The organism is Pseudomonas sp. NUPR-002 (assembly GCF_056322725.1).
Map to the genome: position 1 here is coordinate 5958988 of NZ_CM150476.1, position 113051 is coordinate 6072038.

The 113051-nt window shown below is 60.7% G+C and carries 104 protein-coding genes, 1 other RNA gene and 2 pseudogenes (1 of these 107 running past the window's edge); 45 read left to right on the forward strand and 62 right to left on the reverse strand.

Annotated features, from left to right (window positions below):
* Positions 1 to 733, forward strand: a pseudogene (gene mtgA / locus ACVWSC_RS27430) (monofunctional biosynthetic peptidoglycan transglycosylase) (it extends 25 nt beyond the left edge of the window).
* Between the two features lie 62 nt (positions 734 to 795).
* Here the strand turns inward: mtgA and ACVWSC_RS27435 are convergent.
* Positions 796 to 1305, reverse strand: a complete 510-nt coding sequence (locus ACVWSC_RS27435) for a DUF1993 domain-containing protein (protein WP_442110559.1) — start codon at positions 1303 to 1305, stop codon at positions 796 to 798.
* Between the two features lie 297 nt (positions 1306 to 1602).
* Between ACVWSC_RS27435 and ACVWSC_RS27440 the strand changes: the two genes are divergently transcribed.
* Both ACVWSC_RS27440 and ACVWSC_RS27445 read left to right on the forward strand, forming a co-directional pair.
* On the forward strand, positions 1603 to 2724 hold the full coding sequence (locus tag ACVWSC_RS27440) for a colicin E3/pyocin S6 family cytotoxin (protein ID WP_442110560.1): 1122 nt from the start codon (positions 1603 to 1605) through the stop codon (positions 2722 to 2724).
* Positions 2721 to 2954: a DUF7683 domain-containing protein gene (locus ACVWSC_RS27445; protein ID WP_442110562.1), complete on the forward strand. Its 234-nt coding sequence runs from the start codon at positions 2721 to 2723 to the stop codon at positions 2952 to 2954. The genes ACVWSC_RS27440 and ACVWSC_RS27445 overlap by 4 nt, the downstream gene beginning before the upstream one ends.
* A 180-nt stretch (positions 2955 to 3134) precedes the next feature.
* On the opposite strand, the gene rpoH is transcribed toward ACVWSC_RS27445, so the two are convergent.
* The 4 genes from rpoH to ftsY all read right to left on the reverse strand — a co-directional run bounded on the left by rpoH (position 3135) and on the right by ftsY (position 7314).
* The gene (gene rpoH / locus ACVWSC_RS27450) at positions 3135 to 3989 is read right to left on the reverse strand and encodes an RNA polymerase sigma factor RpoH (RefSeq protein ID WP_038615587.1); all 855 of its coding nucleotides are present in this window, start codon (positions 3987 to 3989) and stop codon (positions 3135 to 3137) included.
* A 114-nt stretch (positions 3990 to 4103) separates the two neighbouring features.
* Complete coding sequence (gene ftsX, locus ACVWSC_RS27455) at positions 4104 to 5132, reverse strand: permease-like cell division protein FtsX (protein WP_442110564.1); 1029 nt, start codon at positions 5130 to 5132, stop codon at positions 4104 to 4106.
* Positions 5129 to 5800, reverse strand: coding sequence for a cell division ATP-binding protein FtsE (gene ftsE, locus ACVWSC_RS27460; RefSeq protein WP_038615591.1), 672 nt, complete (start codon positions 5798 to 5800; stop codon positions 5129 to 5131). Before ftsE ends, ftsX begins: the two co-directional genes overlap by 4 nt.
* Positions 5797 to 7314, reverse strand: a complete 1518-nt coding sequence (ftsY, locus tag ACVWSC_RS27465; protein WP_476461717.1) for a signal recognition particle-docking protein FtsY — start codon at positions 7312 to 7314, stop codon at positions 5797 to 5799. Before ftsY ends, ftsE begins: the two co-directional genes overlap by 4 nt.
* 231 nt (positions 7315 to 7545) lie before the next feature.
* Between ftsY and ACVWSC_RS27470 the strand changes: the two genes are divergently transcribed.
* The 6 genes from ACVWSC_RS27470 to ACVWSC_RS27495 all read left to right on the forward strand — a co-directional run bounded on the left by ACVWSC_RS27470 (position 7546) and on the right by ACVWSC_RS27495 (position 14901).
* A complete protein-coding gene (locus tag ACVWSC_RS27470; protein ID WP_442110568.1) occupies positions 7546 to 8901 on the forward strand; it encodes a M16 family metallopeptidase in 1356 nt (451 codons plus the stop codon).
* A complete protein-coding gene (locus ACVWSC_RS27475; RefSeq protein WP_442110570.1) occupies positions 8894 to 10393 on the forward strand; it encodes a M16 family metallopeptidase in 1500 nt (499 codons plus the stop codon). The genes ACVWSC_RS27470 and ACVWSC_RS27475 overlap by 8 nt, the downstream gene beginning before the upstream one ends.
* A complete protein-coding gene (gene rsmD, locus ACVWSC_RS27480) occupies positions 10393 to 10986 on the forward strand; it encodes a 16S rRNA (guanine(966)-N(2))-methyltransferase RsmD (protein WP_442110571.1) in 594 nt (197 codons plus the stop codon). Before ACVWSC_RS27475 ends, rsmD begins: the two co-directional genes overlap by 1 nt.
* Before the next feature lie 117 nt (positions 10987 to 11103).
* Positions 11104 to 12462, forward strand: coding sequence for a M16 family metallopeptidase (locus tag ACVWSC_RS27485; RefSeq protein WP_442110573.1), 1359 nt, complete (start codon positions 11104 to 11106; stop codon positions 12460 to 12462).
* A gap of 175 nt (positions 12463 to 12637) precedes the next feature.
* Complete coding sequence (locus tag ACVWSC_RS27490; protein WP_442114387.1) at positions 12638 to 13843, forward strand: M16 family metallopeptidase; 1206 nt, start codon at positions 12638 to 12640, stop codon at positions 13841 to 13843.
* Positions 13844 to 13908: 65 nt separating this feature from the next.
* Positions 13909 to 14901: a hydrolase gene (locus ACVWSC_RS27495; RefSeq protein ID WP_442110575.1), complete on the forward strand. Its 993-nt coding sequence runs from the start codon at positions 13909 to 13911 to the stop codon at positions 14899 to 14901.
* Between the two features lie 93 nt (positions 14902 to 14994).
* On the opposite strand, the gene ACVWSC_RS27500 is transcribed toward ACVWSC_RS27495, so the two are convergent.
* Positions 14995 to 15849, reverse strand: coding sequence for a sulfurtransferase (locus tag ACVWSC_RS27500; RefSeq protein WP_442110577.1), 855 nt, complete (start codon positions 15847 to 15849; stop codon positions 14995 to 14997).
* Between the two features lie 40 nt (positions 15850 to 15889).
* Positions 15890 to 16555 (reverse strand): TetR/AcrR family transcriptional regulator, encoded by a 666-nt coding sequence (locus tag ACVWSC_RS27505; RefSeq protein ID WP_133214039.1) that lies wholly within the window; start codon positions 16553 to 16555, stop codon positions 15890 to 15892.
* A 149-nt stretch (positions 16556 to 16704) separates the two neighbouring features.
* Here ACVWSC_RS27505 and ACVWSC_RS27510 point away from each other — a divergent pair, with 149 nt between their 5' ends.
* The 6 genes from ACVWSC_RS27510 to ggt all read left to right on the forward strand — a co-directional run bounded on the left by ACVWSC_RS27510 (position 16705) and on the right by ggt (position 22964).
* Complete coding sequence (locus ACVWSC_RS27510) at positions 16705 to 18138, forward strand: coniferyl aldehyde dehydrogenase (protein ID WP_442110579.1); 1434 nt, start codon at positions 16705 to 16707, stop codon at positions 18136 to 18138.
* A gap of 24 nt (positions 18139 to 18162) precedes the next feature.
* The gene (locus ACVWSC_RS27515; RefSeq protein ID WP_442110581.1) at positions 18163 to 18696 is read left to right on the forward strand and encodes a twin-arginine translocation pathway signal protein; all 534 of its coding nucleotides are present in this window, start codon (positions 18163 to 18165) and stop codon (positions 18694 to 18696) included.
* Between the two features lie 29 nt (positions 18697 to 18725).
* Positions 18726 to 20324, forward strand: a complete 1599-nt coding sequence (locus ACVWSC_RS27520; protein WP_442110583.1) for a GMC family oxidoreductase — start codon at positions 18726 to 18728, stop codon at positions 20322 to 20324.
* Positions 20325 to 20436: 112 nt separating this feature from the next.
* Positions 20437 to 20916, forward strand: coding sequence for a pantetheine-phosphate adenylyltransferase (gene coaD / locus ACVWSC_RS27525; RefSeq protein ID WP_274296215.1), 480 nt, complete (start codon positions 20437 to 20439; stop codon positions 20914 to 20916).
* Positions 20917 to 21024: 108 nt separating this feature from the next.
* Positions 21025 to 21276 (forward strand): YfhL family 4Fe-4S dicluster ferredoxin, encoded by a 252-nt coding sequence (locus ACVWSC_RS27530; RefSeq protein ID WP_010222176.1) that lies wholly within the window; start codon positions 21025 to 21027, stop codon positions 21274 to 21276.
* A complete protein-coding gene (ggt, locus tag ACVWSC_RS27535) occupies positions 21276 to 22964 on the forward strand; it encodes a gamma-glutamyltransferase (RefSeq protein WP_442110586.1) in 1689 nt (562 codons plus the stop codon). The genes ACVWSC_RS27530 and ggt overlap by 1 nt, the downstream gene beginning before the upstream one ends.
* A gap of 128 nt (positions 22965 to 23092) precedes the next feature.
* Here ggt and mutM read toward each other — a convergent pair whose 3' ends face one another.
* Both mutM and ACVWSC_RS27545 read right to left on the reverse strand, forming a co-directional pair.
* Entirely contained in the window at positions 23093 to 23905 is an 813-nt protein-coding gene (gene mutM / locus ACVWSC_RS27540; RefSeq protein ID WP_442110588.1) for a bifunctional DNA-formamidopyrimidine glycosylase/DNA-(apurinic or apyrimidinic site) lyase, read from the reverse strand.
* 3 nt (positions 23906 to 23908) lie between these two features.
* Positions 23909 to 24721, reverse strand: a complete 813-nt coding sequence (locus ACVWSC_RS27545) for an HDOD domain-containing protein (protein WP_442114388.1) — start codon at positions 24719 to 24721, stop codon at positions 23909 to 23911.
* Between the two features lie 207 nt (positions 24722 to 24928).
* On the opposite strand from ACVWSC_RS27545, the gene ACVWSC_RS27550 reads away from it, so the two are divergent.
* Positions 24929 to 26125 (forward strand): class I SAM-dependent rRNA methyltransferase, encoded by a 1197-nt coding sequence (locus tag ACVWSC_RS27550; RefSeq protein ID WP_442110590.1) that lies wholly within the window; start codon positions 24929 to 24931, stop codon positions 26123 to 26125.
* A gap of 67 nt (positions 26126 to 26192) precedes the next feature.
* Here ACVWSC_RS27550 and ACVWSC_RS27555 read toward each other — a convergent pair whose 3' ends face one another.
* On the reverse strand, positions 26193 to 26873 hold the full coding sequence (locus ACVWSC_RS27555) for a magnesium transporter (protein WP_442110592.1): 681 nt from the start codon (positions 26871 to 26873) through the stop codon (positions 26193 to 26195).
* A gap of 525 nt (positions 26874 to 27398) precedes the next feature.
* Between ACVWSC_RS27555 and ilvD the strand changes: the two genes are divergently transcribed.
* Positions 27399 to 29240 carry a dihydroxy-acid dehydratase gene (gene ilvD, locus ACVWSC_RS27560; RefSeq protein WP_442110594.1) on the forward strand — a complete coding sequence of 614 codons (1842 nt, stop codon included), beginning with the start codon at positions 27399 to 27401 and terminating at the stop codon, positions 29238 to 29240.
* A 76-nt stretch (positions 29241 to 29316) separates the two neighbouring features.
* Here the strand turns inward: ilvD and ACVWSC_RS27565 are convergent, their stop codons facing one another.
* From ACVWSC_RS27565 to ACVWSC_RS27575, 3 genes are read right to left on the reverse strand one after another with little or no spacing between them, the layout of a single operon-like run.
* Positions 29317 to 32364, reverse strand: coding sequence for an efflux RND transporter permease subunit (locus ACVWSC_RS27565; protein ID WP_442110596.1), 3048 nt, complete (start codon positions 32362 to 32364; stop codon positions 29317 to 29319).
* Positions 32361 to 33431: an efflux RND transporter periplasmic adaptor subunit gene (locus tag ACVWSC_RS27570; protein WP_442110598.1), complete on the reverse strand. Its 1071-nt coding sequence runs from the start codon at positions 33429 to 33431 to the stop codon at positions 32361 to 32363. Before ACVWSC_RS27570 ends, ACVWSC_RS27565 begins: the two co-directional genes overlap by 4 nt.
* Positions 33428 to 34519, reverse strand: a complete 1092-nt coding sequence (locus ACVWSC_RS27575) for an efflux RND transporter periplasmic adaptor subunit (protein ID WP_442110599.1) — start codon at positions 34517 to 34519, stop codon at positions 33428 to 33430. The genes ACVWSC_RS27570 and ACVWSC_RS27575 overlap by 4 nt, the downstream gene beginning before the upstream one ends.
* Before the next feature lie 149 nt (positions 34520 to 34668).
* Between ACVWSC_RS27575 and ACVWSC_RS27580 the strand changes: the two genes are divergently transcribed.
* On the forward strand, positions 34669 to 35865 hold the full coding sequence (locus ACVWSC_RS27580; RefSeq protein ID WP_442110601.1) for an AAA family ATPase: 1197 nt from the start codon (positions 34669 to 34671) through the stop codon (positions 35863 to 35865).
* A gap of 54 nt (positions 35866 to 35919) precedes the next feature.
* On the opposite strand, the gene ACVWSC_RS27585 is transcribed toward ACVWSC_RS27580, so the two are convergent.
* From ACVWSC_RS27585 to ACVWSC_RS27620, 8 genes are all read right to left on the reverse strand, one after another.
* On the reverse strand, positions 35920 to 36810 hold the full coding sequence (locus ACVWSC_RS27585; protein WP_442110603.1) for an ABC transporter permease subunit: 891 nt from the start codon (positions 36808 to 36810) through the stop codon (positions 35920 to 35922).
* Positions 36807 to 37727, reverse strand: coding sequence for an ABC transporter permease subunit (locus tag ACVWSC_RS27590; protein WP_442110605.1), 921 nt, complete (start codon positions 37725 to 37727; stop codon positions 36807 to 36809). Before ACVWSC_RS27590 ends, ACVWSC_RS27585 begins: the two co-directional genes overlap by 4 nt.
* Complete coding sequence (potA, locus tag ACVWSC_RS27595; protein ID WP_133214009.1) at positions 37724 to 38866, reverse strand: polyamine ABC transporter ATP-binding protein; 1143 nt, start codon at positions 38864 to 38866, stop codon at positions 37724 to 37726. The genes ACVWSC_RS27590 and potA overlap by 4 nt, the downstream gene beginning before the upstream one ends.
* A 59-nt stretch (positions 38867 to 38925) precedes the next feature.
* Positions 38926 to 40020, reverse strand: a complete 1095-nt coding sequence (locus ACVWSC_RS27600) for a polyamine ABC transporter substrate-binding protein (RefSeq protein WP_442110607.1) — start codon at positions 40018 to 40020, stop codon at positions 38926 to 38928.
* A 160-nt stretch (positions 40021 to 40180) separates the two neighbouring features.
* On the reverse strand, positions 40181 to 41278 hold the full coding sequence (locus ACVWSC_RS27605; protein WP_442110609.1) for a polyamine ABC transporter substrate-binding protein: 1098 nt from the start codon (positions 41276 to 41278) through the stop codon (positions 40181 to 40183).
* A 169-nt stretch (positions 41279 to 41447) separates the two neighbouring features.
* Positions 41448 to 42806, reverse strand: coding sequence for an aspartate aminotransferase family protein (locus ACVWSC_RS27610; protein ID WP_442110611.1), 1359 nt, complete (start codon positions 42804 to 42806; stop codon positions 41448 to 41450).
* Positions 42807 to 42853: 47 nt separating this feature from the next.
* Entirely contained in the window at positions 42854 to 44212 is a 1359-nt protein-coding gene (locus ACVWSC_RS27615) for a glutamine synthetase family protein (protein ID WP_442110613.1), read from the reverse strand.
* 7 nt (positions 44213 to 44219) lie between these two features.
* On the reverse strand, positions 44220 to 44552 hold the full coding sequence (locus ACVWSC_RS27620; RefSeq protein WP_442110615.1) for a hypothetical protein: 333 nt from the start codon (positions 44550 to 44552) through the stop codon (positions 44220 to 44222).
* 241 nt (positions 44553 to 44793) lie between these two features.
* Between ACVWSC_RS27620 and ACVWSC_RS27625 the strand changes: the two genes are divergently transcribed.
* Together ACVWSC_RS27625 and ACVWSC_RS27630 are read left to right on the forward strand one after the other, a co-directional pair.
* On the forward strand, positions 44794 to 46170 hold the full coding sequence (locus ACVWSC_RS27625; protein ID WP_442110616.1) for a glutamine synthetase family protein: 1377 nt from the start codon (positions 44794 to 44796) through the stop codon (positions 46168 to 46170).
* Between the two features lie 405 nt (positions 46171 to 46575).
* Entirely contained in the window at positions 46576 to 46878 is a 303-nt protein-coding gene (locus tag ACVWSC_RS27630) for a DUF6124 family protein (RefSeq protein WP_442110618.1), read from the forward strand.
* 78 nt (positions 46879 to 46956) lie between these two features.
* Here the strand turns inward: ACVWSC_RS27630 and argA are convergent, their stop codons facing one another.
* Together argA and argE are read right to left on the reverse strand one after the other, a co-directional pair.
* Positions 46957 to 48255 carry an amino-acid N-acetyltransferase gene (argA, locus tag ACVWSC_RS27635; RefSeq protein WP_442110620.1) on the reverse strand — a complete coding sequence of 433 codons (1299 nt, stop codon included), beginning with the start codon at positions 48253 to 48255 and terminating at the stop codon, positions 46957 to 46959.
* A gap of 115 nt (positions 48256 to 48370) precedes the next feature.
* Positions 48371 to 49528, reverse strand: a complete 1158-nt coding sequence (gene argE, locus ACVWSC_RS27640) for an acetylornithine deacetylase (RefSeq protein ID WP_442110622.1) — start codon at positions 49526 to 49528, stop codon at positions 48371 to 48373.
* A gap of 127 nt (positions 49529 to 49655) precedes the next feature.
* Here argE and ACVWSC_RS27645 point away from each other — a divergent pair, with 127 nt between their 5' ends.
* Positions 49656 to 51047: a CYTH domain-containing protein gene (locus tag ACVWSC_RS27645; protein ID WP_442110624.1), complete on the forward strand. Its 1392-nt coding sequence runs from the start codon at positions 49656 to 49658 to the stop codon at positions 51045 to 51047.
* Positions 51048 to 51196: 149 nt separating this feature from the next.
* Here the strand turns inward: ACVWSC_RS27645 and ACVWSC_RS27650 are convergent, their stop codons facing one another.
* Positions 51197 to 51667 carry an Lrp/AsnC family transcriptional regulator gene (locus ACVWSC_RS27650; protein ID WP_133213991.1) on the reverse strand — a complete coding sequence of 157 codons (471 nt, stop codon included), beginning with the start codon at positions 51665 to 51667 and terminating at the stop codon, positions 51197 to 51199.
* Positions 51668 to 51793: 126 nt separating this feature from the next.
* On the opposite strand from ACVWSC_RS27650, the gene ACVWSC_RS27655 reads away from it, so the two are divergent.
* The 3 genes from ACVWSC_RS27655 (at position 51794) to ACVWSC_RS27665 (ending at position 54279) form a co-directional block, all read left to right on the forward strand.
* On the forward strand, positions 51794 to 52114 hold the full coding sequence (locus tag ACVWSC_RS27655) for a hypothetical protein (protein WP_442110626.1): 321 nt from the start codon (positions 51794 to 51796) through the stop codon (positions 52112 to 52114).
* Between the two features lie 99 nt (positions 52115 to 52213).
* Positions 52214 to 53923: a GspE/PulE family protein gene (locus ACVWSC_RS27660; RefSeq protein ID WP_442110628.1), complete on the forward strand. Its 1710-nt coding sequence runs from the start codon at positions 52214 to 52216 to the stop codon at positions 53921 to 53923.
* 53 nt (positions 53924 to 53976) lie between these two features.
* Positions 53977 to 54279, forward strand: a complete 303-nt coding sequence (locus tag ACVWSC_RS27665) for a DUF2388 domain-containing protein (protein ID WP_442110630.1) — start codon at positions 53977 to 53979, stop codon at positions 54277 to 54279.
* Positions 54280 to 54374: 95 nt separating this feature from the next.
* Here ACVWSC_RS27665 and gcvP read toward each other — a convergent pair whose 3' ends face one another.
* The 10 genes from gcvP to ACVWSC_RS27715 all read right to left on the reverse strand — a co-directional run bounded on the left by gcvP (position 54375) and on the right by ACVWSC_RS27715 (position 66650).
* Positions 54375 to 57251: an aminomethyl-transferring glycine dehydrogenase gene (gcvP, locus tag ACVWSC_RS27670; protein WP_442110632.1), complete on the reverse strand. Its 2877-nt coding sequence runs from the start codon at positions 57249 to 57251 to the stop codon at positions 54375 to 54377.
* Between the two features lie 81 nt (positions 57252 to 57332).
* Positions 57333 to 57716, reverse strand: coding sequence for a glycine cleavage system protein GcvH (gene gcvH / locus ACVWSC_RS27675; protein WP_442110634.1), 384 nt, complete (start codon positions 57714 to 57716; stop codon positions 57333 to 57335).
* 45 nt (positions 57717 to 57761) lie between these two features.
* Positions 57762 to 58844, reverse strand: a complete 1083-nt coding sequence (gene gcvT, locus ACVWSC_RS27680) for a glycine cleavage system aminomethyltransferase GcvT (protein WP_442110636.1) — start codon at positions 58842 to 58844, stop codon at positions 57762 to 57764.
* A 121-nt stretch (positions 58845 to 58965) separates the two neighbouring features.
* Entirely contained in the window at positions 58966 to 60588 is a 1623-nt protein-coding gene (locus ACVWSC_RS27685) for an ABC transporter permease (RefSeq protein WP_442110638.1), read from the reverse strand.
* Positions 60589 to 60721: 133 nt separating this feature from the next.
* Positions 60722 to 61723, reverse strand: coding sequence for an extracellular solute-binding protein (locus tag ACVWSC_RS27690; RefSeq protein ID WP_442110639.1), 1002 nt, complete (start codon positions 61721 to 61723; stop codon positions 60722 to 60724).
* A gap of 113 nt (positions 61724 to 61836) precedes the next feature.
* On the reverse strand, positions 61837 to 63054 hold the full coding sequence (locus tag ACVWSC_RS27695) for a 2-octaprenyl-3-methyl-6-methoxy-1,4-benzoquinol hydroxylase (protein WP_442114389.1): 1218 nt from the start codon (positions 63052 to 63054) through the stop codon (positions 61837 to 61839).
* Between the two features lie 9 nt (positions 63055 to 63063).
* Complete coding sequence (locus ACVWSC_RS27700; RefSeq protein ID WP_442110641.1) at positions 63064 to 63546, reverse strand: DUF4442 domain-containing protein; 483 nt, start codon at positions 63544 to 63546, stop codon at positions 63064 to 63066.
* Positions 63547 to 63548: 2 nt separating this feature from the next.
* On the reverse strand, positions 63549 to 64742 hold the full coding sequence (ubiH, locus tag ACVWSC_RS27705; RefSeq protein WP_442110643.1) for a 2-octaprenyl-6-methoxyphenyl hydroxylase: 1194 nt from the start codon (positions 64740 to 64742) through the stop codon (positions 63549 to 63551).
* A complete protein-coding gene (gene pepP / locus ACVWSC_RS27710; RefSeq protein ID WP_442110645.1) occupies positions 64739 to 66073 on the reverse strand; it encodes a Xaa-Pro aminopeptidase in 1335 nt (444 codons plus the stop codon). Before pepP ends, ubiH begins: the two co-directional genes overlap by 4 nt.
* 22 nt (positions 66074 to 66095) lie before the next feature.
* A complete protein-coding gene (locus ACVWSC_RS27715; RefSeq protein ID WP_442110647.1) occupies positions 66096 to 66650 on the reverse strand; it encodes a YecA/YgfB family protein in 555 nt (184 codons plus the stop codon).
* 152 nt (positions 66651 to 66802) lie between these two features.
* Between ACVWSC_RS27715 and ACVWSC_RS27720 the strand changes: the two genes are divergently transcribed.
* The 4 genes from ACVWSC_RS27720 to ACVWSC_RS27735 all read left to right on the forward strand — a co-directional run bounded on the left by ACVWSC_RS27720 (position 66803) and on the right by ACVWSC_RS27735 (position 68213).
* Complete coding sequence (locus ACVWSC_RS27720) at positions 66803 to 67012, forward strand: TIGR02449 family protein (protein ID WP_133213963.1); 210 nt, start codon at positions 66803 to 66805, stop codon at positions 67010 to 67012.
* A complete protein-coding gene (locus tag ACVWSC_RS27725; RefSeq protein WP_442110649.1) occupies positions 67009 to 67326 on the forward strand; it encodes a cell division protein ZapA in 318 nt (105 codons plus the stop codon). The genes ACVWSC_RS27720 and ACVWSC_RS27725 overlap by 4 nt, the downstream gene beginning before the upstream one ends.
* 18 nt (positions 67327 to 67344) lie before the next feature.
* Positions 67345 to 67522: non-coding RNA, 6S RNA (gene ssrS, locus ACVWSC_RS27730), on the forward strand.
* 82 nt (positions 67523 to 67604) lie between these two features.
* Positions 67605 to 68213, forward strand: a complete 609-nt coding sequence (locus ACVWSC_RS27735; protein ID WP_442110651.1) for a 5-formyltetrahydrofolate cyclo-ligase — start codon at positions 67605 to 67607, stop codon at positions 68211 to 68213.
* Between the two features lie 17 nt (positions 68214 to 68230).
* Here the strand turns inward: ACVWSC_RS27735 and ACVWSC_RS27740 are convergent, their stop codons facing one another.
* Complete coding sequence (locus tag ACVWSC_RS27740; RefSeq protein WP_165392175.1) at positions 68231 to 68371, reverse strand: hypothetical protein; 141 nt, start codon at positions 68369 to 68371, stop codon at positions 68231 to 68233.
* 180 nt (positions 68372 to 68551) lie between these two features.
* Between ACVWSC_RS27740 and ACVWSC_RS27745 the strand changes: the two genes are divergently transcribed.
* The 4 genes from ACVWSC_RS27745 (at position 68552) to ACVWSC_RS27760 (ending at position 73893) form a co-directional block, all read left to right on the forward strand.
* On the forward strand, positions 68552 to 69001 hold the full coding sequence (locus tag ACVWSC_RS27745; RefSeq protein WP_442110653.1) for an EVE domain-containing protein: 450 nt from the start codon (positions 68552 to 68554) through the stop codon (positions 68999 to 69001).
* A gap of 94 nt (positions 69002 to 69095) precedes the next feature.
* Positions 69096 to 70055: an HlyD family secretion protein gene (locus tag ACVWSC_RS27750; protein WP_442110655.1), complete on the forward strand. Its 960-nt coding sequence runs from the start codon at positions 69096 to 69098 to the stop codon at positions 70053 to 70055.
* Positions 70052 to 72775 (forward strand): ribosome-associated ATPase/putative transporter RbbA, encoded by a 2724-nt coding sequence (rbbA, locus tag ACVWSC_RS27755; RefSeq protein ID WP_442110657.1) that lies wholly within the window; start codon positions 70052 to 70054, stop codon positions 72773 to 72775. The genes ACVWSC_RS27750 and rbbA overlap by 4 nt, the downstream gene beginning before the upstream one ends.
* Positions 72775 to 73893, forward strand: a complete 1119-nt coding sequence (locus ACVWSC_RS27760; protein WP_442110659.1) for an ABC transporter permease — start codon at positions 72775 to 72777, stop codon at positions 73891 to 73893. The genes rbbA and ACVWSC_RS27760 overlap by 1 nt, the downstream gene beginning before the upstream one ends.
* A gap of 12 nt (positions 73894 to 73905) precedes the next feature.
* Here ACVWSC_RS27760 and ACVWSC_RS27765 read toward each other — a convergent pair whose 3' ends face one another.
* Positions 73906 to 74310 (reverse strand): flagellar basal body-associated protein FliL, encoded by a 405-nt coding sequence (locus ACVWSC_RS27765; RefSeq protein WP_442110661.1) that lies wholly within the window; start codon positions 74308 to 74310, stop codon positions 73906 to 73908.
* Between the two features lie 235 nt (positions 74311 to 74545).
* On the opposite strand from ACVWSC_RS27765, the gene ACVWSC_RS27770 reads away from it, so the two are divergent.
* Complete coding sequence (locus ACVWSC_RS27770; protein ID WP_442110663.1) at positions 74546 to 75523, forward strand: NADPH:quinone oxidoreductase family protein; 978 nt, start codon at positions 74546 to 74548, stop codon at positions 75521 to 75523.
* A gap of 5 nt (positions 75524 to 75528) precedes the next feature.
* On the opposite strand, the gene ACVWSC_RS27775 is transcribed toward ACVWSC_RS27770, so the two are convergent.
* The 6 genes from ACVWSC_RS27775 to trxA all read right to left on the reverse strand — a co-directional run bounded on the left by ACVWSC_RS27775 (position 75529) and on the right by trxA (position 81732).
* Entirely contained in the window at positions 75529 to 76170 is a 642-nt protein-coding gene (locus ACVWSC_RS27775; protein ID WP_442110665.1) for an energy transducer TonB, read from the reverse strand.
* 178 nt (positions 76171 to 76348) lie between these two features.
* On the reverse strand, positions 76349 to 77005 hold the full coding sequence (locus ACVWSC_RS27780; RefSeq protein WP_442110667.1) for a gamma-glutamylcyclotransferase: 657 nt from the start codon (positions 77003 to 77005) through the stop codon (positions 76349 to 76351).
* 276 nt (positions 77006 to 77281) lie between these two features.
* Positions 77282 to 78250 (reverse strand): CDP-6-deoxy-delta-3,4-glucoseen reductase, encoded by a 969-nt coding sequence (locus tag ACVWSC_RS27785; protein WP_442110669.1) that lies wholly within the window; start codon positions 78248 to 78250, stop codon positions 77282 to 77284.
* Positions 78251 to 79717, reverse strand: a complete 1467-nt coding sequence (gene ubiD, locus ACVWSC_RS27790) for a 4-hydroxy-3-polyprenylbenzoate decarboxylase (RefSeq protein WP_442110671.1) — start codon at positions 79715 to 79717, stop codon at positions 78251 to 78253.
* Between the two features lie 196 nt (positions 79718 to 79913).
* Complete coding sequence (gene rho, locus ACVWSC_RS27795; RefSeq protein WP_010221159.1) at positions 79914 to 81173, reverse strand: transcription termination factor Rho; 1260 nt, start codon at positions 81171 to 81173, stop codon at positions 79914 to 79916.
* Positions 81174 to 81402: 229 nt separating this feature from the next.
* Positions 81403 to 81732, reverse strand: a complete 330-nt coding sequence (gene trxA / locus ACVWSC_RS27800) for a thioredoxin TrxA (RefSeq protein WP_045201042.1) — start codon at positions 81730 to 81732, stop codon at positions 81403 to 81405.
* Positions 81733 to 81974: 242 nt separating this feature from the next.
* On the opposite strand from trxA, the gene ppx reads away from it, so the two are divergent.
* Entirely contained in the window at positions 81975 to 83477 is a 1503-nt protein-coding gene (gene ppx, locus ACVWSC_RS27805) for an exopolyphosphatase (RefSeq protein ID WP_442114390.1), read from the forward strand.
* Here ppx and ppk1 read toward each other — a convergent pair.
* Both ppk1 and hemB read right to left on the reverse strand, forming a co-directional pair.
* Positions 83464 to 85662: a polyphosphate kinase 1 gene (gene ppk1, locus ACVWSC_RS27810; protein ID WP_442114391.1), complete on the reverse strand. Its 2199-nt coding sequence runs from the start codon at positions 85660 to 85662 to the stop codon at positions 83464 to 83466. The genes ppx and ppk1 overlap by 14 nt on opposite strands.
* A 79-nt stretch (positions 85663 to 85741) precedes the next feature.
* On the reverse strand, positions 85742 to 86752 hold the full coding sequence (hemB, locus tag ACVWSC_RS27815) for a porphobilinogen synthase (RefSeq protein WP_442110674.1): 1011 nt from the start codon (positions 86750 to 86752) through the stop codon (positions 85742 to 85744).
* A 207-nt stretch (positions 86753 to 86959) separates the two neighbouring features.
* On the opposite strand from hemB, the gene ACVWSC_RS27820 reads away from it, so the two are divergent.
* A complete protein-coding gene (locus ACVWSC_RS27820; RefSeq protein ID WP_442110675.1) occupies positions 86960 to 87586 on the forward strand; it encodes a DedA family protein in 627 nt (208 codons plus the stop codon).
* Between the two features lie 110 nt (positions 87587 to 87696).
* Positions 87697 to 88365 (forward strand): isoprenoid biosynthesis glyoxalase ElbB, encoded by a 669-nt coding sequence (gene elbB / locus ACVWSC_RS27825; protein WP_442110677.1) that lies wholly within the window; start codon positions 87697 to 87699, stop codon positions 88363 to 88365.
* A 71-nt stretch (positions 88366 to 88436) separates the two neighbouring features.
* Here elbB and ACVWSC_RS27830 read toward each other — a convergent pair whose 3' ends face one another.
* The 5 genes from ACVWSC_RS27830 to ACVWSC_RS27850 all read right to left on the reverse strand — a co-directional run bounded on the left by ACVWSC_RS27830 (position 88437) and on the right by ACVWSC_RS27850 (position 94243).
* Positions 88437 to 88889 (reverse strand): YaiI/YqxD family protein, encoded by a 453-nt coding sequence (locus ACVWSC_RS27830; protein WP_133213927.1) that lies wholly within the window; start codon positions 88887 to 88889, stop codon positions 88437 to 88439.
* A gap of 59 nt (positions 88890 to 88948) precedes the next feature.
* Entirely contained in the window at positions 88949 to 90847 is a 1899-nt protein-coding gene (locus ACVWSC_RS27835) for an FTR1 family protein (protein WP_442110680.1), read from the reverse strand.
* A gap of 182 nt (positions 90848 to 91029) precedes the next feature.
* Positions 91030 to 91662 (reverse strand): LysE family transporter, encoded by a 633-nt coding sequence (locus tag ACVWSC_RS27840; protein ID WP_442110681.1) that lies wholly within the window; start codon positions 91660 to 91662, stop codon positions 91030 to 91032.
* Between the two features lie 83 nt (positions 91663 to 91745).
* Complete coding sequence (locus tag ACVWSC_RS27845) at positions 91746 to 92282, reverse strand: mechanosensitive ion channel domain-containing protein (RefSeq protein WP_442114392.1); 537 nt, start codon at positions 92280 to 92282, stop codon at positions 91746 to 91748.
* 50 nt (positions 92283 to 92332) lie between these two features.
* Entirely contained in the window at positions 92333 to 94243 is a 1911-nt protein-coding gene (locus ACVWSC_RS27850; RefSeq protein WP_442110683.1) for an ATP-binding cassette domain-containing protein, read from the reverse strand.
* 50 nt (positions 94244 to 94293) lie between these two features.
* On the opposite strand from ACVWSC_RS27850, the gene ACVWSC_RS27855 reads away from it, so the two are divergent.
* Entirely contained in the window at positions 94294 to 94776 is a 483-nt protein-coding gene (locus tag ACVWSC_RS27855) for a TIGR02444 family protein (protein WP_442110685.1), read from the forward strand.
* Here the strand turns inward: ACVWSC_RS27855 and ACVWSC_RS27860 are convergent.
* Complete coding sequence (locus ACVWSC_RS27860; RefSeq protein ID WP_442110686.1) at positions 94752 to 95873, reverse strand: AlgP family protein; 1122 nt, start codon at positions 95871 to 95873, stop codon at positions 94752 to 94754. The genes ACVWSC_RS27855 and ACVWSC_RS27860 overlap by 25 nt on opposite strands.
* Before the next feature lie 226 nt (positions 95874 to 96099).
* Here ACVWSC_RS27860 and ACVWSC_RS27865 point away from each other — a divergent pair, with 226 nt between their 5' ends.
* Positions 96100 to 96765 (forward strand): FKBP-type peptidyl-prolyl cis-trans isomerase, encoded by a 666-nt coding sequence (locus ACVWSC_RS27865; RefSeq protein ID WP_442110688.1) that lies wholly within the window; start codon positions 96100 to 96102, stop codon positions 96763 to 96765.
* Between the two features lie 16 nt (positions 96766 to 96781).
* Here the strand turns inward: ACVWSC_RS27865 and rsd are convergent, their stop codons facing one another.
* The 8 genes and pseudogenes from rsd to ACVWSC_RS27905 all read right to left on the reverse strand — a co-directional run.
* Positions 96782 to 97252 carry a sigma D regulator gene (gene rsd, locus ACVWSC_RS27870; protein WP_442110690.1) on the reverse strand — a complete coding sequence of 157 codons (471 nt, stop codon included), beginning with the start codon at positions 97250 to 97252 and terminating at the stop codon, positions 96782 to 96784.
* 223 nt (positions 97253 to 97475) lie between these two features.
* Complete coding sequence (locus tag ACVWSC_RS27875; RefSeq protein WP_442110691.1) at positions 97476 to 97994, reverse strand: disulfide bond formation protein B; 519 nt, start codon at positions 97992 to 97994, stop codon at positions 97476 to 97478.
* 217 nt (positions 97995 to 98211) lie between these two features.
* Entirely contained in the window at positions 98212 to 99450 is a 1239-nt protein-coding gene (locus ACVWSC_RS27880; RefSeq protein WP_442110693.1) for a heme biosynthesis protein HemY, read from the reverse strand.
* The gene (locus ACVWSC_RS27885; RefSeq protein WP_442110695.1) at positions 99447 to 100541 is read right to left on the reverse strand and encodes a uroporphyrinogen-III C-methyltransferase; all 1095 of its coding nucleotides are present in this window, start codon (positions 100539 to 100541) and stop codon (positions 99447 to 99449) included. The genes ACVWSC_RS27880 and ACVWSC_RS27885 overlap by 4 nt, the downstream gene beginning before the upstream one ends.
* A 45-nt stretch (positions 100542 to 100586) precedes the next feature.
* Positions 100587 to 101354: a uroporphyrinogen-III synthase gene (locus ACVWSC_RS27890; RefSeq protein WP_442110697.1), complete on the reverse strand. Its 768-nt coding sequence runs from the start codon at positions 101352 to 101354 to the stop codon at positions 100587 to 100589.
* The gene (gene hemC, locus ACVWSC_RS27895) at positions 101351 to 102292 is read right to left on the reverse strand and encodes a hydroxymethylbilane synthase (RefSeq protein WP_442110699.1); all 942 of its coding nucleotides are present in this window, start codon (positions 102290 to 102292) and stop codon (positions 101351 to 101353) included. The genes ACVWSC_RS27890 and hemC overlap by 4 nt, the downstream gene beginning before the upstream one ends.
* Positions 102293 to 102409: 117 nt before the next feature.
* The gene (locus ACVWSC_RS27900) at positions 102410 to 103156 is read right to left on the reverse strand and encodes a LytR/AlgR family response regulator transcription factor (protein WP_442110701.1); all 747 of its coding nucleotides are present in this window, start codon (positions 103154 to 103156) and stop codon (positions 102410 to 102412) included.
* Positions 103153 to 103259, reverse strand: a pseudogene (locus ACVWSC_RS27905) (sensor histidine kinase); the annotation flags it as partial. The gene ACVWSC_RS27900 and the pseudogene ACVWSC_RS27905, both read right to left, overlap by 4 nt.
* 219 nt (positions 103260 to 103478) lie before the next feature.
* On the opposite strand from ACVWSC_RS27905, the gene argH reads away from it, so the two are divergent.
* A complete protein-coding gene (argH, locus tag ACVWSC_RS27910; RefSeq protein WP_442110703.1) occupies positions 103479 to 104873 on the forward strand; it encodes an argininosuccinate lyase in 1395 nt (464 codons plus the stop codon).
* A 54-nt stretch (positions 104874 to 104927) separates the two neighbouring features.
* Here the strand turns inward: argH and ACVWSC_RS27915 are convergent, their stop codons facing one another.
* A complete protein-coding gene (locus ACVWSC_RS27915) occupies positions 104928 to 105593 on the reverse strand; it encodes a glutathione S-transferase family protein (protein WP_442110705.1) in 666 nt (221 codons plus the stop codon).
* A 148-nt stretch (positions 105594 to 105741) separates the two neighbouring features.
* Between ACVWSC_RS27915 and ACVWSC_RS27920 the strand changes: the two genes are divergently transcribed.
* The 4 genes from ACVWSC_RS27920 to ACVWSC_RS27935 all read left to right on the forward strand — a co-directional run bounded on the left by ACVWSC_RS27920 (position 105742) and on the right by ACVWSC_RS27935 (position 110302).
* Positions 105742 to 106026, forward strand: a complete 285-nt coding sequence (locus ACVWSC_RS27920; RefSeq protein ID WP_442110707.1) for a hypothetical protein — start codon at positions 105742 to 105744, stop codon at positions 106024 to 106026.
* Positions 106027 to 106110: 84 nt separating this feature from the next.
* Positions 106111 to 106356: a TIGR02647 family protein gene (locus ACVWSC_RS27925; protein WP_442110709.1), complete on the forward strand. Its 246-nt coding sequence runs from the start codon at positions 106111 to 106113 to the stop codon at positions 106354 to 106356.
* A gap of 138 nt (positions 106357 to 106494) precedes the next feature.
* Positions 106495 to 109377: a class I adenylate cyclase gene (locus ACVWSC_RS27930; RefSeq protein WP_442110711.1), complete on the forward strand. Its 2883-nt coding sequence runs from the start codon at positions 106495 to 106497 to the stop codon at positions 109375 to 109377.
* Positions 109378 to 109459: 82 nt separating this feature from the next.
* Positions 109460 to 110302 carry a PI-PLC domain-containing protein gene (locus ACVWSC_RS27935; RefSeq protein ID WP_442110713.1) on the forward strand — a complete coding sequence of 281 codons (843 nt, stop codon included), beginning with the start codon at positions 109460 to 109462 and terminating at the stop codon, positions 110300 to 110302.
* Positions 110303 to 110349: 47 nt separating this feature from the next.
* On the opposite strand, the gene rnk is transcribed toward ACVWSC_RS27935, so the two are convergent.
* The 3 genes from rnk to cyaY all read right to left on the reverse strand — a co-directional run bounded on the left by rnk (position 110350) and on the right by cyaY (position 111458).
* Positions 110350 to 110769, reverse strand: a complete 420-nt coding sequence (rnk, locus tag ACVWSC_RS27940) for a nucleoside diphosphate kinase regulator (protein WP_442110715.1) — start codon at positions 110767 to 110769, stop codon at positions 110350 to 110352.
* A 133-nt stretch (positions 110770 to 110902) separates the two neighbouring features.
* Positions 110903 to 111124 (reverse strand): DUF1289 domain-containing protein, encoded by a 222-nt coding sequence (locus tag ACVWSC_RS27945; RefSeq protein ID WP_442110717.1) that lies wholly within the window; start codon positions 111122 to 111124, stop codon positions 110903 to 110905.
* A gap of 1 nt (position 111125) precedes the next feature.
* Positions 111126 to 111458, reverse strand: a complete 333-nt coding sequence (gene cyaY, locus ACVWSC_RS27950) for an iron donor protein CyaY (RefSeq protein WP_442110719.1) — start codon at positions 111456 to 111458, stop codon at positions 111126 to 111128.
* A 195-nt stretch (positions 111459 to 111653) separates the two neighbouring features.
* Between cyaY and lptM the strand changes: the two genes are divergently transcribed.
* Positions 111654 to 111791, forward strand: coding sequence for an LPS translocon maturation chaperone LptM (gene lptM, locus ACVWSC_RS27955; RefSeq protein ID WP_442110723.1), 138 nt, complete (start codon positions 111654 to 111656; stop codon positions 111789 to 111791).
* A gap of 9 nt (positions 111792 to 111800) precedes the next feature.
* A complete protein-coding gene (lysA, locus tag ACVWSC_RS27960) occupies positions 111801 to 113048 on the forward strand; it encodes a diaminopimelate decarboxylase (RefSeq protein WP_442110725.1) in 1248 nt (415 codons plus the stop codon).
* The last annotated feature ends 3 nt before the right edge of the window (positions 113049 to 113051 follow it).

The following is a 113051-nucleotide window of genomic DNA, read 5'->3' on the forward strand; positions in this document are numbered from 1 at the left end:
AGCCATCTCTATGTTGTCGTCCATTATCCGCCGTCTTACCCGCGCCCTGCTCTGGTTCGCTGCTGGCAGCGCATTGTTGGTGCTGGTACTGCGCTGGGTTCCGCCACCGGGCACGGCGCTGATGGTCGAGCGCAAGGTCGAATCCTGGTTCAATGGCCAGCCCATTGACCTGCAGCGCGACTGGGAGCCCTGGGAGCGCATTTCCGACGAGCTCAAAGTGGCGGTCATTGCCGGCGAAGACCAGAAATTCGCCAACCATTGGGGCTTCGACTTTATCGCCATCCAAGCTGCACTGGCGCACAACGAGCGCGGTGGCAGCATTCGCGGCGCCAGCACCCTGAGCCAACAAGTGGCCAAGAATCAGTTTCTCTGGTCGGGGCGCAGTTGGTTGCGCAAAGGCCTGGAGGCCTGGTTTACCGCCCTGATCGAACTGCTCTGGTCCAAGGAGCGGATACTGGAGGTGTACCTCAATAGCGCCGAATGGGGTGAAGGTGTGTTTGGTGCCCAGGCTGCGGCGCAACATCACTTTGGCGTCGACGCCAGCCGCTTGAGCCGCCAGCAGGCCAGCCTACTGGCCGCCGTGCTACCCAGCCCGCTCAGATGGAGCGCTAGCCGCCCCAGCAGCTACGTGGCACGGCGTGCGGGCTGGATTCGCCAACAGATGCGCCAATTGGGTGGCAGCGACTACCTCGCGCAATTGGACAGCCCACGCAAGGCACCCTGGAACCAATAAAAACCCGGCAAAGCGCACACTTTGCCGGGTTTTCATTGTTTGCCGATTACGGGGTAAACGCCTTAGAACGCGCCCATGTAATCACGCTTGCCCACTTCCACACCATTGTGACGCAGGATTGCGTACGTGGTGGTGACATGGAAGAAGAACTGCGGCAGGCCGTAGGTCAGCAAGTAGGCCTGACCAGTGAAGCGCTTCTCTTTCGGCGTACCCGGACGGGTCACGATTTCAATACCTTCCTTGCCATCGATCTGCGCTGGCGCAACGCTGTCCAGGAACGCTAGTACCTTGCTGATCAATGCTTGCAGCTCAGCAAAGGTGGTTTCGCTGTCGTCGTATTTTGGCAGCTCGACCTCAGCCAGACGTGCCGATACACCCTTGGCGAAATCAACCGCGATCTGCACCTGGCGAACCAGTGGAAACATGTCCGGATAAAGGCGTGCCTGCAGAAAGACGCTCGGATCAATGTTTTTAGCCGTAGCGTGAGCTTCAGCCTTGTTCAAAACCTCACTCAAGGCGTTGAGCATTTGCTTGAAAACAGGAACAGAAGCGGCATACAAGGAAATGGTCATAACAGTCTCGACATGGGTGGCGGAAAAAGTGACGGGGCCAACGTGGCGCGATTATAGACCGGCGCTGTCGCCTGAATGGCCCAGCACCATAAAAAAAGGTTCTTCACGGATTGTCGATTTGGTACGAATTTGAGCGCGGAAGCTCAAAATTACGAAAGATTTTGCGGATGAAATTACGAACTTCATCTCCCGTAGTTTCGACGGAGCTGAAATTTTCAGTTACCGAGCAAAATTGACCAACATCCGCACTGAAAGACAAGCTCTCGGCGTCTACATGAAGTGGCCCAAGGACTTGACATGAACAAGGAAAAACCGAAAAAGCCTTTCGACGATCAATGGGGGCAGAAGCTTCCGAACGGTGGAGCCTCTTGGGCCGCGTTTAATCCTCCCCGCGATCCAGAGCCGGTGGCCTACATTGCAAAAGATGAATGGCCAGCAACAAAGCCGCGTAGCGACCGCGTATTTGCCAAATCCTGCGCACCGGGAAACTGGTGCAGCACCAAGCCGGGTACCGACACCGTACCCGCCTCAGACTTTGGCAAAGTCATGCTGGCTGCTCCCATGCTTGTGCCCTCGTCAATCGAAGCGATTGGACTGACGGCAGGCTTCGACGCAGTGCTGGGACGCATAGCCGGTAGCGGCATCCTGCAAAAGGGGTTCAGATGGGCCCTGCGAGGCAGCCCTGCCGGCGTATTCATCGCTGGAATGCTCCCAGCCGAGATGGGCGATGGGACGCTCTACAATGATGACGATCTGCGTCAGATGAGCCATGCACCTACCCGCGTCCGCTTTCAGTTCCGCCGTGATAGTGAAGGTGTAATGCAGGTCTATGGTATTCATACCGGACCGACCGGTGACGATTCTGTTCGCACGGTGCAGGTCAAATGGAATGCCAACAAAACGGTGCTCGAAGCGGATCTGAACGGCATCACCATTTTATGGACCCCCAGAGGACCGCTAGCCATCCCGTCCATGTCCCACCCCGAGCAGCGCAGTGGCGATCCCATCATCCTTGTTCATCCGATACAGGAAAACAAAGACTCGGCGATTGAGGTTTATCCAACTGGCGAGGACGTTGAAACCCACGACTGTATATTGGTGTTCCCGGCAAACACCGGTCTTAGCTCGCTGTATCTGGTATTCACACGACCTATTGGCGGTGACCACAGCTATCATCCTCCCCCCAAAGGGCTCACGGCTTTTCCTGATGCCAAGATTGCCCCGCGTAAAACGCCAATAAAAGGCGGGGGCGGTCTGCGCAAAAGGTGGAAAACCAGCGACGGCATCATTTACGAGTGGGATAGCCAGCATGGCACCGTTGAAAAATACAACAAACGGGGAAAGCACCTTGGGGAGTTCAACCCAAATACTGGCGAGCAAACGAAAGATACGGACAATGCGCGCGAGGTGGAACCTTGAAATACATCATTGAAGCATTCGATAAAGAGACCGAACAACTAGCTTATGAAATCACTCTGCCTGACGGATGCGATACACAGCTAGCGGAAATCATGGGGTGGATAGCGCCCCAGCGAGGGGATGAAGGATACAACCTGACCAGCGAACAGGTGGCGGCGATTGAAGTGCTCGCCAACAGAACCATTCACGAACACGACCATATCCTGCAGCTCACCTGCAACATCGATTAATTGTCTGACCGAGGGGGGGCGTGCCGAACGGGAGGCAGCCGTAACTCTTGATGATGCCGTAACGGGATAAGCACACATTTGCAGTGCACAACCCAGTCCTGCCCCATCTACCCACGAAAATCCGTGAACCTAAAAAAAGCCCCGACACGTCGGGGCTTTTTGTTTGTGGCGTATCGCGACTTAGATTGCGATCAAGGCTTTCACCTTGTTCATCGCATTCTTTTCCAACTGACGGATCCGCTCGGCAGACACGCTGTATTTCTCAGCCAGGTCATGCAGGGTGGCCTTTTCCTCGGCCAGCCAGCGCTGGTAAAGAATGTCACGGCTGCGATCGTCCAGGCCCTGCAGCGCTTCGTGCAAGTTGCTGGTGGAGTTGTCGCTCCAGTCGGCATCTTCCAGTTGCAGCGCCGGGTCGTAGCGGTGGTCTTCCAGGTAATTGGCCGGCGACTGGAAAGCGCTGTCGTCATCGGCTTCGGACGCTGGATCGAACGCCATGTCCTGACCGGTCAGGCGACTTTCCATCTCCCGCACTTCACGCGGCTCGACACCCAGGCTTTCGGCGACACGATGCACTTCATCGTTGTTCAGCCAGGCCAGACGTTTCTTCTGGCTGCGCAGGTTGAAGAACAGCTTGCGCTGGGCCTTGGTGGTGGCGACTTTGACAATGCGCCAGTTACGCAGGATGAACTCGTGAATCTCGGCCTTGATCCAGTGCACGGCAAAGGACACCAGACGCACACCCATTTCCGGGTTGAAACGTTTGACCGCTTTCATCAGGCCAACATTGCCTTCCTGAATCAGGTCAGCCTGGGCCAGCCCGTAGCCGGAATAGCTGCGAGCGATATGTACGACAAAACGCAGGTGGGCGAGCACCATCTGCCGAGCTGCCTCAAGATTCTGCTCGTAGTAGAGACTCTCGGCCAGTTCACGCTCCTGCTCCGGCGTCAGCAGTGGAATGCTGTTTACCGTGTGCACATAGGCTTCCAGGTTTGCACCGGGAACCAAGGCATAGGCAGGTTGCAACGAAGTGGTCATACGAAAAAACCTCCGACTCACTAAACTCGTGCCCGTGGGCACTGCCAACATTGACCGGGAACCGCGAAACAAGTTCCCTGAAACATGAAAATAGTCAATAGCAGCAAAAAGACACTATCGCGGTGCGAGCTCGCTCAAATGACGGGCGACCGCAATCCAAGCACCGATATACCCTAACAGTACCGCTCCAAGCAAGAGCGACAGACCATCGGCAGGTGGTACCCCGGCCAAGGCGAAATTACTGCCATACAGCCCGGAAAGCCCGATAACCGCGTCATTCAGCCAGTTCAGGCCAAATGCCAGTACGCCCCAGGCCAACACCCCAGCACCCAGACCATACAAGGCGCCCATGTACAGGAAAGGCCGACGCACATAGCTGTCGGTGCCGCCTACCAGCTTGATGACTTCGATCTCGGTACGGCGGTTCTCGATGTGCAGGCGAATTGTGTTACCAATTACCAAAAGCAGCGCCGAAACCAGCAAGACCGTCAGTCCGAAAACAAATCGGTCGCCCAGCTTGAGAATCGCCGCCAGGCGCTCGACCCATACCAGGTCCAGTTGCGCCACATCCACCTTGGGCAACTCGGCAAGACGCTGACGCAAGGCCTCCAGGGCCGGCTTGTCGACTTCCGCCGGGGTCACGATGACCACGCCGGGCAACGGGTTTTCCGGCAGTTCGCGCAGGGCATCGCCCAACCCGGACTGCTGTTGGAACTCTTCCAGCGCCTGCTCGCGGCTGACGTACTCCGCTTCCGCTACGCCCGGCAAGCCTTTGATCTGCTCGCGCAATGCCTCGCCATCACGGCTATTGGCATCGAGCTTGAGGTACAGGGAGATCTGCGCCGCACGCTGCCATGAACCACCCAGGCGCTCGACATTGCTCAGCAACAGCGAAAGCCCCATCGGCAGGCTCAGTGCCACCGCCATGACCAGGCAGGTGAAAAAGCTGCCGATCGGCTGCTTGGCGAGGCGCCGCAAGCTGTCGAGCAAACTGGAGCGGTGGCTTTCCAGCCAGGCATGGAACAGGGTGCGGAAATCCGGACCATCGTCGTCATGGCTGCTGCGTTTGTTTTTTTCAGGTGCCGGATCGGCGGCCTTGGGGGCTACCCGCTCGGAAACCTTGGGACTGCGTGTTGCACTCATTGCCCGGCCTCCCCGTCGCCGATCAAGCGGCCGCGCTGCAGGGTCAGCATGCGATGGCGCATGCGCGCGATCAGTGCCAGGTCGTGACTGGCGATCAGTACGCTGGTGCCCAGGCGGTTGATGTCTTCAAATACCCCCATGATCTCCGCCGCCAGGCGTGGATCGAGGTTACCGGTGGGTTCGTCCGCCAGCAGCAGGGCCGGGCGGTGAACGATGGCGCGGGCAATACCGACGCGCTGTTGCTGGCCGGTAGAGAGGTCGCCGGGAAACAGTTCGGCCTTGTCTGACAGCGCCACGCGCTCAAGCGCCGAATCGACGCGCTTGGCCACTTCAGCCTTGGACAAGCCAAGGATCTGCAGGGGCAACGCGACGTTGTTGAATACGGTGCGATCAAACAGCAGCTGATGGTTCTGGAACACTACGCCGATTTGCCGACGCAGGAACGGAATCTGCGCATTGCTGATCTGCCCCAGGTCTTGCCCGGCCAGCAGCAGCTTGCCACTGGTCGGCCGTTCCATTGCCAGCAGCAAGCGCAGCAAGGTGCTCTTGCCTGCGCCCGAATGACCGGTAACGAACAGAAATTCGCCCCGACGCACCCGAAAACTCAACTCATGCAGGCCTACGTGGCCATTGGGGTAGCGCTTGGCGACCTGTTCGAATCGAATCATGGATGCTCCCGCTCGGCAAACAGTGCTTTCACGAAGGGTTCGGCTTCGAAGGTGCGCAGATCGTCGATACCCTCGCCCACGCCAATATAGCGGATCGGCAGGCCGAACTGCTTGGCCAGGGCGAAGATCACCCCACCCTTGGCCGTGCCATCGAGCTTGGTCAGGGCCAGGCCGGTCAGCTCAACGCTCTGGTTGAAGTGCTTGGCCTGGTTGATGGCGTTCTGCCCAGTACCGGCGTCCAGCACCAGCAGCACTTCGTGCGGCGCGTCGGCGTCGAGCTTGCCGATCACCCGGCGAACTTTCTTCAACTCTTCCATCAGGTTGTCTTTGGTGTGCAGACGACCGGCGGTATCGGCGATCAGTACATCGATGCCCCGTGCTTTGGCGGCCTGAACGGCGTCAAAGATCACCGAAGCGGAGTCGGCACCGGTGTGCTGGGCAATCACCGGAATCTGGTTGCGCTCACCCCAGACTTGCAGTTGCTCAACCGCTGCGGCGCGGAAGGTGTCACCGGCCGCCAGCATGACTTTCTTGCCTTCAAGCTGGAGCTTCTTCGCCAGTTTGCCGATGGTGGTGGTTTTACCGGCGCCGTTAACGCCAACCACAAGAATCACGAATGGCTTGTTCTGCGCTTGAATGCGCAATGGCTGCTCAACCGGCTTGAGCAGGTCGGCCAGCTCACCTTGCAGCGATTTGTACAGGGCATCACTGTCGGCCAGCTGCTTGCGCGCCACCTTCTGGGTCAGGCTCTGGACGATCACCGAAGTGGCCTCGACGCCTACGTCGGCCGTCAGCAGACGGGTTTCGATTTCATCAAGCAGGTCGTCGTCGATGGCCTTCTTGCCCAGGAACAGGCTGGCCATGCCCTCGCCGATGCTGGCACTGGTCTTCGACAAGCCTTGTTTGAGGCGGGCGAAGAAACCACCTTTGCTCTCTTCAACGGGCGCCTTGGCGACTGCTTCGACAGGTGCTGGCACGGCAGCAACCGGCTCAACAGCGGCTACAGGCGCTACAGGCGCTACAGGCGCTACAGGCGCTACAGGCTCGGGGGTAATGGTTGCAACTGCAACGGGTTCCGGCTCGACGGCAACGGGTGCTGGCTCAACAACTACCGGCGCAGGGACATGAACAGGCTCAGGGACAACCTGAACCTCCACTACCGGCGCCGGACGCTCCGGAATCGGTGGCGGCGTGTGTGGTGTCAGGTCGGCCACCAGCGCTACCGGCTCTTCAGGAACCGGCAACACCAGCCCGCCCGTCGGCGCTTGTGGCGCTTCGACCGGCGCAACCTGCACAGGCTCGGGCGCGGCAACCGGCGTCACAGCAGTTTCTACCGGGGCAATGGCCGCCGGCGCTGCTTCGCTCAGCGCTACGGGCTGCTCCGGCTCAACCGGTGCAGGGGTTTGTGGCTGCTCGGCAACAGGTTGCTGGGGCTTTTTGCGCAGCCAGCTGAACAGGCCTTTCTTTTCACCAGCCGCGGCCGGCGTCTTTTTGTCGTCGTTGGAACCAAACATGGAAGACGGCTATCTCAGGGTAGCGATACGCCACTGCGGCGCATCGAAAAATTCTTTTCACGCAGAACAGACTACTTTTATTCCGGCTTGTTCATGCGCAACATTTTGTCTTGGGGCCTGCGGGTCAGATCCACGACAGGCATGGTCGTCGAGCAACCGGATCAGTATCCTAGCACCTCCTAGCCCGCTGACGCTAAGACCACGCGGGCAGTCCTACAGGTTAAACAACGTATGAATGCTCTAGCCCGCCGCGCCGCTGGCCTGTTGCTCAGCACAGTTTGTCTGCCACTGGCCGCCTTTGCCGCCCCTGCGCAGCCCACCCACGAGTTCATTCTCGACAACGGCCTGAAAGTGGTCGTGCGTGAAGACCACCGGGCGCCAGTGGTGGTTTCGCAGATCTGGTACAAGGTCGGTTCGACCTACGAATCCCCCGGCCAGACCGGCCTGTCCCATGCCCTGGAACACATGATGTTCAAGGGCAGCGAAAAGCTTGGCCCCGGCGAAGCCTCGCGCATCCTGCGTGACATGGGCGCCGAAGAGAACGCCTTTACCAGCGACGACTACACCGCGTATTACCAGGTGCTGGCCCGCGACCGCCTGCCGGTAGCCCTGGAGCTGGAAGCTGACCGCATGGCCAGCCTGCGCCTGCCCGCCGACGAATTCAGCCGCGAAATCGAGGTGATCAAAGAGGAGCGCCGCCTGCGCACCGACGATCAGCCCAACGCCAAGGCCTTCGAACTGTTCAGCGCCATGGCCTTTCCGGCCAGCAGCTACCGCACGCCGACCATTGGCTGGATGGCGGACCTGAACCGCATGAAGGTTGAAGAGCTGCGCCATTGGTACGAATCCTGGTACACGCCGAACAACGCCACCCTGGTGGTGGTCGGTGACGTCACCGTCGATGAAGTCAAAGGCCTGGCCCAGCGCTTCTTCGGCACTATCCCGAAACGCCCGATTCCACCGGCCAAGTTGCCGCTGGAACTGGCCGAGCCGGGCTATCGCGAAACCACCCTGCATGTGCAAACGCAACTGCCTAGCTTGATTTACGGCTTCAACGTGCCTGGCCTGGCCACCGCCAAAGACCCTCGCACCGTGCACGCCCTGCGCCTGATCTCGGCGCTGCTCGATGGCGGCTACAGTGCGCGCTTGCCTAGCCGCCTTGAGCGCGGTGAAGAACTGGTGTCCGGCGCCTCGTCCAGTTACAACCCGTTCACCCGCGGTGACAGCCTGTTCGTGATCTCGGCAATGCCGAACCAGCAGAAGCAAAAGACCCTGGCAGACGTCGAAACTGGCATCTGGAAGCTGCTCGACGAACTCAAGACCACGCCGCCTTCGGCTGAAGAGCTTGAGCGCGTGCGCGCTCAAGTAATCGCCGGGCTGGTCTACGACCGTGACTCCATCAGCAGCCAGGCCACGGCCATCGGCATGCTGGAGACTGTCGGCCTGTCGTGGAAGCTGATCGACAGCGAACTTGATGAACTCAAAAGCGTGACCCCCGCCGACATCCAGAACGCCGCGCGCACCTATTTCACCCGCGAACGCCTGAGCGTTGCCCATGTACTGCCTGAGGAGAACGCTCATGAGTGAACGCAGCGCACCCCGCTACACCCTGATCGGCCTTGGCATCTTGTTGCTGGTGGCCGTGCTGGCGTTTTTCCTGGCCAAGCCCGCCCAATCGGACAACGCCGCGCAACCCGCTGCCAGCACTGCCGCCAAACCAACCAACAAACTGCAATCGCTGGCAGAACTGGACGGCAAGGCCCCTAGCCGCCGTCAACTGAACATCCAGACCTGGAACACCGCTGAAGGCGCCAAGGTACTGTTTGTCGAAGCTCGCGAACTGCCGATGTTCGACCTGCGCCTGACATTCGCCGCCGGCAGCAGCCAGGACGGTGATGCACCCGGCCTGGCCACCCTGACCAACGCCATGCTCAACGAAGGCGTGGCCGGCAAGGATGTCACCGCGATTGCCGAAGGCTTCGAAGGCCTGGGCGCCGATTTTGGCAACGGTGCCTACCGCGACATGGCCGTGGCAACCCTGCGCAGCCTGAGCGCGACCGACAAGCGTGAGCCGGCACTCAAGCTGTTCGCCGAAGTCGTCGGTCAGCCAACCTTCCCGCAGGATGCCCTTGCACGCATCAAAAACCAGATGCAAACCGGCTTTGAGTATCAGAAGCAGAACCCGGGCAAGCTGGCCAGCATTGCGTTGTTCGAGAAACTGTACGGCACTCACCCTTATGCCCACCCCAGCGATGGCGATGCCAAAAGCATCCCGCCCATCACTCTGGAGCAATTGCGTAGCTTCCATGCCAAGGCCTATGCCGCCGGCAACGCCGTCATCGCCCTGGTGGGTGACCTGAGCCGCAGCGAAGCCGAGGCCATTGCTGCCCAGGTGTCAGCCGCCCTGCCCAAAGGCCCGGCGCTGGCCAAACTGCCTGAGCCGAGCGAACCAAAACCAGGCGCAACCCATATCGACTTCCCGTCCAAGCAGACGCATCTGATGCTGGCGCAGCTGGGTATCGACCGCAACGATCCGGACTATGCAGCGCTGTCGCTGGGTAACCAGATCCTCGGCGGCGGTGCCTTCGGCACGCGCTTGATGAGTGAAGTGCGCGAGAAACGCGGCCTGACCTATGGTGTCTACTCGGTGTTCAGCCCGATGCAGGTGCGCGGCCCGTTCATGATCAACCTGCAGACCCGTGCCGAACTCAGTGAAGGCACGCTCAAACTGGTCCAGGACATCCTCGCTGACTACCTCAAGACCGGGCCTACTCAGCAGGAACTCGACGAAGCCAAGCGCGAGCTGGCGGGCAGCTTCCCGCTGTCCAACGCCAGTAATGCGAGCATCGTTGGCCAACTGGGTGCCATCGGCTTCTACAACCTGCCGTTGACCTGGATGGAAGACTACATGCAGCAGTCCCAGGCGCTGACCACCGAACAGATCAAGGTGGCCCTGAACAAGCACCTTGCGGCTGACAAAATGGTTATCGTTACCGCAGGCCCTAGCGTGCCGCAGCAACCGCTGCCGCCGCCCACTGACAAACCTGCCGAGCAACCGCTTGGCGTACCGGAGCATTAATGGCCAGTCCATCTGCAAAATCGGCCAAGCCACATCAAGGCCAAGGCCAGCTACGCATCATTGCCGGCGAATGGCGCAGCCGTCGCCTGAGCTTCCCTGACGCCCCCGGCCTGCGCCCCACGCCAGACCGGGTACGTGAAACCCTGTTCAACTGGCTGGCACCGCATATCGAAGGCGCCAAGGTCCTCGATGCCTTTGCCGGCAGCGGCGCGTTGTACCTGGAGGCGTTGTCGCGCGGTGCATCCGAGGCCGTGGCACTGGACAGCAACCCGGCGGCCATTGCCAGCTTGCGGCAGAACCTGGAAATTCTGCGCTGCCCGCGCGGTCAGCTGATCCAGAGCGATGCCCAACGCTACCTGCAAGGTGAGCCGAAGCTGGCCTTCGACCTGGTATTTCTCGACCCGCCGTTCCACCAGGATCTGCTGCCCACCACCTGTGCCTTGCTCGAAGAGCGCCAGTGGCTGGCAGCCAATGCCTGGATCTACACCGAAAGTGAAACCCCGCCTTCAACCCTGCAGTTGCCTGGCAACTGGCGCCTGCATCGGGAAAAAAAGGCTGGCCAGGTGTACTACGCACTCTGGCAACGCGGCTGACACAGCCATCGGCCCGGCATCTGCCGGGCCGTCAACCTGTGTGGTAACTATCTAACCCCCTTCGCCCCTGCTCTTGCCTGATCGTGCTGCTGGTCACCCACCAGAAGGAGCACCCTCATGCAACGACGCTCTGCGCCAATCTATGGCTTGATCGGCCTGCTCGGCTTATTGATGCTCGCTGCGCAAGCCATGGCCGACACCCCCAATCGCCACGAATTCACACTGGACAACGGCTTAGAGGTAATCGTAGTTCGAGACCAACGCGCCCCGGTTGTAACCACCCAACTACTGGTCAAGGTGGGCTCAAGCCACGAATACCCCGGCCAATCCGGGTTATCCCATGCATTGGAACACCTGCTGTTTCGTGGCAGCGCAAAAACCGCGCCCGGTGAGTTCTCGAAAATCATCGAGCGCCTGGGCGGCACTGACAACGCGCTGACCAACCGCGACTTCACCCTCTACCACCAGACCCTGCCCAGTGACCGCCTGGCCGTCGCCCTGGAATTAAGTGCCGATCTGTTGAAAAACGCCCACCTCTCAAGCGCCGAATTCGCGCGTGAGATCGAGGCGGTGAAAGCAGAGCGCCGCGAGAATGTCGACAGCTACCCAAGGGCAAGGCTCGCTGAGCAGTTGTACGCCATCGGTTTTCAGAGCAGTAGCTACCACACGCCGGTAATCGGCTGGATGGACGACCTGGAGCGCATGACCAACGAGGAACTCAAAAGCTGGTATCGACAGTGGTATGCCCCCAACAACGCCATTTTGATCGTCGTCGGCGATGTGCAGCCTCACGAGGTGCAACTGCAAACGGAACGCTACTTTGCAGGTTTCGCCCGACAAAACCTTCCCAGCATCAAATCACCGGTACAAGCCAGCGCAGCGGGGCCGCGGCACGTAACGGTGTACGACGCGTTCAATACCCCCATGCTATTCATGTCGTTCAATGTGCCCAGCTACGCAACGGCCAAAGACTCGCTCGATGTCGATGCCCTGCGGCTGATCCAGGCCATGCTGGGTGCTGGACGCAGTGCACGGCTGCGCACACAACTGGTACAGGAGCAAAACCTGCTTTCCAATCCGCACGTCAGCTACGCCCCGCTAGTCAGAGGCGATACGTTGTTCAACCTTTCGGCGTCGGTCAATCCGACCCAGGTCAAGCCGTTAGCAGAACTGCAGCAGGCCATTCGCGCCCAACTTGAAATCCTCAAAAGCACCCCTCCCAGCCCGGCAGAGCTGGCCAGAGCCCGCGCCCTGTTGTTGGCCGAGCGGGTTTTCAGTCAAGACCAGCTGGAAGGCCAGGCCGCTGAAATCGCAGCGACCCGTGGCAGCGGGCTACCCGCCTCGCTGCTGGATAACGATGCAATCAATCTGGCACGCGTGACACCTGAACACATCCAGCAAACCGCACGTACCTACCTCACCCCGGAGCGCCAGGTAATGGCCTATTTGCAGGCCAAGGAGGCCGAAGATGAGTAAGTTCAAGCAAAGCCTGTCGTTTGCCCTGCTGTTGGCTTTTCACGGTGCCGCAACCGCGCAACTGGAATCCCTGAAGACGCCTCCTCAAGCGCTCTCTGAGCTGCAGCTACCGATTGAGTCATGGCAAACACCGCAAGGTAGCAAAGTACTGTTTGTACGCAGCAACCAGTTACCCATGTTCGATCTACAGGTTGTGTTTGACGCCGGTGGTGCCCGGGATGATGGTGCTGACGGCCTTGCGCAGCTCACCATGGGCATGCTGGATGAAGGCACCAGCAAACGTGATGCGGCACAAATCGCCGAAGGGTTCGACGCAATCGGCGCAAAACTCAGCAAGACGGTAAGAACCAGCAGGGCCGAAGTCAGCTTGCGCAGCCTGAGCTCGGCGTCGCATCGAGAACAAGCCGTTAACTTGTTGGCAGAAATGCTGGGGGAGCCGCTGTTCGACGAAGCAAAACTGGAAAAAACCAAGAATCAATTGATCAGCTTGTCGGCACGACGACAGGATTCTCCCCACGTCAAAGCCTACGACCAGTTGCTTGAGCATGCCTTTGCCAACCACCCGTACGTGACCAATAGCTATGGCAGCGCAACGACAATCAATGCAGTGACTGCAGCAGACCTTCGCGACTTTCACCTTCGCGCCTTCAGCGCAGGTAATGCCTTGATCACCCTGGTCGGCGATCTCACCAGCAAACAAGCCCATGACATCGCGCTGCAGCTATCCAAGGCGCTACCTGTAGGGCCGACACTACCGCCACTTCCGATACCCGCCGTATTTGAGCCCGAGATTTACCACCTGGAACATCCAGGGTCTCAATCTTTCTTGTTGTTTGCCATTCCAGGGGTAAGCGTCAAACACCCGGACGCCCCGGCGCTGGCATTAGCCAACCTGATACTCGGTGGCCCCGGAGCAAACTCCCGACTCGTCGAAGTGCTACGCACCCAACGTGGGCTGACCTACGGCGCTGACTCACAATTGATTCAACTGGCTGAAAACGGCCTGTGGACCTTTAGCACTCAGGTCCAGGCGAAATATCAGGATGCTGCGATGAGCCTCCTGGAAAGTGTGCTGCAGGAATACGCCGATAACGGGCCGAGCGAGCAACAGTTTGCTGACGCGAAACAGCAGCTACGCGGCAGCTACCTGCTCGAATCGGTGAGTAACCAACAGATCAGTCAGGTATTGGCCCACATTGGTTTCAATCGACTGCCGCAAGACAGCCGGCAGACGTTCATCGAACAAATCCAGGCACTGACCCTGGTTGAGCTGAAAGTCGCCTTGAAAAGTCACCTGAAGCTCGACAATCTGGTGCAGATCAGCGTCGGCCCGACGGTCGATCAACTTGAATTGCCCAATGTCCAGCCGACCAGCGGCTAATCCATTTCGGCATGTTTCAGTGACCGGACATACACTTGTCTAAAAGAAATTTGCGAGCAAAAACGATGTCTGCCACCGCCCCCAGCCCCTTCAAACCCGCCGTGGGGCTGGGCAATCCACACCTGCAAACGCTGTGGGGGCCGCTGTGGCGCAAATCCACTGCTCTGACCCGCCAACGTGAGCGCTTGTGGCTGGCCGATGGTGACTTCCTTGACCTCGACTGGCATGGTCCGCACGAGGCCAGCACCCCGTTAGTGCTGGTATTGCACGGCCTGACGGGGTCCTCCAACTCGCCCTACGTCATTGGTATGCAGCAGGCGCTTGCCAATCGCGGTTGGGCCAGTGTGGCGCTGAATTGGCGCGGCTGCTCGGGCGAACCCAACCTGCTGCCACGCAGCTACCACTCCGGTGCCAGTGAAGACCTCGCCGAAGCCATCGGCCACCTGCGTGCGCAACGGCCACTGGCACCGCTGTATGCCGTTGGCTACTCGTTGGGCGGCAATGTGCTGCTCAAGCACCTGGGCGAGGCAGGCTCGACCAGCCAGCTACAGGCGGCGGTGGCGGTTTCGGTACCTTTTCGCCTGGATCAGTGTGCTGATCGCATTGGCCTGGGGTTTTCCCGCGTGTACCAGGCGCACTTCATGCGCGCCATGCTTGCCTATGTGAAAGACAAACAACGTCACTTTCAGCATCACGGCCAACACGAATGCCTCGCGGCGCTGGAGCGCCTGGGGCCACTGGAAAACCTTCGAACCTTTTGGGACTTCGATGGCCGCGTGACCGCGCCGCTCAATGGGTTCAAAGATGCCAACGACTACTACCGCCGGGCATCGAGCCGCTACTTTCTCGGCGAGAACCGGACACCCACGCTGATCATTCACGCCAATGATGACCCGTTCGTGTTCAGCCACAGTTTGCCAGCGGCCAATGAACTGGCCCCGCAGACCACCTTTGAGCTGCACTCACGCGGCGGGCATGTCGGTTTTGTTGACGGCAGCGTGCGGGCCCCGGGCTATTACCTGGAGCGGCGGATTCCGCAGTGGCTAGGAGAGCGGTAGGAGCGGGCTTGCCCCGCGATGCGATGTAGCTGACAGATTGCTGTCGCGGGGCAAGCCCGCTCCCACACCGGATGATCTCCCACCGCAATGGAATCAATCGCCTGTTGCAACCTGACGCTGCGGATCGGTAATCCACTCACTCCACGACCCGGCATACAGCTTGCCCAGCGGATAGCCCGCCAACGACAAGGCAAACAGGTTATGGCACGCCGTCACCCCCGAACCGCAATACGCCACCAGTTGCTCCGCTGAACGCTTGCCGAGCTTTTCAGCAAAACGCTTTTTAAGCTGGGCTGCCGGGAGAAACCGGCCATCGGCGCCGAGGTTGTCGGTAAACGCCGCGCACTGCGCCCCGGGAATATGCCCGGCCACCGGGTCGATGGGTTCCACTTCTCCGCGAAAACGCGGCAAGCCACGGGCATCGATCAACGTCAGGTCGGGCTGGCTCAGGCGCTCACCCAGCTGTTTGGCGTCCAGCACCAGATTGGCATCAGGCTCGCCACTGAACGTACCTTCACGCTTGGCCGGAGCATCCAGGCTCAATGGCAGGCCTGCCGCGTGCCAGGCCTTCAGGCCACCATCGAGAATCGACACACCGCTGCGCTTGCCGAGCCACGCCAGCAACCACCAGGCGCGCGCCGCAAAGGCTCCCGGACCGTCGTCATACAGGACGATTTCACTGTCGTTATCGATGCCCCAGGCGCGCAGCCGCTCGATCAGACGCTGTGGGTCCGGCAACGGATGACGCCCGGTCACGCCCTTGATGATCGGGCCACTGAGGTCGCGTTCCAGGTCGGCAAAATGCGCTCCTTCAATATGCCCCTCGGCGTAACTGCGCTGGCCATAATCGATGTCTTCCAGAGCAAAACGGCAATCGAGTATCACCAGCGCCGGCGCCTGCAGGCGTTCGGCCAATTGCTGGGCGGTGATCAGTTGCGCGAGGGGCATGACAGTCTCCTGAACGATTGAATAAAGAGGGCCTGAAGCCTTATTGCTCCAATGCCTGGTTAAGCGATACGTAGAATTCTTCGCACAAGGCATCCACTGCCGGGCGCGCACTGGCCGTGACAAAGCCAAGCTCCAGCACCAGCACCTGATAAATCCCGCGTTTGACCGCGTCTTCGCTCAAGTGGGCGGAGTTTTCCCGGGTGGTACACAGAAAACGCACCCAGGAGGTGAGCACGATCCAGGCATTGAGGGTCAGCGATTCGATCTGCACCGCATCCATCTGCACGATGCCGGCTTCGACGAAGCCGCGGTAGATGGCCTGGCCCTGAATCAGGCAGCGCTGGGAAAAGCGCCGGTAGCGCGCGGCAAGCTCCTTGTCGCTGTCGAGCAAGTGTTCGAGGTCGCGGTGCAGAAAACGGTAATCCCACATCGCCGCCAACAGCTCTTTGAGGTAATAGCGCTTGTCTTCGACGGTCGACAGACGCCCCTGCGGCGGGCGCAGGAAGCTTTCCACTTGTTCTTCATACTGGGTGAAGAGCACCGCAATGATTTCTTGCTTGTTGGCGAAGTGGTAGTACAGGTTGCCCGGGGAAATCTCCATATGGGCTGCAATGTGATTAGTACTGACACTGCGCTCGCCTTGTTGGTTGAACAGCTCCAGGCTGTTCTGCACGATGCGGTCGCGGGTCTTGATACGCGGGGCCATGGCCAGCTCCAAATGCCGAGCTTTTTGTGAATAGGTCCATCTTACGGTTTATCCGGATCGGGATGTACCTGCCTATCATCAAAAAGGGGTCGCACAAGGCGATCTTTAGAGTATAAGCTCTATAAAAACGTCTTGCCGTGGAGTTGCGCATGTCCGCCGATGCTGCTGGTCTTTTGCCGTCGATCGCCTTTGATGAACTCACCGCCCAGTTCGATGCCCAGCGACAGGCGTTTGCGGGCAACCCGATGCCGCCGTTGGCTCAACGTCGGCAATGGCTCAAAAGCCTGCGGCAGATGCTGCTCAGCCATCAAGACGCATTGATTGCCGCTATTCATGAGGACTTCAGTGGGCGTAGCGCCGACGAAACCCGCCTGGCGGAACTGATGCCGAGCGTCCAGGGCTTGCTGCATGCCGAACGCCACCTCAAGCAGTGGATGAAGGCCTCACCACGCAAAGTCGGCCTGGCTTTTCAGCCGGCCAGCGCCAAGGTGGTGTATCAGCCGCTCGGTGTGGTGGGGATCATCGTGCCGTGGAACTACCCACTGTTCCTCGCCATCGGCCCGCTAACCGGCGCTCTGGCTGCTGGCAACCGGGTCATGCTCAAACTCAGCGAAGCGACGCCCGCCACCGGTGAGCTGCTCAAGCAGTTGCTGGCGTCAGTGTTCCCCGAAGACCTGATCAGCGTGGTGCTGGGTGAGGCGGATGTGGGTGAAGCCTTCTCGCGCCTGCCCTTCGATCACCTGCTGTTCACGGGCGCTACCAGCGTTGGCCGGCATGTGATGCTCGCCGCCGCGCAGAACCTGACACCGGTAACCCTGGAGCTGGGCGGCAAATCGCCCGCCATCGTTTCCTCCAGCGTGCCGCTGGCCGACGCTGCCGAGCGCATAGCCTTCGGCAAAAATATCAATGCCGGGCAAACCTGCGTGGCGCCTGACTACGTGCTGGTTCCCCGGGAGCGAATGGATGACTTTGCCAGCGCCTACCGCAATGTGGTGCAGCGCTTCTACCCGAACGTAGCGAACAACCCCGATTACAGCGCGATCATCAACCCGCGCCACCTGGCACGCCTGGAAGGCTACTTGAACGATGCCAGCGAAAAAGGCGCGAAAATCGTCAATTTGTACCCACAAGAGGCGCGACAAGGCAGACGCCTGCCTCCGCACCTGCTGCTACAGGTCAACGACCAGATGCGCGTAATGCAGGATGAAATCTTCGGGCCGCTGCTGCCACTGGTGCCCTACGACACCCTTGACCAGGCGCTTGCCTACATCAATCAGCGCCCTCGCCCCTTGGCCCTGTATTACTTCGGCTACGACCGGGCCGAGCAACAGAAAGTCCTTGAACAGACCCACTCCGGTGGCGTCTGCCTCAACGACACCTTGCTGCATGTCGCCCAGGACGACCTGCCGTTTGGCGGAGTCGGTCCGTCTGGCATGGGCCACTACCACGGTTATGAGGGTTTCCTGACCTTCAGCAAGGCCAAGGCGGTGTTTGCCAAGCAACGCTTCAACGCAGCACGCCTGATCTACCCGCCGTATGGCAAACCTTTGATCAAGTGGGTGTACAAACTCTTCATTCGCTAATCACGACTACCAGGCATAACAACAATGACCACCAGCCTGCCAGTAACACCTGCCCTGAGCCGCCGCGGCTTGCTCAAGTTCAGCCTCGGCGCCAGCGCCTTCCTGGCCACCGCCGGGTTGGGCGCCAGCCTCAGCGGTTGCTCGGCGCAAACGCCTGCCAGTGGCTACCTCACCTTGCGCCAGAGCGATTTGCCGATTCTGCGGGCCCTGATCCCGGTGATCATGGCCGGCACCTCTGCCGCCGAACACCTTGACGCCATGCTGCAGCGCTTGGACCACAAGCTCGCCAGCCTGTCGCCCGCCATGCTCAAGCTGACCCAGCAGCTGTTCGATGTGCTCGCCCTGCCGGTCACCCGCGGGCCGCTCACCGGCATCTGGGGCAGCTGGGAAAACGCCAGCGGCGAGAACATCCGGGCCTTCCTGCAACGTTGGGAGAACAGTTCGCTGAATTTGCTGCGCATGGGCCATGCCTCGCTGCTGCAGCTGTTGCAGATGGCCTGGTATGAGATGCCCGAATCCTGGGCGCAGTGCGGATACCCCGGCCCGCCGAAAATCTGAACCACACTCATAACGACAAGAGGCTGAAGATGCCCGTACCCGATCTGTTCCGCGAAGGCATGGCCCGCGGCTGGAAAACCCGTGATGCGTCACGCCTGGAGCAAGACCTGACCCTGGAAGCCGATGTCGCCATCATCGGCAGCGGTGCCGGCGGCGCCACCAGTGCCGAACTGCTCAGCGCCGCCGGTTTCAAGGTGCTGCTGATCGAAGAAGGCCCGCTCAAGACCAGCAGCGACTTCAACCTGCTCGAAGACCAGGCCTACTCCAACCTCTATCAGGAAGGGATCGGGCGCATGAGCAAGGATGGCGCCATCACCATCCTCCAAGGCCGCGCAGTGGGCGGTACCACGCTGATCAACTGGACATCGAGCTTCCGCACGCCGGAACCTACCCTGCAGCACTGGGCCAGCGAGCATGGCGTCAAAGGCTTGAGCAGCGCGGAACTGGCGCCCTGGTTCGAGCGCATGGAGCAGCGCCTGGGTATCGCGCCTTGGGCCCTGCCGCCCAACGCCAACAACGAAATCCTCAAACGTGGCTGCGAGGCGCTCGACTACAGCTGGAAGGTCATCCCGCGTAACGTCCGCGGCTGTTGGAACCTCGGCTATTGCGGCATGGGCTGCCCGGTCAACGCCAAGCAGTCGATGCTGGTGACCAGCATTCCCGCCGCCCTGGAAAAGGGCGGTGAACTGCTCTATCTGGCGCGCGCCGAACGCCTGATCCACGACGGAGAACGCATCAGCAGCCTGCAATGCGTGGCCATGGATGCGCGCTGCGTAAACCCTACCGGACGGCAAATTCAGGTCAAGGCACGGCACTACCTACTGGCCGGTGGCGGTATCAACAGCCCGGCCCTGCTGCTGCGCTCAGAGGCACCAGACCCCCACGAACGCCTGGGAAAAAGGACCTTCCTGCACCTGGTCAACTTCAGTGCCGGGCTGTTCAAAGACAAGGTCAACCCGTTCTACGGCGCGCCTCAGTCGATCTACTCCGATCACTTTCAATGGCGCGACGGCGTCACCGGCCCGATCGGCTACAAACTTGAGGTACCGCCTCTGCATCCGGCGCTGGCGGCCACCTTGCTCGGCAGCTTCGGCAGTGAAAATGCCTTGCGTATGGAGCAATTGCCCAACACCCACATCATGCTCGCCCTGCTGCGTGACGGGTTCCACCCACAGAGTGTCGGTGGCGAGGTACAACTGCGCAGCGACGGCACGCCGGTTCTCGATTACCCGGTGTCGGCCTACGCCTGGGAGGGCGTTCGCCGTGCGTTCCACAGCATGGCCGAGATTCAGTTCGCCGCCGGCGCCGAAGCGGTGCTGCCAATGCACAGCGACGGTCGCTATGTGAAAAGCCTGGCCGAAGCCCGACAACTGATCGATAGCCTGAGCCTGGAACTGTTCCGCACGCGGTTGGGCAGTGCCCACGTCATGGGCGGCTGCGCCATGGGCGAAGACCCGCGCCAGGCCGTCTGCGACAGCCTTGGGCGCCATCATCAGCTGGCCAACCTGTCGATCCACGACGGCTCACTGTTCCCCACCAGCATCGGTGCCAACCCGCAATTGTCGGTGTATGGCCTCGCGGCACGGCTCACCGATGGCCTGATCGAACGCCTGGCTGCCAACAGATGACAACAAATGGACACACTGTCTATAGTGCCTTCAGCGTGCGCAGGCGACTTGGCCGACTGCCACTGCTGCGATACCATCCGACTCCCCAACGCACTCCTGCCAGGACGACGCGATGAACCGAGTGTTGTACCCAGGTACTTTCGACCCTATTACCAAGGGCCATGGCGATCTGGTCGAGCGTGCCTCGCGGCTGTTCGACCAGGTGATCATTGCGGTCGCTGCCAGCCCGAAGAAAAACCCGCTGTTCCCCCTGGAACAACGGGTAGAACTGGCTCGTGAGGTCACCAAGCACCTGCCCAATGTCGAAGTCATCGGCTTCTCTTCCTTGCTCGCGCACTTCGCCAAGGAACAGCAAGCCAATGTCTTTCTGCGCGGCCTGCGCGCCGTCTCGGACTTCGAGTACGAGTTCCAGCTGGCCAACATGAACCGCCAGCTGGCACCGGATGTCGAGAGCCTGTTCCTGACCCCGTCAGAGCGGTATTCCTTCATTTCCTCGACCCTGGTTCGGGAAATTGCAGCGCTCGGTGGCGATATCAGCAAATTCGTCCATCCGATAGTGGCCGAAGCCCTGACTGAACGCTTCAAGAAGTGACATCGGCGATTTGACCACGGCGCCCGCGTGCACTGCGGGCGCTAATGCGGCACAATTATGCCCATTGGTTTTCAAATGCCCGGGTTCTGAGCCCTGGCCGGAGTCCCCATGTCCCTGATCATCACCGACGATTGCATCAACTGCGACGTCTGCGAACCCGAGTGCCCAAACGCCGCTATTTCCCAGGGCGAAGAGATCTACGTGATCGACCCGAACCTGTGCACCCAGTGCGTTGGTCACTACGACGAGCCACAGTGCCAACAAGTCTGCCCGGTTGACTGCATCCCGCTGGATGAAGCCCACCCCGAGACTGAAGAGCAGTTGATGGAAAAATACCGCCGCATTACCGGCAAGGCCTGATGCTGTTTGTCGCCAGGCTAGCACCGCTGGTTCTTGGCGCCTCGCTGGCGCTGGGGGCCGTCAGTGCCCAGGCACAAGGTCCGGGCCGCGCGGCCATCGCCAGCCCGCACGCCGAAGCGACTGCTGCTGCGCGAGAAATTCTCGAACAAGGCGGTAATGCCTTTGACGCCGCCATTGCCGTGAGCGCCGCCTTGGCGGTGGTCGAGCCTTATGGTTCCGGGCTTGGCGGCGGCGGTTTCTTCCTGCTGCGCGAGGGCGGCAGCCCGGCACGCTACGTGTTTATCGACGCCCGTGAGCGCGCGCCAGGAAAAGCCAGCGAGGGCATGTACCTCAAAGACGGCAAGGTTCAGCCTGGCCTGTCGATCAACGGCCCCCTGGCTGCGGCAATCCCCGGACTGCCCGCCGCGCTGGCCGATCTTGCTGCGCACTACGGCAAATTACCGCTGAAAAACACCCTGGCCCCGGCCATTCGCTTGGCCAACCAGGGTTTTAGCGTCGACCGCATCTACCGCGACCGGGCAACCATGCGCCTGAACGCACTGCGCGACGATCCGGAAAGCGCCCGGTTGTTCCTCAAGCAAGGTGAAGTCCCGGCACTTGGCGCACAGATTCGCCAACCTGAGCTGGCGACCACCCTTGAACGTCTGGCCAATCAGGGCCGCGATGGCTTCTACCGCGGCCCAACTGCGCAGGCTATGGTGCAAGGCGTGCAGGCTGCCGGCGGTATCTGGAGCCTGGACGACCTGGCCAACTACCGTACCGCCAAACGCGAACCCCTGCGCTACCAGCTGGCCGGGCAGCGTGAACTGATCAGCGCACCGCCGCCGTCCGCCGGTGGCGTCGCCCTGGCCCAGAGCCTGGCGATGCTCCAGCGCCTGCCTTGGCAGAGTGCCGAGCCGGTGCAACGCAGCCACTACGTACTGGAAGTATTGCGCCGCGCCTACCGCGACCGCGGTCTGCTCGGCGATCCGGATTACGTCGCCAACCCGGTGCCGCAACTGCTGGCGCGCAATTACCTGACCCAACTGGCCGACAGCATCGACGTCCACCAGGCCACGCCAAGTAGCAGCTTGCCTCCGGCACCAGCCTGGCGCGAAGGCGACCACACCACCCATTTCGCCGTGATCGACGCCGACGGCAATGCCGTGGCCGCGACGCTATCGGTCAACTTGCCCTTCGGTGCGGCCTTCAGTGCGCCGGGTACCGGCGTGGTGCTGAACAACGAAATGGACGACTTCGCCGCTGATCCGCGCGGCAGCAACAGCTACGGTCTGGCCGGCAGCCAGGCCAATGCCGTCGCCGCAGGCAAACGGCCGCTGTCGAGCATGAGCCCGAGCTTCATCGAAAGCCCGACCCAGTTCGCCGCGTTCGGCACACCCGGCGGCAGCCGGATTCCCAGCATGGTGCTGCTGTCGATGCTGGGCTTTCTGGAAGGCAAACCGGTCGCCAGCTGGCCCGCTGTACCACGCTACCATCACCAGTACCTGCCGGATGTGGTCGAACACGAACCGGGCGCGTTCAGTACAGAACAACAGCACGAACTGCAGGCCCGCGGCTACCAGCTCAAAGACCTTGGCCGCACCTACGGGAACCAGCAAGTGCTGTACTGGGACAAAGCCAAACAAACCCTGGAAGCCGCCAGTGATCCGCGTGGCGTAGGCGAGGCCGAGGTGCTCAGCCCGCGATAGCGGTGCACCTGCCACATCGCCTCGCGGGGCAAGCCCGCTCCCACAGGAAGACAATTGAAAATTGCTCACGGCCCCCCTGTAGGAGCGGGCTTGCCCCGCGATAAAGGTCATCTGCCGAACCGCCGCCCTTACTTCTGGCAGCGCGGGCAGAACACGCTGGCGCGCTGGCCCAGTTTGACCTCGCGCAAAATGCTCCCGCAAACCTTGCAAGGCTCTTCCCGGCGCCCGTAAACGAACAGCTCCTGCTGGAAGTAACCCGGCTGGCCATCACCGCCGATAAAGTCGCGCAACGTAGTGCCTCCGCGCTCGATCGCGCAGGCGAGGATGCGTTTGATCTCGATCGCCAGCTTCAGATAACGCGCTCGCGAGATGCTCCCCGCTTCACGGCGCGGGTCTATACCCGCCGCGAACAGCGCCTCGGTCGCGTAGATATTGCCCACCCCGACCACCACGGCGTTATCCATGATGAACGGCTTCACCGCCATGGCCTTGCCACGTGACAGCTGAAACAGGCGCTCACCATCGAACAGGTCGGTCAGCGGCTCCGGGCCGAGCTTGATCAGCAGCTCATGGTTGAGTGGGTCGAGGCTCCAGAGCATGGCGCCGAAACGCCGTGGGTCGGTGTAGCGCAAAGCCAGGCCCGACTCCAGTTCGATATCCACATGTTCGTGCTTGGCGGCGGGCAAGCCGATCTCGACCAGACGCAGGTTGCCAGACATCCCCAGGTGGCTGATCAACGTCCCAACTTCGGCATTGAGCAACAGGTACTTGGCGCGGCGCTCTACTTTGACGAAGCGCTGCCCTGAAAGGCGAACGTCGAGGTCTTCGGGAATCGGCCAGCGCAGGCGGCGGTCACGCACGATCACCCGGTTGACCCGCTGGCCTTCCAGGTAAGGCGCTATACCGCGCCGGGTAGTTTCGACTTCGGGTAGTTCCGGCATGGATCAGTGAGTGCCCAGTTCGCGAATGGTCTGTTTGAGGTTCTCAAAGTCGTACTCGGAAAGCCCTACGTAGTCGAGCACCAGGTGCCCAACGGCATTCCACTCGTGATCGACACTCTGATTGCCTAGCACCCGGTACGACGCGCAGATGTGTTCAGCCATCTTGAGGATCGCCAGCAGGTTCTTCAACTGCGTGTTGCGCGCCGAGTCATCGCTGAACACCGCCAGGGCGTTGTGATGGTTGGCGATGGCATTGCTCAGGTGCTCGGGCAAACGCCAGGACTTGGCGGTGTAGTAACCCACCACTGCATGGTTGGTATTGAACGCCTGATTCTCGGTGTCCACCACGCGTTGATGACTGCCGGCATGGGCATAGGCTTGTTCCAGCACGCCCATGTAATCGGGGAAGCGCTTGAGCATCAGCGGCACGCCGCAATCATGGAACAGGCCCAGCGCATAAGCCTCATCCACGGCCTGCGAGCCGATGCGCTTGGCCAGGGTCATGCAGGTCATGGCTACGTCCTGGGCGGTATCCCAGAAGCGGTTGAGGGTAACGATGGTGTCATCGCTCATCTCGCCCTTGATCGATTGGGCGTTGATCAGGTTGATGATCGATCGGCTGCCAAGCAGATTCACTGCACGCTGGATCGAGGCAATCTTGTTGGTCAATCCGTAATAGGGCGAGTTCACCAGCTTGAGCAGTGCGCCAGACAGACCCGGATCCTGGGAAATCAGCTTGGCGATTACCTCTAGGTCAGGATCAGGCATGTATTGCTCGAACTGCAGGTCAACCATGATCTGCGGTTGCGGCGGCACGCTGATGCCTTGCAAGGCGTGCTGGATCTGTTCGGCGGAGAGTTCCTGGGACATAAGTACACACTCGGGGCTGAGCGGCGATTCTAACCTGTTCGTACAGCCCAGGGGTGAGGCGCAAGGCCAGTGCTCTGTTGCAATTTGTCGCTAATAACATCAGTGCAACGGGCATCAGGTTATACTCCCGCTCTTTTTTCCCGGAGCGACGTCATGTCCCTGCCCAGCCTTCGTCTCAAAGCCAATGCCGACCGCCGTCTGCGCGCCGGTCACCTGTGGGTCTACAGCAACGAAATCGACGTCGCCGCCACCCCGCTGCACGGCTTCAAGGCCGGTGATCAGGCGATTCTCGAAACCACCAGCGGCAAGGCCCTGGGCGTCGTAGCCATGAGCCCGAACAACCTGATCTGCGCCCGCCTGCTGTCGCGCGATGCCAAGCTGGCCCTGGACAAGTCGCTGCTGGTGCACCGCATCAACGTGGCCCTGTCGCTGCGCGAGCGCCTGTTCGACAAGCCGTTCTACCGCCTGGTCTACGGTGATTCCGACCTGCTGCCGGGTCTGGTCGTCGACCGTTTCGGCGATATCCTCGTGGTGCAACTGGCTTCGGCCACCATGGAACTGCACAAGGACGACGTCATCGCCGCCCTGGTTCAAGTGCTCAAGCCAAGCGGCATTCTGTTCAAGAACGATTCGGCCGCGCGTGACGCCGAAGGCCTGAACCGCTATGTCGAAACCGTATTCGGCCTAGTGCCGGAGTGGGTCGCGCTGGAAGAAAACGGCGTCAAGTTCGAAGCCCCGGTGATGGAAGGCCAGAAAACTGGCTGGTTCTACGACCACCGCATGAACCGCGCGCGCCTGGCGCCGTACGTCCAGGGCAAGCGCGTGCTTGATCTGTTCAGCTACATCGGTGGCTGGGGTGTGCAAGCGGGTGCTTTCGGCGCCAGCGAAGTGTTCTGCGTTGACGCCTCGGGCTTCGCCCTTGATGGCGTAGAGCGTAACGCTGCGCTCAACGGCATCGCGGAAAAGCTCACCTGCGTTGAAGGCGACGTGTTTGAAGCGCTGAAGGAACTCAAGGCCGCCGAAGAGCGTTTCGACGTGATCGTTGCCGACCCACCCGCCTTCATCAAGCGTAAAAAAGACCTGAAAAACGGCGAAGGCGCTTACCGTCGCCTGAACGAGCAAGCCATGCGCCTGCTGAGCAAAGACGGTATTCTGGTCAGTGCGTCGTGCTCGATGCACCTGCCTGAAGACGATCTGCAGAACATTCTGCTGACCAGCGCCCGTCACCTGGACCGCAATATTCAGCTGCTCGAGCGTGGCGGCCAAGGGCCGGATCATCCGGTGCATCCGGCGATCCCGGAGACTCGCTACATCAAGAGCATTACCTGCCGTTTGCTGCCTAACAGCTAACGTCCATTTCGCGGGGCAAGCCCGCTCCTACACGCGATGTAGGAGCGGGCTTGCCCCGCGACCACACTCAGAACCCCAATACCACAGACGCAATCCCGAAGTACACCAACACCCCGGCAGCATCGGCGATGGAGGTGACCAAGGGACCACTGGCAGTGGCCGGGTCGAGCTTCATTTTGGTAAACATGAACGGCAAGCTCAGGCCGATCAGACTGCCAATCAATACGATGACCAGCATGCTGCTGGCCACGATCACGGCGATTTCCGGCCCGCCGCGCAGCATGCCCAGCGACGCCACGGCAATCGCCATGGTGCAACCCAGCGCCAGCGCCACACCGCATTCACGCCCGAGCATACGCAACCAGTCACGCATCACCACTTCCCCGGTGGCCAGGCCACGCACCATCAAGGTCGCAGACTGCGCGCCAGCATTGCCACCGCTGTCGACCAGCAGTGGCAGGAAGAACACCAGAACGATATGTGCGGCGATGGTTTCTTCGAACGCGGCAATACCGGCGCCGGAAAACAGGTTGCCGAACACCAGCAGCACCAGCCACAGCACGCGCTTGCGGTACAACAAGCTGACAGTGGCCTCTTTCAGGTTGCCGATGTGGGTGGTGATGGAAGCACCTTTGTGGAAGTCTTCGGTGGCTTCATCAACCAGTGCATCAATGGCCTGGCTAGCGCTCAGCCCATTGCAGGTGCAGGAGCAGCAGCTGTTCAGGCGTACTTCGGGGGTATAGGTCATATCGATCTCCAGGCAGCAGCACAGGCGCCTGGAGGCCAACCGGCAAGGCTGTCGGTCAGCTAACGGGCAGCCCTGACGCCACTGCGTTCAGTGCCAGAATGTAGGTTCGCGATGAACTGAAACTGGGAAGGTCCATTAAGGGTGTCGTCTCGTGAGCCGCACATGCGGCGCGGGGATGTTAGCCAGATCGAGCGGCGGAAACAGCCGTTAATTAGGCATCTACCAGCATTTCGGAAGCGTCTTACAGATGGGTCTTACTGGCGTTTTCGCGAGGCAAGCCCGCTCCCACCGTTACCTGCAATCACCGCCAACCATCTACAACACCATTCCTTCACAGCGCCAGCGGTGTAGAATCGGGCTATTCATCGCCAGTCATCCCGGCGGGTTTATGAGCTCTGGCTGAGCGCACGGCGATCCCGCGGCGATCTCGGCTTCATCCGTACCAGCGGCCACCTGCCTTCGGTGCAAAGGACAAGAGAAGCTCACTTCCCTTTTTGTTACCTGATTAGCCGCCAGGAGTGTTTCATGCCTGTTTACCGCTCGAAAACGTCCACCCACGGCCGCAATATGGCCGGCGCACGCGCCTTGTGGCGTGCCACCGGGATGAAAGATGACGACTTCAAAAAGCCGATCATCGCCATCGCCAACTCGTTCACCCAGTTCGTCCCGGGGCACGTTCACCTGAAGGACCTGGGCCAGTTGGTCGCCCGCGAGATCGAACGCGCCGGTGGCGTAGCCAAGGAGTTCAACACCATCGCGGTTGACGATGGCATCGCCATGGGCCACGACGGCATGCTCTATTCGCTGCCAAGCCGGGAGATCATCGCCGACTCGGTCGAGTACATGGTCAATGCCCACTGCGCCGACGCCATTGTCTGCATCTCCAACTGCGACAAAATCACCCCCGGCATGCTGATGGCCGCCCTGCGCCTGAACATCCCGGTGATCTTCGTCTCCGGCGGGCCGATGGAAGCCGGTAAAACCAAACTGGCCAGCCACGGTCTGGACCTGGTTGACGCCATGGTGATCGCTGCCGACTCGACCGCGTCCGACGAGAAAGTCGCCGAGTACGAGCGCAGCGCCTGCCCAACCTGCGGTTCCTGCTCTGGCATGTTCACCGCCAACTCGATGAACTGCCTGACCGAAGCCCTGGGCCTGGCCTTGCCGGGTAACGGTTCGACCCTGGCCACCCACAGCGACCGTGAGCAACTGTTCCTGCAAGCCGGGCGCACCATTGTCGAGCTGTGCAAGCGCTACTACGGCGAAGACGATCACAGCGTCCTGCCGCGCAACATTGCCAACTTCAAGGCGTTCGAGAACGCCATGATGCTCGATATCGCCATGGGCGGTTCGACCAACACCATCCTGCACTTGCTGGCCGCCGCCCAGGAAGCCGAGATCGATTTCGACCTGCGCGATATCGATCGCCTGTCGCGCAAAGTGCCGCAGCTGTGCAAGGTTGCGCCGAACATCCAGAAGTACCACATGGAAGACGTCCACCGCGCTGGCGGCATCTTCAGCATCCTCGGATCGCTGGCCCGTGGCGGCCTGCTGCACACCGACCTGCCGACCGTGCACAGCCCGAGCATGGAAGAAGCCATCGCCAAGTGGGACATCACCCAGACTGACGACGAAGCGGTGCACCACTTCTTCAAGGCAGGCCCGGCCGGTATCCCGACCCAGACCGCATTCAGCCAGTCGACCCGTTGGGAAACCCTCGACGACGACCGTGAAAACGGCTGCATCCGCAGTGTCGAGCACGCCTACTCGCAAGAAGGCGGCCTGGCCGTGCTGTACGGCAACATCGCGCTGGACGGTTGCGTGGTGAAAACTGCGGGCGTCGATGAGTCGATCCACGTGTTCGAAGGCAACGCGAAAATCTTCGAAAGCCAGGACAGCGCAGTACGCGGCATTCTTGCCGACGAAGTGAAGGAAGGCGACATCGTCATCATTCGCTACGAAGGTCCGAAAGGTGGCCCGGGCATGCAGGAAATGCTCTACCCGACGTCCTACCTGAAGTCCAAAGGCCTGGGCAAAGCCTGCGCCCTGCTGACCGACGGCCGCTTCTCCGGCGGTACTTCGGGCTTGTCGATTGGTCACGCCTCTCCTGAAGCGGCCGCTGGCGGTGCGATCGGCCTGGTGCAGGACGGCGACAAAGTGCTGATCGACATCCCTAACCGCTCGATCAACCTGTTGGTCAGCGACGAAGAGTTGGCGGCACGTCGTGTGGAGCAAGACAAGAAGGGCTGGAAACCGGTTGAAGTGCGCCCACGTAAAGTGACCACAGCGCTGAAAGCCTATGCCCTGCTGGCCACCAGTGCCGACAAGGGTGCGGTGCGTAATAAAGCATTGCTTGATGGGCTGTAAGTAACAAACATCGCGGGGCAAGCCCGCTCCTACAGGTTCTGTGGGAGCGGGCTTGCCCCGCGATTGCTTTCATCCATCACTCAGCCTGCGGCTCCCTGATCTTGTACCAGGCCACATACAGCGCCGGCAGGAACAGCAAGGTCAGCAGCGTCGCGATAATGATCCCGCCGATCATCGCGTAGGCCATCGGCCCCCAGAACACTTCCCGCGCAATAGGAATCATGCCCAGACTCGCCGCTGCCGCTGTCAGCAGAATCGGCCGTCTACGGTGGTTGGTAGCTTCCTGCACAGCTGCCCAGGGCGACAAGCCCTGCGCCTCGTACTCGTCGATCTGGGTCACCAGAATCACCGAGTTACGGATGATGATACCGATCAGCGCGAGAATCCCCAGAATCGCCACAAAGCCCATCGGCGTTCCCGTCGGCACCAACGCCAGCACCACCCCGATCAAGCCCAGCGGCGCCACGCTGGCCACCAGAAAGAGCTTCTGCACACTGTGCAACTGGATCATCAGGAAGGTGCCCATCAGGAACAGCATCAGCGGCAACACCTTGGCGATCGGACCCTGCGCTTTACCGCTGGCCTCCACCGTACCACCGGTTTCAACGGTGTAGCCCACCGGCAGTTTGCTGATGAAGTCGTTGATTTGCGGTTCAAGCTCACGCACCAGGTCGGTCGGCTGCATGTCGCCACGCACCGCGGCCTTGATGGTAATGGTCGGCTTGCGGTCGCGACGCCAAACCAGTGGTTGCTCCAGCTCGTAACGCACGGTGGCGAAGGCCAGCAACGGAATCGAGGTACCGTTGGGGGTGACAATCTGCAGGTTCTGCAAGGTCTGGGGTGAACTGCGCTCACTGTCTACGGCGCGGGCGACGACGTTGATCAGGTAGATGCTGTCGTTGACCTGGGTGATCTGCGTCCCGCTGACAATGCTGTTCATGACGTTGGCCACGTCTTCAGATGACAGCCCCAGCTGGCGCGCCTTGTCCTGGGCAATTTCGACCCGCAGCACTTTGCCGGGTTCGTTCCAGTCATAAATCAGACTGCCAATGTGCTCATTGCTGTCGAGCATGGCCGCCAGGGCGATGGCATGTTTGCGCACCTGATCAATGTCTTTGCCCATGACCCGGTACTGAATCGGCAGGCCCACCGGCGGGCCCATTTCCAGCGTCTGAACGTTGCTGCCGATACCGACGAAGTCTTCGCGCAAACGCTGTTTCAAGCGCTTGACCAGCCCTTCACGTTCCTCGAACCCTTTACTGACGATCACCAACTGGGCGTAGTAGGGGTTCTGCAGTTGCTGGTCCAGCGGCAGGTAGAAGCGAATGGCACCCTGGCCGATATAGGTACTCCAGCGCTCGATATCCACATCGTCCTTCAGCGTTGCCTCAAGCTTATCCACCGCTTTGCGGGTTTCCTCGATCGAGGCGTTCTGCGGCAGGTTGAGGTCCACGAGAATCTCGGGGCGGTCCGAAGACGGGAAGAACTGGTTCTGCACGAAACGCATGCAGAACAACGCCAGCAGGAACAGCAAAATAGTGCCGACAATGGTCAACCAGCGATGGCGCATGCACCACAGCAAGCTGTGTTCGAATGCCTTGCCGACGCGCCCCGCTTCTTCATTGTGCGGTTTGACCTTGGCGTTGAGGATATGCACGCCCAGCACCGGCGCAAACACCACGGCCACCACCCAAGACACCAGCAACGCGGCAGCGATCACCGCGAACAAGGTGTAGGTGTACTCCCCCGCCGAGCTGGCATTGAGGCCGATCGGCATAAAGCCCGCCACGGTTACCAGCGTGCCGGTGAGCATCGGGAAGGCGGTCGAGGTGTAGGCAAAAGTCGCTGCCTGCTCCTTGGTCTCACCCATTTCCAGGCGCGTGACCATCACCTCCACGGTGATCATCGCATCGTCCACCAACAGCCCCAGGGCGATGATCAAGGCACCCAGCGAGATCCGCTGCATGGTGATGCCGCTGTACTCCATGAAGATGAACACCATCGCCAGCACCAGCGGAATCGAGCAGGCCACCACCAGGCCGGCGCGAATGCCGAGGCTGACGAAGCTCACCGCCAATACAATGATCACCGCTTCGAACAACGCACTGGTGAAACCACCGACGGCCTCTTCCACCACCACCGCCTGGTCAGAAACGGTGTGCACCCCGACCCCGACTGGCAACTCTGACGTCACCCGATCCATCATTTTGTGCAGGTCGGCACCAAAGGCCTGGATGTTGCCACCGGCCTTCATGCCGATACCTAAACCGATGGCAGGTTGACCGTTGAAACGGAACAGCGGTGAAGGCGGATCAACGAATCCGCGCTCGATCTCGGCAATGTCGGCCAGGCGGAAGAAGCGGTCGTTGATGCGCAGATTCACCGTTTCCAGGTCTTTTTCCGAGGCGAACTGCCCGGTTGTACGCACCGATACCCGCTCGGGCCCGGCTTCGATCACCCCCGCCGGGGTGACCGCGTTCTGGCTCTGCAAGGCTTGCAGCACCTGACGCTGATCGATACCGAACGAGGCCAGCTTGCGGGTGGAGAAATTAAGGTACAGCACCTCGTCCTGGGTGCCGATCATTTCGACCTTGCCCAGCCCTGGCACTTCACGGATCTCGGCGCGCACCTGCTCGACGTAGTCGCGCAGTTGGCGCATGGTCAGGCCGTCGGCGGTAAAGGCGTAGATCGAACCGTAGACGTCACCGAACTCATCGTTGAAACCCGGCCCCTGGATACCCTGGGGAAACTGGCCGCGAATATCCTGGATCTTCTTGCGCACCTGGTACCAGATTTCGGGGATGTCCTTGGCCGGTGTGGTGTCCAGCAAGTTGACATAGACCGTCGATTCACCCGGTCGGGTGTAGCTTTTTACGTAGTCGAGCGAGTCCAGCTCTTCGAGCTTTTTCTCGATGCGGTCAGTGACCTGGTTCAGGGTCTCGTCCTGGGTCGCGCCCGGCCAGCGGGTCTGGATCACCATGGTTTTGATGGTGAATGAAGGGTCTTCCTCACGCCCAAGGTTCACGTAGGAGAACACGCCCATCAGCAAGCCGACGAACATCAGGTACCAAACAAAGGATTGGTGCTTCAGCGCCCATTCCGACAGGTTGAAGCTTCCTTTCATTGCGGACCTTCCTCATCGACTATGACCTTCTGGCCCGGTTTCAGGGTGTTCACCCCTGCTGTTACCACCCGCTCTCCGGCCTGAACACCCGAGCTCACCACGATGCTCTCGGGTGTACGTTCAATTAGCTTCACCTCGCGGCTCGCGACTGTGTTCTGTCGCGGATCAACCACCCATACCCGGGTCTGTCCATCGCGCTCCAACAACGCCGAAGCCGGAAGCTCGCTGCGCGGCGAAATGGCCGAAGTCAGGGTGACACTGATCGCCGTGCCCAGGTAAAACGACTCCGGTGTAGTGGCCAGGGTCAGGCGCGCACGGCGGGTTCGGGTGGCCGCGTCGGCCTGCGGCTCCAGTTCGCGCAAGGTCGCGGTGGTGTTGATACTCGGGTCGAGTTGCGAAGCCACCTCAAACTTCAAATCAGTGGTCAGTTGCTCAGCCAGATACGTCGGCAGATCGATGACCGCTTCTTTGACATCCGGACGGGCCAGGGTGACCACTGGTTGCCCGGCGCTGACAGTCTGTCCGGCTTCGGCCTGCCAGTTGGTGACCACGGCGTCGTGATCGGTGCGTAGTTCGCTGTAGCCCAGCTGGTCGCGCGCCTGGCTGACGGCCGCGCGGGCCTGCTCCAGCGAAGCACCGGTGGTTTTCAGGTTGGTCTGGGCCTCATCCAGTTGCGCCTGGGCGCCCACGCCACGGTCAAACAGTTGTTGTTGGCGGCGCGCATCGGCCTGGGCGTTGATCCACTGCGCCTGGACCTTGGCCAGATCGCCTTCGGCAGCGCGCAACTGGTTGCGCTGATCGGCCGGGTCGAGGCTGGCCAGAACGTCGCCCGCTTTCACCGAGTTGCCCACATCGACCCAGCGTCGGGCGATACGTCCGGCAACACGAAAGCCCAGCGTGCTCTCGTAGCGCGCCTGAATGGTGCCGGCAAAGCGCCCGAGATCGGCCTGGATCTGGGGTTCGACAATGACCGAAAGTACCGGTCGGACCGGGTCCGACTCCGCTGCTTCTTTCCCGCAGCCAACCAGCAATAGCGCACTGCACAGGCCAAGTGTGACTGCTTTCATTGCGCTACCCCGATATCCTTGAACGGTGCGACTTCCACTTGCATGCCGGGCGTAAGCAACTGCCCGCCTGCCACCACCACGCTTTCCCCGCCCTTGAGGCCTTCGCTGATGACCACCTTGCCAGTGAGATAGCGGCTGACCTTGACCTCCTGCAACCTGACTTTATTGCCTTCCTCCACCAGCCACACCGCCGGGTCATGCAGGGCCTTGGTCAACGCCGACCAAGGCAGTTCGATACTGGGCTTGCCCTTGATATGACCGGTCGCTGAGACAGCCGAGCCCAGCTCCATACCGGCGGGGACTTCAGTCAGTGCCACTTTGACTTGTACCGTGCCGCTTTGCGCGGAAACGGTCGGGGTCACTTCCCGCACATGGCCGCTGGCCTGAATCGTGGGTTTATCTACCAGGCTGACGGTGATGGATTCGTTAGTGGGTGGCGCTACCAGTAACGATTCATAGACATTGAACACGGCATCGCGCTCGCCATCGTGGGCCAGGCTGAAGATGGGTGCTGTAGCCTGCACCACCTGCCCGACTTCGGCCTGACGATCAGTGATCACCCCGGCCGCGTCGGCGATCAGTGCGGTGTAGCTCAGTTGATCGCGGGCGTTGGCCAATTGCGCCTGGGCCGCTTTCAAGGCGCTCTGGCTGCTGCGCAGGGACGCCTGGGCAGAGTCATATTCACTCTGGCTGGTATAACCCTTGGGCAGCAGCTTCTGCTGACGATAAAAGGCCTTGCTGGCTTCGGTGACCCGCGCTTGCTCGGCGAACACCTCCGCCTTGGCCGAGTCGACATTGGCCTGCAAATCTTTCGGATCGAGCCGGGCCAGAACCTGATTGGCTTTCACGTGATCGCCAACATCGACGCTACGGGAAATGATCTTACCGCCAACACGAAACGAGAGGTCTGCCTGAACCCTGGCCTGAATGTCGCCGGTGAGGGTCACCGGCGCAGCAAAATCACTGGGCTGTACGCGCTGTACAGCCACCCTGCGCAGCTCGGCTTCGACAGCGGTTTGCTTATCACAGCCGACCAGCACGAGCCCCAAGCCCAGACTGACGATCAATACCCTACGCGACACCGTCATGCAGGCTCCTTGCATGTGTCAATTCGATACAGAGATGCGAGTGTTAGCGTAGATCAGGGAATGTGCTGTTGCTGTAACAAATGCAATTCCTTTGAGTTTGATCAGGTGGGTGATACTACCGCCCTCCTCACCTGCGCAAGGATGCCAAGATGCTGACCACATTGGCCGTTGCAAACTACCGCTCGATCAACCACCTGGTATTGCCCCTGGCGCGCCTGAACGTCATCACCGGTCCCAACGGCAGCGGCAAATCCAACCTATACAAAGCCTTGCGCTTGCTCGCTGAAACCGCCCAAGGCGGTGTGGTCAACGCGCTGGCCGGTGAAGGCGGACTGGAATCGACCTTCTGGGCAGGCCCCGAGCGCATCAGTCGCCGCATGAGCCGCGGCGAAGTGGCCGTCGAGGGTGGCTCGCGGCAAGAAGCCAAACGTCTGCGTCTGGGCTTTACCAGCGAAGATTTTGGATATGCCATCGGCCTTGGCCTACCTACATCCAGCGGGCATTTCATGCTCCCCGGTATCAGCTCACCGATGCCTTCATGCTTCACCCTCGACCCGCAGATAAAGCGCGAAAGCATCTGGGCGGGTCCGCTCTATCGGCCGGCGAGCTTGCTGGTCGATCGCCAGGGCGCAGTGGTGCGCGCTCGCGAAGGTCGTCAATGGGAGGTGTTGGCCCAGCACACGGCGGATTTCGACAGTCTCTTCGACCAGGTGGGCAACCTGCAGTCTTCACCAGAGGTGCTGCACCTGCGCGAGCGCATCCGCGGCTGGCGCTTTTACGATCATTTCCGAACGGATCGCGATGCCCCGGCCCGACGACCTCAACTCGGCACCCGCACGCCGGTGCTGCACCATGATGGCCGCGACCTGGCCGCCGCCCTGCAAACCATCATCGAGATCGGTGATGCGCAGGCGCTATGGGAGGCGATCAGCGACGCCTTTCCCGGCTCACACCTGACCATCGATGCGCTGCCTGGCAGCCAGTTCAGCGTGCAGTTCCATCAGAAGGGCCTGCTGCGACCGCTGTCCGCTGCCGAGCTGTCGGATGGAACCCTGCGCTATTTGCTGCTGGTGGCGGCATTATTGAGCCCCAGGGCGCCGTCCATGATGGTACTCAACGAACCGGAAACCAGTCTGCACCCGGACCTGCTACCGGCGCTGGCACGCTTGATCCATCGCGCCGCCGAGCATTGCCAGGTATGGGTGGTGTCGCATGCACAGCAATTGGTGGCCGCGCTGGAACAGGATGCGACCTGCAACTCGATTGTGCTGGAGAAGGTACTGGGACAGACCCGTGTGGCAGGTCAGGGGATGCTGGATGAACCGGCCTGGAATTGGCCAGATTAAATGGCAAGCCCGCTCCTGTAGGAGCGGGCTTGCCCCGCGATGCTCTACTTCAAATCAAGCCGAAACAGGCGTCGCAGCACGGCTCACTTCAGGCTGTTTCCAGGAGTCGGCAGCGCTTTCTTCGATGGCCTGCTGGATCGCCCGACGGCGACGTTCTTCGGCCTGACGGCTGAAGTACCAGACCAGGAAAGTCACCAGCGACACCGACAACAGGATCAGGCTGGCCACGGCGTTGATTTCCGGCTTCACGCCCAGACGCACGGCAGAGAAGACTTCCATCGGCAGCGTGGTCGAGCCCGGGCCGGACACGAAGCTGGCCAGTACCAGGTCATCCAGCGACAGGGCGAAGGACATCATGCCGCCCGCCGCCAGCGATGGCGCGATCATCGGGATGGTGATCAGGAAGAACACCTTCCACGGCTTGGCACCCAGGTCCATTGCCGCCTCTTCGATCGACAGGTCCAGCTCGCGCAGGCGGGCCGAAACCACCACGGCTACATAAGCAGCGCAGAACGTGGTGTGAGCGATCCAGATGGTGACGATGCCACGCTCTTGCGGCCAGCCGATCATCTGCGCCATGGCCACGAACAGCAGCAACAGCGACAGACCGGTGATCACCTCAGGCATTACCAGCGGCGCAGTCACCAGGCCACCGAACAGGGTACGGCCCTTGAAGCGCGTCACCCGGGTCAGCACGAACGCGGCCAGGGTACCCAGCGCCACCGCAGCGATCGCGGTGTAGCAGGCGATCTCCAGCGAGCGCATCACCGAGCCCATCAGCTGGCTGTTGTCGAGCAGGCCGACGTACCACTTCACCGACCAGCCACCCCACACGGTCACCAGCTTGGAGGCGTTGAACGAGTAGATCACCAGGATCAGCATGGGCAGGTAGATGAACAACAAGCCCAGGACCAACATCAGCTTGGAGAAACTGAAACGCTTCATGCCCTGCCCTCCATCTCTTTGGCCTGACTACGGTTGAAGAGCAGAATCGGCACGATCAGGATCGCCAGCATCACCACCGCCAGGGCAGAAGCCACAGGCCAGTCACGGTTGTTGAAGAACTCTTGCCAGAGCACTTTACCGATCATCAAGGTTTCCGGACCGCCAAGCAGTTCCGGAATAACGAACTCACCCACCACCGGAATGAACACCAGCATGCAGCCGGCGATGATGCCGTTCTTCGACAGCGGCACGGTGATCTTCCAGAAGCTGTTGAAGGTGCTCGAACCCAGGTCAGAGGCCGCTTCGAGCAGGCTCGCATCGTGTTTGACCAGGTTGGCGTACAGCGGCAGGATCATGAACGGCAGGTACGAATAGACCACACCGATATACACCGCCAGGTTGGTGTTGAGGATCTGCAACGGCTGATCGATCAACCCCAGCCACATCAGGAAGCTGTTGAGCAGGCCGTTGTTGCTGAGGATACCCATCCAGGCATAGACGCGAATCAGGATCGCGGTCCAGGTCGGCATCATGATCAGTAGCAACAGTACGGTCTGGGTCTCTTTCTTGGCGTTGGCAATGGCATAGGCCATCGGATAGCCGATCAGCAAGCACAGCAACGTGCTGAAAAAGGCCATCTTCAACGAACCCAGGTACGCCGAGATGTACAGCTCATCCTCGGTCAACAGGCCATAGTTGGCCATGTTGAGCACCAGCTGCAGCTTGTCTTCGACGTAGCTGTAGATTTCGGTGTACGGCGGAATCGCCACGTCTGCTTCGGCAAAGCTGATCTTCAGGACGATGAAGAACGGCAGCATGAAGAACAGGAACAGCCAGATGAAGGGCACGCCGATCACCAGATGGCGTCCCTCGGGTTTCACCCGTTCGAAGGCTCGCTTGAGCTTGCGCATGTTCATGACCGCAGTACCACGCCGCTGTCGTCTTCCCACCAGACGTAAACCTGATCATCCCAGGTAGGACGAGTGCCCTGACGCTCGGCGTTGGCGACGAACGACTGGACGATCTTGCCGCCAGGCAGCTCGACGTAGAACACCGAGTGGCCACCGAGGTAGGCGATGTCATGGACCTTGCCGCGCGACCAGTTGTGCTCGCAGGTGGGTTGCTGAGTGGTCACCAGCAGTTTTTCCGGACGCAGTGCATAGGTGATGCGCTTGTCTTCAACCGAGGTGGTCACACCGTGGCCCACGTAGATCTTGCGCTCCAGCTCCGGAGTGGCAATGACCGCGTGGCCTTCGGCGTCTTCTACCACTTCGCCGTCGAACAGGTTGACGTTGCCGATGAACTCGCAGACCAGACGGCTGGTCGGGGTCTCGTAAATGTCGATCGGGCTGCCGATCTGGGCAATCCAGCCCAGGTGCATGATGGCGATGCGCTGGGCCATGGTCATGGCCTCTTCCTGGTCGTGCGTCACCATTACGCAGGTCACACCCACCCGCTCAATGATCTCAACCAGCTCAAGCTGCATCTGCGAACGCAGCTTCTTGTCCAACGCACCCATCGGCTCGTCGAGCAGCAGCAGCTTCGGACGCTTGGCCAGGGAGCGAGCCAGGGCCACACGCTGACGCTGGCCACCGGAGAGCTGGTGTGGCTTGCGCTTGGCGTACTGGGTCATGTGCACCAGCTTGAGCATCTCGCCGACACGGGCGTCGATCTCGGCCTTGGGCATGCGGTCCTGCTGCAGGCCGAAGGCGATGTTCTGCGCCACGGTCATGTGCGGGAACAGTGCATAGGACTGGAACATCATGTTGATCGGACGCTCGTAGGGCGGCATATCCGTGATGTCTACGCCATCAAGGAAGATGCGCCCTTCGGTCGGCCGTTCGAAGCCGGCCAGCATCCGCAGCAACGTGGATTTACCCGAACCGGAGCCGCCAAGCAGCGCGAAGATCTCGCCCTTCTTGATCTCGAGGGACACATCGTCCACCGCGACCGTTTCGTCGAATTTTTTCGTGACCCGGTCGATTTTGACCAGCACCTGCTTAGGTTGCTGGTCGCCCTCGAGGGCTTTCTTATAGGCACCGGAGGCAACAGCCATTTGTGAAACTCCCAACAAGATTTTTTGCGTCCGCCCCTGCCGTGGCGGACTCTGGATTTTTACTTGCCCGACTTGATCTTGGTCCAGCTACGGGTCATCAACCGTTGCACCTTGGGAGGTAGCTCGGAGTTGACGTACAACTTGTCCAGCACTGCTTGCGGTGGATAAACCGCTTCGTCGGTTCGCACGCTCTGGTCCATCAGCTCGCCAGCCTTGGGGTTCGGGTTGGCATATCCGACGTAATCACTGACCTGGGCAATCACCTCAGGCTTCAGCAAATAGTTGATAAAGGCATGGGCCTCTTTGACATTGGTCGAGTCCTTGGGGATCGCCAGCATGTCGAACCAGAGGTTGCCGCCCTCTTTAGGAATTACATACGCCACTTCCACACCCTTGCCGGCCTCTTCGGCGCGGGATTTGGCCTGGAACACATCACCGGAGAAACCAGCGGCCACGCAGATGTCGCCGTTAGCCAGGTCGGAGATGTACTTGGAGGAGTGGAAATAGGTCACGTAAGGACGCACTGCCAGCAGTTTTTTCTCGGCATCGGCGTAGTCCTTGGGATTGGTGCTGTTGGGGTCACGCCCCATGTAGTTCAACACCGCCGGGAGCATCTCGTCAGCCGAGTCGAGGAAGGCGACGCCGCACTTGGAGAGTTTCTTGATGTTTTCCGGTTCGAACAGCATGGCCCACGAGTCGATCGTGTCGGTACCCAGCGCCGCCTTGACCTTCTCGACGTTGTAGCCGATGCCATTGGTGCCCCACAGGTAGGGAACGGCGTACTGGTTACCCGGATCGTTCTTCTCCAGACGCTTCATCAGCACCGGGTCGAGGTTCGAATAGTTCGGCAGCAGCGACTTGTCGAGCTTCTGGAACGCGCCCGCCTTGATCTGCTTGCCGAGGAAATGGTTGGACGGCACCACTACGTCATAACCGGTACGACCGGCCAGCAGCTTGCCTTCCAGGGTTTCATTGGAGTCAAAGACATCCTGTACCGGCTTGATACCGGTTTCTTTTTCGAAGTCCGCGAGGGTCGTCTGACCGATGTAGTCCGACCAGTTATAAATGTGCACCGTGGGCGCCGCTTGGACGCTGATCGCCAGCGTCATACCCGCTCCAGCCAGCATGGCCTTGCGAAATACAGAATTAGACAAGTGGATAGTCCTCACATTAATGCCCGTAGCAAACGGCATAAATACCTGCCGTTTCAGCAAACCGGCGCGCAACTTACCTTCGATGCACTCATGTCGCAAAAAAAATTAACTTTTGAAGCGCCCTGGGCGCGAAATGCACCGCCCAGGGCCTCAAGCCGGCTTACTTGCCCGACTTGATTTTCGTCCAGCTGCGGGTGATATCGCGCTGGGCGGCTTTCTCTGGCGCCTTGATGGCGTACAGCTTGGCCTTCACTTCATCGTTCGGGTAGATGGCCGGATCGCTGGTGATTTCTTTGTCTACCAGCGGGGTTGCAGCCAGGTTGCCGTTCGGGAAGCGTACGGCGTTGGTGATTTCAGCCATGATTTCCGGCTGCATCAGGAAGTCCATGAACTTGTAGGCGGCTTCGACGTTCTCGGCATCTTTCGGCATGGCGACCATGTCGTAGAAGGTACCGGCGCCTTCCTTAGGAATGGTGTAGCTCAGCTTGACCTTGTCGCCGGCCTCGTGAGCACGCGCCTTGGACTGCTCCAGGTCACCCGAGTAACCCACGGCCACGCAGATGTTGCCGTTGGCCAGATCGGAGATGTACTTGGAAGAGTGGAAGTAGGTGATCGAAGGACGGATCTTCAGGAACAGCTCCTCGGCCGCCTTCAGGTCTTCCTTCTTGGTGCTGTCGCTCGGCTTGCCCAGGTAGTGCAGCGCCGCCGGGATCATCTCGGTCGGTGCATCGAGGAAGCTCACGCCACAGCTTTTGAGTTTTTCGATGTTCTCAGGCTTGAACACGGCATCCCAGGAGTCGATCTTGTCGACGCCCAGCGCAGCCTTGACCTTCTCCGGGTTGTAGCCAATGCCGATGGAGCCCCACATGTACGGGAACGCGTATTTGTTGCCCGGGTCGCTGGCATCGCCGACGGCCTTGAGCAGTGCCGGGTCGAGGTTTTTCCAGTTCGGCAGCTTGGAGCGGTCCAGCTCCTGGTAAACACCGGCTTTGATCTGTTTGGCCAGGAAGTTGTTGGACGGGATGACCACGTCGTAGCCCGACTTGCCCGCCAGCAGCTTGGCTTCAAGGGTTTCGTTACTGTCAAAGACGTCATAAACAACTTTGATACCGGACTGCTTTTCGAACTTGGCAACGGTATCTGGCGCGATGTAATCGGACCAGTTGTAAACGTGGACAACCTTGTCATCCGCTTGAACAGCACTGGCCATGGCGCCCATCAGGGACACAGCCAACAACGTCTTGCCCAATTTCATCATGCGTAATGCTCCAGAATTTTTTATTTAGCCATCTGTTCAGTGGCCAGCTCTCTACGGTGCAAGTACTGGGCGACTGAAACAGCCGCTAGTCTGGCAAGTTCCAAGGCGCTCTTTCAAGGAAAGCGCGCCTCGAAACACGATGATGCCATTACGCTAGCCTAGCACTTGGTTATTTCAGCGCCTCAAGTGTCAAATCCAGGCATTTGCGCGCCTTTTCCACCAACTCGTCGATCTCTTCACGGCTGATCACCAGCGGTGGAGCGATGATCATGGTGTCACCTACCGCACGCATGATCAGGCCATTGTCGAAGCAGTGCTGGCGGCAGATCATGCCTGCGCCCTGACCTTCGTAACGTGCCCGAGTGGCTTTGTCTTTGACCAGTTCGATTGCACCGAGCATACCCAAGCCACGCACTTCACCCACCAACGGATGATCGCTGAGCTCGCGCAGACGTTTCTGCAAATACGGTGCCGTTTCTTCCCGAACCTGATCGATAATTTTCTCTTCGCGTAGGATGCGCAGGTTTTCCAGGCCCACAGCGGCGGCCACCGGGTGACCGGAGTAGGTAAAGCCGTGGTTGAAATCACCCCCTTCGCTGACCACCTTGGCCACTTCGTCACGCACGATCACACCGCCCATAGGGATGTAACCGGAGGTCAGGCCTTTGGCGATGGTCATCAGGTCAGGCTTGAGGTCGTAGTAGTCAGAACCGAACCACTCACCGGTGCGCCCGAAACCGCAGATCACTTCGTCGGCAATAAACAGGATGTCGTACTTGGCAAGGATCTCTTTGATCTTCGGCCAGTAGGTCTCAGGTGGAATGATCACGCCGCCAGCGCCCTGGATCGGCTCGGCAATAAAGGCAGCGACGTTGTCTTCGCCGACTTCAAGGATCTTTTTCTCCAGTTGCTCGGCAGCCCAGACCCCGAACTCATCCGGCGTCATGTCACCGCCTTCACCGAACCAGTAAGGCTGCGGGATATGCACGATGTCTGGCAGCGTGCCGCTTTGTGCGTGCATACCGCTCATGCCACCCAGCGCAGCACCGGCCACGGTGGAACCGTGATAACCGTTGATGCGGCCGATGATCACCTTCTTCTGTGGCTTGCCCTTGACCGCCCAGTAGTGGCGAACCATGCGCAGGTTGGTGTCGTTACCTTCGGAGCCAGAGCCAGTGAAGAACACATGAGTCATACCTTCAGGCGCCACGGCCGAAACCGCTTTGGCCAGTTCCAGCGCCGGTGGGTGGGCGGTCTGGAAGAACAGGTTGTAGTACGGCAGCTCGCGCATTTGCTTGGCTGCAACGTCAACCAGCTCTTCGCGACCGTAACCAATCGCCACACACCACAGACCAGCCATGCCATCGAGGATCTTGTTGCCCTCGCTGTCCCACAAGTGCACACCTTCGGCTTTTGTGATGATTCGCGGGCCCTTCTCTTTCAGCTGCTTGTAGTCACTGAAAGGCGCCAGGTGATGATCACGGCTCAGGTCTTGCCACTCACGGGTTTGCGGGTTGTTGACGCTCATGTGCTTCTCCGTTTTCTGACGGCCGCGCTCCTGCGGCTCCGGGTTGATCAGACCGCAAACAGCAGGAACTCACGTTCCCAGGAGCTGATTACGCGTTTGAAGTTTTCATGCTCGGCGCGCTTGGTAGCGACGTAGCCGGTAATGAATTTCTTGCCCAGGTAAGGTTCCAGGGCGGTGCAGTTCTCCATGCGCTCCAGGGCGTCTTCGATGGTCAACGGCAAGCGCAGGTTGCGCCGCTCGTAACCACGACCCTGTACAGGCGCGCTTGGCTTGATGCCTTCGACCATGCCGATGTAGCCACACAGCAAGCTGGCAGCGATGGCCAGGTACGGGTTGGCATCGGCACCTGGCAGACGGTTTTCGACCCGGCGATTCTGTGGGCCGGCATCCGGCACGCGCAGGCCAACGGTACGGTTTTCCTCGCCCCATTCGACGTTCACCGGCGCCGAGGTGTCGGGCAGGAAGCGGCGGAACGAGTTGACGTTCGGGGCAAACAGCGGCAACACCACTGGGATGAATTTCTGCAGGCCGCCAACGTGGTTGAGGAACAGCTCGCTCATGCGGCCATCTTCATCAGAGAAGATGTTCTTGCCGGTGTGCACGTCGATGATGCTCTGGTGCAGGTGCATGGCGCTGCCTGGCTCACCGGTCATCGGCTTGGCCATGAAGGTGGCGGCCACGTTGTGCTTGAGCGCCGCTTCACGCATGGTGCGCTTGAACACCAGAATCTGGTCGGCCAGCGCCAGGGCGTTACCGTGACGGAAGTTGATTTCCATCTGCGCCGTGCCGTCTTCGTGGATCAGCGTGTCGAGGTCCAGGTTCTGCAGTTCGCACCAGTCGTAGACGTCTTCGAACAGCGGGTCGAATTCGTTAGCCGCTTCAATAGAGAACGACTGACGACCGGTTTCCGGGCGGCCGGAGCGGCCAACTGGCGGCTGCAGCGGGAAATCCGGGTCTTCGCAGCGCTTGGTCAGGTAGAACTCCATCTCGGGCGCCACGATCGGCTGCCAGCCCTTGTCGGCGTAGAGTTTCAGCACCTTCTTGAGCACGTTGCGCGGCGACAGCTCAACCGGGTTGCCCTGTTTGTCGTAGGTATCGTGGATCACCTGAGCGGTTGGCTCGATGGCCCAAGGCACGAGAAACACCGCGTTCTCGTCAGGCCGGCAGATCATGTCGATGTCTGCCGGGTCCAGCAATTCGTAATAAATGTCGTCGTCGACGTAATCGCCGGTAACGGTTTGCAGCAAGACACTCTCGGGCAAGCGCATGCCTTTTTCAGCAATGAACTTGTTGGTTGGAGAAATCTTGCCACGTGTGATCCCGGTGAGGTCGCTGATCAAGCACTCGACTTCGGTGATCTTGTGTTCTTTCAACCAATCGGTGAGCTGGTCGAGGTTATTACTCATAACTACCTCAGGAGGTAAATGTCTGGACTGTCGTCAGGACACCCGGAGTGGGCCGTCCCAGACATTCTGGATGCCGCGCGAAGCTAAAGCAAAAGCCACGCAGGGGCATACCGCGGCGCTGGCCGCTATAGTGATGGCAGAGAATATTTGAAGGTGCATCGACAACAGGCAGGCTGCCCTGGGCGTCAATTATTTCAGCCAGGGTGCTGCGTACTGACGCGTAGCGATAAGCGCTCGCGTAAAATGCGTGCAGACCGATCTGCGGGCGGCAGGCGGTGATGCCGGTTGTCGGCAGGCGTGACATGTAACCCCCGGTATTATTGATGTTATGGGTTGCCACCGAGCTTAGCCTTGTTCATTTTTTTACACAACACCCCCGTAAAAAATAGAACACGGCCCGCTCAAAACCGCTTCTATCGTACGAAAGCAGCAATTGTCCGCGCCCTCAATTGCAGCAAAAATGCCGCTTGAGGGCCAATTTAGGGCATCATGGGGTTGGCTTGACTTCAGTAGGGCTTTCCGATTGACTGGAGCTGCAAGCCCCCATTGATTGATATTTTTAACAACAAAGGTGTTGCATCATGTCGGTACCCCCGCGTGCCGTTCAGCTTAACGAAGCGAACGCGTTCCTTAAGGAACATCCTGAGGTTCTCTACGTTGACCTTCTGATTGCAGATATGAATGGTGTGGTGCGTGGCAAGCGCATCGAGCGCACCAGCCTCCACAAGGTTTACGAGAAAGGCATCAACCTGCCGGCCTCACTCTTCGCATTGGATATCAACGGTTCAACGGTCGAAAGCACCGGCCTTGGCCTGGACATCGGCGATGCCGACCGCATCTGCTATCCAATCCCGGACACCCTGTCCAACGAACCCTGGCAGAAGCGCCCTACCGCGCAGCTGCTGATGACCATGCACGAACTTGAAGGCGAGCCGTTCTTTGCCGACCCGCGGGAAGTCCTGCGTCAGGTTGTGAGCAAATTCGACGCGATGGGCCTGACCATCTGCGCCGCGTTCGAGCTGGAGTTCTACCTGATCGACCAAGAGAACGTGAATGGCCGTCCGCAGCCGCCACGCTCGCCGATTTCCGGTAAACGCCCACAGTCGACCCAGGTGTACCTGATCGATGACCTGGACGAGTACGTAGACTGCCTGCAAGACATCCTCGAAGGCGCCAAGGAACAGGGCATCCCTGCCGACGCCATCGTCAAGGAAAGCGCCCCGGCGCAGTTCGAAGTCAACCTGCACCACGTAGCCGACCCGATGAAGGCCTGCGACTACGCGGTACTGCTCAAGCGCCTGATCAAAAACATCGCCTACGACCATGAAATGGACACCACCTTCATGGCCAAGCCCTACCCGGGCCAGGCGGGTAATGGTCTGCACGTCCATATCTCGGTGCTGGACAAAGATGGCAAGAACATCTTCACCAGCGAGGATCCCGAGCAGAACGCCGCACTGCGTCACGCGATCGGCGGTGTGCTCGAGACCCTACCGGCGTCGATGGCGTTCCTGTGCCCGAACGTCAACTCGTATCGCCGATTCGGTGCCCAGTTCTATGTACCCAACGCTCCGAGCTGGGGCCTGGACAACCGCACCGTGGCCCTGCGCGTACCGACCGGTTCGCCGGATGCCGTGCGCATCGAACACCGCGTTGCCGGTGCCGACGCCAACCCGTACCTGCTGATGGCTGCCGTACTGGCGGGCGTGCACCATGGTTTGAGCAACAAGGTCGAACCTAACAAGCCGATCGAAGGCAACGCCTACGAACAGGTTGAGCAGAGCCTTCCGAACAACCTGCGCGATGCACTGCGCGAGCTGGACGACAGCGAAATCCTCAACAAGTACATCGATCCGAAGTACATCGATATCTTCGTGGCCTGTAAGGAAAGTGAGCTGGAGGAGTTCGAACACTCCATCTCCGACCTTGAGTACAACTGGTACCTGCATACCGTTTGATGCTCGTATCGCGGGGCAAGTCGGGTCGCCGCACCGCCGCTCCCACCGGTGATTGCCGGTGGGAGCGGGCTTGCCCCGCGATGGTTTCCCGGTTCCCACACCACTCGTTGAAAATCCACAGCTCTGTAAGAGTGTTCTGTCAGTCCCTTCTGATTCATACTTCCGGCCGTTGCGCCTGATGCCTCCTGAACCTAGTCTGCTGTCGTCGTTGGATCGTCCAATGACCGGATTTAGCAGTCCGAACTTAGATTCAGTCACTTCGCAACGCTGCTGTTATGGCAGGTGTGCGCGGGGCATCTTCGGGTGCGCCGGGGTTTTGACTGACTCTGCCCGGTCTGCTAACCCGCGTACAGCTGCCACCCTTCGTTTAGCAGCGAATTGTGGCTGCCCGATGTGGAGTCAGTCATGAAGAAACACGTACCCGATCCCCCCAGCTTCGACCTTTCCACCCTCACCACCGCCAGTCGATCCTTCGGCGAAGGCCGGATGTTCAATATCAGCGCGGGTATCTCTAGCGAAGAAGCGTTGCTTTACGCCTGCCACTTGCTGCAAAACGCCGAAGCTACGGTAATGGCAGCGACCAATAACCTGGAGCTTTCGGACCGTTCTCTGGTTGCAGGCGTCGGCCAGCATATCGAGACTGCGCGAGCCTTGATTGATGCGGTGATCGATGGGGCTGGAGTGCCGCGGCTGTTCAGCTACTGCTAGTTGGCTGAGGACCTTTTCGCGGGGCAAGCCCGCTCCCACCGGTGATTGCCTGTGGGAGCGGGCTTGCCCCGCGATGCTTTACAAGGCCTTTTCGAAGATCTTGGAGTTTCGCTGGTAGTTGTACAGCGACGCCCGCGCCGCCGGCAGCCGCTCTACCCCGCTAGGCACAAACCCACGCTCGCGGAACCAGTGTGCGGTACGGGTCGTCAGGACGAAAAGGGTATTGAGCCCCATCTCCCGCGCCCGCGTTTCAATGCGCTCCAGCAGCTCATCACCACGGCCGCCATGGCGATACTCAGGATTGACCGCCAGGCACGCCAGCTCCCCCGACTCGGAATCGGCAATCGGGTACAACGCTGCACAGGCGATGATCATGCCTTCGCGCTCAACCACACTGAATTGCTCGATTTCACGCTCCAGTACTTCACGCGAACGACGCACCAGAATGCCCTGCTCTTCCAGCGGGCTGATCAGGTCAAGCAGGCCACCGACGTCTTCGATCGCCGCCTCGCGAACCTTCTCGAATTGCTCCTGGGCCACCAGGGTGCCGCCACCGTTGCGGGTGAACAGTTCGGTAAGCAGCGCGCCGTCTTCGGCATAGCTGACGATATGGCTGCGCGCCACACCGCCACGGCAAGCCTCGGCGGCGGCATCAAGCAGTTCACCCTGGTAGTCACTGCCCAGGCGAACCAGATGCGCGGAAACCTGTTGCGGACGCAATTCACGCACCAGCCGCCCCTGCTCATCGAGCAACCCGCGTTCGGCACCGAACAGCAGCAGCTTGTCAGCCCCCAGCTCAATCGCCGCACGCGTGGCGACGTCTTCGCAGGCCAGGTTGAAAATCTCGCCAGTCGGCGAATAGCCCAGCGGCGACAGCAGCACGATGGAGCGCTCATCGAGCAGGCGGTTGATACCTTTGCGGTCTACCCGGCGCACTTCGCCGGTGTGGTGGTAATCCACCCCTTCGAGCACCCCGATCGGGCGGGCGGTGACCAGGTTGCCCGAGGCCACGCGCAAGCGCGAGCCCTGCATCGGCGAAGCCGCCATGTCCATCGACAGGCGCGCTTCGATGGCCAGACGCAGATGCCCTACCGCATCGATCACACACTCCAGGGTGGCGGCATCGGTAATGCGCATGCCGCGATGGTAGTGCGGCGTCAGGCCGCGATTGGCCAGGCGCGCTTCGATCTGCGGGCGCGAACCGTGCACCAGCACCAGGCGCACGCCAAGGCTGTGGAGCAACACCAGGTCGTGAACGATATTGCCGAAATTAGGGTGTTCAACACCATCACCGGGCAACATGACCACAAAGGTGCAGTCGCGGTGGGCGTTGATGTAAGGCGAAGCATGACGCAGCCAGTTGACGTAATCGGGCATAACCACAGAGCCTGTAAAAAATGGGACAAGAACGGGAAAGCACACAGCGCTCGAAGGGTTATCGTCGGAACAGGCTTGGCGTCACGCGCACTCTCCTTTGGCAAAACGGCTGAGCTCAGCGGGCAATTACCGGGCTCAGGCAATAATGTTCGATCAATTCACGCAATAGACGCACGGTAGGCTGCAAGCGTGACATTTCAAGGTACTCGCCCGGCTGGTGGGCGCAGGCGATGTCGCCCGGGCCCAGTACCAGGGTGTCGCAGCCCAGGCGCTGAAGATAAGGCGCTTCGGTGCCAAAGGCTACCGCTTCGGCACGGTGTCCGGTTAGACGTTCGGCCAGGCGCACCAGTTCAGCATCGGCAGCCTGCTCGAACGGCGGCACTTCGGGGAACAGCGGGGCATAGTCGATTTTCACCTGATGCTGCTCGGCCAACGGCGCCAGTTTCTGCCGGATCGCGGCACGCAGCATCTCTGGGTCCATCCCCGGCAACGGCCGCAGGTCGAACTCCAGGGCGCACTGGCCACAGATACGGTTGGGGTTGTCGCCACCGTGGATGCAACCAAAGTTCAGGGTCGGTTGCGGCACACTGAATTGGGTGTGGTTGAAGTCTTTTTGCCATTGGCGGCGCAAGCTCATCAGCTCGCCCATCACCTCATGCATGGCCTCCATCGCACTATGCCCCAGGCTAGGATCCGACGAATGGCCACTGCGCCCGAGAATATCGATGCGCTCCATCATCACGCCCTTGTGCATGCGGATCGGCTTGAGCCCGGTCGGTTCACCAATCACCGCCGCCCGGCCCAGCGGCCGACCAGCTTCGGCCAAGGCACGGGCGCCAGACATCGAGCTTTCTTCATCGCAGGTGGCGAGAATCAGCAGCGGCTGCTTGAAATCATGGGTCAGCAACGGCTGCACCGCCTCGATGATCAAGGCGAAGAAGCCTTTCATGTCACAACTGCCAAGGCCAACCCAACGGCCATCGACCTCGGTCAGTTTCAACGGGTCGGTCTGCCACAGGCCCGGGTCATAGGGCACCGTGTCGCTGTGCCCGGCCAACACCAGCCCACCCGGGCCGCTGCCGTAACTGGCGAGTAGATTGAACTTGCCCGGCGCCACCTGCTGGATATCGCAGGCAAAACCCAGATCGCCCAACCAGCCGGCCAGCAGGTCGATCACCGCGCGGTTGGACTGGTCCAGCGCAGGTTGGGTGCAACTGACCGAAGGCGTCGCAATCAGGGCGGCAAACTGGTCTTTGAGCGATGGCAGCGGCATGCGCGTTCTCCTCGGGACGAAGCTCATCATAGGGCCATCGGGCACCTGGAATAAACCGTCGGCGGCCGAGTCCTGTACACTGCACGGCCAAGACGCTCCCTGTCATCCGAGCCTGGATTACCCAGCAATGCACAAAGAAACCGAAATCAAACTGCGGGTCAGCCGCGAGACCCTCGCCGCCCTGCGTGAACATCCATTGCTGAAGAAGCGCAACAAGTCTGGCTGGCAGCAGCGCGAACTGCTGAACCAGTACTTCGACACCCCTGAGCGTGACCTGGCTGGCGCCAAAGTTGCGCTGCGCCTGCGCCGCGACGGCGATGTGGTCATCCAGACCCTCAAGACCCGCGGCCAGAGCGTTGCCGGTCTGTCTCAGCGCAATGAACACGAGTGGCAACTGCCCAAGGCCAAGCTCGATCTGAAAAAGCTCGACGAGCAATGCTGGCCAGCCGAACTCGCCGAGGTGGATAAAAAAACCATCAAAGCCCTGTTCACCACTGATTTCACCCGTGAATACGCCGAAATCGCCTGGGGCCGTGGCAAGTCGAAAGTGGTCATCGAAGCGGCCCTCGACCTGGGTACCGTGGTGTCCGGCAAGCTCAAGGAAGAAATCTGCGAGCTGGAGCTGGAGCTGCGTGAAGGCGAACCTGAAGCACTGCTGGAGCTGGCGGCTGAACTGTCCGCCACCCTGCCGCTGTTCCCGTGCGACATCAGCAAGGCCGAGCGCGGTTACCGCCTGCTCGATCCGGCCAGCTATGCCTTGAGCCTGCCTGCTGCCGAGCTCACTGCCGAAATGCCGCTGGACGACGCCTATGCCGCCCTCGCCTGGCAATTGCTCGGCGCCAGCCAGCGTCTGGCTGAGCAGTACCGCTTCAACGGCCACTGGCGCCTGCTGCAAGACTGGGTTCAGGCCCTGGCCGAACTGCGCGCACTGACCAGCAGCCTGGGTCAGGCGGCGCCACGCAGCACCACTGCTGCCCTGCGCAGCAGCCTCGATGCTCTGTTGGAAGACTGGCGCCCGCTGGTGCTGGCCGGTAACGACGATGAAGACGTTCGCCGCGCCGCGCCTGAGCAGTTCGCCGAAGAGCTGCTGGACACCCGCTGGGGCCAGTTCTCCCTGGAAACCTCACGTTGGCTGCTGGCCCGCGGCTGGGCCGTCGAGCGCAACAAGCGCGGCGACCGTCAGGGCGCTGCGCAACTGACCAACTGGCTGAACGTGCTGCTGGCCGATGAAGCCAAGGCCCTGAACCTGCCGCTGTACCATCGCCAGCCGGAAGACCTGGCCGAACAGCTGCCGCGTATCGAGCGCCTGCTGGCCTGGCTGCACCATGCCCGTCAGGTACTGGAGAGCCCGGACCTGGACCGCCTGTTCGGTGAGCTGAACAAGTTGCACGAATTGGCCAACCTGCCGATCAGCGACGAAGTGGAAGCTGATGTGCGCACTGAAGTCCTCGAGGCGCGTGTCCACCAGGTGATGGCCGTGTTCCAGAGCCGTGGCTGGAAGCACCTGCTGCGCAAGTAAGTCCTAGGCTCTGTACGGCAAGTTTTGTGGGAGCGGGCTTGCCCCGCGAATTCAGGCTTTGCTGCCGCGTTGCGGCAGATCGCGGGACAAGTCGGGTCGCCGCACCGCCGCTCCCACTACGATGGATGACCATACTTTTCGCACAAAACCTAGCGCAGCACCGGCAGACTCGTCGTGGACTTGATTTCGGACAAGGCCACGATCGAGTTGACCTCTTGAATCCCCGGCACCATCGACAGCTTCTCGAAGAAGAACCGCTCGTAAGCTTCGATGTCCGGGGTGACAATACGCAACAGAAAATCCACCGATCCCATCAGCACGTAGCACTCCAGCACTTCCGGGAAACCGCGTATCGCCTCGGTGAACTCGGTGAAGTTGGAACGCCCGTGGGCGTTGAGTTTGACCTCGGCAAAAATCTGCGTGTTCAGGCCGATCTTCTTGCGATCGAGCAAGGTCACTTGCCCGCGAATCACCCCCTCTTCCTTCAAACGCTGAATACGTCGCCAGCAAGGCGACTGAGAAAGGCCAACACGCTCGGCGATCTGTGCACTGGACAGCGAAGCGTCCTCCTGCAGCAAGGCCAGAATGCGGCGATCATAAGCGTCGAGTTCGCTGTGCATAATTTTTCCTGATTTGTGCTTACTGGCGAATTGAACGAGTCGAACATTCGCTGATTACGCTGATCATAGAGAAAAAATACCCGCTCACGCATGGGAAAATTCCTGACACTGAATCCGGAGACACCCATGAGCGCACTTGAACGCTTCGACAGCCCTGTGACCCCCTTGCGAGACGACGTCTGGGCCGTCGGTAGCGCCCAGCGCTGCGTGCATTACCAACTGCAGGTCGAAGCCGAACCCGACAGCCTGTGCCGGGTGCTGAATCTGTTCGCCCTGCAGTTCCTCACCCCACACAAGGTGCAGATGACACAAAGCGGCGATGTGCTGGCAGTCGACATCGAAATTGCCGGTTTGAGTTGGCATCGGGCGGAACTCATTGCACAAAAAATGCGCAATCTGATCTGTGTCGACGAGGTGCATCTGGCGTTGGTGCAGCGCCTGGACTGAACCTGGAAATGCCTGGATACGTAGATCGGCCTTGCATTTGTCCACAGTCAACTACGCTTGTGATTGCCACCCCTTCAGGCAGCAAGGCAAGGACGCCACATGACTGTCAGCGACGAAGACCGCAGGCTTAGCCTCGACGGTCTCCTGGCCGATCTGCTGGATGCCCGGCTGATCAGCGCAAACACGGCCCACACCCTACGATCTCAGCGTCTGTCCAACGACATCCATCCGCTTGAACACCTTGCTTGTCAGCGCCTTCCCGACCCACACCAGCCCGGTCGGCACCTGGATCTGCAAGCCCTCTGCCAGTGGCAGGCCAAACGGGCCGGCTTGCCGTACTTGCACATCGACCCGCTGCAACTTGACCTTGCTGCCACCACCGGCCTGATGTCTGCCGCCTTCGCCCAGCGCCACGGTATTCTGGCCATCGCCGCCGATAGCCAATGTGTCACGGTGGCCAGCGCCGAACCTTACGTCCGCGCCTGGGAAACGGACCTTGCGCAGGTGCTGCGTCGACCGATCAAACGTGTGATGGCCAGCCCGGTACAGATCCGTCAGTTCAGCCAGGCATTCTTCCACCTGGCCCGCTCCGTCAACGGCGCCAGCCGCCAGCCACTGCCGCTGTCGTCAGCTGCCAACCTCGAGCAACTGCTTGAAGTGGGGGTTCACAGCCAGCCACATGCAGACGATGACGCCCATATCGTCAGCATCGTTGACTGGCTGCTGCAATACGCCTTCGATCAGCGTGCCAGCGATATTCACCTTGAACCGCGGCGCGAGCAGGGCCATTTGCGTTTGCGTATCGACGGTGTGCTGCATCCGGTCTACCAGTTTCCGGCCGAGGTCACGCTGGCCGTTGTCAGTCGCCTGAAAACCCTGGCGGGGATGAACGTCGCGGAAAAACGCCGGCCCCAGGATGGCCGGATCAAAACCCGCCTGCCAACCGGCAGCGAAGTCGAACTCCGTTTGTCGACCTTGCCCACCACCTTTGGTGAAAAGCTGGTGATGCGCATCTTCGACCCCAACCTGCTCCAGCAGGACTTCGCTCAATTAGGCCTGGCAGGTGAAGACCTGCTGCGCTGGCAAACGCTGATCGGCCAGCGCCACGGCCTGATTCTGGTGACGGGGCCGACCGGCTCCGGCAAAACCAGCACCCTGTATGCCACCCTCAAATACCTGGCAACACCACAGGTCAACCTGTGTACGGTCGAAGACCCGATCGAAATGGTCGAGCCCGGCTTCAATCAGTTGCAGGTCCACCCGGCGATAGACCTGGGCTTTGCCGAAGGCGCCCGCGCACTGCTGCGCCAGGATCCGGACATCATCATGATCGGTGAGATCCGCGACCTGGAAACCGCTCAGGTCGCCTTCCAGGCAGCGCTGACCGGCCACCTGGTGCTGTCCACCCTGCACACCAACGATGCCTGCAGTGCGATCAGCCGTTTACTCGAACTGGGCATTGCCGCGCACCTGATCAAGGCGGGCCTGATCGGGGTGATGGCCCAGCGTCTGGTGCGTACCCTGTGCAACGTCTGCAAGGTGCCGGCTGCGAAGGGTGAAATCGGTTATCAGGCGCAAGGCTGCAACGCGTGCCGCCAGACTGGCTATCACGGGCGCACCGGCATTCATGAGTTGTTGTGTATCAGCAGCGCACTGAGCGCAGCCATACGCCCCGATAGCGATCTGGCGGAGCTACGCCAGCAAGCCCTCCAGGAAGGCCTGTGCAGCCTGCAGCAGAGCGGTAAGCAAAAAGTGGCCGCTGGCCTTACTACAGCGGCAGAAGTCCTCAGAGTGGCCTCAGGGAACTAGAGACGGGCAAATCACTCCAATCGCTCAGTTCAACTCAGCTGGAGTCACCCTTGATGCGTCTCAAACCTGCAGTCGCAACCCTTGCCCTGCTTTCCCTGCCCCTTGGTTCGGCCATGGCCGACACGTTCTGGCGCAATGTCATTACCTCCGGCGCAACCACCGGCTCCACCTACCTGACCTCCAAAGACCACAAACTGGTCGCTGCCGCTCAGGACGATGCCAGCAGCTTTGTTGCCAGCGAAGGGGCTATTCGTGGGCCTTACCTGGAATCCGCCATGCGTCAGGTACGGGCTGAAAACCCGGGGCTGGAAGCTAGCGACATGGAGCTGGCCAACGCCATTCTGGCTAAGCCGTAAATTTACCGGTAGGAGCGGGCTTGCCCCGCGATTGCGGTGTACCAGTTACATCGCAATCGCGGGGCAAGCCCGCTCCTACAGGTGGTGCAAGGCGATCAGCTGCGGTACTCATCCACCGGCACACACGCACAAAACAGATTGCGGTCGCCAAACACGTTGTCCACCCGATTCACCGCCGGCCAGTATTTGTGCAACCGCACATGCTCACTCGGCGCAACGCCTTTGGCCAGGCTGTAAGGCCGCTCCCACACCCCGAGTACATCCGCCAATGTATGTGGCGCATGTTTTAGCGGGTTGTCTTCTGCCGGCCAATTGCCGTCCTGTACCTCACGAATTTCTTCACGAATGCTCAGCATCGCTTCAACGAAGCGATCCAGCTCCGCCTTTGACTCGCTCTCGGTCGGCTCGACCATCAGGGTTCCCGGCACCGGGAACGACATGGTCGGCGCATGAAAGCCGTAATCCATCAGGCGCTTGGCCACGTCCTCTTCGCTGATCCCGGTCAACGCCTTCAACGGCCGCAGATCAAGAATGCACTCATGCGCGACCCGTTCATTGCGCCCGCGATACAACACCGGAAATGCGCCGCCCAGTTGTTCGGCCAGGTAGTTGGCCGAGAGGATCGCCACTTCACTGGCGTCGGCCAGTTGCGGCCCCATCATGGCGATGTACATCCAGCTGATCGGCAGGATGCTCGCACTGCCCCACGGCGCTGCACTAACGGCGGTGTTCTGTGGATCTGGCCCGGGAACTGGCACCACCGGGTGGCTGGCAACGAAGGGCGCCAGGTGCGCACGTACGCCGATCGGGCCCATGCCCGGCCCACCCCCACCGTGGGGAATGCAGAACGTCTTGTGCAGATTCATGTGTGAAACATCGGCACCGATGTCGGCCGGCCGGGTCAAGCCGACCTGGGCATTGAGGTTGGCGCCATCCATGTACACCTGACCACCGTGACTGTGGATAACTTCGCAGATCTCGCTGATCCCCTCCTCATACACACCATGGGTCGAGGGATAGGTCGCCATCAGGCACGACAGCCGCTCACCGGCCGCCATCGCTTTGGCCTTGAGGTCAGCCAGGTCAACGTTGCCCGCCTCATCGCATTCGACGATCACCACTTGCATACCCGCCATCTGTGCCGAGGCCGGGTTGGTACCGTGCGCCGAAGAAGGAATCAGACAGATGTCGCGCTGCGGCTGATGCCGGCTGCGGTGGTACTTGGCAATCGCCATCAGCCCGGCGTACTCGCCCTGAGCGCCAGAGTTGGGCTGCATGCAGATCGCGTCAAAGCCGGTGATTGCACATAACCAGGCTTCCAGCTCATCGATCATCGCCTTGTAGCCCTGCACCTGGGCAGCAGGCGCAAAGGGATGCAGCGCAGCAAAGCCCGGCCAGGTGATCGGGATCATCTCGCTGCTGGCATTGAGCTTCATGGTGCAGGAGCCCAGCGGAATCATCGCCTGGTTCAGCGCCAGGTCCTTGTTCTCCAGTTGTTTGAGATAGCGCAGCATCTCGGTTTCACTGTGGTGCAGGTTGAACACCGGATGCGTGAGGAAGGTCGACTGTCGCACCAGGGCTGCAGGAATGCCTTCCGGCAAGGCCAAGGCATCGAGCGCGGCAATGTCCAGACCGTGGTCAGCGCCCAGGAACACATCGAACAGGCGCATCACCGTCGATTCATCGCAGGTTTCGTCGAGGCTGACGCCCAACTGGCCGCGGCCAAGAATACGCAGGTTGATCTGCGCGGCTTCCGCGCTTTCGATAATGGCCGTCTGGCTGCCGCCCACTTCCAGGGTCAGCGTGTCGAAGAAGTGTTCGTTTAGGCGTTTTATGCCTTTGCTCTCAAGCCCCGCCGCCAGCACAAAGGTCAGCGCATGCACGCGCTGGGCGATGCGCTGCAAGCCTTCCGGGCCGTGGTACACCGCATAAAAAGCGGCGATATTGGCCAGCAGCACCTGAGCGGTACAGATGTTGGAGTTGGCCTTCTCGCGGCGGATATGCTGCTCACGGGTTTGCAGGGCCATGCGCAACGCCACGTTGCCGCGAGCATCCTTGGACACCCCGATAATGCGCCCAGGCATCGCCCGCTTGAACGCATCCCGGCAGGCAAAGTAGGCCGCATGCGGGCCGCCATAGCCCATCGGTACGCCAAAACGCTGCGAGGTGCCCAGCACCACGTCGGCGCCCTGCTCGCCCGGAGGGGTCAGCATCAACAGGCTGAGCAGATCGGCCGCCACACAGGCCAGTGCATGCTGCTTGTGCAGGTGCTCGATAAGCGGCCGCAGGTCACGGATTTCGCCGTGGGTATCGGGGTATTGCAGCAAGGCCCCGAACACCTGGTAGTTGGCGAGGTTATCCACAGCATCGATAACCAGCTCGAAGCCGAAGCCCTCGGCGCGGGTCTGCAGCACCGACAGGGTTTGTGGATGACAATGCTCATCGGCGAAAAACACATTGCTTTTCGACTTGGCCATGCGCTTGGCCAGCGCCATGGCTTCCGCCGCTGCCGTGGCTTCGTCGAGCAAGGAGGCGTTTGCCAGGTCCAGCCCGGTGAGGTCGATGATCATCTGCTGAAAGTTCAGCAGCGCTTCGAGGCGGCCTTGGGCGATTTCTGGCTGATAGGGTGTGTAGGCGGTGTACCAGCCCGGGTTTTCGAGGACGTTGCGCAGAATGACGTTGGGGGTGACCGTGCCGTGGTAGCCCATGCCGATCAGGCTGGTCCACACCTGGTTCTGTTCGGCATAGCCCCTGAGTTTGCTAAGGGCGGCCTGTTCATCGAGGGCGGCGGGTAATGCCAGCGGGCCACTCAAGCGAATGCCTGGTGGTACCGTCTGCTCGATCAGCTCACGGCGGCTGCCCAGGCCCAGGGCCTGCAGCATGACCTGCTGCTCCGAGGCATCAGGGCCCAGGTGGCGACGCAGGAAAGGATTGGGGTCGTGCAGTTGGCTCAGGGACGGCGACTGGGACATAGCGGCTCTCTCTTCCTAGACCAAGCCCCGAGCAGTCGAGGCATATTGAGTCTAGGAAGAGATTGGCGCTTTGTGTGAAAACTATTCGCCGATAGCGGCTGCGTAACCTGCAGCGTCGAGCAGTTTGTCCAGCTCGGCCTTGTCGCTTGGCTTGAGCTTGAAGATCCAGCTGGCGTAAGGATCGCTGTTCAGCGACTCAGGGCTGTCGGCCAGTTCTTCGTTCACCGCGATCACTTCACCGCTGACCGGGGCGTAAATGTCCGAAGCCGCCTTAACCGACTCGACCACACCCGCAGCATCGCCAGCCGCGAAGACTTTGCCGACTTCGGCCAGCTCTACGAATACCACGTCGCCCAGTGCTTCCTGGGCATGATCGCTGATACCGACGGTGATGGTGCCGTCAGCTTCCAGTTTGGCCCACTCGTGGCTTTCGGCAAAACGCAGGTCGGCGGGGATATTGCTCATCTTGTTGTCCTCGATAGGGTCAGCGGTAGGCCCGCCAGAATAGGTTCAGATCAAAATCTTGCCATGGCGCACGAAGGTCGGCTTGACCACCCGCACCGGGTACCACTTGCCGCGGATCTCCACCTCGGCACGATCTGCGGTTGCCATCGGCACCCGCGCCAGCGCAATCGACTTGCTCAGCGTAGGAGAGAAACTACCACTGGTGATCTCTCCTTCGCCAATCCCGGCGACATGAACCACCTGATGAGCGCGCAAAACACCACGCTCCTCCAGCACCAGGCCGACCAGTTTTTGCTCAACGCCGTGCTCGATTTCTGCAAGCAGACCCTGGCGGCCGATGAAGTCACGCTCCGCCGGTTCCCAGGCCACGCTCCAGCCCAGGTTGGAGGTCAGCGGGGTGTGTGCCTCGTCAATGTCCTGGCCGTACAGGTTCATGCCTGCTTCAAGACGCAGGGTGTCGCGTGCGCCAAGGCCGCTCGGGGCGATACCGGCGCCAACCAGATCGTTGAAAAACGCGGGGGCCTGAACGGCCGGAAAGATGATCTCCAGACCGTCTTCCCCGGTGTAACCGGTGCGGGCGATAAACCAGTCACCTTCGTTACGGCCCTCAAAGGGTTTGAGCTCACGGATCAACGCTGCCCGCGGTGCCGATACCAGCTCGGCAACCTTGCTGCGCGCATCCGGCCCCTGGATTGCCAGGATGGCCAACTCGGGGCGCTCGATCAGTTCAACCTGATAACTGCCCTTGCAGGCATTCATCCAGGCCAGGTCTTTCTCTCGGGTCGCGGCATTGACCACCAGGCGATAACCGTCTTCACAGCGGTAGACGATCATGTCGTCAATGACCCTACCCTGTTCATCGAGCATGGTGCTGTACAGCGCCTTGCCGACTTCGGTCAAACGTTCGACGTCGTTGGCCAGCAAGCGCTGCAGCCAGACACGGGACTCGGCGCCGTGTACATCGATGACGTTCATGTGGGAAACATCAAACACTCCACAGTCGCTTCGCACCTGATGGTGCTCTTCGACCTGCGAGCCATAATGCAAGGGCATGTCCCAACCGCCAAAATCGACCATTTTGGCGCCAAGCGCCAGGTGCAGGTCATACAAAGGCGTGCGCAGTCCCATGGGTTTCTCCTTCCGGGCGTGGCTAAGCCACGGCTGTTGGCAGCATTTCAGCTACCCGGTCTGTAGGACCGGCCGCAGCGAATGCCGCGCATTGTAGCTGCAAGCTCGAGGGCTGACACCCTCAGCGCGTTTGACCGACGTTTCGGGCTGAGCGTCGAATCAGACCGATGACCGGTAACAGGCCGACCACAATAAGGGTCAGGGCAGGCAGCGAGGCCCGCGCCCACTCGCCTTCGCTGGTCATCTCGAAGACCCGAACCGCCAGGGTGTCCCAGCCGAACGGACGCATCAGCAGCGTTGCCGGCATTTCCTTGAGGACATCGACGAACACCAGCAAGGCCGCACTCATGGCGCCCGGCACCAACAGCGGTAGATACACCTTGAAAAACAATCTTGGGCCACTGACCCCAAGGCTGCGTGCGGCTTCCGGTAGTGACGGGCGAATTCGACCCAGGCTGTTCTCCAAGGGCCCATACGCCACGGCCATGAAGCGCACCAGATACGCCAACAGCAAGGCCGACAGGCTGCCCAGCAACAGCGGCCTGCCGGAACCACCCAACCAGTTGGACAGCGGCACCACCAGTTGATTGTCCAGGTAACTGAACGCCAGCATGATCGACACCGCCAATACCGAGCCAGGCAAGGCATAGCCAAGATTGGCGATGCCAACCCCGGCACGGATCCCCGAAGTGGGCGCCTGACGACGGGCAAAGGCCAGCACCAGTGCCACGGACACCGTGATCAACGCTGCCATTGCCCCCAGGTAGAGGGTGTGAAGAATCAGGCTGGAATAACGCTCATCGAGATCGAAGCGCCCGCGCTGCCAGAACCACACCAGCAATTGCAGCACCGGGATGACGAAGGCGCAGGCAAATACCAAAGTGCACCAGCCCGTCGCAGCCAGTGCCTTGATGCCGCGCAGGTGGTACAGCGCCTTGCCCCGGGGCCGCTCATTGCTGCTGCGTACCGCGCCACGGGCACGGCGCTCGCCGTAGAGCACCAACATCACCGCCAACAGCAGCAAACTGGCCAGTTGCGCGGCACTCGACAGGCTGAAAAAGCCGTACCAGGTCTTGTAGATCGCGGTGGTGAACGTGTCGAAGTTGAACACCGACACCGCGCCGAAATCAGCCAGGGTTTCCATCAATGCCAAGGCGATACCGGCAAAAATCGCGGGGCGCGCCATCGGCAATGCCACTCGCCAGAACGCCTGCAGCGGCGAATGACCAAGCACGCGCGCGGCCTCCATCAGGCCTTTGCCCTGGGCCAGAAAGGCAGTGCGCGCCAGCAGGTAGACATAGGGGTAGAACACCAGCACCAGCACGATGATAACGCCGCCGGTGGAGCGTACTCGCGGCAGGCGCATCGGCCCGAACCACTCCCGCAGCAGGGTTTGTACCGGCCCGGAGAAGTCCAGCAAACCCACGAAAACGAAAGCCAGCACATAGGCAGGAATGGCGAACGGCAGCATCAGCGCCCAGTCCAGCCAACGCCGTCCGGGGAATTCGCACAGGCTGGTGAGCCAGGCCAGGCTCACGCCCAGCAAGGTGACACCCACTCCGACCCCGACAATCAAGGTCAGGGTGTTGCCCAACAGGCGGCTCATCTGGGTGTCGAGCAGGTGCGACCAGATCTGCATGTCGATCGACTGCCACGACAGCAGCAGCACGCTCAGCGGCAGCAGCACCAGAGCGGCAATGGCGAAAACCAGGGGATACCAGCGGCGTTGGGCGGGGTGAGCCAAAAGGAAGAATCTCTACATAGGAACATGGGCTCTGTGGGAGCGGGCTGGCCCCGCGATAGCGCTGTGTCAGTCACGTTGCTATCGCGGGGCAAGCCCGCCCCCACAGGGTGCCCGGCAGGATAAAGCTTTGCGCTTAGTTCCAGCCAGCCCGGTCCATCAAGCGAATGGCTTCGGCCTGACGCTTGCCGGCCACTTCAACCGGGATGCTGTCAGCCTTGAAGCTACCCCAGGCGGCGACTTCTTCAGACGGTGCGACTTTCGGGTTGGCCGGGAACTCCTGGTTCACGCCCGCGAAAATCTTCTGCGCTTCTTCGCCGGTCATCCACTCGACCAGCTTTTTGGCCGCTTCAGGATGCGGTGCATATTTGGTCAGGCCGATGCCCGAGAGGTTGACGTGCACACCACGGTCAGCCTGGTTTGGCCAGAACAACTTGACCGCCAGGTTCGGGTTTTCCTTGTGCAGGCGGCCGTAGTAGTAGGTGTTGACGATGCCCACGTCGCACTGGCCGGCGTTGATGGCCTGCAGCAAGGCGGTGTCGTCAGAGAACACGTCGGTGGACAGGTTGTTGACCCAGCCCTTGATGATTTCCTCGGTTTTCTTCTCGCCGTGGGTTTCGATCAGGGTTGCGGTCAGCGACTGGTTGTAGACCTTCTTCGCGGTCCGCAGGCACAGGCGCCCTTCCCAGTTTTTGTCGGCCAGCGCCTCATAGGTGCTCAGCTCTTCGGGTTTGACTCGGTCGGTGGAGTAGACGATGGTCCGTGCGCGCAGGCTCAGGCCGGTCCAGTCGTGGGACGAAGCGCGGTATTGCTTGGGAATGTTGGCGTCGATCACGTCCGATTTGATCGGCTGCAGGATGCCCATCTGTTCGGCCTGCCAGAGGTTGCCAGCATCGACGGTGAGCAGCAGGTCGGCGGTCGCGTTCTGCCCTTCAGCCTTGATCCGCTGCATCAGCGGCGCTTCTTTGTCGGTGATGAACTTGACCTTGACCCCAGTCTTGGCGGTGTAGGCGTCGAACACCGGCTTGATCAACTCGTCGATGCGCGAGGAATACACCACCACTTCATCTGCTGCCTGGGCGGTACCGCCCAACAGGGTCAGAGCCAGGGCGGCCAATACGTGCTTGCGTGGCAACATGGTGCAGTCCTCGGAGTTCAATTGAGGCGCAAATGGTAGTGAATGCCATTTACCTTCTCAACCGAACTCACTGGGGAGGAGTTACCAGATGTTACAGCGGCAACGGAGTAGCTTCAGGCCTGCGCCAGTTCTGGCAGATCACCACTGAGCCCCAACGCCTGGCGCACGAACAACGCTTTGGCCTCAGGTAATTGCTCAACCCATTTCAAACCACTGTTGCGCAACCAACGCAGCGGCAGCGGATCGGCCTGGAACAAACGCTCAAAGCCTTCCATCGCCGCCATTAGCGCCAGGTTGTGCGGCATGCGCCGCCGCTCGAAACGGCTCAACACACGCTCATCGGCCAGGCGCTCGCCACGCTCATAGGCGCGCAGCAATTCTTCGGCCAGCACTGCGGCATCAAGAAAGCCCAGGTTGACGCCCTGGCCCGCCAGCGGGTGAATGGTGTGTGCAGCATCACCAATCAACGCCAGGCCTTCGGCGACGTAACGTTTGGCATGCCGTTGGCGCAGCGGTACGCACAGCCGTGGGTCAGCCTGCAGCACGCGGCCAAGGCGGCCTTCGAAGTCACGTTCAAGTTGTGCACAGAACTGCGCGTCGTCCAGCTGCATCAGGCGCTCGGCCTGTTCAGGTGTGGTCGACCAGACAATCGAACACCAGTCCTGCTGGCCATCGCGCAGCAGTGGCAAGAAGGCCAGCGGCCCCTCGTCGGTAAAGCGCTGCCAGGCTGTGGCCTGGTGCGGCGCGCTGCAGCGCACACTGGTGACAATGGCGTGGTGCAGGTAATCCCACTCGCGGGTTTCGCAACCGGTCAGGCGGCGCACCGCCGAATTCGCCCCGTCGGCGGCAATCACCAGTGGCGCGCGCAGGGTGCGGCCATCGGCGAGAGTCAGCAGCCATTCATCACCGGAGCGGCGCATTTGCTCCAGGCGTGCATTGGCCAGCAAGCCGACTTCACTGTCATGCAGGCGCTCCAGCAAGCCATCCTGCACCACACGGTTCTCAACGATATGGCCGAGCACTTCGGCATGTACGCTGGCGGCAGAGAAATGAATCTGCCCGGTGCCACTGCCGTCCCAGACGCGCATGTCGGTGTAAGGGCTGACACGCCGCCGCTCGATGCCTTGCCAGGCACCCAGACGCTCAAGAATACGCTGGCTGGCCATCGACAAGGCGCTGACCCGCGGCTCGAAAGGCGCTTGCTCATCGAAGGATTTGACCGACAGCGGGCTGCCATCGAGCAGGAGAATTTCCAGGCCACTGTGCTGCAACGCCAGGGCCAGGGCGCTGCCGACCATACCGGCACCGACAATCAACAGATCTGCGCGCATTTCCATGCCTTAAGCCTGTCTCGCTTGCGGCTTGAGCCGCACGTAAAGGGTTTTGTCGACCTGCGCCACCAGCTCGCCGGCAGCGTCACGGATATCGACCTGGAGGCGTGGCAGGTACTTCTTGCCGCCCGCCGTGTGCTCCCGAATATCGGCCAACAGTTGCTCGTCGATACGCAGCTCGGCGAATACCGGGCCTTTGCCCGGCGAGATGAAATCGATGCTGGCCGCTTTGTCCCAGACAATGTATTCGCGGCCCAACAGCTCCATCAGCATCAGCATGTAGAACGGATCGACCATCGAATACAGGCTGCCGCCGAACTGGGTGCCGACATAGTTGCGATTGAGCCGGTTCAGGCCCATGCGCACCTTCACCTGACGAAAGTCGGCACTGATGCTTTGCACCCGGATGCCCGCGCCGATGTAGGGCGGATAAAAGTTGAGTATCCAGCGCAGCACGCGCGCACGCCGTGCCAGTTTGCGCGAATCGGCCATGCTCAGCTCCGTGGGTCCGGACGGGTTCCCAGGCCCATGGCCTGACGAGCGAACCAACGTTTGGCCGGGGGCAACAGATCGAGGCCGAGCAGCCCCAGGTTACGCCCCGTGGCAATCAGCGGTTGAGCGCTGCCGAACAAGCGGGTGACCCGGTCGGAGAAGCCGACGGTCAGATCCTGATCCAGGCGCTGGCGCTCGCGATAAGCCTGTAGCGTGGCGAAATCACCGGGTACTGCCGGGCCTGCCAGCAGGCCTTCGGCCAGCGACTGCACATCGCGCAGCGACAGGTTGAACCCCTGCCCGGCAATCGGGTGCAGACTGTGCGCGGCATTCCCCAGCACCACCAGGTGCGGGCGTACCTGCTCTTGAGCCTCTACCAGCGACAAGGGATACAGATGCCGTGCGCCAACCTGGCGCAAGGCACCCAGGCGGTAGCCGAATACGTCCTGCAACTCGCTGAGGAAACTGCGCTCGTCCAGCTCGGCCAGGCGCTTGGCGTCCATACCGGCGCGGGTCCAGACCAGCGCACAGCGATTCTCCGGCAGCGGCAACAAAGCCATCGGCCCTTCATCGGTGAAGCGCTCGAAGGCCTGGCCGCGATGGGCTTCGCTCGGTGTGATGTTGGCGATCAAGGCACTCTGGTTGTAGGGCCGCTGGCTGACATGAATGCCCAGTTGCTCACGCAACCCGGAGCGCCCGCCATCGGCCAGCACCGCCAGGTCGCACTCGACCACGGTGTCATCGTTGAGCGACAGTCGATAACCGTCTTCCAGCGCTTGCATGGCCGTCACTTCAGCCGGGCAACGCCAGCTCACCACCTCGGCATCCAGGCCTTTCCACAGGCACTGGCCGAGCCAGGCGTTCTCCACCACGTAACCCAGTGCCGGAACCCCTTCTTCCATGGCATCCAGGCGCGTGGCGCCAAAACGGCCACGGTCGGAAACCTGGATCTGGCGGATCGGCTCGGCGCGGCGGCTGATCTGTTGCCACAGCCCCAGGCGCTCATAAATCTGGCGTGTACCGAACGACAACGCCGACGAACGTGCGTCGTAGCTGGGCTGGTAGCTATCGCCCGGAGCAAAGGGCTCAATCAGTAGAATTTTCCAGCCGCGGGCTTTGGCGCCCGCTTGCAGGGCGAGTGCCAGGCTGGCGCCGACCAGGCCGCCGCCAATGATTGCCAGGTTCACCCGGTTCATGCCGCAGCACTGCGCGCAGCAGCCATCAAGGCCTCGATTTCAGCAACCGTTTTCGGCACACCCGAGGTCAGGATTTCACAGCCCTGCTTTGTTACCACGACGTCATCCTCGATACGTACACCAATGCCGCGCCACTTTTTCGCGACACTCTGGTTATCGGCACCGATATAGATGCCAGGTTCCACGGTCAGCGCCATGCCCGGTTCAAGTACCCGCCACTGGCCACCGACTTTATATTCGCCCACATCATGTACATCCATGCCCAGCCAGTGTCCGGCGCGGTGCATATAGAAAGCGCGATAAGCCTCGCTTTCAATCAAGTCTTCAACCTTGCCCTTGAGCAGGCCCAGCTCCACCAGGCCCTGGGTAATGACCTGCACTGTCGCTTCATGGGCGTGGTTCCAGTGCTTGCCCGGGGCAATTACCGCGAACGCCGCCTCCTGGGCTTTGAGCACCAGTTCGTAGATCGCCTTCTGCTCGGGCGAAAACTGCCCGCTGACCGGAAAGGTACGGGTAATGTCGCTGGCGTAGCAGTCGATTTCACAACCGGCGTCGATCAGCACCAGATCGCCGTCTTTGAGCGGTGCATCGTTTTCCTGGTAATGCAGGATGCAGCTGTTGCGCCCGGCCGCGACAATCGAGCCGTAAGCGGGCATCTTCGCTCCGCTTTTGCGGAACTCGTAATCCAGCTCGGCTTCCAGGCTGTATTCATGCAGCCCGGCACGACACGCCTGCATCGCCCGTACATGAGCCCGCGCGGAAATCGCCGCGGCCTCACGCATCACCTTCACTTCTGTCGCCGATTTATACAGGCGCATGTCATGCAGCAGATGATCCAGGGCAACGAATTCGTTCGGCGGCTGGGCGCCGAGGCGCGCTTTAGAGCGGATCACGTTGATCCATTCCATCAGGTGGCGATCGAATTCGGCATTACTGCCCATGGCCGAATAAACACGGTCACGGCCTTCGATCAGGCCGGGCAGAATGTCGTCGATATCGGTGATCGGAAAGGCATCGTCAGCGCCAAAATCACGGATTGCGCCTTCCTGGCCTGCGCGCAAGCCATCCCACAGCTCACGCTCCGGGTTGCGCTCACGGCAGAACAACACGTACTCGCCGTGCTCGCGGCCCGGGATCAGGGCGATGACCGCTTCCGGCTCGGGGAAACCGCTCAGGTACTGGAAGTCGCTGTCCTGGCGGTACACGTGCTCGACATCGCGATTGCGAATGGCAACCGCGGCAGCGGGCAGGATGGCAATACTGTTGGGCTCCATCTGCGCCATCAGCGCCTTGCGTCGACGGGCGTATTCCGACTTGGGGATGTGGCTCATGGGCAGAGGAGTCCTACGTTGATCAGTGCAGCGAAGGTTTGGCTGCAGGTTCGACCGGCTTGGCCAGCTCTGTGTACAGCAGCAACGGCGCGACGCGCAGGTATTCCATTACTTCCATATAGTCGCTTTCGCCGTCTTCGGATTCTTCCAGGGCATCCTGAACCTGCGAGATCGCGTCCAGGTCCTGCAAGACTTCCTTGGCTTCGGCGCTCAGGGTCAAGCCACCGGCGTTCAAGCCAAAGCCATAGAGGAAGCCCTTGCACCACTCGCCCAGGGCGGCAGCGCGGTCGGTCAATGCGGCTTCATCGCCCGGCAACAGCAGCACAACAGTGATATCGTCGCCAGTGAGTTCACCTTTGACCATTTCCTGCAGGCCGATTAAAGCGTTACGAACGTTGTCTGCCGGATCGTTTTCCAGCAGGTGCGCGGCGTCGGCCAGCCAGGCTTCGGCATCGAAGCCGGCACCGGCGCAACTGCGGCCGAGCAACAGCCCGTGCAGTTCGGCAGGGGAAACAGGATGCCCGCTGCTGCTGAGCAAGGTGGCGAAAGCGGTGTACGGCGAATTGGTATTGGGCATGGGCAACTAGGCGCCAGACGGCGCAATGACTAGAATGAAGACCTTGTATCCTAGCACCGGCAGGCGCGCCAAGACCATCGACGCGGCCAACTCGGGGCAGACCAGGGTATAAACCGGGCAACCACCCGCCAGACCGAATCGAGTGGCAATCCATGCAAGAGAACGATCTGCAAACGCTGATGGGCCGATTCGAGCTACTGATAGAGCGAGTCGAGCAACTAAAACGGCAAAACGCACTCCTACTAACTCAGGAAAAGTCCTGGCGCGAGGAACGCGCCCACCTCATCGAAAAAAACGAAATCGCCCGGCGTAAGGTCGAATCGATGATTTTGCGACTCAAGGCCCTGGAGCAAGACTCATGAGTTCAAGCAATAGCGTCACCGTTCAGATCCTCGACAAAGAGTACTCGATCATCTGTCCGCCTGAAGAACGCAGCAACCTGGTCAGCGCCGCACGCTACCTGGATGGCAAAATGCGTGAGATCCGCAGCAGCGGAAAAGTGATTGGTGCCGATCGGATTGCCGTGATGGCTGCGCTGAACATCACCCACGACCTGCTGCACAAGCAGGATCGCCCTGAAGTTGCTGCCGGCGGTGCTACCCGCGAACAGGTGCGCGACCTGCTGGAACGGGTCGATCAGGCACTGGCCGACGATCACGATTCAAATAAGGGTTGAGTATCGGTATACTGGCGCCACTCCCTGGAGTGCTTGCCAGTCGGTCATGTCCCTGAGCCGATACGCACAACCACGGGGGTTGCACGTGGGGCCGGTGTGCATGTCCGCTTGACGGAAAGCCTTAACGCCTCCTGCAATCTCCACCTTGAACTTTCGGGTTCAAGGGCTACACCGACAGCGGTTCGTCGGGGAGCCTGAATTACCTTTGCTCGCGCCAAGCGCGGGCAAGTCGAGCTGTCACCCGTTCGGGGGCAGCCCTCTCTGGGAACGCCCGTGCCATGACCGACACCGCGCCGCTCACCCGCCCCCAGCTACGCCGCCTGTTACGTGATGCCCGCCGCGCTTTGAGCCCGGCTGAGCAGCGTCAGGCCGCGCGCGGGCTGTATCGGCAACTGGCCCAGCATCCACTGTTCCGCCGCGCCCGCCATATCGCCCTGTACCTGCCCAACGATTGCGAGATCGATCCACGCCTGTTGCTGCGCGAAGCCCAGCGGCGTGGCAAGCACACGTACTTACCGGTGCTCAATGCCTGGCCAAAAACCAAGATGGCCTTTCAGCGTATCGAGCCGGGTGAAAAGCTGCGCCCCAACCGTTTTCGCATTGCCGAGCCACACATCAACCTGGCGCGACAACGGCCGATCTGGGCGCTGGACCTGATCCTGCTGCCCTTGGTGGGGTTTGATGAAATGGGTGGTCGGCTGGGTATGGGCGGCGGCTTCTATGATCGAAGCCTGGCCTACCTGACGCGGCGCAAGGCGTGGAAAAAGCCTTTGCTGCTGGGCTTGGCCCATGAGTGCCAGAAAGTCGAACGGCTGGCGCAAGCCAGCTGGGACGTGCCACTACAAGGAACGGTCTCGGACCGTGGTTGGTACCTGGCGCCTGTCTGAAAGCGCCAGCATGGCGATCAACGCTGCTGCGGATTCACCGGCATTTCGTAAGGAGCGTCGAGCTTGCGCTCCCAAAGGCTTTGCGCATAACCGGTAGTGACCACACCCAAACCGAACAGAAACACCAAAATCCAGAGCAAGTCCGGTTTGCGATTCATTGATTGCCCCCCTCAGGCAAACTGATCACGTTGTCAGCAACGTTTTTTAATGGTTGCAGCAGCGTCAAGCTTAAAATGGGCGCATTCTCCGACAACCTGCGTCGACACGCAAACCTTGACGCCAACCGACTGTCGGTTTCATGCAACAGGTTATTTCAAATCTTGTCAGGAGCAGTATCCATGGCCTATTGGCTGATGAAGTCCGAGCCCGATGAACTCTCGATCAAGGATCTGGCCCGCCTGAAGGAGGCGCGCTGGGACGGCGTTCGCAATTACCAGGCGCGCAATTTCCTGCGCAGCATGGCGGTGGGCGATCAATTTTTCTTCTACCACTCAAGCTGCCCGGAGCCGGGCATCGCCGGTATCGCCCGGATCAGCACCGCGGCCTACCCGGACCCAACTGCACTGGACCCACAGAGCCATTATTTCGACGCCAAGGCCAGTGCCGACAAAAACCCCTGGAGTGCCGTAGACGTTGCCCACGTAGAAACCTTCAACAAGGTGCTGGGCCTGGGCTACCTCAAATTGCAGACGGCCCTGGCCGAGCTGCCGCTGGTGCAGAAAGGCAGCCGCCTGTCGGTGATGCCCGTAACCGCTGAACAGTGGGCGGCCATACTCGCGCTGCGATAAACAGCGTAGGATGCTATCGATTTGACTAACATCAACGCACCAGGATCGGTGCCACGTCACAATCTGACGTGTGAACACAGCAGGATGCAGACTGATGAGCCAACGTACCCCGAAACTTTTTGCCGGTGCCTTGATCGCCCTGCTTCTGGCGGCGGGCGGCCTGGGCTACTGGAAGTCACTGCACGACCGCCTGCCGGAAGGCCTGAGCATGGGCAACGGCCGGCTTGAAGCCACTGAAGTACAAATCGCCAGCAAGATCCCCGGACGCCTGGCCGAAGTGCTGGTCGACGAAGGCGATAGCGTGCGCCAAGGCCAGCTGCTGGCACGTATCGACACCCGCACCCTTGAAGCCCAACGCAGCCAGGCTGAAGCCGAAGTGCTGCGCGCCAAGGAAAACTACTCCGCTGCCCAGGCCAACGTGCAGTTGCGCCAGAGCGAGTTGTTGCTGGCCAGTCAGGAACTCAAGCGGGTGCGGGAGATCTTCCAGCGCAAATATGCCAGCCAACAACTGCTCGACCAGCAGCAGGCGCGCTACGACACCGCCAACTCTGCGGTCGTCGCCGCACGCGCACAGCTGGCTGCGATCAAAGCGGCCATCGGTGCCGCCGAGGCGCAGGTAGCGCAACTGACCAGCGAAATCGATGACAGCAGCTTGCGCGCGCCCATCGATGGCGTTATCCAGCTACGCCTGGCTGAGCCCGGCGAAGTGCTGGGCGCCGGTGGCCGGGTACTGATGCTGATCGACCCGAACGATCAGTACATGAACCTCTACCTGCCCGCCTCGACGACCGGCCGCCTGACCGTGGGCGATCAGGCGCGCGTGGTACTCGACGCCCTGCCGGAAAAGGCCCTGCCGGCAAAAGTTGCTTTTGTTGCCGCCAAAGCCCAGTTCACCCCGAAGCAGGTGGAAACCCGCGACGAACGCCAGAAGCTGGTGTTCCGGGTCAAGTTGCGTTTGACCGAACCCAGCGCCGTGCCACAGGCCAAGCCCGGCATGCCCGGTGCGGGCTACGTGCGCACCGCTGACGTGGACTGGCCGGCCAATCTGCAATGAACGCTCTGGCGCTGCAGGCCGAAGGCATCAGCCACCGTTACGGCAAGCTCAACGCCCTGCGGGACATCAGCTTTGACTTGCCCGCTGGCACCCGCTGCGGCCTGATCGGCCCGGACGGCGCGGGCAAGTCCAGCTTGCTGGGGCTGATCGCCGGGGTGAAGAAACTGCAAGCCGGTGAACTTGCGGTGCTCGGCGGCTCGATCCGCAAACGCCGCCATCGCAACAGCTTGTACCCGCGCATCGCCTTCATGCCTCAGGGCCTGGGCAACAACCTGTACCCTGAATTGTCGATCAGCGAGAACATTCGCTTTTTCGCCACGCTGTTTGGCCTTAGCGCCACAGAGTGCGAGCAGCGCATGCACAACCTGCTACTCGCCACTGACCTTGCGCGCTTTGCCGAGCGGCCGGCGGGCAAGTTATCGGGCGGCATGAAGCAGAAGCTGGGCTTGTGCTGCGCCCTGATCCACGAACCGGACCTGCTGATTCTCGACGAACCGACCACCGGTGTAGACCCGCTGTCACGCCGACGCTTCTGGGAGCTGGTCGAGCAGGTACGCCAGGAACGGCCGCAGCTCACCCTGCTGGTAGCAACGGCCTATATGGAAGAAGCCGAGCAGTTCGAGCATTGCCTGATGCTCGACCGCGGCAAGCTGATTGCCGCCGGGCTCAGTCACGAGCTGGCCAGCGTCACTGCCAGCGGCAAGCTGGATGACGCCTTTACCCACTTCCAGGGCGACAGCGCACACGATGCGCAGCCGCTGCAGATTCCGCCGCGCCCTGAAGGTGACAACACGATTGCCATCGAGGCCCATGAACTGACCCTGCGTTTCGGCGATTTCACTGCCGTGAACAAAGTCAGCTTCGCCATCGGCCGCGGTGAGATCTTCGGCTTTCTCGGCTCGAACGGCTGCGGCAAGACCACCACCATGAAGGTGCTCACTGGCCTGATGCCGGCCACCGAAGGCAGCGCCACGCTGCTTGGCCGCCCGGTAGACGCCAAGGACCTGGCCACCCGCAAACGGGTCGGTTTTATGTCGCAGAGCTTCTCGTTGTATGGCGAGCTCAGCGTGCGACAGAACCTTGAACTACACGCCCGCTTGTTCGACTTGCCCAAAGCCGAAAGCGCACCGCGCATCAGCGAGCTGATCGAACGCTTCGACCTCGGTGAAATCGCCGACCAGCAGTCCGGCGCCCTGCCCCTGGGTTTGCGCCAGCGCCTGTCGCTGGCGGTCGCGGTTCTGCACCGGCCCGAGGTGCTGATCCTCGACGAACCCACCTCAGGGGTCGATCCCGCCGCGCGTGATGATTTCTGGCGATTGCTGATCGAACTGTCGCGGGATCAGGGGGTGACCATCTTCCTGTCGACGCACTTCATGAACGAAGCGCTGCGCTGCGATCGCATTTCCCTGATGCACGCTGGCAAGGTATTGGCCTGCGACACACCGGCCGCGCTGCAGCAGCAGTTTGCCGGTGAAACACTCGAAGACGCCTTCGTCACCTGCCTGGAACAAGCCCAAGGCGCCAGCGAGGCCCCGGCAGCCAGCACCCAGCTCGATGCCCCGGCCTCGACCGAACCGCTGCCAATGGCTCAGGGCTTCAGTATCAGACGCCTGTTCGCCGTGGCCACCCGCGAAGGTAAGGAACTGCTACGCGACAAAGTACGCCTGGCGTTTGCCCTGCTGGGCGCCATGTTCATGATGGTGATCTTCGGTTTCGGCATTTCGCTGGACGTCGAAAACCTCGCCTTTGCCGTGTATGACCAGGACCAGAGCCCGCAAAGTCGTGCTTATCTGGAAGCCTTCCGGGGCTCGCGCTACTTCGCCGAGCAACCGCCGATTCGCGATTCGGCAGAGCTGCATAAGCGTCTGCAACGCTCGGAAATCAAACTGGCGCTGGAGATCCCACCTGGCTTCGGTCGCGACCTGCATGCCGGACGCCAGCCGGTGGTGGCCGCCTGGCTCGACGGTGGCATGCCGTTTCGTGCCGAAACCAGCCGCAACTACGTTGAAGCCGTGCACCAGGCCAATCTGGAGCAACTGGCCGCGTTGAGTAGCAAGGCGCAGCCCGGACAATCTCCGGTACGTCTGGAAACCCGATTCCGCTACAACCAGGACGTGGTCAGCGTCAATGCGATTGGCCCTGGGGTGATGGCGCTGATTCTGGCGTTCATCCCGGCCATGCTCACGGCCCTTGGTATTGTCCGTGAGAAAGAGCTGGGGTCGATCACCAACTTCTATGCCACACCGCTGACCCGCCTGGAGTTCCTGCTCGGCAAACAAGCGCCCTACCTGGCCATCAGCCTGGTCAACCTGGCCCTGTTGGTGGCCATGAACCGCTGGCTGTTCGGCGTGCCGTTCAAAGGCAGCGCGCTGGCCCTGGCCTGCGGTGGCCTGCTGTATCTGCTGGCCACCACCAGCATGGGCCTGCTGATTTCGGCGTTCACCCGCACCCAGATTGCCGCGATCCTCGGCACCATGATTATCACCAGCCTGCCGACTATTCAGTTCTCCGGGCTGATCGTGCCGCGCTCATCGCTCGACGGCTCGGCAGCGCTGATGGGCCAATTGTTCCCGGCAGGCTACTTCCTCGATATCGCCGTCGGCACCTTCACCAAGGCCTTGAGCCTGCGAGAGCTGTGGCCTCAGTGCCTGGCGTTGCTGGCGTTCTTCATTGGTTTCACCGGGCTGAGCCTGGTCATGCTCAAGAAGCAGGAGGTCTGATGCAGCGCCTTGCACACACACTGCGCCTGGGCCTCAAAGAGCTGACCAGCCTGCGCCACGACAGCGTCCTGCTGCTGTTCCTGTTGTATGCCTTCAGTGTGGCGATCTACATGCCCGCGGCGGGATCAATCATTGGCGTGCACAACGCCAGCGTCGCGGTGGTCGACGAAGATCACAGCCAGCTGTCGCGCAAACTCGCCGAGTCCCTGCAGCCGCCGGAGTTCCAGCCCGCCGCACCGCTGGCCTTCGATCAGCTCGACCAGGCGATGGACAGCGGCCTGTTCACGTTTGTCATCAACGTGCCGGTCAACTTCCAGAGTGACCTGCTGGCCGGCCGCTCACCCGAGCTGCAGATCAACGTCGATGCTACCGCCATGAGCCAGGCGTTCATGGGCGCGGGCTATATCGGGCGGATCTTCGAGCGCGAGTTGCTCGACTACGCCAACCAGGGCTCGGCGGCCGCCAACAGCCCGGCGCAGATCAGCCCCCGGGCCCTGTTCAACCCGAACCTGGAGGGTGGTTGGTTTCTGGCGGTCATCCAGATCGTCAACAACATCACCATCCTGGCGATTGTGCTGACCGGCACGGCCTTGTTGCGTGAACGCGAACACGGCACGCTCGATCACCTGCTGGTGCTGCCACTGACGGCACTGGAAATCATGCTGGCCAAGATCGGCGCGAATGCGCTGGTGGTGGTGCTGTGCACCTGGGTGTCGCTGGAGGTGGTGGTCAAAGGCGCGCTGGGCGTGCCGTTGGCCGGCTCGCTGACGCTGTTCCTGGGGGTGACTGCACTGTATTTGTTTGCCAGCACGGCACTGGGGATTTTCCTCGCCACCCTGGCGCGGTCGACCCCGCAATTTGGCCTGCTGGCGATTCCGGTGATCATCCCCATGCTCTTGCTGTCCGGTGGCAGCACCCCGCTGGACAGCATGCCGCAGTGGTTGCAGTGGGTGATGCAACTGTCGCCGTCGACCCACTTCGTCAGCCTCAGCGCCGCCATTCTGTTTCGCGACGCCGGGTTGAACGTGGTCTGGCCAGACCTGCTGGCACTGGCCGCCATCGGCCTGGCGTTCTTCGCCGTGGCCCTGGCACGCTTTCGTCGCAGCCTTACTTCGTAAGGCCTGCGCGGCTTACTGCACGATCAGGTTGTTGAACAGCAGGTCATCAACCATCGGCTTGCCTTCTTCATTTTCCAGCACCTGCTGGACCTGCTTCAGGGCTTCCTGGCGCAGTTTTTCCTTGGCCTCGACGTTGCTCATGCTTTCCAGGTTCTGCTGGGTGAACAGCGCCACCAATTGGTTACGGATCAACGGCTCATGGTGTTTCACCGCAGTCGCCGCCGCATCGCTGTTAACGCGCAAGGCGACGTCAGCCTTGAACACACGAAGCTTCGGGCCACCATCGAGGGCATAGTTGCCAACAAAGGGCGGGCTCAGCGAGATGTAGGACACCTTCGGTTCCCCTTCCTTGGCTTCTTCGGCCATGGCCGACATCGGCAGCATCAACGCCAGTAGCATCACGATCCACGCTTTCACGAATTCTCTCCTCAAACAGTTGGCGCCAGCATACCCAGCACATCGGTCAAACCCAAGCAGCTAATCCTGTAGGAGCGGGCTTGCCCCGCGATTGCAGTGTGTCAGTCAAATACCATCGCGGGGCAAGCCCGCTCCCACAGCGCTTATACCCAATTATCAGGCCGAGCCATGCTCGTTGACCCGATAGCGTGCCCACCTACACTTATCGGCCACTACGCGCAAAGGAATAGTCCCGATGAAAGCAGTGTTGTGCAAAGCGCTGGGCCCGGCTCAGAACCTGGTTGTCGAAGAAGTCGAAAGCCCGCTGCCGAAAAAAAACGAGGTTGTGCTGGAAGTACACGCAGCCGGGGTCAATTTTCCCGACACCCTGATCATCGAGGGCAAGTACCAGTTCCAGCCACCACTGCCCTTTTCGCCCGGTGGCGAAGCTGCAGGCATTGTCCGGGCCGTCGGTGAAAAGGTCACCACGCTCAAGGTCGGAGACCGGGTCATGGGCCTGACGGGCTGGGGCAGTTTTGCCGAGCAGGTGGCGGTACCTGCCTACAACGTGCTGCCGATCCCCGAGCACATGGACTTCACCCACGCCGCGGCCTTTTGCATGACCTACGGCACGTCAATGCATGCTCTGCAGCAACGTGGCCAGCTCAAGGCCGGTGAAACCCTGTTGGTGCTCGGCGCGTCCGGTGGTGTCGGGCTGGCCGCGGTAGAAATCGGCAAGGCCATGGGCGCACGGGTGATTGCTGCCGCCAGCAGCGCCGAGAAGCTCGCCGTGGCCAAGGCCGCCGGTGCCGATGAGCTGATCAACTACAGCGAGCACAGCCTCAAAGACGAGATCAAGCGCCTGACCGGCGGCAACGGTGCCGATGTGATCTACGACCCGGTGGGCGGCGACCTGTTCGACCAGGCCGTACGCGCTATCGCCTGGAATGGCCGCCTGCTGGTGGTGGGTTTCGCCAGTGGACGCATCCCCGAGCTGCCGGTGAACCTGGCACTGCTCAAGGGTGCGGCGGTACTCGGGGTGTTCTGGGGCGCGTTCGCGCAGCGTCAACCGGCCGACAACGCGGCGAACTTCCAGCAGCTGTTCAGTTGGTACGCCGAGGGCAAGCTCAAACCGCTGGTGTCGCGCACGTATCCACTGGCCGAGGCCGGAGCGGCCATCGACCAGTTGGGGCAGCGCAACGCCGTGGGTAAGCTGGTGGTGACGATGCGCTGAGCGCTTTAGCGCGTAGGCACCAGGCGATCACGCAAGTAGGCCGGCCACAGATCGACGAAGTCTACGCCCGGAAAGGCCTGGCACTGCTTGGCAATTTTCGGCAGTGCCTTTCTGAAGGCGTCCCCAGTGGCAACTGACTCCTTGTAACTGGTGGCGCCGTCGACGTTGTAGTGCGAAATCATGCGGATCGACAACAGCGTGGTGTCCATCTCGGCAAGCGATCGCTTCGGGTCGTCCTTGCGGTACAGCGCCACTTCGTCGTTGAACTGTTTGCAGGTCATCAGCACCAGCCCGGCGCGCTCATAGATCTGCCGCCACTCATCCTTGTCGTTGAGGCGAAAGCGCAGCTCATTGCGTACTTCGATCGATGCGGGGTTTTCCTTGGATACCGTCCAGGGCTTGAAACGCCACTGTTTGACGGCATCCAGTGCAGCATCGGCAAATGCCGGGTCGCTGCTCTGAATCACCTTCACATCAGCGACCGAGCCGTTGGCCAGCACGTTAAAACCGACTTTAACGGAACCGGTGATGGCTGCCTTGCGCAGCTCGGCGGGGTAGACCGGAATGACTTTCTCAACGAACTCGATATTGACATCGGCCTGGGCAATGCTCGCGCACAGGCACAACAGTACTGCTAACCACTTCATCCTTGATCCTTTTGCGTCCCGTCAGATTCAAGGCGCTATGGTAGCGTGCAAGTTCCGCCCACAAAATAACAATTCTCATTATTGCCTGTAGGAGCGGGTTTACCCCGCGATACGATGTGTCTGACAGATTGCTATCGCGGGGCAAGCCCGCTCCTACAGGCCATCTGTGGGAACGGGTTTACCCGCGAATGCAAGGTGCCCCGCACACCGCGTGAAAGCGGGCTTCCAGATTGCGATCAGGCATGGCATGGCTGCGCAGGGCATTGAGGGTCTGCTCGACGTAGTCACGGGTGCTGCCGTAACGCCCCTTGGCCGTAGCGAAGATCTGACTGAGCAAGTCGTCAGGTACATTGCCGGCATAGCACGGCAGGTGCCGTTCCAGCACAAAGCCCAGGGCCTGAACCTTGCTGCCATCCTCCAGACGGCAGCTGAGCCAGTGCGGCCGATACGCCGGATAGGGCATCTCGCGCTGCCACAGGGCCAACAGGGAATCTTCCAGGCATTCGTCCGGCAGACGATAGGCAAAGCCGCCACACGAACCCCCGCGATCCAGGCCGAATACCAGACCAGGACACTCCGGCGTGCCGCGGTGCTCATGCGACCAGAGGTAAAGCCCTCGATGATAGCCATGCACCTTGGCCCGCCGCCGTTCAGCGGCATTACATTCCGGGCGCCAGATCAATGAACCGTAAGCAAACAACCACACCGGGCCACCCTGATGCCGGGCCATGGTGTGCTGTACCGAAAGTTTAAGTTGCTCAAGAGACAGTTGTTGTCCGAAATCGAGCAACGGAGGATAGGCCACATTAAAGGATGCAGTTTCAATCGCCGACATAGCTGCCGCCAGAATTCCTCGTGAACTACTGAAGTGAGTCACTGTAAACCAATACAACATCCGCGTACTTACCGTACGGCAGATCGCTGCTCGAATACAAGCCTCACCCCGCCCAAGGAAGCGCTCTACAAAGGGCTTTGAGCGAACAACCGGGCGTTATTTCAAGTGTAGCGAAAGTTATTTACGCTGCTGGCAATAATAATTGTGTTGTGCGGCCCACAAACAACAACGGCTATTAAAGCCGGCACGCTATTGCAGCGTGCCTTATTCCTTCACTCAACCGCGAGGGGCATAAGCGAATACATCGGCGCGCATCTGGTGCGCATCCATTCCCGCCTCAACCAGTGCATCGAGGGTGGCATAGATCATATTGGGTGAACCGCTGGCATATACATGCACCCCGGCCAGATCGCTCAGGTCTTCGCAGACGGCTTCGTGCAACATGCCGCAACGGCCCTCCCAGCCACACAGATCACTGACCACCTTGTGCAGGAACAGGTTAGGCAAGCGCTCCCACTCATCCCAATGTTCAATCTGGTAGAAGTCTTCCGGAAGGCGCACACCCCAGTAGAGGTGCACCGGGTGTTTGAAGCCTTGGGCGCGGCAGTGTTCCAGCAGGCTGTGCATTTGCGCCATGCCGGTACCTGCAGCAATCAGTACCAGAGGGCCATCGGGCAGTTCTGCCAGGTGCGTATCACCAAACGGCATCTCCAGCCGCGCCATGCCGTTGCGCTGCAATTGCGCAATCAACTCCACCGCGCTGTTCTCGCGGGCCAGCACATGCAGTTCGAGGTCGCGTCCGCTGTGGGGTGCCGAGGCCAGCGAGAACGCTGCCTTGTCGCCACTTTCGCGCTCGATCATCAGGTACTGCCCGGCATGGTAACGCGGCGGTTTGCCGGCAGGTGCGCGCAGGCGTACGCGCCAGACGTCGCCACCGACCTCAACGCACTCGCTCAACTGACAAGCCAGTGTCCGTACCGGCAACTCGCCTAACGCGAGCACGCCATCCCACAACAAGACACAATCCTCCAGCGGTTCGGCGATGCAGGTAAACAGTTCGCCATGATCACGCTCCTGCCCTTCCTGACGCACCCGTCCTTCCACCAGCAAGGCTGCGCAGACATGGCAGTTGCCATTGCGACAGCTCTGCGGGCAGTCGTAACCAAGCCGCCGCGCTCCATCCAGAATCCTTTCGCCGGGGTTGAGCACCAACACTGCCCCGGACGGCTGCAAGGTCACCTGCATTTAGTCTATTCCCAACTGGTTCCACAGCTCATCGATCCGCCGGGTGACTGCTTCATCCTTGACGATGACACGTCCCCATTCGCGGGTGGTTTCGCCCGGCCACTTGTTCGTCGCGTCCAGGCCCATTTTCGAGCCCAGGCCGGAAATCGGCGAAGCAAAGTCCAGGTAGTCGATCGGGGTGTTGTCGATCATTACCGTATCGCGCTTGGGGTCCATGCGCGTGGTGATGGCCCAGATTACATCGTTCCAGTCCCGGGCATTGATGTCGTCATCGGTGACAATAACGAACTTGGTGTACATGAACTGTCGCAAAAACGACCAGACACCCAGCATGACCCGCTTGGCGTGCCCCGGGTACTGCTTCTTCATCGTCACTACCGCCATGCGGTAGGAGCAGCCCTCAGGCGGCAAGTAGAAGTCAGTGATTTCCGGGAACTGCTTCTGCAGAATCGGTACAAACACTTCATTGAGTGCGACACCGAGAATTGCCGGCTCATCAGGCGGCCGCCCGGTGTAGGTGCTGTGGTAGATCGGCTTTTGCCGGTGGGTGATGCGCTCAACGGTGAACACCGGGAAGCTGTCGACTTCGTTGTAGTAGCCGGTGTGGTCGCCGTAAGGGCCTTCCGGGGCCATCTCGCCCGGATGGATCACCCCTTCCAGAATGATCTCGGCAGTGGCCGGTACCTGCAGGTCATTGCCGCGGCATTTGACCAGTTCAGTACGGTTGCCACGCAGCAGGCCGGCAAAGGCGTATTCGGACAGGGTGTCAGGCACCGGGGTAACAGCCCCGAGAATGGTCGCCGGGTCTGCGCCCAGGGCAACGGAAACCGGGAACGGTTGACCCGGATGCTTCTCGCACCACTCGCGATAGTCGAGCGCGCCGCCACGGTGGCTGAGCCAGCGCATGATGACCTTGTTGCGGCCAATCACCTGCTGACGGTAGATCCCCAGGTTCTGGCGTTCTTTGTTCGGCCCACGGGTGACGGTCAGGCCCCAGGTGATCAGCGGCGCCACGTCTCCCGGCCAGCAGTGCTGCACAGGCAGCATGCCGAGGTCGACGTCGTCGCCTTCAATGATCACTTCGTGACAGGCGGCATCCTTGACCACTTTCGGCGCCATCGACACGACCTTCTTGAAGATCGGCAGCTTCGACCAGGCATCCTTGAGGCCCTTGGGCGGCTCAGGCTCCTTGAGGAAGGCCAGCAACTTGCCAATCTCACGCAGCTCGTTGACCGACTCGGCACCCATGCCCATGGCCACCCGCTCCGGGGTACCAAACAGGTTGCCGAGTACTGGAATGTCGAAGCCCGTAGGCTTTTCGAACAGCAGCGCCGGGCCTTTGGCGCGCAGGGTGCGGTCGCAGACTTCGGTCATTTCCAGAACTGGAGAGATCGGAACCTGGATGCGCTTGAGTTCGCCGCGCTGCTCCAGGCCTCGGATAAAGTCGCGCAAATCGCGATACTGCATGCAAAAGCCTCGTATTCGCCCTACCGGTCGGGGTGCAAAGTGTATCGCTTAACGGGCCGCAATAGCCAAATCACAGATGGCAAAAATGATTTGGGGCCGCTGCGCGACCCATCGCGGTGCAAGACCGCTCCCACCGTAGGAGCGGTCTTGCACCGCGATGGGCTGCACAGCAGCCCCAATCGGTCTGAAAAAGACCTTACTTGCGCTTCATCGACAAGAAGAACTCATCGTTGGTCTTAGTCTGCTTGAGCTTGTCGACCAGGAACTCGATGGCGGCCACTTCGTCCATCGGGTGCAGCAGCTTGCGCAGAATCCACATGCGCTGCAGCTCGTCGTCGGCGGTCAGCAGCTCTTCGCGACGGGTACCGGAACGGTTGATGTTGATGGCCGGGAATACACGCTTCTCGGCGATCTTGCGGTCCAGCGGCAGTTCCATGTTGCCGGTGCCCTTGAACTCTTCGTAGATCACTTCGTCCATCTTCGAGCCGGTTTCAACCAGCGCGGTGGCGATGATGGTCAGCGAGCCGCCTTCTTCGATGTTACGCGCAGCACCGAAGAAGCGCTTTGGCTTCTCCAGGGCGTGAGCATCGACACCACCGGTCAGCACCTTGCCGGAGCTTGGGATCACGGTGTTGTAGGCACGCGCCAGACGGGTGATCGAGTCGAGCAGGATGACCACGTCTTTCTTGTGCTCAACCAGGCGCTTGGCCTTCTCGATGACCATTTCCGCAACCTGCACGTGGCGGGTTGGCGGCTCGTCGAAGGTCGAGGCAACCACTTCGCCGCGCACGGTGCGCTGCATTTCGGTTACTTCTTCCGGGCGCTCGTCGATCAGCAGAACGATCAGGTGGCACTCGGGATTGTTACGGGTGATGTTGGCCGCGATGTTCTGCAGCATGATGGTCTTGCCCGCTTTTGGCGGTGCAACGATCAGACCACGCTGACCTTTACCAATCGGGGCGCAGAGGTCGATAACCCGGCCGGTGAGGTCTTCGGTGGAACCGTTACCGGCTTCCATCTTCAGGCGCTCGTTAGGGAACAGCGGCGTCAGGTTTTCGAACAGAATCTTGTTCTTCGCGTTTTCCGGCCGGTCGAAGTTGATGGTGTCGACTTTCAGCAGGGCGAAGTAACGCTCGCCTTCTTTTGGCGGGCGAATTTTGCCGACGATGGTGTCGCCGGTACGCAGGTTGAAGCGACGGATCTGGCTTGGCGAGACGTAGATGTCGTCCGGGCCGGCCAGGTAAGAGGCATCAGCCGAGCGCAGGAAGCCGAAGCCGTCCTGGAGAATCTCCAGCACGCCGTCACCGGAGATTTCCTCGCCGCTTTTCGCATGCTTTTTCAACAGGGAGAAAATCACATCTTGCTTGCGCGAACGGGCCATATTTTCTATGCCCATCTGTTCGGCCATTTCGAGCAGATCGGTAATCGGCTTTTGCTTGAGTTCAGTCAGGTTCATAAGGGGAGTGACGTAATCATGTAAGAAGGGAGAATTAAGCTTCTGGCTTAATGAAGCCGCGCCGCAGAGATGGCGACAGGATCGCGTACTGATTCGAATTAGGGATGCGTCGGCGACGGCGTGCAGAGGGCACCGAAAAAACAGTGCGAGGCCGAATGTAACACCTGCATTTTCTGGCGTCTAGTCACCAGATAAAGAAAAGCCCCGGCGAATGCGGGGCTTTTTTCACTCAGATATTGGCGTCCAGGAAGGCTGCCAGCTGAGACTTGGACAGTGCGCCGACCTTGGTGGCCTCGACGTTGCCGTTCTTGAACAGCATCAGCGTCGGGATGCCACGCACGCCGTGCTTGGCCGGGGTTTCCTGGTTGTCGTCGATGTTCAGCTTGGCGACGGTCAGTTTGCCCTGGTAGGTAGCGGCGATGTCGTCCAGTACTGGCGCGATCATTTTGCAAGGGCCGCACCATTCAGCCCAGTAGTCGACCAGCACCGGGCCTTCAGCTTTCAGTACTTCGGCTTCGAAGGTGGCGTCGGTGACGTGTTTGATAAGATCGCTGCTCATGGAAGTCTCCAAGGTCGTAAGCAAAAAAACGTGGCCCATCATAGCCGCACCTGCGACGGACAGGAAGCCGCGGACGATTGAGTGTAACTATAGTTATCCATGACCGCGCATATCATCGCCGTCACGGGAAAGTCATATTTCCTCAATCAACCTGCCCCACATCAAGCCTTGATACGCTGCGCGTTGGCGTCAGCTCTGGATCGTGGCAGGATTGCCGGGTTATCGACCGAGAAGCCATGACCATGCCGCAAACCACAGCCAAGAATCTGTCCTTGATCGCTGCCATCGACCTGGGCTCCAACAGTTTCCATATGGTTGTGGCCAAGGCCCACCATACCGAAATCCGCATCCTTGAGCGGCTTGGTGAAAAGGTTCAGCTGGCCGCCGGTATCACCGAAGAGCGTCTGCTCAACGAAGAGTCGATGCAACGCGGCCTGGATTGCCTCAAGCGCTTCGCGCAACTGATCAATGGCATGCCTGACGGCGCCGTGCGCATTGTCGGCACCAACGCCCTGCGCGAAGCCCGCAACCGTGGCGAGTTCATCCGCCGCGCCGAAGAAATTCTCGGTCACCCGGTAGAAGTGATTTCTGGCCGTGAGGAAGCCCGCCTGATTTACCTGGGCGTCTCCCACACCCTGGCCGACACCCCGGGCAAACGCCTGGTAGCCGACATTGGCGGCGGCAGTACCGAGTTCATTATTGGCCAGCGTTTCGAACCGTTGCTGCGTGAGAGCCTGCAGATGGGCTGCGTCAGCTATACGCAGCGCTACTTCCGCGACGGAAAAATCACCCCGGCGCGCTACGCACAGGCCTACACCGCTGCGCGCCTTGAGCTGATGAGTATCGAAAATGCCCTGCACCGCCTGACCTGGGACGAAGCGATCGGCTCCTCCGGGACCATTCGCGCCATTGGCGCGGCGCTCAAGTCTGGCGGCATGGGCAACGGTGAAGTCAATGCCGAGGGCCTGGCCTGGCTCAAGCGCAAACTGTTCAAGCTGGGTGAAACCGACAAGATCGACTTCGACGGCGTCAAACCCGACCGCCGTGCGATCTTCCCGGCGGGCCTGGCGATTCTCGAAGCGATTTTCGACGCCCTTGAGCTGCAGCGCATGGATCACTGCGACGGCGCGCTGCGTGAAGGCGTACTGTTCGACCTGCTCGGCCGCCATCACCACGAAGACGTGCGTGAACGCACCCTGACCTCGCTGATGGAGCGCTATCACGTTGACCAGGGCCAGGCTGCCCGGGTTGAACGCAAAGCCCTGCATGCCTTTGACCAGGTGGCCAAGGCCTGGGACCTGGAAGACGGTATCTGGCGCGAGCTGCTTGGCTGGGCGGCCAAGGTGCATGAAGTGGGCCTGGACATCGCCCACTATCACTATCACAAACACGGCGCCTACCTGATCGAGCACTCGGACCTGGCCGGATTCTCCCGCGAAGACCAGCAAATGCTAGCGCTGCTGGTACGCGGTCATCGCCGCAACATTCCCAAGGATAAGTTCGCCGAGTTCGGCGAAGACGGCACCAAGCTGATCCGCCTGTGCGTGCTGCTGCGCTTTGCGATCCTGTTCCACCATATCCGTGGCACCCAGCAAATGCCGACCGTCACCCTGCACGCGGCGGGCGACAGTCTGGATGTGGAATTCCCGGCAGGCTGGCTGGAGCAGAATCAGCTGACCCAGGCCGACTTCGGCCTGGAGGCCGAGTGGCTGACCCGGGTCGGCTTCGTCCTCAGCGTACGCTGAGGACCGGGTTGCTCAGGCGCTCGAGCAGAGCGGCCTGGGCACTGCGCGGGTTCTGGTTGCCGGTCGGCGTGCTGCGCACGTAGCGGCCGTCGGGCTGCAGGATCCAGGCGTGGGTGTTGTCGGTCAGGTACCCTTCCAACTCCTTTTTCACCCGCAAGATCAGCTTCTTGCCCTCGACCGGGAAGCAGGTCTCGACTCGCTTGTCGAGGTTGCGCTCCATCCAGTCGGCACTGGAGAGGAACATCTGCTCTTCACCGCCGTTGAGGAAGTAGAACACCCGGGTGTGCTCCAGGAAGCGACCGATGATCGAACGCACCTGAATGTTATGCGACACCCCGGCAATCCCCGGCCGCAGGCAGCACATGCCGCGCACCACCAGATCGATACGTACCCCTGACTGACTGGCTTTGTACAAGGCGCGGATGATCTTCGGATCGGTCAGCGAGTTGAACTTGGCGATGATGTGCGCAGGTTTGCCGTCCAGGGCAAACTGGGTTTCACGCGCAATCATGTCGAGCATGCCCTTTTTCAGGGTGAACGGCGCATGCAGCAGCTTCTTCATGCGCAGCGTCTTACCCATGCCGATCAGCTGGCTGAACAACTTGCCGACGTCTTCGCACAAGGCATCGTCCGACGTCAGCAGGCTGTAGTCGGTGTACAGGCGCGCGTTACCTGCGTGGTAGTTACCGGTACCCAGGTGGGCATAGCGCACGATCTCGCCTGCTTCGCGACGCAGGATCAGCATCATTTTGGCGTGGGTCTTGAAACCGACCACACCATAGATCACCACCGCACCGGCGGCTTGCAGACGGCTGGCCATCTGCAGGTTGGACTCTTCGTCGAAACGCGCGCGCAATTCGATCACCGCAGTGACCTCCTTGCCGTTACGTGCGGCATCGACCAGTGCGTCGACAATCTCCGAGTTGGCTCCGCTGCGGTACAGGGTCTGGCGCACCGCCAATACATGCGGATCTTTGGCGGCCTGGCGCAGCAGATCGACCACCGGCGTGAACGACTCGAAGGGGTGCATGAGCAGGATGTCCTGCTTGCCGACCACACTGAAAATGTTCTCGGCGTTCTGCAACAGCTTGGGAATCGCTGGCGTGAACGGGGTGTATTGCAACTCCGGGTGGCTGTCGAGGCCGGTGATGCTGAACAGTCGGGTCAGGTTGACCGGGCCGTTGACCTGATACAGCTCACTCTCGCTCAAGCTGAACTGCTTGAGCAGGTAATCGGAAAGGTGTTTCGGACAGGTGTCGGCCACTTCCAGGCGCACCGCATCACCATAACGACGCGAGAACAGCTCGCCACGCAGGGCGCGGGCAAGGTCTTCGACATCTTCGGAATCCAGTGCCAGGTCGGCGTTTCGGGTCAGACGGAACTGATAGCAGCCCTTGACCTTCATGCCCTGGAACAGATCGTCAGCGTGAGCGTGGATCATCGACGAGAGGAACACGTAGTTGTCGCCCGGGCCGCCGACATCTTCCGGAACCTTGATCACCCGCGGCAACAGGCGCGGTGCCGGAATGATCGCCAGGCCCGAGTCGCGACCGAAGGCATCGACGCCTTCGAGCTCGACAATGAAGTTCAGGCTCTTGTTCACCAGCAACGGGAACGGGTGCGTCGGGTCCAGACCAATCGGGGTGATGATTGGCGCGATCTCGTCGCGGAAGAAACGCCGCACCCAGGTTTTCAGCTTGGTGTTCCAGTGGCGGCGGCGGATAAAGCGAATCTGGTGTTTTTCCAGCTCTGGCAGCAACACATCGTTGAGGATCGCGTACTGGCGATCGACTTCGCTGTGGACCACCTCACTGATGCGCGCCAATGCCTGGTGCGGCTGCAGGCCGTCAGCACCGGCCTGCTCACGGGCAAAGGTGATTTGCTTTTTCAGGCCCGCCACACGAATTTCGAAGAACTCATCCAGGTTACTGGAGAAGATCAGCAGGAACTTCAACCGCTCCAGCAGTGGGTAGCTCTCATCCAGTGCCTGTTCGAGCACACGGATGTTGAACTGCAACTGGGACAACTCGCGGTGAATGTACAGGCTGCTGTCATCCAGACCGGGGATCGCCACGGCCGGCGCTGCCGCTGCCGGAGACGGCGCAGGCGCGGGTGCCGGCGCCTCGACCTCGACCTCGGCCACAGGCTCAGGCACTGCCGCAGGCTCCGGCGGTGTCTCAAGCATCTGCTCTGGCACGGGCTGGGCTTGTTTCATAGCGACATCACTGAGTACTTCGTTATTCATCTGGCGTTCCTGAAGGGCGTTACTGCCCTCTCATCAATTGAGCAGCGCGAACAGCGAAATAGGTCAGGATGCCATCAGCTCCTGCCCGTTTGAAGGCCGTGAGGGATTCAAGGATCACTCCCTCACTGAGCCAGCCGTTCTGAATCGCGGCCATGTGCATGGCGTACTCGCCACTGACTTGATAGACAAAGGTCGGGACCTTGAATTCATCCTTGACCCGATAAAGGATGTCCAGGTACGGCATGCCTGGTTTGACCATCACCATATCGGCGCCTTCGGCCAGGTCCGCAGCCACTTCATGCAGCGCTTCGTGGCTGTTGGCCGGGTCCATCTGGTAAGAGGCCTTGTTGGCCTTGCCCAGGTTCAGGGCCGAGCCGACGGCATCACGGAATGGACCGTAGTAGGCACTGGCGTACTTGGCCGAATACGCCATGATACGCACGTTTACGTGACCGGCCAGCTCCAGTGCTTCACGAATCGCCTGGATGCGACCGTCCATCATGTCCGACGGCGCAACCACCTGAGCGCCCGCCTCGGCATGGGACAACGCCTGACGCACCAGGGCATCAACGGTGATGTCGTTCTGGACGTAGCCTTCTTCGTCGAGAATGCCGTCCTGACCGTGGGTGGTGAACGGGTCCAGGGCAACGTCGGTGATGACGCCCAGCTCCGGGAAACGCTCGCGCAGCGCGCGGGTAGCACGCTGGGCAATGCCCTGCGGGTTCCAGGCTTCAGCGCCATCGAGGGATTTTTTCTCGGTAGGCGTCACCGGGAACAGTGCCAGGGCTGGAATGCCCAACTTCACCCACTCCTGCGCAGCTTCCAGTAGCAAATCGATACTCAGACGCTCTACACCCGGCATCGACGCTACTTCTTCGCGGCGGTTCTCGCCATCGAGCACGAACACCGGCAGGATCAGGTCATCGACAGTCAGTACGTTTTCGCGCACCAAGCGACGGGAAAAATCGTCACGACGGTTGCGACGCAGACGAGTGGCAGGAAACAAACGGTTAGCGGGGGTAAAGCTCACGGCAGACTCCTGAGCCCGCACAGGCGGGCGAGCGCGACAGTTATAAGCGGCCATTATGACGCTTGTATGACGGCCTGGGACAACCCTGCGACTTAAGGGCGCAGTCATTGTCCTTGTAGGAAATGTTAACGTCGAGACACATTTGGATACTTTCCCCAACGGCCACGAAGGGTTAGGCTGCGCGTTCATTTCGCCAGCACCCAGAAAATGCTCCAAGAATTCCTGCAGGATTTTGGTTACTTTGCCCTTTTTCTCGGCACCTTTTTCGAAGGTGAGACCATTCTGGTTCTCGCAGGCTTCCTTGCGTTCCGCGGATACATGGATATCAACCTGGTGGTCCTGGTGGCCTTCTTCGGCAGCTACGCTGGCGACCAGCTGTGGTACTTCATGGGGCGCAAGCACGGGCGCAAATTGCTGGCACGCAAACCGCGCTGGCAACTGATGGGTGACCGTGCGTTGGAGCACATCCGTCGCCATCCGGACATCTGGGTCCTGAGTTTTCGTTTCGTCTATGGCCTGCGCACCGTCATGCCGGTAGCTATTGGCCTGTCCGGCTACCCGCCACGTCGCTATTTGCTGCTCAACGGTATTGGTGCAGCGGTTTGGGCCCTGGCACTGGGCGCTGCGGCCTATCACTTCGGGGCAATTCTCGAAGGCATGCTGGGCAACGTGAAAAAGTACGAGTTGTGGGTGCTCGGCGGCTTGCTGGCCTTCGGTGGCTGCCTGTGGCTGCGCCGCCGCTTCAAGGCCGCGCGCGTGGCACGCAAAGAAGCCGCGGCGTTGCAGAAACAGGCCAGTCAGCACGACCCTGACCAAGGCAGCGACAAGTCATAAGCGGCGCTCAGCGCCGGATTCGGCCACACTCAGAGCAATGAACGCTGGCACCTCTGGCAGCATCTGCTGTTTTAGGAGACATTGAGTGCCTCGACTCGGGAGTAGTGAGCATGACCAAGAAAAAAGTTGCAGTGATTCTTTCCGGCTGTGGTGTCTTTGACGGCGCCGAAATCCACGAAAGCGTCATCACCCTGCTGCGCCTGGACCAACGTGGCGCCGAGGTGCAGTGCTTTGCCCCCAACATTGCGCAGATGCATGTGGTAAACCACCTGACCGGCGAAGAAATGCCGGAAACGCGTAACGTTCTGGTGGAGTCGGCGCGCATCGCCCGCGGCAACGTCAAAGACCTGCGCGAAGCTGACGCCAAAGACTTTGATGCCTTGATCGTACCGGGTGGCTTTGGCGCGGCGAAAAACCTGTCCAACTTTGCCGTTGAAGGCACGGGCTGCACCGTCAACCCAGACGTGCTCGCCCTGGCAGAAGCCTTCGCCGAGGCTGGCAAGCCGGTTGGCCTGATCTGCATCTCCCCTGCCCTGGCGGCAAAAATCTACGGTCCCGGCGTGGTCTGCACCATCGGCAACGACGCCGACACCAGCGCCGCCATCGTCAAGATGGGCGGCACCCACGAAGAATGCGATGTCCACGACATTGTCGAAGACACCCAGCGCAAACTGGTCAGCACCCCGGCGTACATGCTGGCACAGTCGATCTTCGAAGCGGCTGGTGGCATCAACAAGCTGGTAGACCGGGTGCTCGAGTTGACTCACGAGAAAGACTGAAACGCATCGCGGGGCAAGCCCGCTCCCACAGCAAATCCTGTGGGAGCGGGCTTGCCCCGCGATCAACCTGACTACTGACGTGCCAGACGCGTAAGAATCCGGTCCAGGGAATTGGCAAACGCCTGCTTCTCACGATCGCCATAAGGCGCCTGGCCACCCCCGACCTGCCCCTGCTCGCGCAGGTCAGTGAACAGATTGCGCACCGCCAGACGCTCGCCCATGTTGCGCTCATCGAACTCGCGGCCACGCGGGTCAAGGCAAGCCACACCTTTTTTCACCAGCCGGTCGGCCAGCGGCACATCGCTGCAGATCACCAGTTCACCCGGCACGGCATGCTCGACCAGGTAATCGTCCGCAGCATCAGGGCCGCTCGGCACCACGATCAGCTTGACGCAAGCAAAGGCCGGCTTGATCTGGCTCTGCCCGGCGACCAGCACCACTTCCAGCTGGCGTTTCAGGGCAAATTTGACGACCTGATCCTTGGCCGCCTTGGGGCAGGCATCGGCATCAATCCAGACACGCATGACAACACTTCCAACAAAAACGGGCGAACAGTATCCCCGCTCGCCCGCTGCGCTTCAAATCAGCCTGCTGAAACGCGTCGCTTCTCAGCCAGACGGCTGCGCCCGTAGAGAATCACGATAGCCAGCAAGGCAACGGCTTGCGCCGCCAGCGAGTAGGCGTCAGCGTGGATACCCAGCCAGTCGAAGTCAAAGAAGGCCACCGGACGCGTGCCGAACACCCCCGCCTCCTGCAATGCTTTGACCCCATGCCCGGCAAACACCACCGACAAGGCGCAGAGCAAGGCGGCGTTGATGCTGAAGAACAGCGCCAGCGGCAGCTTGGCCGAGCCGCGCAGAATGATCCACGCCAGCCCCACCAGCAGCACCAAGGCGGTGGCGCCACCCGCCAGAACCGCCTGATGCCCGGCAGGCCCTGCCTGCAGCCACAGGGTTTCGTAGAACAGAATCACTTCGAACAGTTCGCGGTAAACCGAGAAGAACGCCAGCAAGGCAAAGCCGAACCGCCCGCCGCCACTGACCAGGCTGCTTTTGATGTAGTTCTGCCAGGCCGCGGCATGCCGACGGTCGTGCATCCACACCCCCAGCCACAGCACCATGACGCTGGCGAACAACGCCGTACAGCCTTCGAGCAGTTCACGCTGCGCACCGCCAACGTCGATCACATAGGCCGCCAGGGCCCAGGTGCCAAACCCGGCGAGCAACGCCAGCAGCCAACCAATGTTGACGCTGCGTACCGCCGACTGTTGGCCGGTGTTGCGCAGGAAGGCGAGAATCGCCGCCAGCACGAGGATCGCTTCCAGGCCCTCGCGCAGCAGAATCAGCAAGCCTGAGATGTAGCTCAACGACCAGCTCAGGCTGTCGCCGCCCAACAGTCCGGCAGCCTCCTTGAGCTTGGCCTTGGCCGCCTGCAAACGCTGACTGACCTGCTCGATGGGCAGGCCATCTTGCAGCGACTGACGGTAAGCCATCAGTGATTTTTCGGTGTCCTTGCGTACATTGGCGTCGACGTTGTCCAGGGAGCTCTCGACCAACTCGAAGCCCTCCAGGTACGCCGCTACCGAGAGGTCGTAGGCCTGTTCATGATCGCCGCTCTGATAGGCCGCCAGGCTCTTGTCCAGGGTGTCGGCGGTATAGTCCAGCAACTGCGCCGGGCCACGCTGCACCTGCGGTGGCTGCGCGCGCTGGGCGCGAAACACTGCCGCTGCGTCCAGGCCTTGCGACGCTTCAATCTCCAACGGGGTCTGGCGTGCCAGATCAGCAAGGTTGTAGCGGATCTCGCCGCTGGCCTTGGCCGGGTCGGCGGTGAAACTGGCGATATAGGTGGCCAGGTCCCAACGCTGACGCTCGTCCAGCTGGTCGGCAAAGGAAGGCATGTCGGTGCCTTCGATGCCTTGCCCGAGGGTGTTGTAGAGGTCATACAGGCTCAACCGCGCGAGGCGCTCGCTGCTGCGCAGGTTGGCCGGTGGTGGCTCCAGGCCTACACCCGCCGGGCCATCGCCGGCACCGGTATCGCCATGGCATACCGAACAGTGCTGGGCATACAGTGGTGCACCACGGGTAGGGTCCGGGGTGATGATCGGTGCTTGGCTGACTTCGTAGGCGACCGCCAGTTGTGCGCCAAGCTGCCGGGCCTGACGCGCAACGCCAGCGCCGTCATGACGCTGATCGATCGCCTGACGCAGGCTCGCCACACCCTGCTCCAGGGACTGGCGCTCGGGGCGCGCGGGCAAGCCACTGACCAGGCCTTGCAGCACCTCAGTGAACTCCAACTGCTCGCGGTATTCACCGTCATCCACCACCTTGCCAGCCTCGACCGTGGCCGGGTAATCGGCGCCGATGTAATCGAGCAAATGCAAAGCCTTGGCAGCGTCGTCCACGGTGTCGGCCAGCAGCACAGAACTGCACAGCGCCAACACCGGCCATAACAGCCAGGCGAGCAAGCGGGAACGGGGAATCATGAGCCAATCTCAAATAACAATGCGAGGAATTGCATTGTTCACTTCCATTGGCGATCGCTCAAGGTGTGCCGGTCAATCTAAGTAAAATTTAGTGACAATTTCACCTGTAGGAGCGGGTTTGCCCCGCGAAGCGGTATGACTGACACACCGCTATCGCGGGGCAAGCCCGCTCCTACCGGGATTCAGACGGGAGCTCGGCGGATGGTGGCGAGCAAGGTGGCTGCGCCGAGGAACAAACCGGCAAAGGTCCGGTTCATCCGCCGCTGTTGCTTGGGCGTGCGCAGCAAACGCAATACCCGTGCAGCCAGGCCGGTATACCCGGCCATCACCAGCAGGTCGACGGTGATCATGGTCGCGGTGATGATCAGGTACTGAGGCAGCAGCGGTGCATGGGGGTTGATGAACTGTGGCAGCACCGCCAGCATGAAAACCAGTGCTTTGGGGTTGCTGACATTGACCAGAAAGCCACGAAACACCAGGCTCAGCGGCTTGCCAATCGGCCGTACCGCTGACTCATCGCTAAGATCCGAAGGCAGCGCACGCCATTGCTTCACGGCCAGGTACACCAGGTAGGCAACACCGAACCATTTGATCAGCTGGAACGCGGTCGCCGAGGCCGCCAGGATGGCGCCGACACCGGCAGCAATGATCGCAATCTGCAGCACCAGGCCCAGTTGCAGGCCCAAGGCGTTCCAGTAACCGCGCCAGAAACCGTACTGCAGGCCACAGGACATCGAAGCAATCGCCCCGGCGCCCGGTGAGAGGCTGATCACCCAGCAAGCGGCAAAAAAGGCCAACCACGTTTCCAACGACATCGCACACCTCGGACCGAACTTGTTACAAAGCTCTAAGCTAGTGTGCTGGTGAAAAAATAACCACGATTTTTTTCAGATCGCGATCATTTACCCGTGGTTTTGTCGTCGCCTACCAAAGGCACAACGTCTGTACCGCGCCAACGCCTGACCGATTTCTGGAAGAACTGGCTGTTCGGCACCTGCACCGTCGCCCCACCCGCTTCAGGCATTTCGGTGAGGGTGGTGAACAGCAGGTTGATGGCCACTACCCGCCCTTTGACGCCGGGCTTGTCGATGGTTTCGACCAGCTCCACCACGTCCCCGATGCGAAACGGCCCGACGGTGAAGATCAGCACCGCACACAGCAGGTTGGACAGCACACTCCACATGGCGAAGAACGCCACCGCTGCCACGGCCACAAAGCCCGACAGGGCCGTCCACAGCACCGTGGCAGAAACCCCAAGGCGCTCCAGCACGAACACCAGTGCACTGCCCATGATCAGCCAGCGCAAGCCGCCGCGCACCGGCACCATCAGCTCCGGTGGCAACGGATAACGCTCGCCCAGGCGCTTGAGGCCGCGCCCCACCAGGCGCTGCAGCACGAACGCAGCGCACAGGATCAGGAGTATCTGCAGGCCCATCCAGAACGGCGCAATCCACTCCGGCGGTACCGGAAGCTGCAACGACGTTATCAAGACAACGCCTCCAGCTCCGCCTGCATGGTCTCCAGCTGCTCGAGGGCGGCCATCCAGGCTTCTTCCAGTTCAGCTTCGCGAACCTTGAGCTTGGCCTGCTGGGCCAGCAAGTCGCGCAGCTCGTCCTTGCGTGCTGCTTCATACAGGGCGCTGTCACCCAGGCTGGCATCGACCTTGGCCAATTGCTCATGCAAGGTGCCCAGCTCACGCTCGAGCTTGTCGGCTTCACGCTTGTGCGGTGCCAGTTGCTGACGCAGTGCGGCGGCGGCCTGACGCTGAGCTTTCTTGTCAGTCTTGTCGGCATTGACCGGCGCAGTGCTGACAGGCGCGTTGCGTTGACGGTACTCGACCAGCCAACGGGTGTAATCGTCGAGGTCGCCGTCGAAGGTCTCGACCTTGCCGTCGGCCACCAGCAGGAAGTCGTCGGTGGTGCTCTTGAGCAAGTGACGGTCGTGGGAAACCACCAGCACCGCACCACTGAACTCCTGCAACGCCATGGTCAGCGCCAAGCGCATTTCCAGGTCGAGGTGGTTGGTCGGTTCGTCGAGCAGCAACAGGTTGGGACGTTCCCAGGCAATCAGGGCCAGGGCCAGTCGCGCCTTCTCGCCACCGGAGAAATTCAGCACCGGTTCATCGATACGGCCACCGCGGAAGTCAAAGCCACCGAGGAAATCGCGCAAGGTCTGCTCACGCTCGGTCGGTGCCAGGCGCTGCAGGTGCAGCAAGGGGCTGGCCTTGTTATCCAAGGAGTCCAGCTGATGCTGGGCAAAGTAACCCACAGACAGGTTCTCACCGCGCACCAGGCGGCCGCTCAGCGGCTCCAGTTCACCGGCGAGGTTTTTGATCAGGGTCGATTTACCGGCACCATTGGGGCCGAGCAAGCCGATACGCGCACCCGGGGTGAGCTGCAGCTTGACCTTCTCCAGAATGGTCTTGTCGCCGTAGCCCAGGCGCCCTTCCGACAAATCGAGCAACGGGCTGGAGATTTTCTCTGACTCACGGAAGGTGAAGTCGAACGGCGAATCGACATGCGCCGCCGACAGTTCTTCCATGCGCTCCAGCGCCTTGATCCGGCTTTGCGCCTGACGGGCCTTGGTGGCCTGCGCCTTGAATCGGGCGATGTATTTTTCCATGTGCGCACGCTGGGCCTGCTGCTTCTCATAGGCCTGTTGCTGCTGCGCCAGACGCTCGGCACGGGTGCGTTCGAACGCCGTGTAGCCGCCACGGTAGAGCGTCAGTTTGCACTGCTCGACGTGGGCCACATGGTCGACCACCGCATCAAGGAAATCGCGGTCGTGGGAAATCAGCAGCAGTGTGCCCGGATAACCCTTGAGCCAATCTTCCAGCCACAGGATCGCATCGAGATCCAGGTGGTTGGTGGGTTCGTCGAGCAGCAGCAGGTCGGAAGGGCACATCAGCGCCTGAGCCAGGTTCAGGCGCATCCGCCAGCCACCGGAGAAGTCGCCGACTCGGCGGTCCATCTGCTCGTTGGTAAACCCAAGGCCTGCCAGCAGTTTGCGCGCACGGGCATCGGCGGTGTAGCCGTCGGCGCTGTCGAGTTCGATGTGCAGACGCGCGAGCGCCGTACCGTCATGCGCAGCCTCGGCAGCAGCGAGGTCGGCCTGGACCTTGCGCAAACGAGCGTCACCATCAAGCACATAATCAACCGCCAGCCGGTCGAGGGTATCGACCTCCTGGCGCATGTGCGCGATGCGCCAGTCTGCCGGCAGCTGACAGTCGCCGGAGTCAGGCGTCAGCTCCCCGCGCAGCAAGGCGAACAAGCTGGATTTACCGGCGCCGTTGGCACCGATCAGGCCGGCTTTCTGGCCGGCGTGCAGGGTCATCTCGGCGCCTTCTAGCAGGCGCTGAGGACCACGCTGTAAAGTGAGGTTCGATAGTCTGATCATAATGGCCGCGGAGTCTACCAGCTTCGTCGGCAACTGGCGCGAGTGGGACCATGTACACCGACCTGTGGAATTTTGCCCTGGATCTTTACGCCCGCCCCGGCGTGGAAGCTGCCTGCCTGCAATGGCAGGATCAAGGCGGCGACGTCTGCCTGCTGCTGTGCGCAGCCTGGCTCGACAGCCGTAGCATTGCAGCGAACGAGCAACGCCTCCAGGCCCTGCGCGAAGGTGCCGAAGCCTGGCAAACCGATGTGGTTAAGCCGTTGCGCAATTTGCGTCAGCAATGGCGCACAGCGGCCATGCATGACCCGCAGTTGGCTACGTTGCGTGAGCAGGTGAAGGGGCTGGAACTGAATGCCGAGCGCATCGTGCTCGAACGTTTGCAGGGGATCTGTGACGGTTGGTTGGCAACACCGGGAGTGGCTGCCGACTGGCTTGGCGCTCTAGCGCCTGCAGGCGCCGGTGTGCATCACGACGCGCTGCATACGCTGCGCGCCGTGATGCAATCGACTCAGGACGCCGAAGACGGCGTTTGAGCTGGGGTTACCGGCGATGCTGCAGGGGTTGCGGCAGGCGTCGTCGGTGCAGTGGCTGCAGGTGCTGGAGTGGAAGCCACTGGCGCGGGTGCCGCAGGCTTGGCTGCAGCGGGTTGAGCAGCTGGCTTGGCAGGTGCTTTTGCAGCGGGTTTGACCGCTGGTTTTGCAGGTGCTTTGGCTGCCGCTGGCTTGGCTGCAGGCTTGGCGGGGGCCTTAGCTGCTGCGGGTTTGGCTGCTGGTTTGGCAGGTGCTTTCGCCGCCGCTGGCTTGGCTGCTGGTTTGGCAGGTGCCTTCGCTGCTGCAGGTTTAGCCGCGGGCTTGGCCGCTGGCTTCGCTGCTGCTGGTTTGGCTGCCGCTGGCTTGGCGGCGGCAGGCTTGGCAGCAGCCGTTCTGGCTGCAGGTTTCGCAGCGGCTTTAGCAGCTGGCTTGGCCGCAGGTTTTGCAGCAGGTTTTGCAGCAGCTGGTTTGGCCGGTGCTTTAGCGGCAGCCGGTTTGGCTGCGGCAGTTTTGGCTGCGGGCCTGGCCGCTGGTTTAGCCGCAGGTTTTGCAGCGGCAGGCTTGGCAGCCGCAGTGCGTGCCGGGGCCTTGGCAGCCGGTTTTGCAGCAGCTTTTACAGCGGGTTTAGCGGCAGGTTTGCTCGCCGCTTTTGCCGCGGGTTTGGCAGCTGGCTTGGCCGCTACCGCAGCAGGTTTAGCTTCACGCTGGGTCAGTGCCTTGGCAGCTGCTTCTTTAACTTTGCCAACACCCTGAGCCAGTTTCAGGCTTTCCTGGGCATCACGCTTGAGTTGCAGAATGTAGGTGCGCGTCTGCGACTGGCGCTCTTTGAGCGAATCGAGCAACTCTTCCAGTTCAGCGGCAGCGGACTTGGCCTTGGCCTGCGCTTTTGCTTTTCCAGACTTGGCTGACTCTTGCAGTTTGAGACGGGATTTGTGCAGTTTCTCTTGTGCTTTACCGCGTTGCTTCTCCAACTTGGCGAGCAGTTTTTCAGCATCAGCCAGCGCTTGCGAGCAGGCATTTTCCAAATGATCGAGCAGGCTGCCCGAGAGTTGTTGGAGCAGGTGCAACGGCGTACTTACTGGCTTCTTATTGGCCGACATGGTTTACCTCCTGGCTGACGAGAGTGCGGCTCATACTATGCTTCTGCTGCTACCGCCGCTAGGGCATGTTGACAGTATTGAAGGCGCCGCGTTGCATGCCTGGGCAAAGTTGTTATCGCTGCAGCTGGAATCAAGTGTAGATGCTTCACAAAGTGTTGCTGATATTTACACGAAGTCACTGGCGAAGGCTGGCATACTTCATATCCGCTGAAGCAGGAGTGAGCCCGTGTCACGCCATCTAGTGTTAGCTGTTTTTTTATTCCCGGCATCGCTCATTGCAGCGCCCTCGCAACCCACCACAAACGAGCACGATCTGGCCTACAGCCTCGGCGCCAGCCTGGGCGAGCGCTTGCGTTCGGAAGTTCCCGACTTGCAACTGGATGCCCTGCTTGAAGGCTTGCGTCAGGCCTATCAGAACAAGCCACTGGCACTGAGCAAAGAGCGCATGACGGCCGTACTCACTGAACATGAAAAGCGTGCCAATGAAGCTGCACTACAAGCACAGCAGGAACAGTTGCTAAGTGCCGAAAAACGCTTCATGGCCACTGAGCGAGCTCGCTCGGGTGTGCGCGAATTAGCCGCAGGCATTCTGGTCAATGAGTCAGTCAAAGGTAGCGGTGCCAAACCCTCCGCTCACGGAAAAGTCCAGGTTCGCTATGTCGGCAAGTTGCCTGATGGCAGCGTCTTCGATCAAAACCAAAATGCGCAATGGTTCAATCTGGACAGTGTGATCGAGGGATGGCAAATGGCGTTGCCAGAAATGGCAACAGGATCGAAGTGGCGTGTGGTGATTCCTTCAGCCCTGGCCTATGGCGCCGAAGGCGCGGGCGACCTGATTGCGCCCTATACGCCACTGGTGTTCGAGATCGAGCTGGTGGGGGTCGCCGACTGAGTAGCCGGCGCATCCATCACGCCTGTACCGCAGCCTCTTCACTGTGCGCGGTATGCAGTACTTCGATCAGGCAATCTTCGAGTTCGAAGCGCTCGTGCAGCAAGCTGCCCAGCTCGTTCAGCTTCTTCGCGAAGCGCTCAGGATCGTTGCAGTTGCCCTTGTCGCAATGGTCGTTGAAGGCCGTAGCGATTTCAGTGGTCGCATCGATACGCGGGCTGATCTGCTTGGCCAGTTCCAGCCCCTTGGTATCACCAAAGGCCTTGGCTTCGCTGACCAATTGTTCGCTCACTTCAAAATGCCAGGCCGACACGTAATCGATCAGCACCGCACAGAAGTCCCGGCTTTTTTCTTTGTCAGCGAATACCGGCTTGGCGTCGCGCAACGTGCGAAAGGCTGTCACCAGTTCTGCACGCTCATCCAACCAGCGGTCAATAAGCTGATGAACCCCACCCCAGCGTTCCTGAGCATTCTGACAACTATCTAGCATGGCGATCTCTTCCCTTTTGGGTTATGCGCCTGCCCCCGCTCGCAAATGTGCAGAGCAAAGGTGAAAGCAGCAGGCGGCATCGAGCAGCTGTGTTTTCGGTATGCGTGCAGGGAGATTATTCCCGTGCGCCCTAGGCTTCAAGGTACGCAGGCGACAAAGTTCATACAAGTGTTTAATCCCACTTTGACCTGCCGCCGGTCGCAAGCAACCGTAGCCCTGCGCTTCAGCTTTTGAGCGGATGCCGGATAACCGCATGCCGGTAGGCAACCAGACGAAAAAGTAGCAGTGCGGCCAACAGCACGAATGACAACAAGCTCCATTCTGGAACCGTCAGGTCGAGAAAACTCCAGTTGATCGGTGCGCATTCAGCGCTGCCAAGCACCATGACTTTGAGCAACTGACTCAAGGGCATGCTTTCGATGAAATAGTTCATCGATGGCTGACAACCAAGGGTCAGTGCCGATGCGCCCTGCAACCACACATGCCTGGCCGCAAGCAGCGCCCCAGTGGTGGCAAACAACAGCGCCAGCGCCGCGTATACGTAGGTGCCGAAGCGTCCGGGGAAGTGCACCACGGCGCATAGACAGACCAGCACAATACCGACAAGCGACAGCCGCTGGCTGTAACACAACGTACAAGGCGCCAACGCCACACCCCATTCAAGATAGAGCGCAACGGCCAGCACGAGCACCGAGGCCAACAAAGCCGGAAGGAACATTGAGCGCAAGCGGGCCAACGGCATGATGGTTCCGTGATTGAAATAAACAGGCTTCAACGGTAGAGGAAAGTTGCGCCTTGTTTCAAGGCGCGACAAATAAGGCAACTCCCTGAAGAGAAAGGGAATAATCGCTTAGAGGAGTAGTTATTTCGTCTGACTTTGTCAGATATAGAAACTTGTAGCTGTAGGGACTTTCTGAAAGGCCTTGGGCTCGCGCATTACGCACAAGCCCAAGGGTGAATCATGCTTGTACTGCGCCCGGCAAAGGCAAGGCTAGCAGTCGCTTGTCCAGCAAGCCCAAGCCTTCTTGAAACAGCTGGTTGCTGCGCTCGGAATCACCCAGCCCGGCCAATAAACGCGCAAGCTCTGCACAGGCCTCAGGGTTACGTTGAAGGCGCAAACTACTTTCCAGGTAATCACGCGCCTTGCCCCACAGGCGATTCTGCAGGCTCAAACGCCCCAAGGTAAGCAGCAGGCCGGGATCATCGGCATGCGCCTTCAACCAGCCTTCGGCCGTCTGCAACTGGCGTGCGGGGTCTGCGCCACGCACCAGGCCATAGAGCCGCGCCAAGTGGCTTTCATACTCACGCTTGAGTGCAGTGCGCAGGGCCTTTTCCGCCTCGCTTTCGGCACCCAGCTGACGCAACTGCTCGGCATAGGCCAACACCAGTTGCGGCTCCTGGCGCTGCGCCGTCGTGAGCTGCTGCCAGGCCCGCTCCAGCGCCTGCAGAGCGCTTTGCTCTTCACCTTCACGGCTGGCGGCCAGGCTCAGGTTTTCACCCCAGGCGCGTTGCTCCAGCTCGGCCAGCTCGGATGCAGGCAATACCTTGCCTTTGCGCAGCTCCGGCATCAGGCGGATCAGTGCCGACCAGTCGCCACGTTCGCGGTACAGGCGCTGCAGCAACCTGAGCACCTGAGCGTTATGCGGATGACGTTCCTGCATGGCCTGCAAGGTCACCAGCGCCGCATCGCTCTCACCATGGTCCAGTTGCAGCTGGGCATGGCTCAAGGCAATCGCCAGCTCTGCTTGCGGCTGGCGCTCCAGGGCGCGCTCAAGCAGGCTGTCACGCTCTTCGATGCGCCCCAGTTCGTTGGCGGCTCGCGCCGCACCGAGGTAGTACAGCAACGGTTGGCGTTCAGCTTCGGCGGCGCGCTGCAGGTGGCGCTGGGCGCTGGCCCAACGACCTTCTGCGAGGTCCAGCTGACCCTGCTCGATAGCCAGCCGGGTACGACGGCTGCGGTTGCGCCGCGACCACGGGTTGACCACACCGCTGGACGTCAGCACCAGGCCGACCAGGTAGCGCACCAGCAGCACCGCGAGAATGATGCTGGCCAGCACCGCCAGCGCGGCCCAGAGCCCCGATTGATAGCGAAAGCTGCCGTACGAAATCAGCACATAACCGCTGTGCTTGGCGATCGCGATCCCGAGTGCGGCAGCGACCGCAATGGCCACCACCGCCAACAGGTAGACGCGCTTCATGGCTTGGCCTCCTCGGCTGGCAGGTGCCGACGCTCAAGGTAGGCCTGCACCGCGCTGAGGCTGTCGGCCAGGTCCGGAACCACCACCGACACCGGCTCCTCAGCCAAGGCATTGAGGCTGTCGAGCATCGCCTTGCTCTGCGGGTTGTCAGGGTTGAAGTTGGCCAGCAAGACACTGCGCGCATCATCCAGGGCCTGGGTGTAGACCTTGGCCTCACCATTGAGCGCAGCCCACTGCGCCTGCTCGATAGTCAGGCTCAGGGCCAGACGCAATTGGTTCAGCGACTGCCCGGCCAGCAACGGACGTACATTGTCGTCCACGTCGAAATCGATCTGGAAGTACTTGGTCATCTCTGCCCACCACTGCGACCAGCGGCTGGCGCCATCGCCATCGGCGGTCAACGCGCCGAGGGCATCGGCATTACTGTCGAACTCGGGCGACTGAGCACTGAGCTGCTGCACCAGTTCACGCTGAGCCGCCAGCTTCAGGAACAACCCGGTGCGATCCGGCTGCTGCACGCTGTTGAGGGTCGCCAGGCTCTTGGCCAACTGCTCGCGGGCGGCGAAGGCACCCGGGTCGCTCTGCTCACGCAAAATATCATCGGCACCCTGCACCAGCGCACGGGCGCTGACGATGTCTTGCAGGGCCGACAAGCGCAAGCTGGCCAGGCGCAGCAAATGCTCCGCCTCCGCCAGGCGCCAGTCTTTGCGGCTGGCGCCGAGAATGGTTTCCAGGCGCTGGCTCAAGCGCTGCTGATCGCCCTGCAATTGCGCCACCAGACGGCGACGGTCTTCCAGTTCATTGGCCGCAGGCAAACTGGCCAACTGTGCGGATATCTGTTGCTCGCGCAACTGCAGCGCCTGGGTCTTTTCGCTCAAGGATTGCAGGTATTGCCCCTGGCCTTGTTCAGCACCCTGGAGCTGGCGCACTTGCCATACGCCCCAACCACCGACGGCTACGCCTGCGGCGCCAAGCAGCAGCGCGAAGATTGCCAGACCATTGCCTGAACGTTTGCCCGGCGGGGTGGCAGCGGGTTCGGACGCCGCGGGCGTCGATTGCAAGTCATCGTTGGGCAAGACAGTTTCGCTCACGTATCCATCCTTTGCATTGGGCTCGTCGCCAATCAGCTTAGCGCTTCAGAGGGCAGGTGCAGGCATTTGCTGCAGCGCTGCCAACAACGCCGCGGCACTGGCGCCGCGACAGTCCACTACATTCTGTGCCCCGGCATCCCGGGCTTGCGCGGCAACGCGCGGGCTGGGAACGAACAGCGTCAGCTGTGCAAGCTGCGGCCAGTCATTCCCGGCCAACTGCCGCAAATGTTCAAAACCCTGCCCACTGCTGACCACCAGGCCGTTCAGGCGTTCCGCAGTTACACGGGCAGGCAGCACACCGTGCGGGTAAGTCGGCAGCAGGCGGCGATAGAGTTGCAGATAATCGACACTAGCACCTTGCTCGCTGAGACGCTCGGCAAGCAATTCGCGCCCGCCTTCGCCGCGCATGATCAGCACCCGTGGTGCCGGGCCAGCCATTGCCTGGTGCAACGCTGGAAGTTGCAGCAGTGCTTCGCTGTCGTCTCCGGCAGCCGGGTAGCTGACCTGGCAGCCACTGGCTTCGAGCACCTGCGCAGAGGCAGCGCCCACGGTAAACCAGGCCTGCTTGGGCAGTTGCGGCCAGAACCGGGACAACGCCGCCAGCCCAAGACGGGCTGCCGGCTTGCTGACCACGATGATCGCGGCGTAGCGATCCACGCCACGCGCCACGTCCAGCTGCGCTTGATCCAGGCTCAGCGCCTCGATTTCAAGCAGCGGCAGACTGCTGCTGGCAATGCCTTGCTCGGCCAACACCTGCGCCAGCGCAGCGCATTCTTCCGCTGGCCGGGTCAGGAGCAGACGCCAGCTGCTCACGGGTGGCCGGCCTCGCCATAAACGGCTTTGAGGATTTCTTCGGCGCCTTGTTTGAGCAGGTCTTCGGCAACCTGCACACCCAGCGCTTCGGCATCCTGGCGCGGGGCCCGGGCTTGGGCGCACAGCAGCTTGCCGCCACTCGGCTCACCGACCAGGCCACGCAGCCACAGCTGATCGCCTTCAAGCACGGCATAACAGGCAATCGGCACCTGGCAACCGCCATTGAGGTGTTTGTTGAGCGCTCGCTCAGCAACCACGCGGTCAGCAGTGTCCTGATGGTGCAGTGGCGCCAGCAGGGCATGGATCTCGCTGTCTGCACTGCGGCATTCGATGCCCACGGCACCTTGGCCACCCGCAGGCAGGCTGTCTTCGATGCTGATACCTGAGGTGATGCGATCTTCAAAGCCCAGGCGGATCAAACCGGCTGCGGCCAGGATGATTGCGTCGTACTCACCGGCATCGAGCTTGGCCAGGCGCGTGTTGACGTTGCCGCGCAGAAAACGGATTTCAAGGTCAGGGCGACGGGTCAGCAACTGGGCCTGGCGGCGCAGGCTGGAGGTACCGACGATACTGCCAGCTGGCAGCTCATCAAGGCTCTTGAAGGTGTTGGAAACAAAGGCGTCACGCGGGTCTTCGCGCTCGCAGATGCAGTACAGGCCCAGGCCTTGCGGGAAGTCCATGGGCACGTCTTTCATGGAGTGCACCGCGATATCGGCCTGGTTTTCCAGGAGCGCGGTTTCCAGTTCCTTGACGAACAAGCCCTTGCCACCGATTTTCGACAACGGTGAGTCGAGCAGCTTGTCACCCCGGCTGACCATCGGCACCAGCGTGACCAGCAAACCTGGGTGGGCCTGCTCCAGGCGGGCTTTGACGTATTCGGCCTGCCACAGGGCAAGGGCACTTTTGCGTGTGGCGATGCGGATTTCACGAGTGGACATGGATCGATCCGTACAAGATAGATGTAACGGATGATAACAGCTCAGTCCGACCCACTTGCAGATCTATGTCACTGGGAGAATGGACCATCCTTGGTAGGAAAATTCTCCAGGCCCGGCCTAAAGCTGCCGCATCATGTTGCGCACACCGGCCACATGCCGACGGCTGACAATCAATGCGTCGCCATTAAGGCCTTTGAGAAACAGTTGAAAGTGCCCAAGCGGCGTGCGCTGCAGACGCTCGATACGGTTGCGCGCGACCAGTGCATTGCGGTGAATACGCACGAAGCGTTCGCCAAATTCGTCTTCCAGGGCCTTGAGCGGCTCATCCAGGAGCACTTCGCCAGAATCGTGGCGCAAGGTCACGTATTTGTGGTCGGCGATGAAATAGATCACCTGGTCCAGGGGGATCAGCTCGATGCCCTTGCGGGTCCGCGCACTGATATGGCTGCGCGGGCCACTGCCGCTCTCGGCGGCCGGACGGGTCAGCGCCGCCAGTTGGACCCGGCTGGGCCGCTCGGCCTTGCGCAACGCTTCGCGCAGGGCATCGGCGGTCACCGGCTTGAGCACATAACCCAAGGTGCTGTCGGTAAAGGACTGTACGGTGAACTCGTCGTCACTGGTACAGAACACGACTGCCGGCGGGGCTTCGCGCTCGCAGAGGCGCGCGGCGACCTGCAAGCCATCCATACCCGGCATGCGGATGTCGAGCAAGACCACCTCGGGTTTGAGGCTGTCGATCAGGGCCAGAGCCTCTTCACCATTGCTGGCACTGGGCTCCAGTACTGTATAGCCTCCCAGTTCACCTAGCAGTCGGCTCAGGCGTTCCCGGGCTTGGGGTTCGTCATCAACGATCAGGACATTCATATTGCGCTGGATTCCTGCGTGAGTCTCGCACAAGGGTAGCGTAGACAAGTGAGGTACGACCGTCACGGCGATCCACGCTCAGACTCGCACGAAGGCTAAAGATTCACTGGTTCGGCTGGAAACATGCCGATCCTCTGTCCAACTGTAGACGGTTGGCGCAACACTGCCGTTCAATCGATAAATATCCTGTTGCAAGCGTGCTGTCGCGCACCTTTGCTGCGACACATTCACGCATTTGCACCGACCGCCGTCCTGCGGCACAGCCGCTAACCCTGTTATCATCGACACCACTTTTCCGTTCACGCCTTCAACGAGTGAATCCATGAGCACCGACAAGACCAATCAGTCCTGGGGCGGCCGCTTCAGTGAGCCCGTCGACGCCTTCGTCGCCCGTTTCACCGCCTCCGTCAATTTTGACCAGCGCCTGTACCGCCACGACATCATGGGTTCGATCGCCCACGCCACCATGCTGGCGAAGGTCGGCGTGCTGACCGATGCCGAGCGCGACACCATCATCGATGGCCTGAAAACCATCCAGGGCGAGATCGAAGCCGGTAACTTCGACTGGCGCGTCGACCTTGAAGACGTGCACATGAACATCGAAGCACGCCTGACCGACCGCATCGGCATCACCGGTAAAAAACTGCACACCGGCCGTAGCCGTAACGACCAGGTCGCTACCGACATCCGCTTGTGGCTGCGTGACGAGATCGACCTGATCCTGGCCGAAATCACCCGCCTGCAAAAAGGTCTGCTGGAACAAGCCGAGCGCGAAGCCGAAACCATCATGCCCGGCTTCACCCACCTGCAAACCGCTCAGCCTGTGACCTTCGGCCACCATCTGCTGGCCTGGTTCGAAATGCTCAGCCGTGACTATGAGCGTCTGGTCGATTGCCGCAAGCGCACCAACCGCATGCCGCTGGGCAGCGCTGCGCTGGCGGGCACCACCTACCCGATCGATCGCGAACTGACCTGCCAGCTGCTGGGCTTCGAAGCCGTAGGCGGCAACTCGCTGGACGGCGTTTCCGACCGCGACTTCGCCATTGAATTCTGCGCCGCGGCCAGCGTGGCAATGATGCACCTGTCGCGCTTCTCCGAAGAGCTGGTGCTGTGGACCAGCGCCCAGTTCCAGTTCATCGACCTGCCCGACCGCTTCTGCACCGGCAGCTCGATCATGCCGCAGAAGAAGAACCCGGACGTTCCGGAGCTGGTTCGCGGCAAGACCGGCCGCGTATTCGGTGCCCTCACCGGCCTGTTGACCCTGATGAAAGGCCAGCCGCTGGCTTACAACAAGGACAACCAGGAAGACAAAGAGCCGCTGTTCGACGCCGCCGACACCCTGCGCGACTCGCTGCGTGCCTTTGCCGACATGATCCCGGCGATCAAGCCACGCCACGCAATCATGCGCGAAGCCGCCCTGCGTGGTTTCTCGACCGCCACTGACCTGGCCGATTACCTGGTGCGCCGCGGCCTGCCATTCCGTGACTGCCACGAAATCGTCGGCCACGCGGTCAAGTACGGGGTCGACAGCGGTAAAGACCTGGCCGAAATGAGCCTGGACGAACTGCGTCAGTTCAGCGACCAGATCGAGCAGGACGTGTTCGCGGTGCTGACGCTGGAAGGTTCGGTCAACGCCCGTAACCACATCGGCGGTACCGCACCGGCCCAGGTGCGCGCTGCGGTTGCTCGCGGTCAGGCCCTGCTGGCCAGCCGCTGAGTCACTGAACAGGCTCGTCGGCGCAATGCCGCGAGCCTGCTGCTGGTGTGCAGGCTAGCGCTTGCCGCCACGCACCATCTCAAGGAACGCCGGCATTTGCGCGTCCTTGTCTGCGGCGATTTTCTGCACGTTAGGGTTCTGCTTGAAGTGTTTGAGCAGGGCCTTGGCCTGCGGGAAGTCCGCCAACAGGTCCATGTCGAACACCTCTTTGCCCACTGCACTGGCCAAATCCAGGCTGAAGCAGAACATCACATCGGCAAGGGTCATCTGGTTACCGGCAACGTAAGGCGAGAACGCGCCGTTGCGCTTGAGGGTCTGCACCCCAGCCAGCAGTTCTGCCTTGGCTTTTTCTTTGATCGCCGGGTCAACCTTGGCACCAAAGAAGGCCTCGGGATAACAGGCACGGGCGGGCAGTTCGATATACAGCTCGATTTCCTTGACCAGCTCGCGCACCTTGGCCTGGGCAAAGGCATCAGCCGGCAGCAGGGCTTTCTCGCCGGGCTGGGTCTGTTCGATGTAATCGAGGATCAGGTTGGTTTCGCTGAGAAAGCCATGCTCAGTCTCCAGCACGGGCACCTTGCCGCGCGGACTGACCTTCAGCGCCTCCGGGCTCTGGCCGCCAAAAAACAGCACTTCTTCGAACGCAACGCCTTTTTCCAACAGCGCCAGCTTGACCATGTTGTAGTAATTGCTGACGGCAAATCCATGAAGCTTAAGCATGAAAACAGCCTCCAGGCCGCAAAGGGGGTTGGCCGAGTTGTTATAGCCCCATGCCCGGTTACTGACCAGCATCATGGCGTTTGTCGATAGCAAGGCATTGGCGTCTGGCTCGTGGCAAACTGAGCATCCCTTGAAAGGAGATTCGCCCATGAGCGAGCCAACCGATATCGACAACGACGAAGAAGAGTTCGCCGAGTCGACCTTGATCGAAGCGATCGAAAACCAGATCGAAAGCGATAACCCGCCTGCGGCCAAAGCCACCTTCAACAAACTCACCCTCGTCGGTTACGAGCGCGAAGACATCCTCAACCTCATGGCCCACGTGCTGGCCTACGAGATCGATGCGATGCTTGAAGATGACCGCGCTTTTGACACTCAGTGGTATGAGACCGCCTTGCGCGCCCTGCCTGAGCTGCCACCTGAAAAGGACTGAAGCAAAGCAGGATTTCCCTGACTACACTGCAAAACCAGGCACCGCCAACGGTGCTGCCCTCCTTGTCTGGAAGTCGGAGTTTCTATGTCGTTTACCCCCGATCTGATTGCCGAGCTGGAAGTCCTTGCCCTGTTCAACCTGGATAGCACCCAGGAAGGTATCAAGGTTCATAACACCGCTTCGAAAGCGCTTATCGACGCCGCCCAGCGCCTGTACGACAAACAACTGACCGACCAGCCTGATGGCGGTTACCTGACCAGCCTGGGGCATGATGCGGCTGAGCATGCGCAGCAGCTGTTGACCATTTTGAACGTCACTCAGCCGGCCTGAGAACACTGTAAATCGCGGGGCAAGCCCGCTCCTACCGGGTGGGAGCGGGCTTGCCCCGCGACGCGTTAATAAAATGGCGTCAAATTTCAATTAGCGCTTAAACTTGCCCGTGCTCCCTGACGGCCGGTTTAGCCCGCAATGAACCACCCCCACGAAATCCGCCCCGACCTTGACCAGGGCATCGACCGCAAAGTGCTCAGCCAGCTGCGCACGCGCTTTCTGACGCTCAATCAGGGCCGTTTGGCGCGCGCCATGGAAGGGTTGTCGAGCCGTCAGCAGCAAGTGCTGACCCTGCTGCCGCTGTTCTTGCACGTCAATCACCCCCTACTGCCCGGGTACGTATCGGGAACCACGCCCGCAGGCGTTGCGAATTTTGAACCGGATAACCAGCTACTCGCCGAAGCCCAGCGCCTGACGCGCTCATTCGCCTATAAGCCGCGCCACGGCAATCCACCCCAGGCTATTCAAGGCTTGTTCCTGATGGGCAGCTTGGGCACCCTGGCCCAGGCCGAACAAAGCGATATGGACGTCTGGGTCTGCCATGCCACCGAGCTCAACGAGAGCGAGCTGGCAGAGCTGCGCAAGAAATGCCAACTCTTGGAAACATGGGCCGCCAGTCAGGGCGCCGAAGCCCATCTGTTTCTGATCGAGCCGCAAAGTTTTGCCAAGGGTGAGCGCGACAGCCAACTGAGCTCCGATGACTGCGGCACCACCCAGCACTACTTGCTGCTCGATGAGTTCTACCGCACCGCCATCTGGCTCGCCGGGCGCACACCGCTGTGGTGGATGGTGCCGACCTATGAAGAAGCCCGTTATCACCCGTACATCGCAACCCTGCTGTCCAAGCGTTTCGTCCGCCCCGAGGACAACCTCGATCTGGGCCATTTGGCGCACATACCAGCGGGTGAGTACGTCGGTGCAGGGCTGTGGCAGTTGTTCAAAGGCATCGAGTCGCCTTACAAATCGGTGCTCAAACTGCTCCTGACCGAGGCCTACGCCAGTGAACACCCGCAGGTACAGTGCCTGAGCCTGCAGTTCAAGCAGGCGGTGTTCGCCAATCGCCTCGATCTCGACGAACTTGATCCGTACATGATGGTGTACCGGCGTATTGAGCAGTACCTGCAAGGGCGTGGCGAACAACAACGCCTGGAACTGGTACGCCGCAGCCTGTACCTGAAAGTGAACAAGAAACTCACCGGCAGCGGACGCCAGCGCAGTGCCAGCTGGCAGCGCGACCTGCTCCAGCGCCTGACCCAGGAATGGGGCTGGGACGAACGCCAGCTGACCCTGCTCGACAGCCGTAACCAGTGGAAAGTGCGCCACGTTGCCGTCGAGCGCCGCGAACTGGTGGCCGAACTCAACTTCAGCTATCGCTTCCTGTGCCAGTTTGCCCGTAACCAAAACGTCGCCAGCTGCATCGATCAACGCGACCTCAGCGTGCTCGGACGGCGCCTGTACGCGGCCTTCGAGCGCCGTGCCGGCAAGGTTGAGTTCATCAACCCGGGGATCGCCCCGGACCTGGGCGAAGACACCCTGACGCTGGTCCAGTCGCCTAACCGCAAAGAGCCCGGGCACGTGCACTGGGGCCTGTACAACGGCAACCTGGGGGCTCATGAGTGGGAACATTTTGCGCCGATCAAGCGCTGCCGCGAGCTGCTTGAACTGCTGGCCTGGGCTCACCGCAATGGCGTGATCGACAGCAGCACACGCCTGGCCCTGCACCCAGGCAGCAGCGACTTGAGCGAGCACGAGCTGTTCAACCTGCTCGGTAGCCTGCAACAGGCTGTCGCCCTGCCCCTGGCGGAAGTCTGCGAGCAACGCCTGCTGCAGCCCAGCGTGGCTGACGAGGTGCTGCTGCTGATCAACGTCGGGGTCGATCCGCTGCGCCACCATCGCGACCTGAACATCCTGATGACCACCGAACGCACCGACTCGCTGAGCTATGCCGGGGTGCGTGAAAACCTGGTGCTAACCCTGGATCAGGTGACCCTCAACAGTTGGAACGAGGTACAGGTGCAGCGCTACGACGGCGAGCATGCCCTGCTGCGCTGCCTGCGTGACTACCTCAACAGCCTGGGGCATACCAAGCACCTGCCACGCTTGCAGGTACGCTGCTTCTGCCACAATCGCGCCCAGGCCATTGCCCAGCGGGTTGAAGACGTCTTCAGCACTGCCCAGGCGCTGTTAGCGCAGAACCTCAACCACCGTTACCTGCTGCAGGTCGAGCAATACACCCATGTCCTGGAACTGCAGGGCAACGCAGTGAATCTGGTCAGCCTTGATGATCAGGAGGCGCTACTGCGCTATCTGGGCAAGGAACGTAATAACTACAGCCCCCTGCACCTGGATGCCAACGCCCTGCAGGAGCTCGACCTGGCCCAACTCTTACCCCTGGGCCAAGCGCAGTGCATCCAGTTGTTCTACCGGGTACAGGACGGCTGGGTCGATGTTTACGTGCTGGACGAGCACAACGCGCTGTGGCAACAACGCCTGCCATTTCATGATGAAAGCAGCCTGTTACGGCCCCTGCAGCGCTTCTTGCAGTCGATCGTGTTTCGCCGCGAAGCACGCCTGCCGTTGGAGCGTCTGCAGGCCCGCGGCGCTCTGGATATTCTTTATTACCAATTGTTGCCATCAGGCCCTGGCAAGGTCCGCCAGGTGGAAAGCCGCCAGGTCGAGTTCACGACCCTCGACAAGCCGTACTACGAAGTGCAGGCGATTTTGCAGGCAGGCGCCAATGACGATGTGCAGGTCACGCTGTACTGCAACCAGCGCGAGTTTTCCCAGCTCGAACATGGCGATCAACTGTACACCGTGGTCGCCCGCGAGATCATCGAACAGCGCCGCGAGGCCGAACACTACCCTTGCTACATCACCGACCTGGACCTCTCCGAACTGCTGGCAGATGAGCAAGACTCGACCATCACCTACCTGCGATACAAACGCGAGCTGGAACAGGCGCTGAGCAACGGACTCAAGCAATTGCAGACGGCACAGGAAACGTCGAGCACACCGCAATGAATTGACTTGCGGTGCGTTTCCCGCTGCCTGTCAGCCCCCTGGCTGGCAAATGCTGCACACCTCTCAGAATAAGAGGTGTGACATGAACAAAGAAAATTGGATGGGTAACACCCCGGAGCTTGGCAGCTTACGCATCGATCAACTGATCCTGCCTGGCAGTCATGACTCCGGGATGGACAAGCAGATAGACAATCTGTGCGTCCCTCAAGAGATCACCCAAGATGTGTCGTGCATCGAACAGATCCGCGGGGGCATTCGCGTGCTGGATCTCAGAGTTCGGGCCTATCGTGAATACACCCCGGACTCGCCTTACCGTTACCAACTGTTCCACCTTACTTCGTCGGGACGAACCCTGTACGGCGATGTGATCAGCCAGTTGGAGCAGTTCTATCAGCAGCCTGCCAATGCCAAGGAAATCATCATCCTCGATTTCCATCAGTTCGACCGGTTCACGCCTCAAGAGCACCTGTGGCTACAGCAAGCGTTGCAGCCGCGCCTGGAACAACGCTTGATTCCCTGGTCGCTGAGCCACTTGACCCTGAATGAGCTGTGGCGTGATCACCCGGGCAAGACCGTGGTTGTGGCGTACAACGGCCCGAGCAGGCCCGAATACTGGCCCGGCGTTAAGCAGGTATGGATGGGTGAGAATACGCCCAGCACAGAAGAGCTGAAGGCCTTCATGGACGAAGCGGCAGCAAGCCGGGCATCAAGCGACTGGCTGACGTCGATCCAGTGCGCCAAGTACAACAAGGTGCTGTTCACTCCGGACGATTTCAGCGACAAGATCGACGAGTGGTTCGACTCCAAAGACCTGGACAGCTACATCCAGAACTTCCGCATCATCAACACCGATTGGTCGCTGCGCAGCCGCATCGTCGAGAACTGTGTCCACGCCAGCACACTGCGGGCGTTGAGCGTCAGGTAATCATGCCGTGATCGGTCGCCTATCCACAGACAGGCGACCGCGAGGCATCAGAGGTCGAAGTCGCCAGCCGCTTCTGGCTGGTACTCGACTTCCAGCAGCTTGAGCTTGAGGGTCTTGCCGCCTGGCGCTGGCCAGTCGATCTGTTCACCCACCGACAGGCCCAGCAGCGCGCTGCCGATCGGCGCCAGGATGGAGATCTTGCCTTCGTCTGCGTTGGCATCCTTGGGGTAGACCAGGGTCAGGTGGTAGTCCTTGCCGCTGGCTTCTTCGCGGCAATGAACCCGGGAGTTCATGGTCACGACACCGGCCGGCACTTCCTCGTGACTGACCAGCTCGGCCCGGTCCAGCTCATCCTGCAGGGCGAGCACACCCGGCGAGTCCTGCGTCTTTTCATCGAGGCTGTCGATCAGACGCTCGAGACGCTGAACGTCCAATCGGGTGACGATAATGGAAGGCGTGGTGCTCATGATCCAATCAGGCTCCTTTTTCTGAGCGGCATAAAGCAAAACCCCGCCCAAGGGCGGGGTTTGCAAGAACTCGGCACAGCCGAACTAAGTCCGACACTACCACAGCCAAGTAAATACACAATAGCTATAGGGTTTAGCTCGCCCCTGCCAACTGCCGGCGAACCTGAGCCTGCTGACAGATCTGCCGACGCTGCTGATCATCGGCCGAGCGCCACTGGCGAATGTCTTCGACATGGCGAAAACAGCCGATGCACACCTTGTGCTCGTCCAGTCGGCAGGTGCTGATGCAGGGCGACGGCACCGCCGGGCTGACGTTGCTGTAGAGCGGCTTGGCCGGTTTGGCTGCAGTGCTCATCTCAAATCTCGTCGAAGTCCAGCTTTTCGCCGACGCGTTCCCAGACAATCCGCTCCAGCATCTCGCCGAGCAGCTCTTCGCTTTTCTCGCAGACCCACTTGCCGCTGGCTTCGTCGTAGTCGAAGTGGAAACCACCGGACTTGTCGGCCAACCACAGCTGGCGCAGTGGTTCCTGGCGGCTGAAGATCAACTGGGCGCCGTCTTCGAACTTGATGGTCAGAATCCCCGCCGAGTTCTCCATGTCCAGATCCAGGTCCGTCTCATCGAACAGGTCTTCCAGTGCCTGTTGGGTCGCGTCGACCAGGTCGTGAAAACGCGCTTCGGTCAAACTCATTGCAAGAACCTCAAAAATGTCTGCACACACGCAAGCCGGGCAAGATACGAGTGCCGCGCGCCGAATGCAAAGGATAACGACCTGCGTCCACTGGCGCAGCTCCCCCCCCGCCCGACGGCGAGCTGCCTGCATAGGCAAGGCGGCGGGTGCTCGGTATACTCGGGCGCAATACTGCTTATTTCAAAGGATTACGCCATGAAGCGCCTGATCTCCTCCCTCGCGGCGCTCGTCGCGATTGCCTTGCTTGTGTCCGCCTGCGGCCAGAAGGGCCCGCTGTACCTGCCAGACGACAGTAAAGACGGTCAAAAGTCGCAATCGCACAAGCATCAGTAAGGGTAAACCATGGACGCTTTCAACTACCGCGACGATCAACTGTTCGCGGAAGGCGTGGCCCTGTCGGCCATCGCCGAACGTTTCGGTACACCAACCTACGTCTACTCGCGCGCCCACATCGAGGCCCAGTACCGTAGCTATGCCGACGCCCTGCAGGGCGTTTCGCACCTGGTGTGCTTTGCTGTCAAAGCCAACTCCAACCTGGGTGTGCTGAACCTGCTGGCGCGCCTGGGCGCAGGTTTCGATATCGTTTCCGGCGGTGAGCTGGAGCGTGTCCTGGCCGCTGGCGGCCGTGCCGACCGCGTGGTGTTCTCCGGTGTGGGTAAAACCCGCGAAGACATGCGCCGCGCCCTGGAAGTCGGCGTGCACTGCTTCAACGTCGAGTCCACCGACGAGCTGGAGCGCCTGCAAGTGGTTGCCGCCGAAATGGGCCTGCGTGCGCCTGTCTCGCTGCGGGTCAACCCGGACGTCGACGCCGGCACCCACCCGTACATTTCCACCGGCCTTAAAGAAAACAAGTTCGGTATCGCCATCGCCGATGCCGAAGAGGTGTACATCCGCGCCGCGCAGTTGCCTAACCTGGAAGTGATCGGTGTCGACTGCCACATCGGTTCGCAGCTCACCACCCTGGAACCCTTCCTCGATGCCCTCGACCGCCTGCTGGCGCTGATCGACCGCCTCGGCGACTGCGGCATCCTCCTGCGCCACCTCGACCTGGGCGGCGGTGTTGGCGTGCGTTACCGCGACGAAGAGCCGCCGCTGGCCGGCGACTACATCAAGGCCATTCGCGAGCGCGTCGGCGAGCGTGACCTGGCCCTGGTGTTCGAGCCTGGCCGTTACATCGTGGCCAACGCTGGCGTCCTGCTGACCCGCGTCGAATACCTCAAGCACACCGAACACAAAGACTTCGCCATTGTCGATGCGGCCATGAACGACCTGATCCGTCCGGCCCTGTACCAGGCCTGGATGAACGTCACCGCCGTGCAGCCTCGCGCGGGCGAAGGTCGCAACTATGACGTGGTCGGGCCGATCTGCGAAACCGGAGATTTCCTCGCCAAGGAGCGCACGCTCAACCTGGCCGAAGGCGATCTGCTGGCGGTGCACTCGGCGGGCGCCTATGGTTTTGTCATGAGCTCGAACTACAACACCCGTGGCCGTTGCGCCGAAGTGCTGGTCGATGGCGACCAGGCGTTCGAAGTACGTCGCCGGGAAACCGTAGCCGAGTTGTTTGCCGGCGAAAGCCTGCTGCCGGAGTAAACC

What these genes read in the sequence shown, in the direction of transcription:
- ACVWSC_RS27435 (WP_442110559.1), bottom strand. Translation starts at nt 1,305, where the DNA reads ATGACCATTTCCTTGTATGCCGCTTCTGTTCCTGTTTTCAAGCAAATG.
- ACVWSC_RS27440 (WP_442110560.1), top strand. Translation starts at nt 1,603, where the DNA reads ATGAACAAGGAAAAACCGAAAAAGCCTTTCGACGATCAATGGGGGCAG.
- rpoH (WP_038615587.1), bottom strand. Translation starts at nt 3,989, where the DNA reads ATGACCACTTCGTTGCAACCTGCCTATGCCTTGGTTCCCGGTGCAAAC.
- ftsX (WP_442110564.1), bottom strand. Translation starts at nt 5,132, where the DNA reads ATGAGTGCAACACGCAGTCCCAAGGTTTCCGAGCGGGTAGCCCCCAAG.
- ftsE (WP_038615591.1), bottom strand. Translation starts at nt 5,800, where the DNA reads ATGATTCGATTCGAACAGGTCGCCAAGCGCTACCCCAATGGCCACGTA.
- ftsY (WP_476461717.1), bottom strand. Translation starts at nt 7,314, where the DNA reads ATGTTTGGTTCCAACGACGACAAAAAGACGCCGGCCGCGGCTGGTGAA.
- ACVWSC_RS27470 (WP_442110568.1), top strand. Translation starts at nt 7,546, where the DNA reads ATGAATGCTCTAGCCCGCCGCGCCGCTGGCCTGTTGCTCAGCACAGTT.
- ACVWSC_RS27475 (WP_442110570.1), top strand. Translation starts at nt 8,894, where the DNA reads ATGAGTGAACGCAGCGCACCCCGCTACACCCTGATCGGCCTTGGCATC.
- rsmD (WP_442110571.1), top strand. Translation starts at nt 10,393, where the DNA reads ATGGCCAGTCCATCTGCAAAATCGGCCAAGCCACATCAAGGCCAAGGC.
- ACVWSC_RS27485 (WP_442110573.1), top strand. Translation starts at nt 11,104, where the DNA reads ATGCAACGACGCTCTGCGCCAATCTATGGCTTGATCGGCCTGCTCGGC.
- ACVWSC_RS27490 (WP_442114387.1), top strand. Translation starts at nt 12,638, where the DNA reads ATGTTCGATCTACAGGTTGTGTTTGACGCCGGTGGTGCCCGGGATGAT.
- ACVWSC_RS27495 (WP_442110575.1), top strand. Translation starts at nt 13,909, where the DNA reads ATGTCTGCCACCGCCCCCAGCCCCTTCAAACCCGCCGTGGGGCTGGGC.
- ACVWSC_RS27500 (WP_442110577.1), bottom strand. Translation starts at nt 15,849, where the DNA reads ATGCCCCTCGCGCAACTGATCACCGCCCAGCAATTGGCCGAACGCCTG.
- ACVWSC_RS27505 (WP_133214039.1), bottom strand. Translation starts at nt 16,555, where the DNA reads ATGGCCCCGCGTATCAAGACCCGCGACCGCATCGTGCAGAACAGCCTG.
- ACVWSC_RS27510 (WP_442110579.1), top strand. Translation starts at nt 16,705, where the DNA reads ATGTCCGCCGATGCTGCTGGTCTTTTGCCGTCGATCGCCTTTGATGAA.
- ACVWSC_RS27515 (WP_442110581.1), top strand. Translation starts at nt 18,163, where the DNA reads ATGACCACCAGCCTGCCAGTAACACCTGCCCTGAGCCGCCGCGGCTTG.
- ACVWSC_RS27520 (WP_442110583.1), top strand. Translation starts at nt 18,726, where the DNA reads ATGCCCGTACCCGATCTGTTCCGCGAAGGCATGGCCCGCGGCTGGAAA.
- coaD (WP_274296215.1), top strand. Translation starts at nt 20,437, where the DNA reads ATGAACCGAGTGTTGTACCCAGGTACTTTCGACCCTATTACCAAGGGC.
- ACVWSC_RS27530 (WP_010222176.1), top strand. Translation starts at nt 21,025, where the DNA reads ATGTCCCTGATCATCACCGACGATTGCATCAACTGCGACGTCTGCGAA.
- ggt (WP_442110586.1), top strand. Translation starts at nt 21,276, where the DNA reads ATGCTGTTTGTCGCCAGGCTAGCACCGCTGGTTCTTGGCGCCTCGCTG.
- mutM (WP_442110588.1), bottom strand. Translation starts at nt 23,905, where the DNA reads ATGCCGGAACTACCCGAAGTCGAAACTACCCGGCGCGGTATAGCGCCT.
- ACVWSC_RS27550 (WP_442110590.1), top strand. Translation starts at nt 24,929, where the DNA reads ATGTCCCTGCCCAGCCTTCGTCTCAAAGCCAATGCCGACCGCCGTCTG.
- ACVWSC_RS27555 (WP_442110592.1), bottom strand. Translation starts at nt 26,873, where the DNA reads ATGACCTATACCCCCGAAGTACGCCTGAACAGCTGCTGCTCCTGCACC.
- ilvD (WP_442110594.1), top strand. Translation starts at nt 27,399, where the DNA reads ATGCCTGTTTACCGCTCGAAAACGTCCACCCACGGCCGCAATATGGCC.
- ACVWSC_RS27565 (WP_442110596.1), bottom strand. Translation starts at nt 32,364, where the DNA reads ATGAAAGGAAGCTTCAACCTGTCGGAATGGGCGCTGAAGCACCAATCC.
- ACVWSC_RS27570 (WP_442110598.1), bottom strand. Translation starts at nt 33,431, where the DNA reads ATGAAAGCAGTCACACTTGGCCTGTGCAGTGCGCTATTGCTGGTTGGC.
- ACVWSC_RS27575 (WP_442110599.1), bottom strand. Translation starts at nt 34,519, where the DNA reads ATGACGGTGTCGCGTAGGGTATTGATCGTCAGTCTGGGCTTGGGGCTC.
- ACVWSC_RS27580 (WP_442110601.1), top strand. Translation starts at nt 34,669, where the DNA reads ATGCTGACCACATTGGCCGTTGCAAACTACCGCTCGATCAACCACCTG.
- ACVWSC_RS27585 (WP_442110603.1), bottom strand. Translation starts at nt 36,810, where the DNA reads ATGAAGCGTTTCAGTTTCTCCAAGCTGATGTTGGTCCTGGGCTTGTTG.
- ACVWSC_RS27590 (WP_442110605.1), bottom strand. Translation starts at nt 37,727, where the DNA reads ATGAACATGCGCAAGCTCAAGCGAGCCTTCGAACGGGTGAAACCCGAG.
- potA (WP_133214009.1), bottom strand. Translation starts at nt 38,866, where the DNA reads ATGGCTGTTGCCTCCGGTGCCTATAAGAAAGCCCTCGAGGGCGACCAG.
- ACVWSC_RS27605 (WP_442110609.1), bottom strand. Translation starts at nt 41,278, where the DNA reads ATGATGAAATTGGGCAAGACGTTGTTGGCTGTGTCCCTGATGGGCGCC.
- ACVWSC_RS27610 (WP_442110611.1), bottom strand. Translation starts at nt 42,806, where the DNA reads ATGAGCGTCAACAACCCGCAAACCCGTGAGTGGCAAGACCTGAGCCGT.
- ACVWSC_RS27615 (WP_442110613.1), bottom strand. Translation starts at nt 44,212, where the DNA reads ATGAGTAATAACCTCGACCAGCTCACCGATTGGTTGAAAGAACACAAG.
- ACVWSC_RS27625 (WP_442110616.1), top strand. Translation starts at nt 44,794, where the DNA reads ATGTCGGTACCCCCGCGTGCCGTTCAGCTTAACGAAGCGAACGCGTTC.
- ACVWSC_RS27630 (WP_442110618.1), top strand. Translation starts at nt 46,576, where the DNA reads ATGAAGAAACACGTACCCGATCCCCCCAGCTTCGACCTTTCCACCCTC.
- argA (WP_442110620.1), bottom strand. Translation starts at nt 48,255, where the DNA reads ATGCCCGATTACGTCAACTGGCTGCGTCATGCTTCGCCTTACATCAAC.
- argE (WP_442110622.1), bottom strand. Translation starts at nt 49,528, where the DNA reads ATGCCGCTGCCATCGCTCAAAGACCAGTTTGCCGCCCTGATTGCGACG.
- ACVWSC_RS27645 (WP_442110624.1), top strand. Translation starts at nt 49,656, where the DNA reads ATGCACAAAGAAACCGAAATCAAACTGCGGGTCAGCCGCGAGACCCTC.
- ACVWSC_RS27650 (WP_133213991.1), bottom strand. Translation starts at nt 51,667, where the DNA reads ATGCACAGCGAACTCGACGCTTATGATCGCCGCATTCTGGCCTTGCTG.
- ACVWSC_RS27655 (WP_442110626.1), top strand. Translation starts at nt 51,794, where the DNA reads ATGAGCGCACTTGAACGCTTCGACAGCCCTGTGACCCCCTTGCGAGAC.
- ACVWSC_RS27660 (WP_442110628.1), top strand. Translation starts at nt 52,214, where the DNA reads ATGACTGTCAGCGACGAAGACCGCAGGCTTAGCCTCGACGGTCTCCTG.
- ACVWSC_RS27665 (WP_442110630.1), top strand. Translation starts at nt 53,977, where the DNA reads ATGCGTCTCAAACCTGCAGTCGCAACCCTTGCCCTGCTTTCCCTGCCC.
- gcvP (WP_442110632.1), bottom strand. Translation starts at nt 57,251, where the DNA reads ATGTCCCAGTCGCCGTCCCTGAGCCAACTGCACGACCCCAATCCTTTC.
- gcvH (WP_442110634.1), bottom strand. Translation starts at nt 57,716, where the DNA reads ATGAGCAATATCCCCGCCGACCTGCGTTTTGCCGAAAGCCACGAGTGG.
- gcvT (WP_442110636.1), bottom strand. Translation starts at nt 58,844, where the DNA reads ATGGGACTGCGCACGCCTTTGTATGACCTGCACCTGGCGCTTGGCGCC.
- ACVWSC_RS27690 (WP_442110639.1), bottom strand. Translation starts at nt 61,723, where the DNA reads ATGTTGCCACGCAAGCACGTATTGGCCGCCCTGGCTCTGACCCTGTTG.
- ACVWSC_RS27695 (WP_442114389.1), bottom strand. Translation starts at nt 63,054, where the DNA reads ATGCGCGCAGATCTGTTGATTGTCGGTGCCGGTATGGTCGGCAGCGCC.
- ACVWSC_RS27700 (WP_442110641.1), bottom strand. Translation starts at nt 63,546, where the DNA reads ATGGCCGATTCGCGCAAACTGGCACGGCGTGCGCGCGTGCTGCGCTGG.
- ubiH (WP_442110643.1), bottom strand. Translation starts at nt 64,742, where the DNA reads ATGAACCGGGTGAACCTGGCAATCATTGGCGGCGGCCTGGTCGGCGCC.
- pepP (WP_442110645.1), bottom strand. Translation starts at nt 66,073, where the DNA reads ATGAGCCACATCCCCAAGTCGGAATACGCCCGTCGACGCAAGGCGCTG.
- ACVWSC_RS27715 (WP_442110647.1), bottom strand. Translation starts at nt 66,650, where the DNA reads ATGCCCAATACCAATTCGCCGTACACCGCTTTCGCCACCTTGCTCAGC.
- ACVWSC_RS27720 (WP_133213963.1), top strand. Translation starts at nt 66,803, where the DNA reads ATGCAAGAGAACGATCTGCAAACGCTGATGGGCCGATTCGAGCTACTG.
- ACVWSC_RS27725 (WP_442110649.1), top strand. Translation starts at nt 67,009, where the DNA reads ATGAGTTCAAGCAATAGCGTCACCGTTCAGATCCTCGACAAAGAGTAC.
- ACVWSC_RS27735 (WP_442110651.1), top strand. Translation starts at nt 67,605, where the DNA reads ATGACCGACACCGCGCCGCTCACCCGCCCCCAGCTACGCCGCCTGTTA.
- ACVWSC_RS27740 (WP_165392175.1), bottom strand. Translation starts at nt 68,371, where the DNA reads ATGAATCGCAAACCGGACTTGCTCTGGATTTTGGTGTTTCTGTTCGGT.
- ACVWSC_RS27745 (WP_442110653.1), top strand. Translation starts at nt 68,552, where the DNA reads ATGGCCTATTGGCTGATGAAGTCCGAGCCCGATGAACTCTCGATCAAG.
- ACVWSC_RS27750 (WP_442110655.1), top strand. Translation starts at nt 69,096, where the DNA reads ATGAGCCAACGTACCCCGAAACTTTTTGCCGGTGCCTTGATCGCCCTG.
- rbbA (WP_442110657.1), top strand. Translation starts at nt 70,052, where the DNA reads ATGAACGCTCTGGCGCTGCAGGCCGAAGGCATCAGCCACCGTTACGGC.
- ACVWSC_RS27760 (WP_442110659.1), top strand. Translation starts at nt 72,775, where the DNA reads ATGCAGCGCCTTGCACACACACTGCGCCTGGGCCTCAAAGAGCTGACC.
- ACVWSC_RS27770 (WP_442110663.1), top strand. Translation starts at nt 74,546, where the DNA reads ATGAAAGCAGTGTTGTGCAAAGCGCTGGGCCCGGCTCAGAACCTGGTT.
- ACVWSC_RS27775 (WP_442110665.1), bottom strand. Translation starts at nt 76,170, where the DNA reads ATGAAGTGGTTAGCAGTACTGTTGTGCCTGTGCGCGAGCATTGCCCAG.
- ACVWSC_RS27780 (WP_442110667.1), bottom strand. Translation starts at nt 77,005, where the DNA reads ATGTCGGCGATTGAAACTGCATCCTTTAATGTGGCCTATCCTCCGTTG.
- ACVWSC_RS27785 (WP_442110669.1), bottom strand. Translation starts at nt 78,250, where the DNA reads ATGCAGGTGACCTTGCAGCCGTCCGGGGCAGTGTTGGTGCTCAACCCC.
- ubiD (WP_442110671.1), bottom strand. Translation starts at nt 79,717, where the DNA reads ATGCAGTATCGCGATTTGCGCGACTTTATCCGAGGCCTGGAGCAGCGC.
- rho (WP_010221159.1), bottom strand. Translation starts at nt 81,173, where the DNA reads ATGAACCTGACTGAACTCAAGCAAAAGCCGATTACCGATCTGCTCGAA.
- trxA (WP_045201042.1), bottom strand. Translation starts at nt 81,732, where the DNA reads ATGAGCAGCGATCTTATCAAACACGTCACCGACGCCACCTTCGAAGCC.
- ppx (WP_442114390.1), top strand. Translation starts at nt 81,975, where the DNA reads ATGCCGCAAACCACAGCCAAGAATCTGTCCTTGATCGCTGCCATCGAC.
- ppk1 (WP_442114391.1), bottom strand. Translation starts at nt 85,662, where the DNA reads ATGCTTGAGACACCGCCGGAGCCTGCGGCAGTGCCTGAGCCTGTGGCC.
- ACVWSC_RS27820 (WP_442110675.1), top strand. Translation starts at nt 86,960, where the DNA reads ATGCTCCAAGAATTCCTGCAGGATTTTGGTTACTTTGCCCTTTTTCTC.
- elbB (WP_442110677.1), top strand. Translation starts at nt 87,697, where the DNA reads ATGACCAAGAAAAAAGTTGCAGTGATTCTTTCCGGCTGTGGTGTCTTT.
- ACVWSC_RS27830 (WP_133213927.1), bottom strand. Translation starts at nt 88,889, where the DNA reads ATGCGTGTCTGGATTGATGCCGATGCCTGCCCCAAGGCGGCCAAGGAT.
- ACVWSC_RS27835 (WP_442110680.1), bottom strand. Translation starts at nt 90,847, where the DNA reads ATGATTCCCCGTTCCCGCTTGCTCGCCTGGCTGTTATGGCCGGTGTTG.
- ACVWSC_RS27840 (WP_442110681.1), bottom strand. Translation starts at nt 91,662, where the DNA reads ATGTCGTTGGAAACGTGGTTGGCCTTTTTTGCCGCTTGCTGGGTGATC.
- ACVWSC_RS27845 (WP_442114392.1), bottom strand. Translation starts at nt 92,282, where the DNA reads ATGGGCCTGCAGATACTCCTGATCCTGTGCGCTGCGTTCGTGCTGCAG.
- ACVWSC_RS27850 (WP_442110683.1), bottom strand. Translation starts at nt 94,243, where the DNA reads ATGATCAGACTATCGAACCTCACTTTACAGCGTGGTCCTCAGCGCCTG.
- ACVWSC_RS27855 (WP_442110685.1), top strand. Translation starts at nt 94,294, where the DNA reads ATGTACACCGACCTGTGGAATTTTGCCCTGGATCTTTACGCCCGCCCC.
- ACVWSC_RS27860 (WP_442110686.1), bottom strand. Translation starts at nt 95,873, where the DNA reads ATGTCGGCCAATAAGAAGCCAGTAAGTACGCCGTTGCACCTGCTCCAA.
- rsd (WP_442110690.1), bottom strand. Translation starts at nt 97,252, where the DNA reads ATGCTAGATAGTTGTCAGAATGCTCAGGAACGCTGGGGTGGGGTTCAT.
- ACVWSC_RS27875 (WP_442110691.1), bottom strand. Translation starts at nt 97,994, where the DNA reads ATGCCGTTGGCCCGCTTGCGCTCAATGTTCCTTCCGGCTTTGTTGGCC.
- ACVWSC_RS27880 (WP_442110693.1), bottom strand. Translation starts at nt 99,450, where the DNA reads ATGAAGCGCGTCTACCTGTTGGCGGTGGTGGCCATTGCGGTCGCTGCC.
- hemC (WP_442110699.1), bottom strand. Translation starts at nt 102,292, where the DNA reads ATGTCCACTCGTGAAATCCGCATCGCCACACGCAAAAGTGCCCTTGCC.
- ACVWSC_RS27900 (WP_442110701.1), bottom strand. Translation starts at nt 103,156, where the DNA reads ATGAATGTCCTGATCGTTGATGACGAACCCCAAGCCCGGGAACGCCTG.
- argH (WP_442110703.1), top strand. Translation starts at nt 103,479, where the DNA reads ATGAGCACCGACAAGACCAATCAGTCCTGGGGCGGCCGCTTCAGTGAG.
- ACVWSC_RS27915 (WP_442110705.1), bottom strand. Translation starts at nt 105,593, where the DNA reads ATGCTTAAGCTTCATGGATTTGCCGTCAGCAATTACTACAACATGGTC.
- ACVWSC_RS27920 (WP_442110707.1), top strand. Translation starts at nt 105,742, where the DNA reads ATGAGCGAGCCAACCGATATCGACAACGACGAAGAAGAGTTCGCCGAG.
- ACVWSC_RS27925 (WP_442110709.1), top strand. Translation starts at nt 106,111, where the DNA reads ATGTCGTTTACCCCCGATCTGATTGCCGAGCTGGAAGTCCTTGCCCTG.
- ACVWSC_RS27930 (WP_442110711.1), top strand. Translation starts at nt 106,495, where the DNA reads ATGAACCACCCCCACGAAATCCGCCCCGACCTTGACCAGGGCATCGAC.
- ACVWSC_RS27935 (WP_442110713.1), top strand. Translation starts at nt 109,460, where the DNA reads ATGAACAAAGAAAATTGGATGGGTAACACCCCGGAGCTTGGCAGCTTA.
- rnk (WP_442110715.1), bottom strand. Translation starts at nt 110,769, where the DNA reads ATGAGCACCACGCCTTCCATTATCGTCACCCGATTGGACGTTCAGCGT.
- ACVWSC_RS27945 (WP_442110717.1), bottom strand. Translation starts at nt 111,124, where the DNA reads ATGAGCACTGCAGCCAAACCGGCCAAGCCGCTCTACAGCAACGTCAGC.
- cyaY (WP_442110719.1), bottom strand. Translation starts at nt 111,458, where the DNA reads ATGAGTTTGACCGAAGCGCGTTTTCACGACCTGGTCGACGCGACCCAA.
- lptM (WP_442110723.1), top strand. Translation starts at nt 111,654, where the DNA reads ATGAAGCGCCTGATCTCCTCCCTCGCGGCGCTCGTCGCGATTGCCTTG.
- lysA (WP_442110725.1), top strand. Translation starts at nt 111,801, where the DNA reads ATGGACGCTTTCAACTACCGCGACGATCAACTGTTCGCGGAAGGCGTG.